This is a genomic window from Nocardioides cavernaquae (genome assembly GCF_003600895.1).
Classification (GTDB): Bacteria; Actinomycetota; Actinomycetes; order Propionibacteriales; family Nocardioidaceae; genus Nocardioides; species Nocardioides cavernaquae.
In genome coordinates, this window is sequence record NZ_QYRP01000002.1 from 3,287,241 (window position 1) to 3,400,207 (window position 112,967).

General features: G+C 69.7%; 109 protein-coding genes, 3 tRNA genes, 1 other RNA gene and 1 pseudogene (2 of these 114 cut by a window edge). 48 read left to right on the plus strand and 66 right to left on the minus strand.

Annotated elements, in window-relative coordinates; translation table 11 throughout:
- The 3 genes from lipB to D4739_RS15825 all read left to right on the plus strand — a co-directional run.
- A protein-coding gene (gene lipB, locus D4739_RS15815; RefSeq protein WP_420799023.1) for a lipoyl(octanoyl) transferase LipB crosses the window boundary here: on the plus strand, positions 1-753 show its 3' portion. It extends 3 nt beyond the left edge of the window; 753 of the gene's 756 nt are visible here — the last part of the coding sequence; the start codon falls outside the window, past its left edge; its stop codon occupies positions 751-753.
- A 111-nt stretch (positions 754-864) separates the two neighbouring features.
- The gene (gene lipA / locus D4739_RS15820) at positions 865-1,785 is read left to right on the plus strand and encodes a lipoyl synthase (protein ID WP_120061499.1); all 921 of its coding nucleotides are present in this window, start codon (positions 865-867) and stop codon (positions 1,783-1,785) included.
- A 39-nt stretch (positions 1,786-1,824) separates the two neighbouring features.
- Complete coding sequence (locus tag D4739_RS15825; protein ID WP_120061500.1) at positions 1,825-2,532, plus strand: DUF4191 domain-containing protein; 708 nt, start codon at positions 1,825-1,827, stop codon at positions 2,530-2,532.
- Here D4739_RS15825 and D4739_RS15830 read toward each other — a convergent pair.
- Genes D4739_RS15830 through D4739_RS15840 form a run of 3 tightly spaced genes read right to left on the minus strand, consistent with a single transcriptional unit; the run spans position 2,529 to position 4,585 of the window.
- A complete protein-coding gene (locus D4739_RS15830) occupies positions 2,529-3,317 on the minus strand; it encodes a hypothetical protein (protein ID WP_120061501.1) in 789 nt (262 codons plus the stop codon). The two genes, D4739_RS15825 and D4739_RS15830, sit on opposite strands and share 4 nt — an antisense overlap.
- The gene (locus D4739_RS15835; RefSeq protein ID WP_120061502.1) at positions 3,314-4,165 is read right to left on the minus strand and encodes a hypothetical protein; all 852 of its coding nucleotides are present in this window, start codon (positions 4,163-4,165) and stop codon (positions 3,314-3,316) included. Before D4739_RS15835 ends, D4739_RS15830 begins: the two co-directional genes overlap by 4 nt.
- A gap of 24 nt (positions 4,166-4,189) precedes the next feature.
- Positions 4,190-4,585, minus strand: coding sequence for an RDD family protein (locus tag D4739_RS15840; RefSeq protein ID WP_238473679.1), 396 nt, complete (start codon positions 4,583-4,585; stop codon positions 4,190-4,192).
- Positions 4,586-4,772: 187 nt separating this feature from the next.
- Here D4739_RS15840 and D4739_RS15845 point away from each other — a divergent pair, with 187 nt between their 5' ends.
- From D4739_RS15845 to D4739_RS15855, 3 genes are all read left to right on the plus strand, one after another.
- Positions 4,773-6,950 carry a glutamine synthetase III family protein gene (locus D4739_RS15845; protein ID WP_120061503.1) on the plus strand — a complete coding sequence of 726 codons (2,178 nt, stop codon included), beginning with the start codon at positions 4,773-4,775 and terminating at the stop codon, positions 6,948-6,950.
- A 139-nt stretch (positions 6,951-7,089) separates the two neighbouring features.
- Entirely contained in the window at positions 7,090-8,511 is a 1,422-nt protein-coding gene (gene glnA, locus D4739_RS15850; protein WP_120061504.1) for a type I glutamate--ammonia ligase, read from the plus strand.
- Positions 8,512-8,719: 208 nt separating this feature from the next.
- Entirely contained in the window at positions 8,720-9,409 is a 690-nt protein-coding gene (locus D4739_RS15855; RefSeq protein WP_120061505.1) for a ferredoxin--NADP reductase, read from the plus strand.
- A 24-nt stretch (positions 9,410-9,433) separates the two neighbouring features.
- Here D4739_RS15855 and D4739_RS15860 read toward each other — a convergent pair whose 3' ends face one another.
- The 3 genes and pseudogenes from D4739_RS15860 to D4739_RS15870 all read right to left on the minus strand — a co-directional run.
- Positions 9,434-10,015, minus strand: coding sequence for a hypothetical protein (locus D4739_RS15860; RefSeq protein WP_120061506.1), 582 nt, complete (start codon positions 10,013-10,015; stop codon positions 9,434-9,436).
- A gap of 32 nt (positions 10,016-10,047) precedes the next feature.
- On the minus strand, positions 10,048-11,067 hold the full coding sequence (locus tag D4739_RS15865; RefSeq protein ID WP_120061507.1) for an aromatic ring-hydroxylating dioxygenase subunit alpha: 1,020 nt from the start codon (positions 11,065-11,067) through the stop codon (positions 10,048-10,050).
- Positions 11,064-11,993 (minus strand): annotated as a pseudogene (locus D4739_RS15870) (PDR/VanB family oxidoreductase); the annotation flags it as partial. The pseudogene D4739_RS15870 and the gene D4739_RS15865, both read right to left, overlap by 4 nt.
- 55 nt (positions 11,994-12,048) lie before the next feature.
- Between D4739_RS15870 and mqo (D4739_RS15875) the strand changes: the two are divergent.
- Together mqo (D4739_RS15875) and D4739_RS15880 are read left to right on the plus strand one after the other, a co-directional pair.
- Positions 12,049-13,527 carry a malate dehydrogenase (quinone) gene (mqo, locus tag D4739_RS15875; RefSeq protein ID WP_182920507.1) on the plus strand — a complete coding sequence of 493 codons (1,479 nt, stop codon included), beginning with the start codon at positions 12,049-12,051 and terminating at the stop codon, positions 13,525-13,527.
- Between the two features lie 25 nt (positions 13,528-13,552).
- On the plus strand, positions 13,553-15,070 hold the full coding sequence (locus tag D4739_RS15880; protein ID WP_120061508.1) for an amidohydrolase: 1,518 nt from the start codon (positions 13,553-13,555) through the stop codon (positions 15,068-15,070).
- A 23-nt stretch (positions 15,071-15,093) separates the two neighbouring features.
- On the opposite strand, the gene D4739_RS15885 is transcribed toward D4739_RS15880, so the two are convergent.
- Positions 15,094-15,927: an SDR family oxidoreductase gene (locus D4739_RS15885; protein WP_120061509.1), complete on the minus strand. Its 834-nt coding sequence runs from the start codon at positions 15,925-15,927 to the stop codon at positions 15,094-15,096.
- 95 nt (positions 15,928-16,022) lie between these two features.
- Here D4739_RS15885 and D4739_RS15890 point away from each other — a divergent pair, with 95 nt between their 5' ends.
- Positions 16,023-17,588, plus strand: a complete 1,566-nt coding sequence (locus tag D4739_RS15890) for a peptide chain release factor 3 (protein WP_120061510.1) — start codon at positions 16,023-16,025, stop codon at positions 17,586-17,588.
- Between the two features lie 28 nt (positions 17,589-17,616).
- Here D4739_RS15890 and D4739_RS15895 read toward each other — a convergent pair whose 3' ends face one another.
- Together D4739_RS15895 and D4739_RS15900 are read right to left on the minus strand one after the other, a co-directional pair.
- Positions 17,617-17,934, minus strand: coding sequence for a UBP-type zinc finger domain-containing protein (locus tag D4739_RS15895; protein WP_120061962.1), 318 nt, complete (start codon positions 17,932-17,934; stop codon positions 17,617-17,619).
- Between the two features lie 17 nt (positions 17,935-17,951).
- Positions 17,952-19,391 carry an ATP-binding protein gene (locus tag D4739_RS15900; RefSeq protein ID WP_120061511.1) on the minus strand — a complete coding sequence of 480 codons (1,440 nt, stop codon included), beginning with the start codon at positions 19,389-19,391 and terminating at the stop codon, positions 17,952-17,954.
- Positions 19,392-19,505: 114 nt separating this feature from the next.
- Between D4739_RS15900 and D4739_RS15905 the strand changes: the two genes are divergently transcribed.
- From D4739_RS15905 to D4739_RS15915, 3 genes are all read left to right on the plus strand, one after another.
- Positions 19,506-21,164, plus strand: a complete 1,659-nt coding sequence (locus tag D4739_RS15905) for an NAD(P)/FAD-dependent oxidoreductase (RefSeq protein ID WP_182920449.1) — start codon at positions 19,506-19,508, stop codon at positions 21,162-21,164.
- Between the two features lie 78 nt (positions 21,165-21,242).
- Positions 21,243-22,769 (plus strand): malate dehydrogenase (quinone), encoded by a 1,527-nt coding sequence (gene mqo, locus D4739_RS15910; RefSeq protein WP_120061513.1) that lies wholly within the window; start codon positions 21,243-21,245, stop codon positions 22,767-22,769.
- Positions 22,766-23,752 carry a 5'-3' exonuclease gene (locus tag D4739_RS15915; protein ID WP_120061514.1) on the plus strand — a complete coding sequence of 329 codons (987 nt, stop codon included), beginning with the start codon at positions 22,766-22,768 and terminating at the stop codon, positions 23,750-23,752. Before mqo (D4739_RS15910) ends, D4739_RS15915 begins: the two co-directional genes overlap by 4 nt.
- Position 23,753: 1 nt before the next feature.
- On the opposite strand, the gene D4739_RS15920 is transcribed toward D4739_RS15915, so the two are convergent.
- From D4739_RS15920 to D4739_RS15955, 8 genes are all read right to left on the minus strand, one after another.
- Positions 23,754-24,461: a spermidine synthase gene (locus tag D4739_RS15920; protein ID WP_120061515.1), complete on the minus strand. Its 708-nt coding sequence runs from the start codon at positions 24,459-24,461 to the stop codon at positions 23,754-23,756.
- Positions 24,462-24,463: 2 nt separating this feature from the next.
- Positions 24,464-24,880 (minus strand): hypothetical protein, encoded by a 417-nt coding sequence (locus D4739_RS15925; protein ID WP_120061516.1) that lies wholly within the window; start codon positions 24,878-24,880, stop codon positions 24,464-24,466.
- Positions 24,867-25,319, minus strand: a complete 453-nt coding sequence (locus D4739_RS15930) for a hypothetical protein (protein ID WP_120061517.1) — start codon at positions 25,317-25,319, stop codon at positions 24,867-24,869. The genes D4739_RS15925 and D4739_RS15930 overlap by 14 nt, the downstream gene beginning before the upstream one ends.
- Positions 25,316-26,959, minus strand: coding sequence for a magnesium transporter MgtE N-terminal domain-containing protein (locus tag D4739_RS15935; RefSeq protein WP_120061518.1), 1,644 nt, complete (start codon positions 26,957-26,959; stop codon positions 25,316-25,318). Before D4739_RS15935 ends, D4739_RS15930 begins: the two co-directional genes overlap by 4 nt.
- Positions 26,960-27,117: 158 nt before the next feature.
- Complete coding sequence (locus D4739_RS15940; RefSeq protein ID WP_120061519.1) at positions 27,118-27,837, minus strand: GAF and ANTAR domain-containing protein; 720 nt, start codon at positions 27,835-27,837, stop codon at positions 27,118-27,120.
- A gap of 93 nt (positions 27,838-27,930) precedes the next feature.
- On the minus strand, positions 27,931-30,921 hold the full coding sequence (locus D4739_RS15945; protein ID WP_120061520.1) for a bifunctional [glutamine synthetase] adenylyltransferase/[glutamine synthetase]-adenylyl-L-tyrosine phosphorylase: 2,991 nt from the start codon (positions 30,919-30,921) through the stop codon (positions 27,931-27,933).
- A gap of 7 nt (positions 30,922-30,928) precedes the next feature.
- A complete protein-coding gene (gene glnA / locus D4739_RS15950; protein ID WP_120061521.1) occupies positions 30,929-32,269 on the minus strand; it encodes a type I glutamate--ammonia ligase in 1,341 nt (446 codons plus the stop codon).
- A 35-nt stretch (positions 32,270-32,304) separates the two neighbouring features.
- Entirely contained in the window at positions 32,305-33,018 is a 714-nt protein-coding gene (locus D4739_RS15955; protein WP_120061522.1) for a helix-turn-helix transcriptional regulator, read from the minus strand.
- A gap of 129 nt (positions 33,019-33,147) precedes the next feature.
- On the opposite strand from D4739_RS15955, the gene D4739_RS15960 reads away from it, so the two are divergent.
- Positions 33,148-33,606 carry a hypothetical protein gene (locus tag D4739_RS15960; protein ID WP_120061523.1) on the plus strand — a complete coding sequence of 153 codons (459 nt, stop codon included), beginning with the start codon at positions 33,148-33,150 and terminating at the stop codon, positions 33,604-33,606.
- A 66-nt stretch (positions 33,607-33,672) separates the two neighbouring features.
- On the opposite strand, the gene D4739_RS15965 is transcribed toward D4739_RS15960, so the two are convergent.
- The gene (locus tag D4739_RS15965) at positions 33,673-35,715 is read right to left on the minus strand and encodes an NAD(+) synthase (protein ID WP_120061524.1); all 2,043 of its coding nucleotides are present in this window, start codon (positions 35,713-35,715) and stop codon (positions 33,673-33,675) included.
- Between the two features lie 115 nt (positions 35,716-35,830).
- On the opposite strand from D4739_RS15965, the gene D4739_RS15970 reads away from it, so the two are divergent.
- A complete protein-coding gene (locus tag D4739_RS15970; RefSeq protein ID WP_120061525.1) occupies positions 35,831-36,130 on the plus strand; it encodes a hypothetical protein in 300 nt (99 codons plus the stop codon).
- A complete protein-coding gene (locus D4739_RS15975) occupies positions 36,127-37,623 on the plus strand; it encodes an alpha/beta hydrolase (RefSeq protein ID WP_120061526.1) in 1,497 nt (498 codons plus the stop codon). Before D4739_RS15970 ends, D4739_RS15975 begins: the two co-directional genes overlap by 4 nt.
- 5 nt (positions 37,624-37,628) lie before the next feature.
- On the opposite strand, the gene D4739_RS15980 is transcribed toward D4739_RS15975, so the two are convergent.
- On the minus strand, positions 37,629-37,988 hold the full coding sequence (locus tag D4739_RS15980; protein ID WP_120061527.1) for a DUF4345 family protein: 360 nt from the start codon (positions 37,986-37,988) through the stop codon (positions 37,629-37,631).
- 140 nt (positions 37,989-38,128) lie between these two features.
- On the opposite strand from D4739_RS15980, the gene panB reads away from it, so the two are divergent.
- Positions 38,129-39,010 (plus strand): 3-methyl-2-oxobutanoate hydroxymethyltransferase, encoded by an 882-nt coding sequence (panB, locus tag D4739_RS15985; RefSeq protein ID WP_120061528.1) that lies wholly within the window; start codon positions 38,129-38,131, stop codon positions 39,008-39,010.
- Positions 39,011-39,031: 21 nt separating this feature from the next.
- Here panB and D4739_RS15990 read toward each other — a convergent pair whose 3' ends face one another.
- The 6 genes from D4739_RS15990 to D4739_RS16015 form a co-directional block, all read right to left on the minus strand.
- Complete coding sequence (locus tag D4739_RS15990; RefSeq protein ID WP_120061529.1) at positions 39,032-39,769, minus strand: hypothetical protein; 738 nt, start codon at positions 39,767-39,769, stop codon at positions 39,032-39,034.
- Entirely contained in the window at positions 39,766-40,404 is a 639-nt protein-coding gene (locus D4739_RS15995; RefSeq protein WP_238473680.1) for a SatD family protein, read from the minus strand. The genes D4739_RS15990 and D4739_RS15995 overlap by 4 nt, the downstream gene beginning before the upstream one ends.
- 43 nt (positions 40,405-40,447) lie before the next feature.
- Entirely contained in the window at positions 40,448-40,948 is a 501-nt protein-coding gene (locus tag D4739_RS16000; RefSeq protein WP_120061530.1) for an SRPBCC family protein, read from the minus strand.
- Positions 40,945-41,337, minus strand: coding sequence for an ArsR/SmtB family transcription factor (locus D4739_RS16005; protein WP_120061531.1), 393 nt, complete (start codon positions 41,335-41,337; stop codon positions 40,945-40,947). Before D4739_RS16005 ends, D4739_RS16000 begins: the two co-directional genes overlap by 4 nt.
- A 128-nt stretch (positions 41,338-41,465) precedes the next feature.
- Positions 41,466-41,753 carry a hypothetical protein gene (locus D4739_RS16010; protein ID WP_120061532.1) on the minus strand — a complete coding sequence of 96 codons (288 nt, stop codon included), beginning with the start codon at positions 41,751-41,753 and terminating at the stop codon, positions 41,466-41,468.
- The gene (locus tag D4739_RS16015) at positions 41,750-41,953 is read right to left on the minus strand and encodes a hypothetical protein (RefSeq protein ID WP_120061533.1); all 204 of its coding nucleotides are present in this window, start codon (positions 41,951-41,953) and stop codon (positions 41,750-41,752) included. Before D4739_RS16015 ends, D4739_RS16010 begins: the two co-directional genes overlap by 4 nt.
- Before the next feature lie 23 nt (positions 41,954-41,976).
- On the opposite strand from D4739_RS16015, the gene map reads away from it, so the two are divergent.
- From map to D4739_RS16040, 5 genes are all read left to right on the plus strand, one after another.
- The gene (gene map / locus D4739_RS16020) at positions 41,977-42,843 is read left to right on the plus strand and encodes a type I methionyl aminopeptidase (protein ID WP_120061534.1); all 867 of its coding nucleotides are present in this window, start codon (positions 41,977-41,979) and stop codon (positions 42,841-42,843) included.
- A gap of 126 nt (positions 42,844-42,969) precedes the next feature.
- Positions 42,970-44,568, plus strand: coding sequence for a circularly permuted type 2 ATP-grasp protein (locus D4739_RS16025; protein WP_120061535.1), 1,599 nt, complete (start codon positions 42,970-42,972; stop codon positions 44,566-44,568).
- Positions 44,562-45,497, plus strand: coding sequence for an alpha-E domain-containing protein (locus D4739_RS16030; RefSeq protein WP_120061536.1), 936 nt, complete (start codon positions 44,562-44,564; stop codon positions 45,495-45,497). The genes D4739_RS16025 and D4739_RS16030 overlap by 7 nt, the downstream gene beginning before the upstream one ends.
- Positions 45,497-46,339, plus strand: coding sequence for a transglutaminase family protein (locus tag D4739_RS16035; protein ID WP_220699317.1), 843 nt, complete (start codon positions 45,497-45,499; stop codon positions 46,337-46,339). Before D4739_RS16030 ends, D4739_RS16035 begins: the two co-directional genes overlap by 1 nt.
- A 117-nt stretch (positions 46,340-46,456) precedes the next feature.
- Complete coding sequence (locus D4739_RS16040; protein ID WP_120061537.1) at positions 46,457-47,284, plus strand: L,D-transpeptidase family protein; 828 nt, start codon at positions 46,457-46,459, stop codon at positions 47,282-47,284.
- 6 nt (positions 47,285-47,290) lie between these two features.
- Here the strand turns inward: D4739_RS16040 and D4739_RS16045 are convergent, their stop codons facing one another.
- From D4739_RS16045 to D4739_RS16055, 3 genes are all read right to left on the minus strand, one after another.
- Positions 47,291-47,701: a tetratricopeptide repeat protein gene (locus D4739_RS16045; protein ID WP_120061538.1), complete on the minus strand. Its 411-nt coding sequence runs from the start codon at positions 47,699-47,701 to the stop codon at positions 47,291-47,293.
- Between the two features lie 50 nt (positions 47,702-47,751).
- Positions 47,752-48,133: RNase P RNA component class A (gene rnpB / locus D4739_RS16050), an RNA gene on the minus strand.
- Positions 48,134-48,177: 44 nt separating this feature from the next.
- A complete protein-coding gene (locus tag D4739_RS16055; RefSeq protein ID WP_120061965.1) occupies positions 48,178-49,620 on the minus strand; it encodes an RNB domain-containing ribonuclease in 1,443 nt (480 codons plus the stop codon).
- Positions 49,621-49,721: 101 nt separating this feature from the next.
- Here D4739_RS16055 and D4739_RS16060 point away from each other — a divergent pair, with 101 nt between their 5' ends.
- Complete coding sequence (locus tag D4739_RS16060) at positions 49,722-50,537, plus strand: YaaA family protein (protein WP_120061539.1); 816 nt, start codon at positions 49,722-49,724, stop codon at positions 50,535-50,537.
- Between the two features lie 3 nt (positions 50,538-50,540).
- Here D4739_RS16060 and D4739_RS16065 read toward each other — a convergent pair whose 3' ends face one another.
- From D4739_RS16065 to D4739_RS16105, 9 genes are all read right to left on the minus strand, one after another.
- Positions 50,541-51,287 (minus strand): histidine phosphatase family protein, encoded by a 747-nt coding sequence (locus tag D4739_RS16065; RefSeq protein WP_182920508.1) that lies wholly within the window; start codon positions 51,285-51,287, stop codon positions 50,541-50,543.
- The gene (locus tag D4739_RS16070) at positions 51,284-51,997 is read right to left on the minus strand and encodes a zinc ribbon domain-containing protein (RefSeq protein WP_238473681.1); all 714 of its coding nucleotides are present in this window, start codon (positions 51,995-51,997) and stop codon (positions 51,284-51,286) included. Before D4739_RS16070 ends, D4739_RS16065 begins: the two co-directional genes overlap by 4 nt.
- Positions 51,998-52,069: 72 nt before the next feature.
- Positions 52,070-53,191, minus strand: coding sequence for a Nif3-like dinuclear metal center hexameric protein (locus tag D4739_RS16075; protein WP_120061967.1), 1,122 nt, complete (start codon positions 53,189-53,191; stop codon positions 52,070-52,072).
- Between the two features lie 10 nt (positions 53,192-53,201).
- Complete coding sequence (locus D4739_RS16080; RefSeq protein WP_182920450.1) at positions 53,202-53,942, minus strand: CHAD domain-containing protein; 741 nt, start codon at positions 53,940-53,942, stop codon at positions 53,202-53,204.
- 41 nt (positions 53,943-53,983) lie between these two features.
- A complete protein-coding gene (locus D4739_RS16085) occupies positions 53,984-55,516 on the minus strand; it encodes an AMP-binding protein (RefSeq protein ID WP_120061542.1) in 1,533 nt (510 codons plus the stop codon).
- Between the two features lie 22 nt (positions 55,517-55,538).
- A tRNA-Val gene (locus D4739_RS16090) sits at positions 55,539-55,613 on the minus strand.
- A 190-nt stretch (positions 55,614-55,803) separates the two neighbouring features.
- Positions 55,804-56,262, minus strand: a complete 459-nt coding sequence (locus D4739_RS16095; RefSeq protein WP_120061543.1) for a peroxiredoxin — start codon at positions 56,260-56,262, stop codon at positions 55,804-55,806.
- Positions 56,259-57,848 (minus strand): AMP-binding protein, encoded by a 1,590-nt coding sequence (locus D4739_RS16100; protein ID WP_120061544.1) that lies wholly within the window; start codon positions 57,846-57,848, stop codon positions 56,259-56,261. The genes D4739_RS16095 and D4739_RS16100 overlap by 4 nt, the downstream gene beginning before the upstream one ends.
- An 83-nt stretch (positions 57,849-57,931) precedes the next feature.
- Positions 57,932-58,396 (minus strand): DUF3052 domain-containing protein, encoded by a 465-nt coding sequence (locus D4739_RS16105; protein ID WP_120061545.1) that lies wholly within the window; start codon positions 58,394-58,396, stop codon positions 57,932-57,934.
- 148 nt (positions 58,397-58,544) lie between these two features.
- Between D4739_RS16105 and aceE the strand changes: the two genes are divergently transcribed.
- Positions 58,545-61,349 (plus strand): pyruvate dehydrogenase (acetyl-transferring), homodimeric type, encoded by a 2,805-nt coding sequence (gene aceE, locus D4739_RS16110; protein ID WP_238473683.1) that lies wholly within the window; start codon positions 58,545-58,547, stop codon positions 61,347-61,349.
- A gap of 20 nt (positions 61,350-61,369) precedes the next feature.
- On the opposite strand, the gene D4739_RS16115 is transcribed toward aceE, so the two are convergent.
- Positions 61,370-62,344 carry an alpha/beta fold hydrolase gene (locus D4739_RS16115; RefSeq protein ID WP_120061547.1) on the minus strand — a complete coding sequence of 325 codons (975 nt, stop codon included), beginning with the start codon at positions 62,342-62,344 and terminating at the stop codon, positions 61,370-61,372.
- A 107-nt stretch (positions 62,345-62,451) separates the two neighbouring features.
- Here D4739_RS16115 and D4739_RS16120 point away from each other — a divergent pair, with 107 nt between their 5' ends.
- Both D4739_RS16120 and D4739_RS16125 read left to right on the plus strand, forming a co-directional pair.
- On the plus strand, positions 62,452-62,703 hold the full coding sequence (locus D4739_RS16120) for an acyl carrier protein (protein WP_120061548.1): 252 nt from the start codon (positions 62,452-62,454) through the stop codon (positions 62,701-62,703).
- Positions 62,704-62,737: 34 nt separating this feature from the next.
- Positions 62,738-63,616, plus strand: a complete 879-nt coding sequence (locus D4739_RS16125) for a crotonase/enoyl-CoA hydratase family protein (RefSeq protein ID WP_182920451.1) — start codon at positions 62,738-62,740, stop codon at positions 63,614-63,616.
- 3 nt (positions 63,617-63,619) lie between these two features.
- On the opposite strand, the gene D4739_RS16130 is transcribed toward D4739_RS16125, so the two are convergent.
- Both D4739_RS16130 and D4739_RS16135 read right to left on the minus strand, forming a co-directional pair.
- A complete protein-coding gene (locus D4739_RS16130) occupies positions 63,620-64,129 on the minus strand; it encodes a DUF3145 domain-containing protein (protein ID WP_120061549.1) in 510 nt (169 codons plus the stop codon).
- A gap of 147 nt (positions 64,130-64,276) precedes the next feature.
- A complete protein-coding gene (locus D4739_RS16135; RefSeq protein WP_182920452.1) occupies positions 64,277-65,107 on the minus strand; it encodes a PP2C family protein-serine/threonine phosphatase in 831 nt (276 codons plus the stop codon).
- Between the two features lie 85 nt (positions 65,108-65,192).
- Here D4739_RS16135 and D4739_RS16985 point away from each other — a divergent pair, with 85 nt between their 5' ends.
- From D4739_RS16985 to D4739_RS16150, 3 genes are all read left to right on the plus strand, one after another.
- On the plus strand, positions 65,193-65,735 hold the full coding sequence (locus D4739_RS16985) for a hypothetical protein (protein WP_182920453.1): 543 nt from the start codon (positions 65,193-65,195) through the stop codon (positions 65,733-65,735).
- A gap of 116 nt (positions 65,736-65,851) precedes the next feature.
- Complete coding sequence (locus D4739_RS16145) at positions 65,852-66,676, plus strand: pseudouridine synthase (protein ID WP_120061552.1); 825 nt, start codon at positions 65,852-65,854, stop codon at positions 66,674-66,676.
- Between the two features lie 18 nt (positions 66,677-66,694).
- Positions 66,695-67,495: a class I SAM-dependent methyltransferase gene (locus D4739_RS16150; protein WP_120061553.1), complete on the plus strand. Its 801-nt coding sequence runs from the start codon at positions 66,695-66,697 to the stop codon at positions 67,493-67,495.
- Positions 67,496-67,511: 16 nt separating this feature from the next.
- Here the strand turns inward: D4739_RS16150 and D4739_RS16155 are convergent.
- Positions 67,512-67,585: transfer RNA gene (locus D4739_RS16155), tRNA-Ile, on the minus strand.
- A 426-nt stretch (positions 67,586-68,011) separates the two neighbouring features.
- Between D4739_RS16155 and D4739_RS16160 the strand changes: the two genes are divergently transcribed.
- A complete protein-coding gene (locus D4739_RS16160) occupies positions 68,012-69,817 on the plus strand; it encodes a hypothetical protein (protein ID WP_120061554.1) in 1,806 nt (601 codons plus the stop codon).
- A gap of 87 nt (positions 69,818-69,904) precedes the next feature.
- Here the strand turns inward: D4739_RS16160 and D4739_RS16165 are convergent, their stop codons facing one another.
- From D4739_RS16165 to dnaG, 3 genes are all read right to left on the minus strand, one after another.
- Positions 69,905-70,549 (minus strand): sortase domain-containing protein, encoded by a 645-nt coding sequence (locus D4739_RS16165; RefSeq protein WP_182920455.1) that lies wholly within the window; start codon positions 70,547-70,549, stop codon positions 69,905-69,907.
- A 102-nt stretch (positions 70,550-70,651) separates the two neighbouring features.
- Positions 70,652-70,727 (minus strand) — tRNA-Asn (locus tag D4739_RS16170).
- 82 nt (positions 70,728-70,809) lie between these two features.
- Complete coding sequence (gene dnaG, locus D4739_RS16175; protein ID WP_120061556.1) at positions 70,810-72,786, minus strand: DNA primase; 1,977 nt, start codon at positions 72,784-72,786, stop codon at positions 70,810-70,812.
- A 287-nt stretch (positions 72,787-73,073) separates the two neighbouring features.
- Here dnaG and D4739_RS16180 point away from each other — a divergent pair, with 287 nt between their 5' ends.
- Together D4739_RS16180 and D4739_RS16185 are read left to right on the plus strand one after the other, a co-directional pair.
- On the plus strand, positions 73,074-73,799 hold the full coding sequence (locus D4739_RS16180; protein ID WP_238473684.1) for a L,D-transpeptidase: 726 nt from the start codon (positions 73,074-73,076) through the stop codon (positions 73,797-73,799).
- Positions 73,800-73,869: 70 nt separating this feature from the next.
- Positions 73,870-74,769: a hypothetical protein gene (locus D4739_RS16185; RefSeq protein ID WP_120061558.1), complete on the plus strand. Its 900-nt coding sequence runs from the start codon at positions 73,870-73,872 to the stop codon at positions 74,767-74,769.
- Between the two features lie 85 nt (positions 74,770-74,854).
- On the opposite strand, the gene D4739_RS16190 is transcribed toward D4739_RS16185, so the two are convergent.
- The 5 genes from D4739_RS16190 to D4739_RS16210 all read right to left on the minus strand — a co-directional run bounded on the left by D4739_RS16190 (position 74,855) and on the right by D4739_RS16210 (position 80,452).
- The gene (locus D4739_RS16190) at positions 74,855-76,105 is read right to left on the minus strand and encodes a deoxyguanosinetriphosphate triphosphohydrolase (RefSeq protein ID WP_120061559.1); all 1,251 of its coding nucleotides are present in this window, start codon (positions 76,103-76,105) and stop codon (positions 74,855-74,857) included.
- A 46-nt stretch (positions 76,106-76,151) separates the two neighbouring features.
- On the minus strand, positions 76,152-77,000 hold the full coding sequence (locus tag D4739_RS16195) for a VldE C-terminal domain-containing protein (RefSeq protein WP_120061560.1): 849 nt from the start codon (positions 76,998-77,000) through the stop codon (positions 76,152-76,154).
- A 141-nt stretch (positions 77,001-77,141) separates the two neighbouring features.
- Positions 77,142-78,281 carry a tRNA dihydrouridine synthase DusB gene (gene dusB, locus D4739_RS16200; RefSeq protein WP_120061561.1) on the minus strand — a complete coding sequence of 380 codons (1,140 nt, stop codon included), beginning with the start codon at positions 78,279-78,281 and terminating at the stop codon, positions 77,142-77,144.
- A 45-nt stretch (positions 78,282-78,326) separates the two neighbouring features.
- Positions 78,327-79,016: a hypothetical protein gene (locus tag D4739_RS16205; protein ID WP_120061562.1), complete on the minus strand. Its 690-nt coding sequence runs from the start codon at positions 79,014-79,016 to the stop codon at positions 78,327-78,329.
- 26 nt (positions 79,017-79,042) lie between these two features.
- Positions 79,043-80,452, minus strand: a complete 1,410-nt coding sequence (locus D4739_RS16210; protein ID WP_120061563.1) for a glycine--tRNA ligase — start codon at positions 80,450-80,452, stop codon at positions 79,043-79,045.
- Between the two features lie 172 nt (positions 80,453-80,624).
- Between D4739_RS16210 and D4739_RS16215 the strand changes: the two genes are divergently transcribed.
- Genes D4739_RS16215 through D4739_RS16240 form a run of 6 tightly spaced genes read left to right on the plus strand, consistent with a single transcriptional unit; the run spans position 80,625 to position 86,990 of the window.
- Positions 80,625-83,096, plus strand: coding sequence for a molybdopterin-dependent oxidoreductase (locus tag D4739_RS16215; protein ID WP_120061564.1), 2,472 nt, complete (start codon positions 80,625-80,627; stop codon positions 83,094-83,096).
- Between the two features lie 2 nt (positions 83,097-83,098).
- Complete coding sequence (locus tag D4739_RS16220; protein ID WP_120061969.1) at positions 83,099-83,680, plus strand: TetR/AcrR family transcriptional regulator; 582 nt, start codon at positions 83,099-83,101, stop codon at positions 83,678-83,680.
- Between the two features lie 32 nt (positions 83,681-83,712).
- Entirely contained in the window at positions 83,713-84,690 is a 978-nt protein-coding gene (locus D4739_RS16225; RefSeq protein ID WP_120061565.1) for a metal ABC transporter substrate-binding protein, read from the plus strand.
- A complete protein-coding gene (locus tag D4739_RS16230; RefSeq protein WP_238473685.1) occupies positions 84,687-85,520 on the plus strand; it encodes a metal ABC transporter ATP-binding protein in 834 nt (277 codons plus the stop codon). Before D4739_RS16225 ends, D4739_RS16230 begins: the two co-directional genes overlap by 4 nt.
- Positions 85,517-86,521 carry a metal ABC transporter permease gene (locus D4739_RS16235; protein WP_120061567.1) on the plus strand — a complete coding sequence of 335 codons (1,005 nt, stop codon included), beginning with the start codon at positions 85,517-85,519 and terminating at the stop codon, positions 86,519-86,521. The genes D4739_RS16230 and D4739_RS16235 overlap by 4 nt, the downstream gene beginning before the upstream one ends.
- On the plus strand, positions 86,508-86,990 hold the full coding sequence (locus tag D4739_RS16240; protein WP_120061568.1) for a Fur family transcriptional regulator: 483 nt from the start codon (positions 86,508-86,510) through the stop codon (positions 86,988-86,990). Before D4739_RS16235 ends, D4739_RS16240 begins: the two co-directional genes overlap by 14 nt.
- 2 nt (positions 86,991-86,992) lie before the next feature.
- Here D4739_RS16240 and D4739_RS16245 read toward each other — a convergent pair whose 3' ends face one another.
- Positions 86,993-87,799, minus strand: coding sequence for an isoprenyl transferase (locus D4739_RS16245; RefSeq protein WP_238473686.1), 807 nt, complete (start codon positions 87,797-87,799; stop codon positions 86,993-86,995).
- A 160-nt stretch (positions 87,800-87,959) separates the two neighbouring features.
- Between D4739_RS16245 and D4739_RS16990 the strand changes: the two genes are divergently transcribed.
- Positions 87,960-88,457 (plus strand): MarR family winged helix-turn-helix transcriptional regulator, encoded by a 498-nt coding sequence (locus D4739_RS16990; protein ID WP_182920456.1) that lies wholly within the window; start codon positions 87,960-87,962, stop codon positions 88,455-88,457.
- 19 nt (positions 88,458-88,476) lie between these two features.
- Here the strand turns inward: D4739_RS16990 and recO are convergent, their stop codons facing one another.
- Entirely contained in the window at positions 88,477-89,205 is a 729-nt protein-coding gene (gene recO, locus D4739_RS16255; protein WP_120061570.1) for a DNA repair protein RecO, read from the minus strand.
- A 30-nt stretch (positions 89,206-89,235) separates the two neighbouring features.
- Between recO and D4739_RS16260 the strand changes: the two genes are divergently transcribed.
- Positions 89,236-90,102, plus strand: a complete 867-nt coding sequence (locus D4739_RS16260) for an ion transporter (protein WP_120061571.1) — start codon at positions 89,236-89,238, stop codon at positions 90,100-90,102.
- Between the two features lie 60 nt (positions 90,103-90,162).
- Here the strand turns inward: D4739_RS16260 and D4739_RS16265 are convergent, their stop codons facing one another.
- Together D4739_RS16265 and leuA are read right to left on the minus strand one after the other, a co-directional pair.
- Positions 90,163-91,284: a glycosyltransferase gene (locus D4739_RS16265; protein WP_120061572.1), complete on the minus strand. Its 1,122-nt coding sequence runs from the start codon at positions 91,282-91,284 to the stop codon at positions 90,163-90,165.
- Between the two features lie 124 nt (positions 91,285-91,408).
- Positions 91,409-93,160, minus strand: a complete 1,752-nt coding sequence (gene leuA, locus D4739_RS16270) for a 2-isopropylmalate synthase (protein ID WP_120061573.1) — start codon at positions 93,158-93,160, stop codon at positions 91,409-91,411.
- Positions 93,161-93,324: 164 nt separating this feature from the next.
- Here leuA and D4739_RS16275 point away from each other — a divergent pair, with 164 nt between their 5' ends.
- The 3 genes from D4739_RS16275 (at position 93,325) to D4739_RS16285 (ending at position 95,598) form a co-directional block, all read left to right on the plus strand.
- Positions 93,325-93,819 (plus strand): flavodoxin family protein, encoded by a 495-nt coding sequence (locus D4739_RS16275; RefSeq protein WP_120061574.1) that lies wholly within the window; start codon positions 93,325-93,327, stop codon positions 93,817-93,819.
- A gap of 63 nt (positions 93,820-93,882) precedes the next feature.
- Positions 93,883-94,683, plus strand: coding sequence for a septum formation family protein (locus tag D4739_RS16280; RefSeq protein ID WP_238473687.1), 801 nt, complete (start codon positions 93,883-93,885; stop codon positions 94,681-94,683).
- A gap of 15 nt (positions 94,684-94,698) precedes the next feature.
- Positions 94,699-95,598, plus strand: coding sequence for a septum formation family protein (locus tag D4739_RS16285; RefSeq protein WP_120061576.1), 900 nt, complete (start codon positions 94,699-94,701; stop codon positions 95,596-95,598).
- A gap of 6 nt (positions 95,599-95,604) precedes the next feature.
- Here the strand turns inward: D4739_RS16285 and era are convergent, their stop codons facing one another.
- The 9 genes from era to D4739_RS16330 all read right to left on the minus strand — a co-directional run bounded on the left by era (position 95,605) and on the right by D4739_RS16330 (position 103,801).
- Positions 95,605-96,603 (minus strand): GTPase Era, encoded by a 999-nt coding sequence (gene era / locus D4739_RS16290; RefSeq protein WP_120061577.1) that lies wholly within the window; start codon positions 96,601-96,603, stop codon positions 95,605-95,607.
- The gene (locus D4739_RS16295; RefSeq protein WP_120061578.1) at positions 96,600-97,406 is read right to left on the minus strand and encodes a siderophore-interacting protein; all 807 of its coding nucleotides are present in this window, start codon (positions 97,404-97,406) and stop codon (positions 96,600-96,602) included. The genes era and D4739_RS16295 overlap by 4 nt, the downstream gene beginning before the upstream one ends.
- Before the next feature lie 20 nt (positions 97,407-97,426).
- Complete coding sequence (locus tag D4739_RS16300) at positions 97,427-98,710, minus strand: class I SAM-dependent methyltransferase (protein WP_120061579.1); 1,284 nt, start codon at positions 98,708-98,710, stop codon at positions 97,427-97,429.
- The gene (locus tag D4739_RS16305; RefSeq protein ID WP_120061580.1) at positions 98,707-100,110 is read right to left on the minus strand and encodes an FAD-binding oxidoreductase; all 1,404 of its coding nucleotides are present in this window, start codon (positions 100,108-100,110) and stop codon (positions 98,707-98,709) included. Before D4739_RS16305 ends, D4739_RS16300 begins: the two co-directional genes overlap by 4 nt.
- A gap of 50 nt (positions 100,111-100,160) precedes the next feature.
- Positions 100,161-100,520, minus strand: a complete 360-nt coding sequence (locus tag D4739_RS16310; protein WP_120061581.1) for a cytidine deaminase — start codon at positions 100,518-100,520, stop codon at positions 100,161-100,163.
- Positions 100,521-100,534: 14 nt separating this feature from the next.
- Positions 100,535-101,839, minus strand: coding sequence for a hemolysin family protein (locus D4739_RS16315; RefSeq protein ID WP_120061582.1), 1,305 nt, complete (start codon positions 101,837-101,839; stop codon positions 100,535-100,537).
- A complete protein-coding gene (gene ybeY / locus D4739_RS16320; RefSeq protein WP_120061583.1) occupies positions 101,839-102,315 on the minus strand; it encodes an rRNA maturation RNase YbeY in 477 nt (158 codons plus the stop codon). The genes D4739_RS16315 and ybeY overlap by 1 nt, the downstream gene beginning before the upstream one ends.
- A complete protein-coding gene (locus D4739_RS16325) occupies positions 102,312-103,373 on the minus strand; it encodes a PhoH family protein (RefSeq protein WP_120061584.1) in 1,062 nt (353 codons plus the stop codon). Before D4739_RS16325 ends, ybeY begins: the two co-directional genes overlap by 4 nt.
- Positions 103,374-103,441: 68 nt before the next feature.
- A complete protein-coding gene (locus tag D4739_RS16330) occupies positions 103,442-103,801 on the minus strand; it encodes a histidine triad nucleotide-binding protein (RefSeq protein ID WP_120061585.1) in 360 nt (119 codons plus the stop codon).
- A 128-nt stretch (positions 103,802-103,929) separates the two neighbouring features.
- Between D4739_RS16330 and D4739_RS16335 the strand changes: the two genes are divergently transcribed.
- From D4739_RS16335 to D4739_RS16355, 5 genes are all read left to right on the plus strand, one after another.
- Entirely contained in the window at positions 103,930-104,457 is a 528-nt protein-coding gene (locus D4739_RS16335) for a SigE family RNA polymerase sigma factor (protein WP_220699318.1), read from the plus strand.
- Positions 104,454-105,599, plus strand: a complete 1,146-nt coding sequence (locus D4739_RS16340) for a Gmad2 immunoglobulin-like domain-containing protein (protein WP_120061587.1) — start codon at positions 104,454-104,456, stop codon at positions 105,597-105,599. The genes D4739_RS16335 and D4739_RS16340 overlap by 4 nt, the downstream gene beginning before the upstream one ends.
- Positions 105,600-105,745: 146 nt before the next feature.
- Positions 105,746-106,237, plus strand: coding sequence for a hypothetical protein (locus D4739_RS16345; RefSeq protein ID WP_120061588.1), 492 nt, complete (start codon positions 105,746-105,748; stop codon positions 106,235-106,237).
- A gap of 112 nt (positions 106,238-106,349) precedes the next feature.
- A complete protein-coding gene (locus D4739_RS16350; protein WP_147384974.1) occupies positions 106,350-107,396 on the plus strand; it encodes a winged helix DNA-binding domain-containing protein in 1,047 nt (348 codons plus the stop codon).
- 138 nt (positions 107,397-107,534) lie between these two features.
- Positions 107,535-108,401 carry a hypothetical protein gene (locus tag D4739_RS16355; protein WP_147384975.1) on the plus strand — a complete coding sequence of 289 codons (867 nt, stop codon included), beginning with the start codon at positions 107,535-107,537 and terminating at the stop codon, positions 108,399-108,401.
- Here D4739_RS16355 and D4739_RS16360 read toward each other — a convergent pair.
- From D4739_RS16360 to hrcA, 4 genes are all read right to left on the minus strand, one after another.
- Positions 108,391-109,014 (minus strand): FMN-binding negative transcriptional regulator, encoded by a 624-nt coding sequence (locus D4739_RS16360; RefSeq protein WP_120061591.1) that lies wholly within the window; start codon positions 109,012-109,014, stop codon positions 108,391-108,393. The two genes, D4739_RS16355 and D4739_RS16360, sit on opposite strands and share 11 nt — an antisense overlap.
- Before the next feature lie 73 nt (positions 109,015-109,087).
- Positions 109,088-109,828, minus strand: coding sequence for a 16S rRNA (uracil(1498)-N(3))-methyltransferase (locus D4739_RS16365; protein WP_120061592.1), 741 nt, complete (start codon positions 109,826-109,828; stop codon positions 109,088-109,090).
- Positions 109,829-109,844: 16 nt separating this feature from the next.
- Positions 109,845-111,038, minus strand: a complete 1,194-nt coding sequence (gene dnaJ, locus D4739_RS16370) for a molecular chaperone DnaJ (protein ID WP_120061593.1) — start codon at positions 111,036-111,038, stop codon at positions 109,845-109,847.
- Between the two features lie 16 nt (positions 111,039-111,054).
- The gene (gene hrcA / locus D4739_RS16375) at positions 111,055-112,077 is read right to left on the minus strand and encodes a heat-inducible transcriptional repressor HrcA (protein ID WP_120061594.1); all 1,023 of its coding nucleotides are present in this window, start codon (positions 112,075-112,077) and stop codon (positions 111,055-111,057) included.
- A gap of 194 nt (positions 112,078-112,271) precedes the next feature.
- On the opposite strand from hrcA, the gene D4739_RS16380 reads away from it, so the two are divergent.
- Positions 112,272-112,967 carry the 5' portion of a DUF3097 domain-containing protein gene (locus D4739_RS16380; RefSeq protein ID WP_120061595.1) on the plus strand. 153 nt of this gene lie beyond the right edge of the window, so the window shows 696 of its 849 coding nt (coding positions 1-696); it begins with the start codon at positions 112,272-112,274; its stop codon lies beyond the right edge, outside the window.

Below are 112,967 nucleotides of genomic sequence, written 5' to 3' on the forward strand. Positions count from 1 at the left end.
GCTCCCCTCGACACCGACCGCCGTGCCCGTGACTTCCGCGCTCTCCACTTCCGTGTGGCGGGCATCGGCACCAGCGCGGTCGACTACCTCGAGGCATGGGAGCTCCAGCGCCAGGTGCACGCCTCGGTCGTCGCGGGCGGCACCCCGACCGTGCTGCTGCTCGAGCACCCCCCGACGTACACCGCGGGGAAGCGCACCGATCCCCACGAGCGCCCGGCCGACCCCGGCGGGGCGCCGGTGATCGACGTCGACCGCGGCGGCAAGATCACCTTCCACGGCCCCGGTCAGCTGGTCGGCTACCCGATCGTGAAGCTGCCGGACCACGTCCTCGTCGTCGACTACGTACGCCGTGTGGAAGAGGCCCTGATCCACACCTGCAACGACTTCGGTGTGACGACCGCCCGTGTCCCCGGCCGCAGCGGGGTCTGGCTCCAGGCCGACGCCCGCGGCCCCGAGCGCAAGATCGCCGCCATCGGCATCCGGGTCAGCCGCGGCGTGACCATGCACGGCTTCTCGCTCAACTGCGACGTCGACATGGGCTGGTACGACCGCTTCGTGCCCTGCGGGATCGCCGATGCCGGCGTCACCTCGCTCTCCCTCGAGCTCGGCCGTGACGTGACAGCCGCCGAGGTCATCCCCGTCGCCGAGAAGCACCTCGCGACATACCTCGCGTGGGATCCCTACGCCGCAACGCCGGACTACGACGCTCGCCCCGAGCCGCCACGCATCGCGCTGGTCCGCCCCAGCGCCTGAGCCCGCCACGAGGCGTACTCCTCGGTACGGACGCGCGGGCCGGCGTCTCACGCTCCCCGCGTAGACTCGACCCTTGTGACGACCTCTCCCACCGCACCTGACGGACGCAAGATGCTGCGCTTGGAGGTCCGCAATGCGGAGACCCCGATCGAGCGCAAGCCGGAGTGGATCAAGACCCGGGCGAAGATGGGCCCGGAGTACAAGGCCCTCCAGTCGCTGGTGAAGTCCGAAGGACTCCACACCGTCTGCCAGGAAGCCGGCTGCCCCAACATCTACGAGTGCTGGGAAGACCGCGAGGCGACGTTCCTCATCGGCGGCGACCAGTGCACGCGACGCTGCGACTTCTGCCAGATCGACACCGGCAAGCCCGCACCCCTGGACCGTGACGAGCCGCGCCGCGTGGCCGAGTCCGTGCAGACGATGGGCCTGAAGTACGCCACCATCACCGGCGTCGCGCGCGACGACCTGCCCGACGGCGGCGCCTGGCTGTACGCCGAGACCGTGCGCGCGATCCACGAGCTGAACCCGGAGACCGGCGTCGAGAACCTGGTCCCCGACTTCAACGGCGTCCCGGAGCTCCTGCAGGAGGTCTTCGAGGCGCGTCCCGAGGTGCTCGCACACAACGTCGAGACGGTGCCGCGCATCTTCAAGCGCATCCGTCCGGCCTTCCGCTACGAGCGCTCGCTCGACGTGATCACCCAGGCCCGCGAGTTCGGCCTGGTCACCAAGTCCAACCTGATCCTCGGCATGGGCGAGACCCGCGAGGAGATCAGCCAGGCGCTGCAGGACCTGCACGACGCCCGCTGCGAGCTGATCACCATCACGCAGTACCTCCGCCCGACCTTGCGCCACCACCCGGTCGAGCGCTGGGTCAAGCCGGAAGAGTTCGTCGAGCTCGCGCAGGAGGCAGAGGAGATCGGCTTCGCCGGCGTCCTCTCAGGACCGCTGGTCCGTTCGTCCTACCGGGCCGGACGGCTGTACCGTCAGGCCATCGAGTCGCGGGGCGAGGCCCTCGCCACCGTGACTTCCTGACCTCCCCATCCAACAAGACAGCCACCGGAGACACCGCACATGTCGACTCCTGCCGCACCGCCCACCAAGCGCCGCCAGCAGCTCGTCCAGGCCTACAAGATGGCGCGCAAGACCGACTCGCGCCTCCTGATCTGGATCATCGCCGCCTTCGTTGTCTTCGGCGCCCTGGGCTTCCTGCTGCTCTCGTTCATCCCTGGCCCGGACACCCTGCGCATCGTCCTCAGCGTCATCGGAGCGATCCTCTTCGGCGTCATCGGTGCGCTGGCAGTCTTCGGCCGGCGCGCCCAGAAGGCAGCGTTCCTGCAGATGGAGGGCCAGAAGGGCGCCTCCGTCGCGGCCCTGTCGACCCTGCGTCGAGGCTGGAAGGTCAACCAGATGCCGGTGGCGTTCAACAAGCAGCAGGACCTCGTCTTCCGCGTCGTCGGCCCCCCGGGCATCGTCCTCGTCGGTGAGGGCAGCGGCGCCCGCATCAAGCAGCTGCTCGCCAGCGAGAAGCGCAACCACGAGCGCGTGCTGAGCGAGACGCCGATCCACGAGGTCATCCTCGGCAACGGCGCCGGCGAGGTCCCGCTGCCGAAGCTGGTCCGTCACGTCACCAAGCTCGGTCGCAACGTCAAGCCCGCGCAGATGACCGACATCCTCAACCGGCTCAAGGCCCTGGACGCAAACCGTTCCGCGGTCCCGATCCCGAAGGGCCCCGTGCCGACCAGCATGAAGGGCCAGCGCGGCAACACCAAGGGTCGCTAGCGCGGGATGAGGTCTTCCTCGTCCGGCGGCTTGATGCTCAGCGGCTCGCAGTAGCCACTGAAGGTCATGGTGGTCTTGCCGCCGTCAACCTCGCCCTGCACCTTGTGCACGAGGTTCCAGGCATCGACCCAGACGTACCAGGTGACGTACGCCGGCATGCCGGCCGGCGCGTCGATGCCGGCCGCGCGGGCTGCGAGGCGCGGGTCGACGTTGAACTCGTAGAACTCCGTCTTCGAGCCGTCGTCCAGCGTCTCCTTGCCGACGTACTTCACGCCGACGAGCCCGGCCTCCCATGCGGTGAGGCTGGCGTTGATGCCCGCGCTCTCGAGCTCGGCCTTCATCGGCTTGGCCACCGGGTCGCGCGGGTCGTTGATGTCGATCGGCACGAACTTGCCCTCGGGCGTGATGCCGTCGCCGGACACATACATCGTCTCGTCGAGGTAGATCAGGCGCAGCCCGATGCCGTCGGCGCCCGACATGGTCAGATCCATGCTGGTCAGCTCGTCGGCGGTGGAGTCGCCGGAGCCCTCCATCGAGACCGTCCGCTTGCCCACGGTCTCGTCCACCCGGAAGCGTTGGGTGAGGCGGCGGTCAGCGGCCTTGCCGAGCAGGTCGGACGCGTTCTTGAGCGTCAGGTGCCCGGCGCGACGGGTGGTCAGGCCGCACGGGCCCTCCGCGGCCTTGTCCTCCGTCCTGGCCGGGTCGCCGCCACCACATGAGGTGAGGGTGGAGGCCAGTGCCACGACGGCGAGCGAGGCCGCCGCGCGGCGTACCTGGCGCGTCACCCGTTGGCCATGAGCTGCGATGCGGGCGGCTTCTGGACGTCGACGTCCTTGCCGAACTGCGAGAACGTGCCGTCCATGACGAACTTCTTGCCCTGCACGGGCATCTCCATCTGCATGCCGCGCATGCGGTTGTCGTCATCGAGGTAGAGCTCCATGACGACGGTGTCGGGAAGGCTCGCGCCTCCGGCCAGGGAGGCGAGCTGCGAGGAGTCCATGCGCACGCGGTAGCGATCGACCTCCACGCCCGAGCGCTCGGTCTCGCCGAGGTAGGTCACCGCACGGATCGCCTTCGCGAACTCGTCGACCTGCGCGGCCGGGTCCATGCTTTTCAGGGACTGGGCGATGTCACCAGGAGCATCGTCGAGGTCGACGACCATGAACTTGTCCTCGGCCACGCCGGGCATGCGCATGTAGAACGAGCCCTCGACGAGCCGGATCTCGGCCTTGCCCACCTGCGGGAGCGTCATCGTCATGATCGCCTCCGGGTCCTTGCCCGAGGCGTCGATGTCACCCTCGGTGACCACCCTCTGTCCGGCCACCTCCATCACGATCCGCGCGTGGCTGGAGGAGACGTCGCTGTTGCCGTCCTTGAGGTCGTCGACGAACGACTCGACGGACACGGCCTGCCCCTTGGACGGGTCCGACGCATCCGCGGAGCTGGAGCCGGCGGTGGGACCGGAGGGCGATGGGGAGGTCGACCCGCTGGTCGGAGAGCTGTTCGCGGCCTCGTCCTTCGCGGCGCCGTCCTTCGCAGCGCCGTCCTTGTCGCCGCACCCTGTCAGCACGAGGGTGCCGACGACGGCGCATGCGGCCAGCGAGCGGGTCAGCTTGATGTGCCGGAAATCCATGTCTTCGTGCACTCCGTTCAGTTCTCAGCCTGCGTGGAGGGGAACCACGCGCGAGCCCGCGACCAGGTCGTGCAATCCACGACCGTCGGGCTTGAAGACCAGCGGCGGGATCACCAGCGCGATCATGGCAGACCGGGCCAGCGCTGGCAGGGGTCCGAGGCGCCCTCCGTCGAGCCGTACGACGCGGAGCCGCGTCATCAGCTGGCCGAAGGATCCGCCGAGCAGCGTCGTGAAGACGGCGGCCTCCACGACGAAGATCCCCAGCGTGTAGAAGCCGGACACGTTGCTGCCCGACCAGCGGTCGGCTCCGAGCACCAGGACGGTGATGGCGGTGCATGCCATCCAGTCGATGACGAGGGCCAGGAGGCGCCTGCCCCAGGAAGCGGTCTCTGGTGCGAGGTCAGCGGCGGAGTTGGTCACGGCGTCACGCTAGTCGAGGGCTTGGCAACCAGCCCTCACAACCTCTTCACGGTCCGCGTTGTGGCCTGTGCCACAGGTTCTGTTACATGCCCGAAACACAAGGGTACGGGAGCGAAACGCCACGCCACTAGGGTTCCCGGGAAACCCGATTCAGGCGACACCGGATCGCCGAGCCAAGGAGCACTGCATGACTGCGAACCCCACCCGTCTGGGTGCGATCCGTGAGATCGAGGCCAACGAGGCCCCGACCGCTTTCTTCAACGGCACCGACGAGTCGCCCGAGATCTTCGGCGAGAACGTCTTCTCGCTTCCGGTGATGGCCAAGCGCCTCCCGAAGTCGGTCTACAAGTCGGTCGCCGCGACCATCGAGAAGGGCGACAAGCTCGACCCGGCCATCGCCGACGTCGTTGCCGCCGCGATGAAGGACTGGGCGATGGAGAAGGGCGTCACGCACTACGCGCACGTCTTCTACCCGCTCACCGGCCTGACCGCCGAGAAGCACGACTCCTTCATGGAGCCGGTCGGCGACGGCACCGCGATCTGGGAGTTCCAGGGCAAGATCCTCGTCCAGGGCGAGCCCGACGCGTCGTCGTTCCCCAACGGCGGCATCCGCGCCACGTTCGAGGCCCGCGGTTACACCGGTTGGGACGTCCAGTCGCCGGCGTACATCCTCGAGAACCCCAACGGCTCGACGCTGTGCATCCCGACCATCTTCGTGTCGATGACCGGCGAGGCCCTTGACTACAAGACCCCGCTCCTGCGTTCGCAGAAGGCGATGTCGGAGCAGGCCACGCGCGTCCTGGCTGCCTTCGGCCACAAGGACATCGACAACGTCGTCTCCTACTGCGGTCCCGAGCAGGAGTACTTCCTGGTCGACACCTCCTTCGTCAACTCCCGCCCCGACCTGCTCATTGCCGGTCGCACCCTCTTCGGCGCCAAGCCGGCGAAGGGCCAGGAGTTCGACGACCACTACTTCGGTGCCATCCCGGAGCGCGTCCTCGCGTTCATGCACGACACCGAGCGCGCGCTGTTCAAGCTGGGCGTCCCGGCGAAGACCCGCCACAACGAGGTGGCCCCCGGCCAGTTCGAGATCGCCCCGGTCTTCCAGAAGGCCAACCTGGCCGCCGACCACCAGCAGCTGCTCATGACGACCTTCAAGTCGATCGCGAAGCGCCACGGTTTCGCGGCGCTCTTCCACGAGAAGCCGTTCGCGGGCGTCAACGGCTCGGGCAAGCACGTCAACTTCTCCTTCGGCAACGGCAACCAGGGCAACTTCCTGAACCCGGGTGACAACCCGCACGACAACGCGCAGTTCCTCGTGTTCTGCGCCGCCGTGATCCGCGCCGTCCACCTCTACGGCGGCCTGCTGCGCGTGTCGATCGCCTCGGCCGGCAACGACCACCGCCTGGGCGCCAACGAGGCCCCGCCGGCGATCATCTCGATCTTCCTCGGCGACCAGCTGCAGGACGTCTTCGAGCAGATCGCGAAGGGTGGTGCGACCTCCTCGAAGCAGAAGGGCGCCCTCTCGGTCGGTGTCGACAGCCTCCCCGTCCTGACCCAGGACGCCGGCGACCGCAACCGCACCTCGCCGATGGCCTTCACCGGCAACCGCTTCGAGTTCCGCGCCGTCGGCTCGGCCCAGACCGTTGCCGCGCCGCTCGTCATCATCAACACGATCATGGCCGAGGCGCTCGACTACATCGCGACCGAGCTCGAGGCTGCAGTCGCGTCCGGCACCGAGTTCAACGCTGCCGTCCAGCAGGTCCTCGCCAAGGTCATCGAGCAGCACGGCGCCGCGGTCTTCAACGGCAACGGCTACTCCACCGAGTGGCACGAGGAGGCCGTCACCCGCGGCCTGAAGAAGCTCGACACCACCGTCGACTCCCTCCCGGAGTACCAGACGCCGGAGGCCAAGGAGCTGTTCTCGAAGTACGGCGTCTTCAACGAGGCCGAGCTCGAGGCCCGCTACGAGGTTGCCCTCGAGCAGTACCTCATGGCCGTCAACGTCGAGGCCAACCTGACCGAGGAGATCGCCAAGACGACGATCCTGCCGTCGGCAGTCCGCTACCAGACCGAGCTCGCCGACAACGTCGCCTCCCTCGAGGCGGCTGGCATCGAGGCCGACAAGTCCGACCTGCTCGCCTTGTCCGAGCTCGTCGCGACGCTCCGTACCGGCATCAAGGGCCTCCAGGCTGCGGTCGCCGGTCAGCACGACACCGAGGGCATCGAGGAGGCGGCGTACGTCAAGGACACCGTCCTCCCGGCGATGCTCGTGGTCCGTGAAGCCGCGGACGCCCTCGAGTCCGTCGTCGCCGACGACCTCTGGGACCTCCCGACCTACCAGGAGATGCTCTTCATCCGATGAGTTCCTGAGGGTCTGACCTCACGAGGACCGGTCCCCGCTACGGCGGGGGCCGGTCCTCGTTTTTACGTTTGGGGTGCTGTGCCCGCGCGGGCCCCTGTTGTAAGTTGCCGACAGGTTCAGATCGCGACCAGGAGGACGAATGTTCACCACTCAGGATGAGCTCCTGAAGTACATCAAGGACGAGGGCGTCGAGATCGTCGACGTGCGCTTCGTCGACCTGCCGGGCATCGAGCAGCACTTCACCGTGCCCGTGTCCTCGTTCGACGAGTCGGTCTTCGAAAACGGGCTGAGCTTCGACGGCTCCTCGATCCGCGGCTTCCAGGCGATCAACGAGTCGGACATGTCGCTGTTCCCCGACGTGAGCACGGCCTACATTGACCCGTTCCGCATCGCCAAGACGCTGGTGCTGAGCTTCTTCATCCACGACCCGATCACGGGCGAGGCCTACTCGCGCGACCCGCGCAACATCGCGCGCAAGGCGCAGGCCTACCTGGCCTCCACCGGCATCGCGGACACGGCGTACTTCGCGCCGGAGGCGGAGTTCTACATCTTCGACTCGGTCCGCTACGCGACCGGCCCGAACGAGGGCTTCTACCACATCGACTCCATCGAGGGCTGGTGGAACAGCGGCCAGGACAATGCCGACAACAAGGGCTACAAGACCCGCTTCAAGGGCGGCTACTTCCCCGTCGCGCCCTACGACCACTTCACCGATCTGCGTGACGTGATGACCAAGAACCTCGAGGCCTCAGGCCTGCTCGTCGAGCGCGCGCACCACGAGGTCGGCACCGCGGGCCAGGCGGAGATCAACTACCGCTTCGACACGCTGCTCAAGGCCGCGGACGACGTGATGAAGTTCAAGTACATCATCAAGAACACCGCCTGGGAGGCCGGCAAGTCGGTCACGTTCATGCCCAAGCCGCTCTTCGGCGACAACGGCTCCGGCATGCACGTCCACCAGTCCCTGTGGACCAACGGCGAGCCGCTCTTCTACGACGAGACCGGCTACGCAGGGCTGTCCGAGATGGCGCGCCACTACATCGGCGGCATCCTCAAGCACGCCCCCGCCGTATTGGCCTTCACCAACCCGACGGTGAACTCCTACCACCGCCTGGTGCCTGGCTTCGAGGCGCCGATCTCGCTGGTCTACTCCTCGCGCAACCGCTCGGCGTCGGTCCGGATCCCGATCACCGGCACGAACCCCAAGGCCAAGCGCGTCGAGACCCGTTTCCCCGACCCGTCGGCGAACCCGTACCTCGCGTTCTCGGCGCTGATGCTCGCCGGTCTCGACGGCATCAAGAACAAGATCGAGCCGGCCGAGCCGATCGACAAGGACATCTACGAGCTCCCGCCGGACGAGATGGCCGAGATCGCGCAGGTGCCCACCTCGCTCAACGCGGTGCTTGAAGCGCTCGAGGCCGACAGCGACTTCCTCACCGAGGGCGGCGTCTTCACGCCCGACCTCATCGAGACCTGGGTCGACTACAAGCGGGCCAACGAGATTGCTCCGGTCGCCCTGCGTCCGCACCCGCACGAGTTCGAGCTCTATTACGACATCTGACAAGCGAGCAGCTCCTGCCAGCAGGCGGGTTCGGGCGCCGCCAGTCCAACGGGACTGGCGGCGCCTGCCGGTTTTCCGGGGTCCGAGCGGGGCGGCGTTGGCATCGCCGCCGTGGCGATTGCCAACCCGATGGTGTGACGCCGACGAATCCGTAGGATCGACCCGCTTCAGCACGGACCGGCTGGGCACCACCAGGAGGACTCGGCTGATGCCGCACCAGAACGTCGACATCCCGCTCACCGTCATCGCGCGACGTCCAGAGACGCCGGACCACCTGACACTCGTGTTCCAGCGACCGCCACGCTTCGAGTTCGAGGCTGGAGACTGGATCGACCTGGAGATCCCTGGCCAGGAGCTCGCGGGTGGGCGCACCTACTCGCTGTCCTCCTCCCCCGGCGAGCCGGATCTCGCGATCACGTTCAAGGTCGGGCAGAGCGGGTTCAAGCGCGCTCTCCAGGACCTGTCTCCCGGCGACCAGCTCCGGATGACGGCGTACGGCAATGACTACGACTTCTCGCTGCGCCAGCACCGGTCGAGCGTGCTGATCGCGGCGGGCGTGGGGGTCGCGCCGTTCCGCAGCATGATCGCCGAGATGGCCGAGACCGCCAGCGGTGAGTCGGCGCACCTGATCTACCTCAACCGCACCGACGAGTTCTTGTTCAAGAGCGAGCTCGACGGCTGGAGCGAACAGCTTTCCGGGGTGCGGATCAACTACGTCGTGACGGCCGGCATGAAGAGCAAGGAACGCCGCCGGATCCTCGCCGACAGCGTCGACGACGCCGTGCACTACTACTACATCGCCGGGCCGCCGGCGATGATCGAGGCGACCGAGGCCGTCCTCATGGACGCGGGCGCGGACCACCACGACATCCGCATCGACTCATTCGACGGCTACTGAGCCGGCATCACATCCGACGCGACGTCAGACACCGACGATCGCGAGGACGCCAAGCCCCACGACCAGCAGCGGCAGCAGGATCAGGAGGGCCCGGACCCAGCGAGGCCGACCGGAGACGCTGCCCGGTGGCAGGCTCGGCGCGAGCAACACGGCAAACATCGCCGTCTCGACGCAGCAGAAGCCGGCGTACAGAACGAGTGCCACCGCCGTGTGCATGACACCGTGGTCATCCGCGTCGAGGACGACGTAGACCCCGAAGCCGACCGCCCACGCGATCAGCAGGACGCGCAGCCAACGCCACCAGTCGCGCCGCGCGACACCCAGCGCCGCGGGGATGATCGTGGGGAACATCGCGGCGCCGGCCGCCATGAAGCACCCGAGTCCGAGCACCATGCCTACGACCCGCGCCGCGACCGTCCACCGCCGGGCGCCACGACGACGGGCGAGGTCGGTCAGACCCACGGTCAGACCCAGGATCGTGAAGACGACCAAGATCGCGCTGGTGCCCGCCCACGAGAACTCCGGCTCCGACGAGACGAAGCGCATCCACCCGCGCAGCAGGGCCCCGTAGCCGAGCCCCAACAGGACAAAACCGACAACGCGCATGGCCCAGCGTAGGACAGCCCGAGCTCCCGAGACTACGGGTGCTGCGAGCCCCGCTCCTCTTCCACCATCGAGGTCAGGATACGCCGCGCACGTACGGCGGCACGGTCCGCCTTCACGTTGACGTAGCGCCGCGGGGTGGTGTCCTCGTCGAGGCAACGCTGCACGGTCTCGAGCACCGCGAAGTCGCGGTTCGCCATCTCGTGGAAGACGGCGGCCAGCAACGCACCCGCATCGGGCGAGACGGACGCTCCACGCCAGGAGATCTGCAGGAAGACGTGGGTCGCCCCCGACGACACGGGCGTGAAGCCGTGGGTCCGCACGAGCTCCAGGTCGGGGCCGGCAGAGCCGCTGATCGTGTAGGTCTGCTTGTGCAGGCCGGGGGTCACGAAGGCACCCGTCTCCTTGCGGCCGAACGACTCGACGCTGTCGAGCCCGGAGATCTGGGCCTCCCACGGCGCCAGCGGTGCCTTGGGCAGCTCGCGCGTGTAGGACACCGAGACCTCGGAGACCTCCACCTCTTCCAGAGGCGGCAGCGACTCAATCCCCGGGGGCACCAGCTCCGGGTGCATCTCGAAGACGTTGGTGAGGTCGAGGTAGTGCTCGTGCAGCAGCATCAGGCTGGCAGCCACGTCGCGCCGCTCCCCCACGCTGCTCCAGCCCTCACCGTCGAGCCACGGCGTCGACGGGGGCGGCCGCAGCCGCTCGCCACCCGGCGTACCGGTCCAGACCCAGACGAAGGGACCGCCCTCGACGACCGGGAAGTCGCGCACCTGAGCTCCCGAGGGCGGGGTTTCCTGCGAGGGGATCCGCACGCAGCGGCCGGTCGCGTCGTACGTGCAGCCGTGGTAGCCGCACACGACCAGGTCGCCCTCGCGGTGGCCGGCCGACAGCGGGTAGGGCCGGTGCGCGCAGCGGTCCTCCAGCGCGGCGACCGAGCCGTCGGCGAGGCGCAAGAGCACCACAGACGTGTCGAGGATGCGTCGAGCGAGGAAGCCGTCGTCGACCTCGTCGGAAGTGGCGGCGACGTACCAGCAGTCGCGGGGGTAGTTCATACGTCCAGCACCAGCTTCTGCGAGAGGGAACGGGAGACGCAGAGCATGATCGTGTCGCCACGCTCGCGCTCTGCCTTGGAGAGGATCGAGTCACGGTGGTCGGGCGTGCCCTCGACCACGTCGGCCTCGCAGGTGCCGCAGATTCCTTCCATGCACGACCCGAGTACGTCGACACCGGCCGCCTCGACCGCGTCGAAGATCGACGTGCCCTCGGGCACTGTCACGGTCACGCCCGAGCGCGAGCAGACCACCTCGAACGAGTCGAGCGCATCCTCCGACGCGACGACCTCCTTCGCGGCGAACCTCTCGATGTGCACGCTGCCGTCTGACCAGCCCGCACACGCCTCCTCGACCGCGTCGAGGAAGACGCCCGGTCCACAGTAGTAGACCAGCGTGTCCGCCTGCGGAGTGGCCAGGAGCGAGGTGAGGTCGAAACGATCACCCTCGTCACGCGGCGCCAGCGTCACGCGCTCATCCGCCTCGAACCGGTCCAGGAAGGCCATCGACGCGCGGGAGCGGCCGGCGTACAGCAGGCTCCACTCGGCGCCGCGCGCCTCGGCCGCCTCGATCATCGCGAGGATCGGCGTGATCCCGATGCCGCCGGCGATGAAGAGGTAGCGCGGCGAGGCGACGAGCGGGAAGTGGTTGCGCGGCCCGCGCACGCGGACGGTCGCACCCTCCGCCAGTCTCTCGTGGACGTACGCCGACCCGCCGCGGCTCTGCGGGTCGCGCAGGACCCCGACCTTCCAGGACGACTCGTCGGCGGAGCTGCCGCACAGGGAGTACTGCCGCGTCAGCGACGGGCCGAGGACGAGGTCGATGTGGGCGCCGGCGGTCCAGGGTGGAAGCGGTGCGCCGGTCGGGTCGGCGAGGGTGAGCTCGACGACCCCCTCAGCCACCTCACGACGCGTCTGGACCTGCAGGTCGAAGACCGAGCCCCTGCCCGAGCCGATCGACGTCCTTCTGATCGGTGGCGGGGTCATGAGCGCCACGCTCGCGACCCTCATCTCCGAGGTCGAACCGACCTGGACGGTGCAGGTGCTCGAGCGCCTCGATCGCCCCGCGCGCGAGAGCTCGGGGCCGTGGAACAACGCTGGCACGGGCCACTCGGCGCTCTGCGAGCTCAACTACACGCCGGTGGACGAGGACGGCTGCGTCAACGTCGCGAAGGCAGTCGAGGTCAACGAGCAGTTCCAGGTCTCGCGGCAGCTGTGGTCCTTCCTCGTGGAGAACGGCCGGATCCCCGATGCCGACGCATTCATCCACCCGACTCCCCACATGAGCTTCGTCTGGGGCGCGGAGAACGTCGCCTACCTCCGCGAGCGCCACGCGATCCTGGCCGCCCACCCGCTGTTCGCGGGCATGGAGTACTCCGAGGACCCGATCCAGATCGCCGCGTGGGCACCGCTCCTGATGGCCGGCCGCACCGGCGACGAGCCGGTCGCCGCGACGTACTCGGTCGAGGGCAGTGACGTCGACTTCGGCGCCCTGACCAAGCTCATGCTCGACTCGGCGGCCAGCCGCGGCACCCAGGTCAGCTACCACGCCGACGTCCGGAAGCTGCAGCGCGGCCCGGATGCCTTCTGGTGGGCGACAGGCAAGAAGGACGGAGCGAAGTTCACCTACCGGGCGCGCTTCGTGTTCGTGGGTGCGGGAGGTCGCGCCCTCACGCTTCTGCAGAAGTCCGGCATCCCCGAGATCCACGGCTTCGGCGGCTTCCCGGTCAGCGGCGAGTTCCTGCGGACCAACAACCCCGAAGTGGTCGCGCGCCACCAGGCCAAGGTCTACGGCAAGGCTGCGGTCGGGGCTCCCCCGATGTCGGTGCCGCACCTGGACACCCGCGTCGTCGGCGGCGAGCAGTGGCTCATGTTCGGACCGTACGCCGGGTTCAGCCCGCGCTATCTGAAGCACGGGTCGCTGATCGACATGCCGCGGGCGTTCAACCTGCGCAACCTGCTGCCGATGATCCTGGCCGGGCTGGCGAACATCCCGCTGACGCTCTACCTCGCCAGCCAGCTGATCGCGCGCCCGAAGAAGAAGTTCAAGGACCTCCTCGACTTCTACCCCGACGCGCACACCCGGGACTGGAAGAAGATCACCGCCGGCCAGCGCGTCCAGGTGATCCGGCCCGAAGGCGTCCTGCAGTTCGGCACGGAGCTGATCAGCCACGCCGACGGCTCGATCGCGGGGCTGCTCGGCGCGTCCCCCGGTGCCTCCACCGCCGCTCACGTCATGCTCGAGGTCCTCGAGCGCTGCTTCCCCGCGAAGTGGGAGGAGTGGCAGCCCAGGCTGCGGGAGATCATCCCGACGCACGGCACGGCGCTGAGCGATGACCCCACTCGTGCGCGTGCCGTCCAGGAGCACACCGCGCAGGTGCTCGGCCTCCGCGTGCCCGAGGTCACCCAGTCCCCGAGCACGGTGATCGATACGCCCAGCGAGGTCGCTCTCGCGCAGGAGTGAACCGCGCGGCCCCTACCGTGGGGCCATGACGAGTTTCCTGCTGCGCGGTGCCCGGTTGGTCGACGTCGACGGCACCCGGCGCAGTGCGGAACCGGTCGACGTACGTGTCGCTGACGGCATGGTCGCGGCTGTCGGTGCGCACCTGCCCGCCACCGGCGTGCCCGAGGTCGCTGCCGACGGGCGCTGGCTCTCCCCCGGCCTCTGGGACCAACACGTCCACCTCGGCCAGTGGAGCCTGACCAGCGCGCGGCTCGACCTCGCCCCGGTCCGCTCGGCCGAGCAGGCAGTGGCCCTGGTCCAGGAGCGGCTCGCCGAGTGGCCGGACCTGCCCGTGATCGGCTGGGGCCACCGCCCCAGCGGCTGGCCCCAGCAGCCGGTGGTCTCGATGCTCGACGCGCTCGACACCGACCAGCCGGTGATCCTGATCGCCGGCGACGGCCACCACGCCTGGCTCAACTCACGCGCGTTGATGGCGCTGCACCTGCCCTCGCGCGAGGGGGTGGTGGCCGAGGCCGAGTGGTTCAGCGCCTATGGCCGGCTCAGCTCGGTGCTCGGCGACGACGGCACCGGGCCAGACGCCTACCGACGCGCCATGGAGCAGGCCGCACAGCTCGGCGTAGTCGGTCTGACCGACTTCGAGTTCAGCGGCGGTCACACGGAGTGGGCCGAGCGCTGGGCGGCGGGGGCCGACCTGTTGCGGATCCGGATGGCGACGTACGCCGACGGGCTCGACGCCGTGATCGCTGCCGGGTTGCGCACCAGCGACCGGCTGCCCGGCTGCGACGACCGGGCCCGGATGGGTCCGCTGAAGATCATCAGCGACGGTTCGCTGAACACCGCGACGGCCTGGTGCTGCGAGCCGTACGCCGGACCGTCGCCGTACGGCTTCCCGCACGGGCAACCCAACCAGTCGCCCGAGGAGCTGCGCGACCTGCTGCGCCGCGGCACAGCCCACGGGCTGCAGGTCGCGGTCCACGCCATCGGCGATCGCGCGGTCGGCGAGGCACTCGACGCGTTCGCGGAGACCGGCGCCCGGGGTTCGATCGAGCACGCCCAACTGGTCCGCCGTGACGACGTACGACGCATGGCGGAGCTCGGCGTGACCGCCAGCGTCCAGCCCGCCCACCTGCTCGACGACCGCGACGTGACCGAGCGGCTGTGGCCCGGCCAGGCCGGGCGCAGCTTCGCGCTGCGCTGGATGCTCGACGACGGGGTGCACCTCGCGATGGGGTCGGACGCGCCGGTCTCACCGCTCGACCCCTGGCTCGCGATGGCCGCCGCCGTCCACCGCTCGGCAGACGACCGGGAGGCCTGGCACCCGGAGCAGGCCATCACCCCTCGCGAAGCACTCGCCGCGTCCACGGACGGCTGGGGCACCGTCGCCGTCGGCCACCCCGCCGACCTGATCCTGCTCGACGCAGATCCGCTGGCCTCCGAGGAGGAGCCGGCCACCGCGGCATCACGGAGGCGCGGCGTGAACGTTGCGGTCACCTGGGTCGCCGGCAACGCGGTCCACGACTCCTCGGGTTGCGCCTCTCTGTAGGCGATGCTGGAGTCCGGACCCGGTCAGAGCCTCGGAGGAACGCCCGTCATCTTGCGGAGGATCAGATCCACGACCGGAGTCGGCGAGGCACCCGTCAGCGTCGCCTGTGCCTTCGGGAACGCGCCAACCACGTAGCGAGCACGGGGGCGCCGCGCGGCCAGTGCCTTCTCGATCGACTGGGCCACCTTGTCGACGGGTGCGGCCAGCTTCTGGGACAGCGGGATCGACTTGCGAAAGCCGGCTGCGTGCACGGCGTACAGCTCCTGCGCCGCCAGTGGCATCGCCGCGATGTAGGCGTCGAAGTCTGCCTCGGCGTTGGCCCACAGGTCAGTCGCGATCTGGGCCGGCTCGACGAGCGAGACCCCGATCCCCCACGGCTTCAGCTCCATCCGGAGGGCGTCGGCCGCACCCTCGAGGGCGAACTTCGACGCGTTGTACGGACCAGTGAGCGGGGTGGCGATGCGACCGCTCAGGGACGAGGTGAAGACGATCCGGCCGCGCGATTCGCGCAGGCGCGGGAGCAGGGCCTGGGTGACCGCCATGTGCCCGAAGAAGTTCACCTCCATCTGAGCCCGGAGCATCGCGACGGGGATGCCCTCCATCGGCCCGAGCATGGCCACACCGGCGTTGTTGACCAGGGCATCGAGCTCGGTCACCTCATCCGCCAGGCGCACCACCTGCTCGGCATCGGTGATGTCGAGGAGGACCGGCGTGATCCGCGAGGACGCGGCCACCAGCGCGTCACCGTCGGCCTCCTGGCGCACGCCAGCAAGCACGTCCCAACCCGCCGCTGCGAGTCGAAGGGATGTGGCGCGGCCGATGCCGCGCGAGGCACCGGTGATGAGGACCTTGGGCATGGAGGGACTCTAGCGTCGAGACTTCTTCCCCGAGGACCGCGCGGCATGACCGCGGCCGTCATCCGGAGCGCCGGCTGACCGGTAGAATCCGGCCAGTGTCCGACACTCGCCCCCGCCGCACCTTCGCCGTCATCAGCCACCCCGACGCGGGCAAGTCCACGCTGACGGAGGCGCTCGCCCTCCACGCGCGGGTGATCACCGAGGCCGGCGCTGTCCACGGCAAGGGCGACCGTCGCGCGACGGTGTCCGACTGGATGGCGATGGAGAAGGCCCGCGGCATCTCGATCACGTCCGCCGCACTGCAGTTCGTCTATCGCGACCACGTGATCAACCTGGTCGACACCCCCGGCCACAGCGACTTCTCGGAGGACACCTACCGCGTGCTGTCGGCCGTCGACTCGGCCGTCATGCTGGTCGACGCGGGCAAGGGGCTCGAGCCGCAGACGCTGAAGCTCTTCCAGGTCTGCGCACTCCGTGGCATCCCCGTCATCACCGTCATCAACAAGTGGGACCGGCCAGGCCTCTCCGCGCTCGAGCTGATGGACCTGATCCAGGAGAAGATCAAGCTCCGGCCCACTCCCCTGACCTGGCCCGTCGGCGAGGCCGGCGACTTCCGCGGCGTCCTCGACCGGCGCACGGGCGAGTTCATCAAGTACACCCGTACGGCGGGTGGCGCGACGCGCGCGCCCGAGCGCCGCATGGACGCCTCCGAGGTGGAGGAGAACGACGCCCTGGTCTGGTCGCACGCCGTCGAGGAGCACGAGCTGCTCTCGCTCGACGAGGCCGACCACGACCAGGAGCGCTTCCTCGCCGGAAAGACCACTCCGGTGATGTTCGCCTCCGCGCTGCAGAACTTCGGCGTGGCACAGCTGCTCGACCTGCTCCTCGACCTGGCCCCCGAGCCGACGGCCACCGCCGGCGTCGACGGGTCGGTCCGCGAGGTCTCCGACGACTTCAGTGCGTTCGTCTTCAAGGTGCAGTCCGGCATGAACAACTCGCACCGTGACCGCCTGGCCTACGCGCGGATCGTCTCGGGCTCGTTCGAGCGCGGCATGATCGTGACGCACGCCGCCACCAAGCGCCCGTTCGCCACGAAGTTCGCCCAGGCCGTGTTCGGCCGGGAGACGACATCGGTCGAGACCGCCGAGCCCGGTGACATCGTCGGCTTCGTCAACGCCCAGGCCCTGCGCGTCGGCGACACGGTCTATGTCGGCGACCCGATCGAGTTCCCGCCGGTGCCGACCTTCGCACCCGAGCACTTCGTCACCGCTACCGCCGGCGACATCAGCCGCTACAAGCAGTTCCGCAAGGGCATCGAGCAGCTCGACCAGGAAGGCGTCGTCCAGGTCCTGCGCTCCGACCTTCGTGGCGACCAGAGCCCGGTCCTTGCGGCCGTCGGCCCGATGCAGTTCGAAGTGGTCGAGGACCGGATGGTCAACGAGTTCAACTCGCCGATCCGGTTCTCACGACTCGACTACCAGGTCGCCCGGCGGACCGATGCCGACGGCGCGGCGGCCCTGCGCGGGCTGCGCGGCGTCGAGGTGCTCCAGCGCACTGATGGCACCCACCTGGCGCTCTTCGTCGACCAGTGGCGCGCCAAGACCACCGCGAGGGACCTCCCCGACGTCATGCTCGAAGAGCTGCCGGCCGGCGGCAACTAGCTCCAGCAGTCGGCGCTTCCCGCTTCGGTCAGTGGATCAGTTCCTGCCAGTTCGACGGGACCCTGCCGCCGGGGCCCGGCGCCGGCTGGTCGTCCGGATGGCTGGTCGGGGGCAGGAGATCCGGACCGGATCCGAGCTGCTCGCCGGCGAAGTCCCAGAACCAGTCCTCCCCCGGCTCGAAGCTCTGCACGATCGGGTGCCCGGTCTCCCGGAAGTGCGCGGTCGCGTGCTGGGACGGCGAGGTGTCACAGCACCCCACGTGTCCGCAGAGCGCGCAGCGCCGCAGGTGCACCCACCAGCCACCCGCGGCCTCGCACTCCTGACAACCGGTGCCGCTCGGCGGCATCGACACGTTGATCCCCCTCACCCGACCTGCGCCCCGATCAGCTCGCGGGTGCGCACCATGTCGGGGACCGCGCCGACTCCCTCGAAGGTCGTCAGGGCGCGCGTCAGCTCAGCCATCGACGCGGCGGCGTCCCCACGTGCACGCAGGATCTCGCCGACCAGCCGCCTGGCCCGCGCTCCCTCGTAGATGAGGTCGACCTCGCAGTAGAGCGCGTCGGCGTCCTGCGCTGCGGCAAGGGCCGCATCGAGTTCCCCACGGGCGAGCGCGACTGCAGCCACGGCGTACGCCGCCGCGGCGCGGAGCGCGGGACGCCCGTTGACTGCGGCGATCTCGCCGAGCTCGCCGGTGGCGCTGGCCGCGGTGTCGATGTCGCCTGTCGCCAGGGCCACCTCCACCTGGGTCGGCAGCAGCTTGGCCCGGTCCAGTCCGCTGATGCTCCGGTCGGCCAGCGCGCGGCGGATCGAGGCGGCCGCACCCCGCAGGTTCCCCCGCTGCACCAGCACCTCGGTCAGCCCCGGTTGCGGGGTCACTCCCATCTCCTGGGCCTGGCCGAAGGCCTCCTCGGCCGCGTCCAGGTCGCCGAGCTTGAGGCGCACCTCGCCGAGCTCCTTGAAAGCCAGCGCCGCGAACTCGAGGTTGAACGAGGCGAGCTCGACGCTGGCGGTCCGGGCCTCCTCCTCCGCAACCGCGAGGTCGCCGCGCAACCGCATGATCTCCGCACGGTGCACCCGGCACACGCCCGGGAAGCCGTTGATCGCCTGCCGGTCGCACCACGTCGTCGCGGCCTCGGTCCAGCGCCCGGCCCGCTCCCAGTCATGGGTGTGGGCGTTGGTCGCGATCATCATGCAGTAGATCGACCCCGTCGCCCGGGCGCCGAGCTCACCGTTGACGGCCCCCACGGTGGACTCCTCGATCATCCGGAGCCCGGCATCCGGGTCCGCGCCGCCGAAGGCCAGCGAGAGCCCCTCGACCGCATGGGCGAGCGCCCACAGGTCCTTGTCCTGGAACCGGGCCGCGATGTCCGCGGCCTGCGACGCCAGAGCGCCGATCCTGTGCCAGTCCCCCTCGCCACGGGCCATGAAGCCGCGGGCCAGCACCAGCCAGCCGTGCTCGGCCGCCTCGGGTTCGTCCTCGAGCAGGCGCGACGCCTTCTGCAACCACGCGGCCGCGCTGGAGAACTCGGTCAGGTCAGCGTGGTGTCCGGCGAGCTCGGTCGCGACGCGCGCGGCCCCGAGCACGTCGCCCGCCTTCAGGTAGCCGCCGTGGGCGCGCTCGCGCAGTGCGATGCAGTGGCGCATCTTGCCGATCCACCAAGCGCATTCCGCCATGGCGTCGAGGTCGCGGGCGTCCAGCGGCGCCGCAGCGTCGGCTGCCGCGAACAGGTCGAAGCCCTCTCGCCAGGCGTAGCGGGAGACGGCCTCGTGGGCGGCGGTGACACCGCCTGTGGCGCTGTCCATGATCGATTGAAGCACGGAAATCGCGGTTGGTTCCCCGTCCCCAGCAGACAGGGCCAGAATGACTAGATGGCCCTACCCCCGTCGGCCCCAGCACCTCCAGGACATGCATCGCCGATGCCCGTCATCCTGGCGGTCGATGACGACCCGGACGTCATCGAGCTGATCCGCAGCGAGCTCGTGGACCGCTACGGACGGGCCTACCGGATCGAGATCGCCCGGGCGTCGTCAACTGCCCTGAAGCTGCTCGAGGACCTGCGGGAGAGGGGTGACCAGGTCGCCCTGGTCCTCGCTGACCAGTGGCTCCCCGACGGCACCGGGTGCGAGGTGCTCGCGAGCGCTCGCGAGCTGTTCCCGCATGCCCGGCGGCTGCTGCTGATCTCCTGGGGCGAGTGGGCCGTCGAGGCCACGGCCCGGCCGCTCCGGCTCGGCATCGGCCTGGGAAACGTCGACTACTTCGCGCTCAAGCCGTGGCGCGCCGCCGACGAGCTGTTCCACCGCACCGTGACCGAGTTCCTCCACGAATGGGTGGGCTCCGACGCATCGCTGTCCCGTGAGCTCACCGTCGTCGCCGACCAGGACGACGCCCGCGCGAGCGACCTGCGGACCCTGCTGACCCGCAACCAGGTCCCCTACGTCTTCCACGACCGGAGCTCCCCGGAAGGCGCCGCGGTGCTCGCCGAGGCGCGGGAGACCGACACCACAGCGCCCGTTGTCGTCCAGCGCAACGGCCTGGTGCTGGTGGACCCGACGAACGTCGACATCGCCAGGGCGTACGGCGCCAACACGGCGCTGCGCGGCTCCCGTGACTTCGACGTGGCCGTGATCGGTGCCGGACCGTCCGGGCTCGCCGCCGCGGTCTACGCGTCGTCCGAAGGCCTGCGCACCGTCGTGCTCGAGCGCGAGACGATCGGCGGGCAGGCCGGGACCAGCTCACGGATCCGCAACTACCTCGGGTTCCAGCGCGGCATCAGCGGCGCCGACCTGGCGCAGCGGGCGCAGCAGCAGGCGTGGCTGTTCGGCACGACGTTCGTGCAGATGTGCGAGGCACAGGGACTGCGCGCCGACGGCGACCGCTTCTACCTCGCGTCCACGATCGGGCCGGAGATCTCGACCAGGGTGGTCATGCTCGCGATGGGGGTCAGCTACCAGCGCCTCGGCATCCCGACGTTGGAGGCACTCGTCGGGACCAGCGTCTTCTACGGCGCCTCGCCCTCGGAGGGTGAGCGCTTCACGGGCCGGTCGGTGTTCGTCGTGGGCGGCGGCAACTCCGCCGGCCAGGCAGCCGTGCACCTGGCCAGGCACGCCTGCCGGGTCACCATCCTGGTGCGCCGCGCAACGCTGGCCGAGACGATGTCGCGCTACCTGATCGACGAGATCGAGGGGCAACCGAACATCACCGTCCGCTACCAGACCCAGATCGTCGACGGCACCGGCGACAGCCGCTTGGAGAGCCTGACCCTGCAGGACTCGGGCACCGGGAAGACAGAGACGGTCCCTGCGGATGCCGTCTTCGTGCTGATCGGCGCACGTCCCTACACGCAGTGGCTGCCCGAGGACGTCCAGCGCGACCGCTACGGCTTCGTGGTGACCGGCCAGGCCAACCCCGGATGGGTCCCGGAACGGGCGCCCTTCATGTTCGAGTCCTCGATGGCCGGCGTCTTCGCGGTGGGTGACGTCCGGTCCGGTTCGGTCAAGCGCGTGGCGTCGGCGGCTGGCGAGGGCTCGGTCGCGATCGCGCAGGTGCACGAGTACCTCCAGCTGCTCGAGTCCTAGTTTCCCCTTGCCTGGCTTGTGATCGGGATCTCAAAATCGACCCCTTCGCGGACCCCCGGTGCTTGTGAAAGTTTTCTCATGGTCCATAAAAGATGGGTGCATACCACTACCAATCAGACCCTTTCCGGGCTGCACACCACCGATGTGCTGCTCGTCGGCGGCGGAATCATGAGCGCCACCCTCGCGTCCCTGATCTCCGAGCTCGAGCCCACCTGGAGCATCCGGGTCCTCGAGCGCCTCGACCGCCCTGCCCGCGAGAGCTCCGGGCCGTGGAACAACGCCGGCACCGGCCACTCCGCCCTGTGCGAGCTGAACTACACGCCGCAGGACGACGACGGCACCGTCGACATCTCGAAGGCCGTCGCGGTCAACGAGCAGTTCCAGGTCTCGCGCCAGCTCTGGTCCTTCCTCGTGGAGTCGGGTCGCATCCCCGAGCCCGGGGCGTTCATCCACCCCACGCCGCACATGAGCTTCGTGTGGGGTGCGGACAACGTCGCCTACCTGCGCGAGCGCCACGCGCTCCTCGCCGCACACCCCCTCTTCGAGGGCATGGAGTACTCCGAGGACCCGGCCGTCATCGCCGGGTGGGCTCCGCTGCTGATGGCTGGCCGCACGGGCGACGAGCCTGTCGCCGCGACGTACTCCGTCGAGGGCACCGACGTCGACTTCGGCGCCCTCACCAAGCTGATGCTCGACAGCGCCGCCGAGCGCGGCCTGCGCGTCGACTACAACGCCGAGGTCGCGAAGGTACGCCGCCGCCGCGACAGCAGCGACGGCCTCTGGGAGGTCTCCGGCAAGCAGGACGGCGAGCGCTTCACCCACCACGCACGCTTCGTCTTCGTGGGCGCCGGCGGCCAGGCCCTGACGCTGTTGCAGAAGTCCGGCATCCCCGAGATCCAGGGCTTCGGCGGCTTCCCGGTCAGCGGCGAGTTCCTGCGCACCTCGAACCCCGAGATCGTCGCCCGCCACCACGCCAAGGTCTACGGCAAGGCCGCGGTCGGCGCTCCGCCGATGTCCGTGCCCCACCTCGACACCCGGGTCGTCGGCGGCGAGAACAGCCTGATGTTCGGCCCGTACGCCGGGTTCAGCCCCCGCTTCCTCAAGCACGGCTCGATGTTCGACCTGATCCGCTCGATCCGCTGGCACAACCTGCTGCCGATGGTGCAGTCCGGACTGAAGAACATCCCGCTGACGGTCTACCTGATCACGCAGGTGATCGCCCGCCGCGCCACCAAGTTCGCCGAGCTGCAAACCTTCTTCCCCGACGCCGACCCGGCTGACTGGGAGAAGGTCACGGCGGGTCAGCGCGTCCAGGTGATCCGGCCCGACGGCGTGCTGCAGTTCGGCACCGAGCTGATCACCCACGCCGACGGTTCCATCGCCGGCCTGCTCGGAGCCTCCCCCGGCGCCTCGACGGCTGCGCACGTCATGCTCGAGGTGCTCGAGCGGTGCTTCCCCGATCAGTGGACCGAGTGGCAGCCTCGCCTGCGGGACATCGTGCCCAGCCACGGCGTCGCGCTCGCCGGTGACCCGGAGTTCGCACGCGAGCTCCAGCACCGCACGGCGAAGATGCTCGGGCTCGACCTGAGCAACGCTCACGCGTGACCGCTGAGCGCAAGCTCCTTCTCGTCGTCGACGCCCCGTCGCTCCTGCATCGCAACCACCACGCACGAGCGCACACCCGGATCACCGACCGGTCGGGGCGGCCCGTCTGGGCCCTGCACGGGATGCTGCGCCAGATCATCGAGGCGATCGACACCTTCGCCCCCGACGCGGTGATCTTCGGGCTCGACGACCGCTCGGGATCGGTGCGTCGCGACTTCTACCCTGACTACAAGGCCGGTCGGGCAGTGAAGGACGCCGAGCTCGTCGAGCAGCTCGATCGGGCCGGAGCGCTCCTCGACGCGCTGGGGCTGGCCACGCTGACTCCCCCGGGACTCGAGGCCGATGACGTCAACGCATCGGGCGCAGCCTGGGCGCGCGCCAACGACTGGAACTGCGTCATCGTCACCTCCGACCGCGATGCCTTCGCCTGCATCAGCGAGCACACCCAGGTCCTGCGGCTGATCAACGGCGGCATCAACGGCTCGCCGCTGCTCAACCCGCGGCGCCTCTACGCGATGTACGGCGTGGCCGCCGAGCACTACCTCGAGTACGCCGCCCTGCGCGGCGACGCCAGCGACAACCTGCCCGGCGTGTCCGGCATCGGCGAGAAGACCGCCGCGATCCTGCTCGAGCAGGTCGGGTCCATGGAAGCGGTCTGGGCCGACATCGACCACAACGGCGGCCAGGCAGTCGTGGCCACCCTGGACGGATGGGCCGAGGAGACCGGCAACCGACGCCTCGGCGCGACCGTCCTCCGTCGACTCACCGCGGCCGGCGCGCGCGAGCGCTTCGACTTCAACGTGCGGCTCATGTCGGGACGTGAGGACCTCGACCTCGGGCTCACCCCCGACATCCCGGGCACACCCGGCCTGCTGCCTCTGGACTACGAGCGAGTAGCCCGTGTCGTGGACTTCCTCAACGTGGAGGCGACGTCGGCGTTCGCGCTGCGCGTCCTCAGCACCAACCCGGCCTCGATGGGCTGAGTCAGCCGGGCTTGCCTCCACCGAACGAGTCCGCCACGGCACCGCCCTCGAAGACCCGGTACTCCATCGGGGAGGGCCTGCCGAACGGAGTCGCCGGCACTCCCCCGGAGACGACGATGACGTTGCCCGCGCGGCGCCCCTTCATCGTGGACGGCTCGACACCGATCGCGCCTACGCCCAGGTCCCGGGCCGTTGCCACGAAGCTCCGGGCCCGCGGGAACGGCGGCTTGTCGACGAGGTTGGCGATGAAGGCGCCGCCGGGCGCGAGCACTCGGCGTACCTCCTCGATGAAGGCGGGAGACGTCAGCTCATCGGGCACGACGCCGCCCGCGAAGGCGTCGAGCACCACGACATCCTGCGAGCCGTCCCGCACCACCTTGATGCCGCTCATGCCGTCGACCGGCCGGACCTTGATCCCGCTCCTCGGCGGAAGCGGCGCCTCCGCGCGGACCTTCTCGATCAGCTCCGCCGACGGCTCCAGCACGATCTGCGCTGACCGTGGCCGGGTCACCGCGACGTAGCGCGCGAGCGTCATCGCAGCGCCGCCCACGTGGAGCACCCGGAGCGGCGACGGTGGCCGCGACGGCATCGCGTCGATCACGTCACCGATGCGCCGCACGTAGTCGAAGACCAGCCGGGTCGGGTCGGACAGGTCGACAGCGGACTGCTGCATGTCGTCCAGGGTGAGGATGTAGAGGTCGCCGCTCATCCTCAGTCGACGAGGTCGGCCGTCTGGGTGGTGTTCTTGAGGTCCTTGTCACCGCACCCGGGACCCGGGTACATGAGCACCGCGTGCCTCGCCGGCTGCTTCGGGTCCACGCACGCCCACAGCGGGGCGCCCGGCACCCAGACCTGGTCGACGGCGATGTCGTTGTCCTCGTAGGTCTTGCCGTCGACCTCGTAGTGGTAGATGACCCGGTAGTCCTCCAGCGGCCCGTTGCCGACGCTGCTCGGCAGCTGGTGGTCGGTGATCACCAGCTCGACCCGGGAGGTGAGGTCCTTCTGATCGGGGTGCATCGCACGCCACAGGATGAAGCCCACGACGCTGACGAAGATCGTGACGGCGACAAGGCCGAAGACGAGCGCACCGAGGCAGCCGGTCTTCCCCTTCGCCTCAGAACCCGACACCGGCGAGCACCTCACCCGCGAGCGCGCGGCCTGCGTCGGTGTCCGTGACCATCACGTGCACGATGTACATGTCCTGGCCGTCGGTGCTCACGAGGACCCGGTTGTGCGTGTCGAGGCCCTCGCGGTGTCCGTCGATGGTGCCTTCGGGCGTGCTCGACTCGGAGTCGACGCCCGGCTCCTCGCGCCGCAACTCACCTTCCATCCGCTCGGCAAGCCTGTCCAGCTCCCAGCTGAGGTGGTTGCGCAGCGCGAAGGGAGACGTCATGCGGGTCTGGCGCCGGACCGTGACGGTGAGCGCGATCAGCGTGCGTCCGTCCCCCACCCACTGCAGCACCTGGCCGTGGGTGCCGACGATGAACTTGGGCTCGCCTGCCGGGACCGGGAGCCGCAGTGCTCCACACTCGCCCTCGGTCAGTGCAACAGGGTTCTGCTCGGTCACCGGATCCCCTCCGTGATGTCGTATGCCTTGCCCGTGCCCGGGGGCTTCACCCAGACGTTCGTCGCGGACTCGCCCGTGATGCTGTAGCTGTACTCAGCGCCGGCCAGCTTCTTGCCGAAGACCGAGGCCTCGAAGTCGTTGCCACCCTCGGCGATCTTCTCGACGGTGTACTCCCGGTAGGTCAGCGTCGAGTTCTCGAGTGCCAGCGACGTGGCCCGGTCCATGTCACCGGACTTGACGGCCTCGTAGACCTCCTGGAACCCGGGGTCGGACGGGTTGATCGACATGGTCATCTCGCCGCCGGCACCGAGTGATGCACTGGAGGTGGGATTGGTGGACCCGATGCCGAGGTGCTCGGCGGCAAACGTGCCCGTCGCGCTCATCGACAGCTTGAGCTCGGTCGGAGTCGTGCCCTCCAGCTTCGCCTCGACGGAGATCTTGCCCTGTGCGGTCACCTTCTCGCCGCCGTCGACGCCGGCCTCCACGCTCGCCTGGGCCTCGAACTTGAGGGCGTGCTCGTTCTTGGTCGGGTCGTAGGTGTAGTCGACCCGGGCCTCGCCGGCGCCCGTGACGAGGTCACCGATCTCGCCCTCGACCTCGCCCTTGATGTAGCCGCCGAACTTCACGCTCTGGTCCTCGACGTTGTCGAAGACGTTCTCGACGTTGTCCGCAATGGTGCCGCTGATGTCGGTGATGTCATCGACGCCGACATCCGTCACCGCGTTGCCGAGGTCCTTGAGGAACTTCTCCGCATCCTCGACGGAGTCGAACTGCAGCTCGTAGGCCCCGGTCAGGCCAGCGGTGACACTGCCCTCTGCGCCAGCGGCGTCGATCGACTTGCCCAGGCCACCCTCGAGCTGCACGGACATGGTGACCGAGCCGTCGGCCTCGACCTTGTAGGCAGCCTCGGCCTTGCCCTCGATCTTCCACGAGCCGGCTTCGGCACTGCCCTCGACGGTGCCGGTGATGGAGTCGACCACGACTCCGTCACCGATCAGGTCGGCGAGCAGCTCGGGCTCCATCGCGTCGTACGTCGCCTCGAGGTCCGCCCTGGACATCTCGGCCAGCGCGGCCTTCGCCTTGTCCGTGCTCATCGCCCCGATGGCCGCAGCCCGCACGGCCGGGGACATGGCGGCAAGCGTCGCGGCAGTCGCTGCCGGAGACATCGCCTCGAGGGCCTCGGCCTGTTCCTCCGGCGACATCAGGGCGAGCAGCTTGGCTCGCTCCTCCGGGGACATCGCCTCGAGGGCCTTGGCACGCTCCTCCGGCGACATCTCCAAGAGCTTCTCCGGCGTCAGGCCGGCCACTGGCGTCGAGGTGCCGGGGATCACCGAGCCGGGCGGCAGGACACTGCCGGGCCCGCCGGCCGTGATGCCGCTCGCGATCTCCTGCTCGGCGATGTCCTCGATGACGGAGATCGCCATGGTCTCGATGCCGGTGGCAGCGGTTTCCAGCGTCAGGCGGTGCTGCCCGCTCCAGCCGCTGGTGAAGTCCTGGTAGTCGACACCCTCCCAGCCACCGACCGACTGGTCGATCAAACGCTGGATTTCCTCGCCGATCGTCGCCACCCGGACGCCGGACTGGCGCAGCTGCTCCGCGATGCGTCGGACCCTTTCGGGGTCCATCCCCACGAACGCCATCCACGTTCCTTCCTGATCAGGCTGCCGGACAGTGCCGGCTTCCCCCGAAACCTATGTGGGGACCTGGGATGCGTCGATGGGTAGAACTACCCCGCCGAGCTCAGGGCCACAGACGGCACCGTAACCGACGAGGCCACGAAGGAGTAGGGCAGGTGGGTTCAGGCTCGTAGGTTGTCGACGCGCGACGGGTCGTTGAGCACCGCGACCGCAAGGTCCGTCAGGCGGAGCCGCTGGCTGCGCGCGTGCGACCGGAGCAGCTCGAAGGCCTGGTCGACGCTGATGCCGAAGGTGCGGGCAACAGCACCCTTGGCCTGCTCGATCGCGATCCGGCTGTTCAGCGCGAACTCGAGCTGCTCGGTCAGCAGGTCGGCACGCACGAGCGCCCGCTCCTGGATGATCGCGATCGTCGCGACATCGGCGAGCGCCTGGACGGCCGACGTGTCGCCGTCGAGGAGCGGGCCACGTGCGACGCCGAAGACGTCGAGCGCGCCGATGACCTTGTCGCGCAGCCGCAACGGGAACGTGTGCACCGAGAGGAAGCCGGCATCGACAGCACGCGGGGCGAAGAACGACCACCGCTCGGCGGCGGCGGAGAGGTTGTCCTCGATCACCTGCGTGCCGGTGCGGAAGCCGTCCAGGCAGGGACCTTCTGCGCTCTCGAGCTGGAGGTACTCCAGCTCGCGGGCCTGGTCGCTCGAAGCGGCGAGGAGGTTCAGGTCTCCGCGTACGTCGGTCAGCAGGATGCCAGCCGCTGCCGCACCCGTGAGGTCGGCGACAGAGGTGGTCAGACCGTGCAGGAAGTCCATGAGGTCGAAGTCATCGACGAGGGTGTCGGCGACGCTGACGAAGACGTCGGCGAGACGCTCAACGCTGATCATGGGAAGACCTCCTTCGTCACCAGTCCTCGCATGTCATCGCTCCACCTTAGATCCCGGCACTCGCGCGGGGCGCGATCGAGGTGCGCGGGCACGTCAGCCCCAGAACACGCGGTCCACGACGCTTCGGGCGCGCCGCGTCGTACGCAGGTAGTCGTTGAGCATGTCACCCGTGCCCCCACTCTCCCCCGGTCCGTAGCCCAGGATCGCCGCCACGGCGGCTCGCTCCCGGGAGTCGCTGGGCACCGCGTCGCCGGGTCGCCCGCGGACCAGGGTGACCGCGTTGCGGATCCGGCTGACCAGCCGCCAGGCAAGGATCAGGGCCTGCGCGTCATCGGCCGGAAGCAGCTCCAGCTCGGCAGCCGCACGGAGCGCATCGAGCGTGCGGGAGGTCTGCAGGATCGGGTGCCGGCCGGCGTGCTGGAGCTGCAACAGCTGCACCGTCCACTCCACATCCGCCAACCCTCCACGACCGAGCTTGAGGTGCGTGTACGGGTCAGCGCCGCGCGGCAGGCGCTCGGTGTCGACGCGCGCCTTGAGGCGGCGCACCTCGAAGACGTCGTCGTCGGTGATTCCTTCGGCCGGGAAGCGGAGCGGGTTGATCAGGGCGACGAATTGCTCCCGCAGCCCGCGGTCCCCGACCACGGCATCAGCACGCAGGAGGGCCTGGAACTCCCAGACCTGCGACCACTTGGCGTAGTAGGCGGCGTAGGAGTCGAGCGTGCGAACGAGCGGTCCCTGGCGGCCCTCGGGCCGGAGGTCGGCATCGACGTCGAGTGCGGGGTCCGAGCCCGGCATCGCGAGGAGTCGGCGCACTTCGAGCGCCACGGCCTGTGCGTACGACGACGCCTGCTGCGTCGAGGCGCCGGGCAGCGGGTCGTGGACGAACATGACATCCGCATCCGAGCCGTAGGAGAGCTCGAAGCCGCCGTAGCGACCCATCGCGACGATCGCCATCCGCGTCGGCGGCCCGTCGAATCCCTGACTGGCGGCGACGGCCTCCATCACGACCGCGAGCGTCGCCTCCAGGGTGGCGTCGGTGAGGCTCGAGAGACCTGCGCCGACGGCGACCACATCGGTCTCCGCAACGAGCTCGCCCGCGGCGATCCGGAGCAGCTCCCGACGGCGGATCGCCCGGATCGCGCGGACCGACTCGACCGCGGACGACTGCCGGTGTGCGGTGGCCAGCATCTCCGCGGTGACCGCGTCCGAGCCGAGCGGGTGCAGGCTCTCGCCGAGCAGCCGCACACCCTGTGGCTCGCGCTCCAGCAGGTCGGTGGCGAAGCGCGAGGTTGCGAGCAGGCGGGCCATGCGCTCCGCGACCTCGCCCTCGTCTCGCAGCAGGCGGAGGTACCAGTGCGAGGCACCCAGGGCCTCACTGATCCGGCGGAACCCGAACAGGCCGGCGTCCGGGTCCGGCGCGTCCGCGAACCACTCGAGCATGACCGGCAGCAGCGTGCGCTGGATGGCCGCCGAGCGGCGTACGCCGGAGGTGAGGGCGGCCAGGTGGCGCATCGCCGCCGCGGGATCCGCATAGCCGAGGGCGGCGAGCCGGGCCTTCGCAGCCTCGGGGCTCAGGACGATGCCCTCACCGGGCAGCCGGGAGACCGCCGACAGCAACGGCCGGTAGAAGAGCTTCTCGTGCATCCGGCGCACCAGCGCGCGATGGTCGCGCCACTCCTTCTCCAGCTCGACCGCCGGGTCCCTGCGGTGGCCGAGCGAGCGACCGAGCCGGCGCAACGCATCGTCGTCATCGGGCACCACGTGCGTGCGGCGCAGCTGGAAGAGCTGGATGCGGTGCTCGAGGCGCCGCAGGAATGCGTACGCCGTGTGGAGCGCGGCCCCGTCGTCGCGCCCGACGTAGCCGGCGCGGGTGAGGTGCGCGAGTGCGCTGAGGGTGGCGCCGTCGCGGATCGACTCGTCGGCCCGCCCGTGCACCATCTGCAGCAGCTGCACGGCAAACTCGACATCGCGCAGGCCCCCGGAGCCGAGCTTGAGCTGGCGCTCGGCCTCCTGCGCGGGCAGGTGGGCGAGCACGCGGCGCCGCATGGCCTGCACGTCCTCGACGAAGCCGTCGCGCCCGACAGCCGCCCAGATCATTGGCTCGACCATCTTGCGATAGGCGTCCCCGAGCGCGCGGTCGCCCGCGACGGGGCGCGCCTTGAGCAGCGCCTGGAACTCCCAGGTCTTCGCCCAGCGCTCGTAGTAGGCCCGGTGGCTGGCCAGTGTGCGCGTCAGCGGACCCTGGGTGCCCTCGGGGCGCAGGTTGGCGTCGACGGGCCAGATCGTGCCAGCCGCGGTCGGCTCGGAGCAGATCCGCATGAGGTGGGAGGCGAGCTGGGTCGCGACCCGCGCAGCGACGTCGTCGGCCACGCCCGGCGCCGGCTCGTGCACGAAGACGACGTCCACATCGCTGACGTAGTTGAGCTCGTGACCACCGCACTTGCCCATCGCGATGACCGCGAGCCGCACCACGTGCGCATCGGGCCCGATGCGGGCCCTGGCGATGGCCAGGGCTGCTTCGAGGGTCGCCGCCGCCAGGTCGGAGAGCTCGGCTGCGACGTCGTCCACGCCCATGTGGTGCGCGAGGTCGCGCGCGGCAAGCCGGAGCAGCAGTCGGCGGTACTCGACGCGGAGTGCGTCGACCGCGTCACCATCAGGCAGGGTGGCGACGGGTTCCGGCGCTGCCGGGTCGGCCCCGACGGCGACGAGCAGGTCCTCCCGCAGCCAGTACGCCGCGGGGCGGGTCGAGCCGAGCCACGGATCGGTCAGCTCCCGCCAGTGGTGCGGGTGACGGTGCAGGTGGCCGGTCAGGGCCGCGCTGGCACCGAGCACGCACAGCAACCGCATCGCGGTGCCCTCGTCCTCGGCGACCTCGGCCAGGAACGCATCGCGGTCCTCGACCCGGTCAGACAGCTCGAGCAGCCCGGCGAGCGCTGCATCAGGATCCGCGGTGCGTCCGAGGATCGCCGTGATCGGCGCTGCGTGACCGCCCAGCGACTCGAGCCCGGCGCGGGTCGCGTCGAGGTCCCGGAAGCCGAGCCGGATCAGCTCGGTCCGGGCAGTCCTGCGATCGGTCGGGCTCACCCGTGGATCAGAGGATCGGAAGCATCTTGTCGCGCTCGAACTGCGTGACCTGGCTGCGCCACTCTTCCCACTCGTTGCGCTTGTTGCGCAGGAAGAAGTCGAATACGTGCTCACCCAGGGTCTCGGCGAGCAGCTCGGAGCCCTCGGCGATGCGGATCGCCTCGGACAGGTTGGTCGGCAGCGGCTCGATGCCGAGGCTGCGACGCTCGCGGTCGGACAGCGCCCAGACGTCGTCCTCCGCCTCCCGCGGCAGCTCGTAGCCGTTCTCGATGCCCTTCATGCCGGCAGCCAGGATCACCGCGAACGCGAGGTAGGGGTTGCAGGCCGCATCGATCGTGCGCAGCTCGATGCGGGTCGACTGACCCTTGTTGGGCTTGTACATCGGCACGCGGACCATGGCCGAGCGGTTGTTGTGGCCCCAGCAGATGTAGGACGGTGCCTCGCCGCCGCTGATCAGCCGCTTGTAGCTGTTGACCCACTGGTTGGTGACGCAGGCGATCTCGGCAGCGTGGGTCAGGATGCCGGCGATGAACTGGCGGCCGGTCTTGGAGAGCTGGTACTCGGCACCGGCCTCGTAGAAGGCGTTCTGGTCGCCGTCGAAGAGCGAGACGTGCGTGTGCATGCCGGACCCGGGCTGGTCGCCGAACGGCTTGGGCATGAAGCTGGCCCAGATGCCCTGGCCCAGCGCCACCTCACGGATGACGGTGCGGAAGGTCATGATGTTGTCCGCGGTGCTCAGCGCGTCGGCGTACCGCAGGTCGATCTCCTGCTGGCCGGGGCCACCCTCGTGGTGGCTGAACTCCACCGAGATGCCCATCGCCTCGAGCATCGTGATCGCCTCGCGGCGGAAGTCGGCGCCCTTGGACTGGGCGGTGTGGTCGAAGTAGCCGGAGCGGTCGACAGGCACCGGCACCGCGCCATCGGCGTGCTCGCCCTTGAAGAGGTAGAACTCGATCTCGGGGTGCGTGTAGAAGGTGTAGCCCTTCTCCGCGGCCTTGGAGAGCGTCCGCTTCAGCACGTGCCGCGGATCGGCGTAGGACGGGGAGCCGTCGGGCATGGCGATGTCGCAGAACATGCGGGCCGTGGACGGCCCGTCGCCCGAACGCCACGGGAGGATCTGGAACGTCGACGCGTCGGGCTTGGCCAGCATGTCGGCCTCGTAGACCCGGGCGAAGCCCTCGACCGCCGAACCGTCGAATCCGATGCCCTCATCGAAGGCGCCCTCCAGCTCAGCCGGGGCGACCGCCACCGACTTCAGAGAGCCGAGCACGTCCGTGAACCACAGACGCACGAAACGGACGTCGCGCTCTTCGAGTGCGCGGAGAACGAAATCCTCTTGCTTGCCCATGGCGCCACTCTAGAGGCACGTGTGTTTCGTCGGGGTCACGACTCACGAGGCACCGCGGAGGACCTGCTCACGCGCACGCAGCAGCCCGGTCCCGAGCGGTGCTTCGACACGTCCAGGCCCGAGCATCCGAGGCGCTCCCCGACCGAGGTCACGAAGGTGTGGTTGAGTCCGCACACGAGCTCTCGATGGTCGGCTGCGAGGCGCTCGAACGGGCAGTTGGCCAGGCTGACGGAGCCCGTCTTGCCGTCGCCCTCGACACGAGGCTCGTAGCCGAGCTCGCCGAGCACCTCGGCCATCCCCTCCATCTCGTCGGAGGCCCCCGGCGGCCACGCCTCGATCACGATCCGCGCAGCGTTGTCGGCAGCCGCGTCAACTGCCTCTGCCATCGGTACGCCGCCGAGCGAGCGCTCCACGGCATCGGCCAGCACCTGCCCGGCAAGGTCGTAGCGGCGGCTCGGCACGCTGACCCAGACCTCCTTGCGCGAGCGACGGTAGAGCTTCGACGGCCTCCCCGCACCCGGGCCCGTGCGGCCCGTCAGCCGGCGGAACTCGGTCACCAGGAGCCCTTCGTCGACCAGGCGGTCCAGGTGGAACTTCGCGGTGTGGCGGGCCACGTCGACACCGTCGGCGGCCTGGTCCCGGCTGACCGCGTCGGAGGAGTCGGAGACGAAGCGGTAGAGCGCGCGGCGCACAGGGTCGGCCAGCGAGCCGAGGGTCGTGACCCGCACCCCGAATGCGTCGTCTGCCATGACCCGCTCCTGCCGCTGAACTCCCGAAATGCTCTAACAGACAACAGTCTTGCCTAAAGACTCCCGCAGGTCTACCGTCGAAATTGATCTCCCTTAGACCAAGGGAGCCCACCCGAAAGGAAGACCGCCATGGCAATCACCCACGCCTGGCACGACATCGTCTCGGACATGAAGGACGAGATGCACGACCTGACGAACATCGCCCACGTGGCGGCTGCCCGGCAGGCCTACCTCGCCTTGTGGGCCACGTTCACCGCCCTTCCGTTGCTCTACGGTCTCGACAAGCTCGCCGGGTTCATGAACACCAACTGGGAGGGCTTCTACGCCTCCTGGCTCAACAGTGCGGTTCCCGGGTCAGCAGCCGACGCCACCATGTACTTCGGCGTCCTCGAGATCGCGATCGCGGCTGCGGTCTTCTTCGCACCGCGCATCGGTGGCGACGTACTCGCCGCCTGGCTCGTGCTTGAGGCGATCAGCGTGTTCAGCGTCGGCGGAATGGCCTACCTGGGCTTCGGCACCCTGGCGCTCGCCTTCTGCGCGCTCGCCATGGCGCGTCTCTCCACGACGTACCACCACAAGGACGGCTGACCCGTCCCTCTGACCCGCCGCCGGCCTGTGCCTCCCCCGTCACGGACCGGCGGCGGCTCGCTGTGATCAGTCCGTCGGGACGTTCTCCAGCTCGGCGAGCCACGCCGCCCTGCTGGCGTCCGACGGCATCCGCCAGTCACCGCGCGGACTCATCGTCCCGCCACTGGAGACCTTCGGCCCGTTGGGCAGCGCACTCCGCTTGAACTGGCTGGCGAAGAACTTGCGGATGAAGACCTCGAGCCAGGTCCGCACGGTCGCCAGGTCGTAAGCCGGGCGGGCGGCGTCGCCGAAGCCCGGAGGCCACTCCCCTGCGTCCGCGTCCTTCCACGCATGCCAGGCCAGGAAGGCGATCCGGCTCGGCTTCATGCCGAAGCGCAAGACATGGAAGAGCGTGAAGTCCTGCAGTGCATAGGGACCGGTCGAGTCCTCGGTCGCCTGCGGCTTCTCGCCGTCGTGCGTCGGGATCAGCTCGGGAGTGATCTCCTGGGCCAGGATCTCCTGAAGGACGTCGTTGGCTTCCGGGGCGAAGTCCTCATGGGTGATCGCCCAGCGGATCAGGTGCTGCACCAGGGTCTTCGGGACTCCTGCGTTGACGTTGTAGTGCGACATCTGGTCGCCGACGCCGTAGGTGCACCAGCCGAGCGCGAGCTCGGACAGGTCGCCGGTGCCCAGCACGATGCCGCCACGGTGATTGGCCAGCCGGAAGAGGTAGTCGGTGCGCAGACCGGCCTGCACGTTCTCGAAGGTGACGTCGTAGACGCGCTCCCCCTCGGCGTACGGGTGGTCGAGGTCGTCCAGCAGCTGGCGCGCAGCCGGCTTGATGTCGATCTCCTGGAACGTGACGCCGAGCGCCTTGCTCAACCGCGTGGCGTACGACTTGGTGGTGTCACCGGTCGCGAAGCCGGGCATCGTGAAGGCGTGGATGTCGGTGCGCGGCCGCTTGAGGCGGTCCATCGCCTTCGCCGCCACGATCAGCGCGTGGGTCGAGTCGAGGCCGCCGCTGACGCCGATGACCACCTTCGGGTTGCCGATGCTCGTGAGTCGTTTTTCGAGGCCGGAGACCTGGATGTTGTAGGCCTCGTAGCAGTCGAGCTCGAGCCGCGCCGGGTCGTCGGGGACGAACGGGTAGCGGTCCACCTTGCGGCGCAGGCCGATGTCACCGGCGGGCGGGTCGAGGGTGAACTCGATCCGCCCGAACTCGGCGGGCTGCAGCCCCTCGGCGCGCTTGTTGTCGTCGAACGAACCCTGGCGGATCCGCTCCTGCCGGAGCTTGACCAGGTCGACGTCGACGATCGTCGCGCGCGGTCCGTCCGGGAAGCGCTCGGTCTCGCCGAGCAGCTCGCCCAGCTCGTAGACCATCGTCTGCCCGTCCCAGCTGAGGTCCGTCGTCGACTCGCCCTGGCCCGCCGCCGTGTAGATGTACGCCGCGTTGCAGCGCGCGCTGGCGCTCTGGACGAGGAGCCGTCGTCCCTCCGCGCGGCCGATCGTGATCGGGCTGGCGCTCAGGTTGGCCAGGACCGTGGCCCCCGCGAGTGCCGCGTTGGCACTCGGCGGGATCGGCACCCACATGTCCTCGCAGATCTCCACGTGGAGCTTGAGCCCGGGCACGTCGAGCGCTTCGAAGATCAGGTCGTGGCCGAACGGGACCTGGACGCCGTTGAGGTCGATCGTGCCGCCACCGCGCTGCTCATCGCCTCGCGCGAAGTGCCGCATCTCGTAGAACTCGCGGTAGTTGGGCAAGTGCACCTTCGGCACCACACCGAGCACCTCGCCGCGATGGATCACGACAGCGCAGTTGTAGAGCCGGTTGAGGCTGAACAGCGGCGCGCCCACCACGATGACCGGGAGCAGCTCCTTGCTGGCGTTGGTGATGGTCTCGATCGCGGCCAGCGTTGCGTCGAGGAGCACGTCCTGCAGGAAGAGGTCGTCGAGGGCGTATCCGGTCAGGCTGAGCTCCGGAAAGACCGCCACCGCGACGCCCTGCTCATGGCACGCGCGCGCCTGCTCGAGGATGGTCGCTGCGTTGGCAGCCGGGTCAGCGGGGGTCACCGGCACGGTGACCGCCGCGACGCGGGCAAAGCCCTGTGCGTACGCCGAGTAGAAGTCCACGAGGTGAGTCTAGGGAAGTCGGTCCTCCCCCGAGCTTCACCTGCTCCGACTGGCATCCACAGGCACGCCTGAGGCTGGTTGCGGCGACCACGGACCGGCGTGGACCGTTCGTGACATGGAGATAGCGCAGACCGAGCCGAGCCAGCTCGCGGTGCCGTTCGCGGAGCTCGTGGACGCGGCGAGTGCGTGGGATGGCGCGCGCCGGCTGATCGACGACGGCGTGGTGGGCGCGAGGGCCGCGGACGCGGGCTGTTGCGGGCCGGAGGTCGGACCGGTCCTCGCGGAGCGGCTGGCGCGATGGCGCACGGAGGTCGCCCTCATCGGCGATGCAGTCGCCGCGCAGGCCGATGCGCTGCGTGCCTGCATGACCACGTCGGCGGCGGCAGACGCGGAGGTCGCGAGGCGGTTCGGATGACCGGGCTTCCGAGGAACCCGACTCCCCCGCCCGCGATCCCTGAGGCCGATGCGGTCGCCGCGCTGATCCAGCACTGGCAGGTCGGGCTCGATCGGCTCGTCGCCGCCGACGTCATGATCGCCACCGATGGTGTCGCTACAGGCTGGGCCGGCCCTGCCTCCGAGGCCGCACGCCGCGCCGGACAGCAGACCTCGCACGATCTCGCCGAGGCGGCGCTCAGCGGCATACGAGCGATCCGGTCCCTCGACGGCTGGGCACGCCAGCTCAGGCAGCTCCGCGCGGAGCGCGAGGACCTGCTCATGCGGGTGGACGCCGCCAGCGCTGAGCTCGCCCGGCTCGCACTGATGCCGGACAACACCTTGGCCACCCCCGTGATCCGGTCTCGCGCCTGGCAGGAACATCGCGACCTTGATGCCGACCTCGCGTCATGGAGCGCAAAGGTCGCGGCGGCAGATGCAGCAATCGTCGCCGCACTCACAACGCCCGATCCGGTCGACGCACTCAACGCCGACCGCGACCCGCGCCACCGCGACGCAGCGGAGAGCACCCGGCGCGCGCTCGCCGAGGCAGCGGCGGCGGGGATCCCGGCGTACCTGCTGAGCTATCAACCGGACGCCTTCGGCGGGGATGGCGAGGTGGTGATCGCGTTCGGCGATCCGGTCGCCGCGGCCCACACGGCTGTGATCGTCCCGGGCATCACCAACGACGCCGCCACGATCGATCTTCAGTCGCTCGGCGCACTCAGCCTCCAGGCCGCTGCAACCACCCGCTCGGCAAGGACGGCGCGGACGGCGAGGACGAGCACGATCGCGTGGATGGGGTACGACGCGCCGAGCCACCCCGCGTTCCATGGCGGCCGACTCGACCCGCGCGAGCTCAAGGACCTGGGGCGCACCCTGGGCGAGGGTGCGGCCGAAGACGGCGGGCATGAGCTCGTGGAGTTCGTCGGCGAGTTGCGGGAGGCCAACCCACTCACGGATGTGACGGTCGTCGGGCACAGCTACGGCTCGACGACGGCAGCTCATGCTGCGGTCGACGGGCTGGAGGCGGACCGACTGGTCTTCCTCGGCAGCCCCGGCCTGGGCGACGAGGTCGACCGGGCTTCAGATCTCGGGCTGCCCGCTGGAGCGGTCTTCGTCAGTGCTGCCCAACTGGACCCGGTCACCTGGCTGGGCGGCCCGCATCGCGTCGCGGGCCACGAGGTCGACACGCACGGGGTCGGGCTCGGCGACGACCCTTCGCGTGCGGACTTCGGGGCAACCCGACTGGCCGGCGACAACGGTCGAGAGTTCCACCTCGACTCGCTCGACCAGGTCGTGCTCAACCACAACGCCTACCTTGCGCCAGGAAGCCAGTTCGCTGACAACGTGGCGGCCGTGGTCCTCGACCAGGAGCCCGCAACCACCCGCGGAAGGACGACCACCGGCGAGGAGCTCCTCGCGGGCTGGGCAACGCAGGAGGCAGCGCGCGCCCTCCCGCTTCCGTGGCGGTGACGCACCTAGCTGGACTTGATTGCGCGGCGGCCACCAAGCAGCAGCGCAAAGGCGAGACCGGTCTCGATGGCGATGAAGCCCGCGGTCACCAGGCTGGGAGGACGTTGCTCGACGACACCGGATGCGGCGCGACCGGCAGCCATCCCGGCGGTCGCGATACCGAGCGGCACAGCCGAGGCGGGCGAGGCCAGCAGCGTGCCCGCCATGGCCAGCGGCAGCCCGCCGTACACGGCACGGATCTCAGTGCGCGAGTCCACGGTGGGAGCCGAGCCGCCGAAGAGCGCTGGCACCATCGCGGGCTTGAGGAACGACACGACGCCGAGGCCGGCGTACGCCGCGGCCCCGCTGGCAATCAATCTGTTCATCTCTCCATCTTGCCGGGTGAGGCATAGTGCCGCGTGACCCACGAGACATCCCGCGGACGCCCTGTCAGGGCTAGCCTTGCCAGTGCGTCCGGGGACTCCGATCGGGGAGCCTCGAGATCACCCCCTCAGGAGAATTCGCCATGAGCGAGCAGCAGAAGACCGGCGAGGTCGCCGCCCCCTACGGCACCGGAGCGGGCAAGCCCGACTCCGCCAATGCCGCAGCCCCCATCAAGCGCATCCGCACCCATCACCTCGCGGAGATGAAGCAGCGCGGCGAGAAGATCACGATGCTGACGGCGTACGACATGTACACCGCGCAGGTCTTCGACGAGGCCGGCATCGACCTGCTCCTGGTCGGCGACTCCGCCTCCAACAACGTGCTCGGCAACGAGACCTCGCTCCCGATCACCGTCGACGAGCTGCTGCCCTTCACGCGCGCCGTGGCGAAGTCCGCGAAGCGCGCGATGGTCGTCGGAGACCTGCCGTTCGGCTCGTACCAGGCATCCCCCGAGCAGGCGTACCTGACCGCCGTCCGGTTCATGAAGGAGGGTGGTGCGCACTGCGTGAAGCTCGAGGGCGGTGCGGAGATGGCTCCGGTCATCACCAAGCTGGTCCAGGGCGGTATTCCGGTCATGGCCCACATCGGCTTCACCCCGCAGAGCGAGCACACCCTCGGCGGCTACCGGATCCAGGGTCGCGGGGCTGGCGCCGAGAAGGTCATCGCCGACGCCCACGCGGTCGAGGAGGCCGGAGCGTTCGCGGTCGTCATGGAGATGGTCCCGGCCGACGTCGCCGGCCAGATCTCCAAGGAGCTGCACATCCCCACGATCGGCATCGGCGCCGGCGTCGACTGCGACGGGCAGGTGCTCGTGTGGCAGGACGCGTTCGGTCTCCGCACCGGCCGCATGCCGAAGTTCGTCAAGCAGTACGCCGACGTCCGCTCGGTCCTGCTCGAGGGCGCCAAGGCCTACGCGGCCGACGTCAAGGGCGCGACCTTCCCCGACCCGGAGCACTCCTTCTGAGACAGGCCCCGAAGAGCCCCGTCAGGTCCGGAGCAGCACGAGCGACGTCAGCGGGATCAGCCAGCTGACGAAGCTGCCGACCAGGAAGTACTCCGTCAGCTGATGGATGCGCACCTGCTCGGAGCGTGACTGCAGCTCGGGGAACCTGAGCAGCCCCTTGGCGGCGATCACGATCCCGGCCGCGGTCAGCTGTCCCGCGAGTCCGAGCCCGAGGATCACCAGGCGCTCCATGGGACCGAGCAACCGGCCGCCCTTGAGCCGCATCTCGGGGTCGCCGCTGGTGCCGTGCTGAGCTGGGCTCATCGTGCCGGTCACGGCGAGGACGAGTCGCACCAGCACGTTGCCGGTCGAGAGCTGGACCAGCACCAGACCAGCGAGCAGCAGCAGGCGGTCAGCACCCACGTCCGCGAGGACCGGGAGCGGATCACGAGCCAGCCACTCACCCAGCAGCCCGCCCGCGTGGCTCGCACCGGGTGCGACCACGATCGCGCCGACGAGCGCGAGACCGAGCAGCGCCAGCGGGATCCACGGACGGCCGCCACGCGCAAAACCGCGTGTCACGGTCTGCCCCCAGGCAGTCACCACCACCACGATCACGATCAGGGCCGCGATGTCACGCGGCTCCGTGAGATCGCAGCCCACACCGACCACGAGCGCGACCAGCGCCCCCGTGCACTCGGGCACGATCCGCGCGGGACGGACCGAGAAGACGAGGTCGGTGACCCCGACCCCGATCAGCAGCAGCGCCAGCCAGCTCATCCGACCCTCCCGAGCATCTCCTCCGCGGCGACCAGCACCGCAAGTCCGTCAGACCGCACGCGCTGGGAGATCGCCGACGCCGAGACTCCCTCGGCATCCGCGATCTCGCGCTGCGTCCGTCCCTCGATCAGACCACTCAGCACCGACAACGACCGCCCCGACAGGCCGCCGAGCACCTGGTCGCGCAGCAGCAGAGCCGCGTTCACGGCTGCCTGATCCGGACCGGCAACGCCTTCGGCGCATCGGTACGCCGTGCGGACGTGCCGCAGCCCCGCGCGCCGGGCCTCCGCCGCGGCGTACTCGATGGCGGCGCGCGCCGCCCACCACCCAGGGCCGTCCTCGACGCGCGGCGACTCGGAGAGGACCGAGACCTCGCCCCAGCCGAGTCCGTGCCGCAGGTCGACCTGCGGCAGACCAGCGAGGCGGAGGGTCCGCACCGCGACAAGGGCGTCGCCCAGGCTCGCCCAGCAGCCCTGGTACTCGTCGCCGACGGTGATCCGGAGCGGCACGAGCGGGTCGGTCGTCTCGTTCACCTGCGAGACCAGGTCCTCGAGTCGGGCGTGCAGACCGGCCCGGCTCCCGGCGTCGCGGGAGCCGACCACGTCACCGATGAGGGTGGCAACCAGGGGGCTCACATGAAGAGGATACCTTCATATTGAAGAAATGAAGGTTTTTACTTCACTCACCCAGGAGCTCGTCGAGACGCTCGTAGCCCTCGACCACGCCGACCTCCATGCCACTGGCCATGATCAGGTCGCGCAGCTCGAGGGTGTCGACGACCGAGACACCCGTCAGTCGCGTGCGCCCACCCGGCAGCTCCTCGAGCCGGAGCGTCTCCAGGCTGACGCCGTCTCCCCCGCCCTCGTAGGTGAAGGTCTGCACGATGCGGTCCGGCTCGCGCACCTCGTGGAAGGACCCGAAGAAGCGGGCAATCTCCTCCCCCTCGCGAATCGCGGTGTAGCGCCACGCGCCTCCGGTACGGGCGTCCCAGTGGTCGATCCTCATGTCGATGGTGCGCGGCCCGCACCACCGCGCGAAGAGCTCCGGATCGACGTGCGCACGGAAGACGGCGGCCGGAGGCGCGTCGAACTCGCGGGTGATGGTGATGACGGGGATGGCCGGATCGGCGACGATCCCGGTCTCGTGCTTCGTGCCTTGGCTCGGGTGCAACGTGCTCATGACGCGCCTCTCTCCTGCTCGATGGACTGCTCGATGGACTGCTCGACGGACTGCTTGACCGACTGGTCGTCCGAGAGCTCCGCCAGGACGGCGTCGAGGCGGGAGTACCGCTCCTCGGCCTCTCGGCGATAGCGCTCGATCCACCTGGTCATCAGGTCGAACACCTCGGCCTCAAGGCGGACCGGGCGGCGCTGGCCACCTTCGCCGCGCGACACGAGACCCGCGTCCTCGAGGACCTTGAGGTGCTTGGAGACGGCCTGCACGCTCACCGGGTACGGCGCGGCGAGGTCGCCGACGCTCGCCTCGCCGTCGCTGGCAAGCCGTGCGACCAGGTCGCGCCGGGTCGGGTCGGCCAGCGCGGCAAAGACCCGGGACAGCTGATCCGTCATCACATCTCCTCAACCAAGTGGTTGAGAAATAGTCAACGCCCCGCACTTCCGATTGTCAACCATCTGGTTGATATTCCGCCAGACCCGACCTCTCGGCCCGCCAGACCTGGCCTTTCGGCGGGGAGGGATCAGGGGGTCCACTCGAGGAACGCTCCGCCGAACCAGACCACAGCGAAGAGCACGGCGATCGCGACCAGGGGGACCACCGGGACGAGGCGCGGTCGCCGGGTCCACCAGCGGCACGCGACGACCAGGAAGGCCACCCAGATCACCATCAGCCCCACGACGCCGTACGCCGGCGCGACGAGGCCGGACGCGGCGTACGGGAAGAAGGTGGCCGCCATCCCCACCATGCCGACGAACGGCCACGGCGAGACGACCGGGCGAACCGGCTGGCCGTGCCGCTGGCCGCTCACTCCCCTGCTGGGGAGTCGGAGGGGTCGTTCCAGGCCGGGTCGCTCTCCCAGGCCTCGTTGCGCTCCTCCACCTTGTCGAGCGCGCGGGCGGCCTCGGCCTCGGTCGCATAGGGACCGAGGCGGTCCTGGTTGCGGCAGCCCTCCCTCGTCTCGACGGCGTGGTGGGTCAGGCAGAACCAGTACTCCTCGTTCTCACTCATAGAGCCGAAACTACACTCGGTCCATGCCAGTCGTTGCCCCCCAGCCCTCCGTACTTCCGGGAGTCGTGTCCCCACGACGCCCGGTGCCCGCCCACATCGCTCGCCCGGAGTACGTCGACAAGCCGGCGCCGGCGAAGTTCACCGGCAGCGAGGTCAAGGACGCCGAGACGATCGATCGGATGCGGATCGCCGGAAAGCTGGCCGCCCAGGCCCGGGAGCTGGTCGGCGCCGCAGTCGCACCGGGCATCACCACCGACGAGCTGGACCGGATCGGGCACGAGTTCCTCTGCGACAACGGTGCCTATCCCTCGACCCTCGGCTACCGCGGCTTCCCCAAGAGCCTGTGCTCGAGCGTCAACGAAGTGGTCTGCCACGGCATCCCGGACAACCGGGTCGTGGAGGACGGCGACATCGTCAACATCGACATCACCGCATTCATCAACGGCGTCCACGGCGACACCAACGCGACGTTCCTGGCTGGCAACGTCGACGAGGAGACCCGCCTGCTCGTCGAGCGCACGAAGATCTCGCTCGACCGCGCGATCGCCGCGGTGAAGCCGGGTCGCCGCATCAACGTGATCGGCCGCGTCATCGAGTCCTACGCCCGGCGCCACGGCTACGGCGTCGTGCGTGAGTTCACCGGGCACGGCATCGGCACCGCGTTCCACAGCGGGCTGATCGTGCCCCACTACGACGACTCGCACTACGACGACCTGATCGAGGTCGGCATGACCTTCACGATCGAGCCGATGCTCAACCTCGGCACCCACGAGTGGACGATGTGGGACGACAACTGGACGGTCGTGACCCGGGACTTCCAGCGGAGTGCCCAGTTCGAGCACACCCTCCTCGTGACCGCCGACGGCGCCGAAGTGCTGACCACGCCATGACCACCCGGAGCGCGGATCTCGCCAGGGACCTCGCCAGCGATCTCCTGACGGATATATCGCCGACACGCGCGGCCGAGTCACGCTCCTGCAACAAACCCGAAACGCCAAGGGCCTAGGTTCCGAGACATGCACGGCACGTTTGATGGATACAAGCCCGGAGCGGCCTACGACGAGATGTTCGAGGGCGCCACGTCACGAGCGCCCTACGCAGGTCTCCACGATGCGTTCGAGGACCTCTCGGAGGTGGACCTCAAGTCACGCGTCGATGCGCTGGCCGCGAGCTACCTCGACCAAGGCGTCACCTTCGACATCGGCGGCGAGGAGCGGGCGTTCCCGCTCGACATCCTGCCCCGCGTGATCGAGCCCGATGCCTGGGCACGGGTCGACGTCGGTGTGCAGCAGCGCGTGAAGGCGCTCGAGCTCTTCCTCGCCGACGTGTACGACGCGGGGCGCGCCTTCGAGGACGGAGTGATCCCGCGTTCGGTGATCACCACCTCCAGCCACTACCACCGGGCCGCGGCGAGCATCGCCCCGCCCAACGGTGTGCGCGTCCACGTCTCCGGCATCGACCTGATCCGCGACGCCGACGGCGAGTTCCGCGTCCTCGAGGACAACGTGCGCGTGCCCTCCGGTGTCTCCTACGTGATGACCAACCGGCGCGCGATCTCGGGCGCTCTTCCGGAGAGCTTCGCCCGCCACCGGATCCGCTCGGTCGCCGCCTACCCGCAGCGCCTGCTGGCCGCCCTCCGTGCGGCTGCGCCCGCGGGTGTCAGCGACCCGACCGTGGTCGTGCTGACCCCGGGTGTCTACAACGGTGCCTACTTCGAGCACGCCCTCCTCGCCCGGCGCATGGGCGTCGAGCTGGTCGAGGGTCGTGACCTGGTGTGCCGCCGCGGCCGCGTGATGATGCGGACCACCCAGGGCCTCGCCCAGGTGCACGTGATCTACCGCCGCGTCGACGACGAGTTCCTCGACCCGGTGCACTTCCGTGGTGACTCGATGCTCGGCTGCCCGGGTCTGGTCAACGCGGCACGGGCCGGCAACGTCACCCTCGCCAACGCGATCGGCAACGGCGTCGCCGACGACAAGCTCGTCTACACCTACATGCCCGACCTGATCCGCTACTACCTGAGCGAGGAGCCGGTGCTGCGCAACGTCGACACCTGGCGATGCGGCGAGCCGGACCACCTCGAGGAGGTCCTCGACCGCCTCGACGAGCTGGTGCTGAAGCCGGTCGACGGCTCGGGCGGCAAGGGCATCGTGATCGGCCCGGCTGCCGCGGTCGCCGAGCTCGACGAGCTGCGCGGCAAGATCCTCGAGGACCCCCGGTCCTGGATCGCGCAGCCGGTCGTCCAGCTCTCCACCGTCCCGACCTACGTTGGCGGCAAGATGGCGCCGCGCCACGTCGACCTGCGCCCGTTCGCGGTCAACGACGGGCAGAAGGTGTGGGTGCTCCCGGGCGGCCTGACCCGCGTCGCGCTGGCCGAGGGCGAGCTGATCGTGAACTCCTCGCGGGGCGGTGGCTCCAAGGACACCTGGGTCCTCTCCGGCCACGCCGCCGAGGTCGACGTGCTCCCGGCGAAACCGCGCGAGCCGATCACGCCCTCGCCGCAGAGCGCCGGGCCCTCGCTGCAGATGTCGAACCAGCAGCAGCAACAGGAACAGGCGTTCGCGCCAGACACCACAACCACCGGAGTGAGCGGACAGGAGGACGGCGCATGCTGAGCCGGATCGCCGAGTCCCTGTTCTGGATCGGACGCTATGTCGAGCGAGCCGAGGACACCGCACGGATCCTCGACGTCCAGCTGCAGCTGATGCTCGAGGACTCGTCGATCGACGAGGACACGACCTGCCGCACGCTGCTGTCGATCATGGGCGTGGAGGCAGCCGACGACAAGCCGGTCACCTCCCGCGCGGTCCTCGACCTCCTCGCCTACGACGTCAACTCGTCCGCCTCGATCGCAGCGACGCTGGCCGCTGCCCGCGAGTCCGCCCGGCGGGCCCGCGAAACGCTGTCGGAACCGCTGTGGGAGGCGATCAACACCACCTGGCGCGCCATCCCGTCCGGCCGCTTCCGCACGCTGCGACCACCCACGGTCTTCGGCTGGGTCCGCGACCGTGCCGCTCTGGTCAACGGCACCGCGGACGCCACGATGACCCGCGACGAGGGTTGGCAGTTCCTGGTCCTCGGCCGGTCGATCGAGCGTGCGGACATGACCGCCCGCCTGGTCGCAACGGCCGCTCTGGCGTCCTCCGGCTCGGTGACCGCATGGACGTCGACCCTGCGTGCCTGTGGTGGCTACGAGGCCTTCCTGCGCACCTACCGCGGGCTCGAGACCGACCGTGAGGCCGCGGAGTTCCTGCTGCTCGACCGGCTCTTCCCGCGCTCGGTCGTGCACTCGCTCTCGCGCGCCGAGCTGTGCCTCGAGAACCTCGAGTCCGGAGGCCAGCGCGCCGGCTTCCAGAACGACGCGCAGCGGCTGCTCGGCCGCACCCGCGCCGATCTCGAGTACCGCGCTCTCAGCGACGTCGTCGCCGACCTGCCCGCCGAGATGGAGCGGCTCCAGCAGACCTGTGCGGCAGCCACCGAGGCGGTCAGCCGTCGCTACTTCGCCGGGGCAGAGGCGACCGAATGGCAAGGAGGGCGGGTCTGATGCAGCTGCGCATCGTCCACACCACCGGTTACGAGTACGACGGCGCCGCCAAGGCGTCGTACAACGAGGCACGGCTGACGCCCGGCACCTCCGCCGAGCAGATCGTGGTGCACACGCGCCTCGACATCGCTCCGACTCCCTGGGCCTACAGCTACCGCGACTACTTCGGCACGCAGGTCACCGCCTTCGAGATCAACGAGCCGCACGAGTCGCTGCGGGTCACCTCGATCGCCACGGTGCACACCAACCGGGCCACCGCGGCGCCGCCGTCGCTGGCCTGGTCAGAGGTGCTCTCCCCCGACGTCGCCGACGCCCAGTGCGAGTACCTCGCCACCACCGATGACCTGGTCGCGCCGCCCGAGGAGCTGATGCTCGCGGTCAAGGAGATCGCCTCACGCGCCTCGCGCCCGGGCAACGCGGCTCGCGAGATCTGCGCGCTGGTGCACGAGGAGATCACCTACATGCCCGGAGCGACCGACGTACTCACTCCTGCGTCGGTGGCATGGGAGCAGCGTGCCGGTGTCTGCCAGGACCTGGCCCACCTCGTCGTCGGCTCACTGCGCGCGCTGGGCATCCCGGCGCGCTACGTCTCGGGCTACCTGCACCCCGACAAGGAGCCGCAGGCCGGTGTCACGGTCACGGGCGAGTCGCATGCCTGGGTCGAGTGGTGGGACGCCGGCTGGCGCGGGTTCGACCCGACCAACGACGAGCCCGTCGGCAACCGCCACGTGGCGATCGCCGCCGGACGCGACTACCGCGACGTGCGGCCGCTCTCGGGCATCTACAGCGGTGGCGTCACCTCGTCGATGTTTGTTGACGTGCAGATCACCCGTTTGTCCTGACCCGTCTTCCGCGCCCTGCAAGGATCCCCGAAGTTGATCCTTGGGAAGCGCAACCGTTCGGGTCGCTCGTGCGTCTCACCAGAGAGAGACAAACACTCGGGAGCCTTGGGGGCACACATGCGACGAATGCAAGCGATCACCGGAATCGTGGCCACCACGCTCCTGCTCGGCGGCGGCTCCGCCTTCGGTACGCCGCGCACGACGGACGCGACCCCGTCGCCCACCACCACGGCGAGCACCACCACGAGTCCCACCCCGACACCGACGACGACCACCTCCCCCACGCCGAGCCCGACGACGACCACCACCACCACGGTGAAGCACACGCTCGCGAACGCGCAGCGCCTGCTCAACGGACTCGGCTGCGACGCCGGTCTGGTCGACGGACGGGCGGGCACGCACACGACTGCCGCGATCATCCGCTTCCAGGCCGCCAACCGGCTCGCCCAGGTCGGCTGGATGAACAGCACCACCTGGAACAAGCTGACGGCCACGAAGAAGATCGCGTGCAACCGGCGCCCGGTCCCGGCGTACTCCGGGACGGGTCGGCGCATCGTCGTCGACCGCACCCAGAACTGGATCTGGCTGGTCCGCAGCGACGGCACGATCAAGTGGCAGGGCGGGATGATCGACAACCCGACGGTGTGGCGCTCCGGCACCTACCGCAGCGGCTCGGACTGCGGGCGTCCCGCGCACAGCCGCTACGGGCTCGACTACTCGAAGACGCTGCGCCTCGACTACTTCACGCGGCTGGTCACCGGCCAGTGCGGCGTCGGCTTCCACCGCGTGCCGGTCTACCGCACCAGCGGCAACCAGATCCACCCGGACTGGTACCTCGGCACCAACCTCAAGGTGTCCCACGGCTGCATGCGCGTCACGATGCGCACGGCACAGGAGATCACCGCGTTTACCGCGGGCTCGACCAGGATCGTGGTCAAGCCCTGATCACCTTCAGGAGCTGAGGAAGCGCTCGACCCGCAGCACGGCCGCACCGTGGTCGTATTCACCGGACATGGCGTACGCCAGCCGCAGGTGCGGGAGCGCCTCGGCGAGCCGGTTCTGCCGCTCCAGCGCGCGTCCGAGCGCGTGGCGGGCCCAGTCGTCGTCCGGCACCTCCTCGACAAGAGCACGCAGCTCCGCCTCGGCCTTGTTCAGCTGCGCCCGCTTGAGGTACGCCCAGGCCCGCAGGCTGCGCAGACCCCGGTCCGCGGGCTCGATCTCCAGCGCGGCCTCGATGACCTCGAGTGCCTCCTTCGGGGAGCGCCGCTCGATCAGGTCGTACGCCGTGGCGTAGGCCCGCTCCGGGGCCCGCTGCCCCGGGAACACGATGGCAGGGGCGGCGATCTCGTCGAACTCGTTCATGGTGAGCAAACGCTCGTCGGACGCCTTCTCTTCCCGATCCGGCCTGTGTGCGGAGGGGCTGGCTCATAGGCCGGGTTTTGTTCCCCGGTCGGCCTCACGACCGACCGGCTGGCGACCATCCATCTAGGACGACCGTTGCCGGCCGCCTCAAGCGATCTACCCGCACGCTCGGGCGAGCAGCCCTCAGGCACGTGCTGTTCGATCTTGCTCCGGGTGGGGTTTACCTAGCTACGCCGGTCACCCGGCGTACTGGTGGTCTCTTGCACCACCGTTTCACCCTTACCTCCCGGTTGCCCGGAAGGCGGTCTGTTCTCTGTGGCACTGTCCCGCGGGTTGCCCCGGGTCGCTGTTGGCGACCACCCTGCTCTGTGGAGCCCGGACCTTCCTCGGCCGCATCCCGAAGGACACGAACGCGGTCGCCCGGCCAGCCCCTCCGCATCCGCGAGTGTAGGCCACGGCGTGTCGGGCCGCCCATCTCACAGTGTGAAGGCGACCCGCCGCTGGGCGGTGTCTGCTGTCGCCAGCCTGACCGTCACAGCCTGGCCCAGCGGAATCGGCCCGGCAGAGTCGAGGTCTGCCTCCACCGCGGGATCGGCAAGGGTGACGCGGCCGCGGGTCGGCTTGCGGTCGTCCACGTCGACGACGACCGCGTCGAAGGACTGCCCGACACAGGGAGCGAGGACGCCCGCCTCGACCAGGTCGACGATGGCGTTCTCATAGCCGTGTGCCTTGCGCGACGACTCCCGCATCGTGTCCGGCACGACGGAGAGCTTCTCGAGCGCCCAGGCCGGGACGTCGGTGCCAGCGCAGAAGGCGATGCAGCACTCGAGGGCGTAGCGGTCGACCAGCCGGCGCAGCGGCGCAGTCACGTGGGCATATTCGGCGGCGATCGCGCTGTGCCGCGGCTGCTCGGGCGCGGCGCCCTGGAACCCGGCGTACCCGGATCCGCGCAGCAGTCGGGTGCAGGAGACCGCCATGGCGGCATGCGACGGCTGGGTCGGGTCGAGCGAGCGGACGAAGGTGGGGTAGTCCATCCCGGCCGGCCAGTCGACCTTCAGCGCAGCAGCAGTACGCCGCAGCCGGGCGACGTCGCGCGGGTCGGCGGGAGGCAGCGTGCGCAGGATGCCCGCGCCGCCCTTGAGCATGATCTGGGCCGCGGCCATGCCGGTGAGCAGCGAGATCTGGGCGTTCCACTGCTCGACGGGCGCCTGGGCGCGGAACTCGAGGCGCCAGGTGTCGCCGTCGACGTCGATCTCCTGCTCCGGGATCGGCAGGGACACGCCACCGCGGGCCGCCTCGAGCGCGATCCTCAACTGGCCGATCTCCTTGAGCACGACGAAGACCTCGTCGGCCGAGCCGGAGTCGAGCTGCTCCTGCACCTCGTCGTACGCGTGGCGGGAGCGGGACTTCACCAGGGCTCGCTCGACCTTCGCGTCGGTCTGCTCACCGCGCACGTCGAGCGTGATGGTCCACAGCAGCGCGGGGCGGACCTGGTCGGGCAGCAGAGAACCCGCCGCCTCGGAGATGGCCTTGGGGTGCAACGGGATCTTGGAGTCCGCGCCGTAGAGCGTCTCGCCGCGCCTGTTGGCCTCGACGTCGACGGGGTCACCGGCCGTGATGAACGCAGCCAGGTCCGCGATCGCGTAGTGGACCGTGAACCCGTCGCCGGTGCGCTCCACGTGGAGGGCCTGGTCGAGGTCCATCGAACCCTCCGGGTCGATCGTCACGAACGGGACGTCGGTGCGATCCAGCTCGGGCAGGCGCGGCGCCGCGGCGGCCGCAACGGCGGCGGCCTCCACCTCCGGCGGGAACTCCGGGCTCACCTGGAGCTCGGTCTGGATCGCTGCAATCCCGTCGCGAAGCGTCGTTGCAGCAACACCATCGGACAACCTGCGGACCCGGACCACACGCTTCGCCATGCCGGTCACCCTAACCAGAGGTGAACTCAGGGGGCGAGATCACACCCCTCCGGTGACCCCGGTTACGGCGTTCCACGACGCCCACCCCCTAGCATTCGTCCGTGCTGATCCTGTTGCCGCCCAGCGAGGGCAAGTCCGCCCCGCGCCGTGGCCCGGCACTCGACCTCACCGCGCTCGGCTCCCCCGCTCTCACCGACGCGCGCACCCAGGTCCTCGCCGCGCTGGTCGACCTGTGCCGTGTCGATGCCGATCCCGACGTGCCGATGCAGAACGCGCTCCTGCTCGAGCGGGCCGCCGCAACCCTCGGCCTCGGCAGCAGCCAGAGCGAGCTCGTGCACCTCAACGCCGCGCTGCGCACCAGCGCGACCACGCGCGCGGACAAGATCTACACCGGCGTGCTCTACGACGCGCTCGGCTTCGCCACTCTCTCTGCCGCCGCGAAGCGACGGGCCAACACCCGGGTGGCCGTTGCGAGCAGCCTGTTCGGCCTGGTGCGGCCCAACGACGCCATCCCGGCGTACCGGCTCTCCGGCGACGTCACGATCCCCGGCCTCGGTCCGGTCGCGGGCGTGTGGCGCGAGGCGCTCGAGCCCGCGGTCCGCGAGGCGCTCGGCAACGGCCTGCTGGTCGATCTCCGGTCGACGATGTACGCCGCGTTCTGGCGTCCGCCTGCGGACCTCGCCGACCGCGTGGCGACCGTGCGCGTCCTCCACGAGCACAACGGCACCCGCAAGGTGGTCAGTCACTTCAACAAGGCCACCAAGGGGCGCATCGTGCGTGCGGTGCTCGAGCACGGCGGGAACCCGCGCACCCCCGACGGGTTCGCGGACCTGCTGGTCGAGCTGGGCTGGGACGTCGAGGTTCATCAGCCCACCCGCAAGGGCACCCAGCTCGACGTGGTCGTCAGTGAGATCTGAGCGTCAGAGCGGGAATGCCGTCGCGCTCGGGGTGGCGTTGAAGGTCCGCATGGACGCCATGCGCTCGTCACCGTTCTCGCCACCGACGAAGTAGGACAGCACGGTGACCGACGCCGGAGTGAGCTCGAGCCGGTAGAGGCTGGTCAACGGCGCCTCGAGCGCGTGCGCGACCAGCGTCTTGATCGGGGTCACGTGGCTGACCAGCGCGACCGTCTTGCCCGCGTAGGTGGTCAGGACCCGGTCCAGGCCCTCGAGGACACGCTTCTCCACCGAGCGGAACGACTCTCCGCCACCCGGCGCGTGGTCCATCGAGCCGAACCAGGTCTGCAGCTCCTCGGGGAAGACCTCGGAGACCTCGACGAAGGTCATGCCGTCCCAGGTGCCGAACTCCATCTCGGCGAACCCGTCGTCGATCAGCACCTCGTGCTTGCCGAGTCCGGCCGCGACGATCTCCGCCGACTCACGGGTGCGGCGCACCGGTGAGGCCAGCACGACGTCGATCTGGTCCGCGACCGGGGCCAGCCACTCTGCGGTGGCCTGCACCTGCGAGCGGCCGGTGTCGTTGAGCCCCGGGTTGGCCGACAGCAGTCCCCCGGAGAAGCGCCGCTCGGTCGTGTGGTCGGTCTCGCCGTGGCGGATCAGGACCAGCCGGGTCGGCGGCTGACCGGGAAAGCTCCAGCCCCGGGCCGGAGCAGCCTTGGTGCCGTCCGCTCCCGCGGAGCCGTCCGAGCCGTCGAGCCCCGCGGTCACGCCAGACCCGACTCCGGAGTGCGCACCAGGATCCGGTCGCACTCCTCGCAACGGATGACCTCGTCCGCAGGCTTCTTCGCGATGTCGGCCATCTCGAGCGCGTTCAGTGTCAGCCGGCAGCCGCCGCACTCACGCGCGCGCAGCTCGGCCGCGCCGATGACCTGCTTGGCGCGGATCCGCTCGTAGAGCGCGAGCAGGTCGGCCGGCAGGTCGCTGGTCGCCCAGGTGCGGTCACCACTGGCCGCGGCGAGCTCCTTCTCGAGCGAGGCGGCCTTCTCGGCGCGCGCTGCTTCGAGCGGCTCACGCTTGTCGTTGGCCTCATCGACGGCGGCCGTCGCGAAGCCGAGCTCCATCTGGGCGGCCTCGAGCCGCTCCATGACCTCGAGCTCCTCGTCCTCCAGGTTGCTGATCCGGCGCTCCAGGGACTCCAGCTCGTGCACCATGCGCTCGAGGTCCTTGGGGTTCGTGATCAGGCCCTGGTCCATGCGGCTGCGATCCCGCTCGCGACGGGTCTTGACCGCCTCGACGTCGTTGTCGGCCCGCTTCTGCTCCTTGTTCAGGTCGTCGACCAGGATCCGTGCGTCACGGACCCGGTCGACCAGAGCCGTGCGGCCCGCGTCGAGGGCGGCGAGCTCGGCGGCCTCCGGGATCGTGGCGAGCTGGTGCGTCAGCTGGTTGATCCGCGCGTCGATCGCGGCGAGATCGAGCAACTTGAGCTGGGCGTTCGGGTCGGCTTTCAGCGGAGGCTCCTGGCTAGGGCTGTTCAGGTGTCGTGAGAGAGGTCAGATGCGGTCGGTCCACGGGTCGGTGTTCACCGTGCTGACGCGGGTCTCCAAAGTATCGCCCACGGCAGCAACGAGCCGCGCCTCGACCACCGGAAGCCACGTCCACTCCGCCGCCCAGTGCGCCACGTCGAGCAGCGCGGGACCGCCCTGCTCCACGAATTCGGCCGCACGGTGGTGCCGCAGGTCCGAGGTCACGTAGACATCCACGTCGCTGCCGGCGAGACGATCGAGCAGGAAGTCGCCGGCTCCGCCGCACACCGCCACGCGGCGTACCTCGCGGTCCAGATCGCCTGCGATGCGTACGCCGTGGGCCGTCGCCGGCAGTGCGGCGGCGACCGCCTCGGCGAACGCGGTGAGCGTGGTCGGCTCGACCAGACCACGGCGGCCGGTGCCGGTGGTGGTGAGCCCCGGGTCGGCGAGCTCGACCAGGTCATGGGCCGGCTCCTCGTAGGGATGGGCCGCCTTCATCGCGCTCACGACAGCCGTGCGCAACCGTCGCGGGAGCACCATCTCCAGGCGCTCCTCGGCGACGACCTCGATCGTGCCGATGGTGCCGATCGCGGGGTCGGCTCCTTCGAGGGGCCGGAAACGGGCCTCTCCGGGCGCCTGGAACGAGCAGTGGTCGTAGTGACCGATCGCGCCTGCGCCGGCATCCGCCATCGCGGCACGGACCGGCGCGGCCGCGTCTGCGGGGACGAAGACCACCAGCTTGTCGAGCGGCTCCATCGGGGCCGGGATCAACGGCTCGAGGTCGCTCAGTCCGAGCGCTGTGGCCATCGCTTCCGACACCCCACCGACGGCCTGGTCGGCGTTCGTGTGGGCGGTCAGGAGCGCGCAACCGGCCTTGGCGAGGATCGAGAGCGTGCGGCCCTTGGGGGTGGTCGCTGCAACGCTGGTGACCGGCGACAGGAAGAGCGGGTGGTGCACGACCAGGAGGTCGGCCCCCCATTCGGCAGCCTCTCGCGCGACCGCCTCGGACGGGTCGACGGCGAAGAGGACCTTCCGCACCTCGTCCGCAGGGTCGCCGAGGACGAGGCCGACCGCGTCCCATGACTCGGCCGTCGAGGGCGGGTACCAGGTGTGCAGCAGCTGGACGACATCTCCGAGGGGCAGACTCATGGCGCCCACCCTAGGGAATGCGCTGCTCGAGAACTGCCGCTGCACCCACCTCGAGGCGCACGACGAGGGCGCGTGCGTCATCACGCAGCTCGTCCGGGACCGGTGCCGAGGCCAGCCACGCACGAGCGACGACGAGGTCGCGGTGGTCGCCGAGGATGCCCTGGATCCGTTCGAAGCGTGCAGCGGTCTGCGCGTCTCCCACCAGCTCCGCGGAGTAGCGAGCCCGCTTCGCGGACTTGCGGGCGTCGTGCAGGAGCTCGGGGTCGTCACCGGCCCGTCGCAACCGCCGCAGCGCACGCTTGCCGGCACGCTTCGCCTGGTGCTCGAGCTCAGCATGATCGAGCGGCCGGACCACGTCCAGGGCCGCCGAGTAGAGGACCTGCAGCTCACCCGGCGTCACGTCGGCGAGTGCCGCCTGGACGTGCCGCCAGGCACCTGCCAGGTCCTCGTCGAGCTGCTCGCCGATCCACGCGGCCAGCGCACCCTCCGCACGCTCCTCGAGGACCTCCTGCAGCACCTCGAGGTCGCGGACCTCCCCCAGGCGCTGGGCGTGCGCTCGCAGCGCTGCGTCCAGCGCGTCTCGCTGCTGGTCCGGGACGGCCGCCGGGAACGTTCGCAGCGTGCTGCGGCTGCGGCGTACGGCCACGCGGCTCGGGTGCACCCCTGCACGATCACCGACCGTGAGGAGCTCCTCACCAGAGATGAGAGCGCGCTGCTGCGCGGCAAGGTAGGTCTGGACCGGGTCCGTCACGCGGCCAGTCTCGCAGCCTCGCGACCGATCGCAACGGATCGTCAGTGAACGCCGCGCTGCTGACCGTCCCAGTAGGGCTCGCGCAGCTTGAACTTCTGCAGCTTGCCGGTCGCCGTGCGGGCCAGCAGCGCGCGGACCTCGACGGAGGTGGGTGCCTTGTAGCCAGCCAGTCGCTCCTTGCACCAGGCGATCAGCTCGGCCTCGGTCACCGAGCCTCGCGGTGCCAGCACGACGAGCGCCTTGATGGTCTCGCCCCACTTCTCACTCGGTACGCCGATCACGGCGACCTCGGCGACTGCCGGGTGTGAGAAGAGGCAGTCCTCGACCTCGATCGAGGACACGTTCTCGCCACCGGTGATGATGACGTCCTTCTTGCGGTCGCTGATCGCGAGGTAGCCCTCGCCGTCGATCGCGCCGCCGTCACCGGTGTGGAACCAGCCGCCCTCGAGTGCCGCTGCGCTCTCGTCGGGCTGCTCCCAGTAGCCCGCGAGCACGTGGTTGCCGCGGGCCAGGATCTCTCCCTCCGCATCGGTCCGGACGCGGATGCCGAGCGCCGGAGCGCCCGCGCGGACCAGCTTGCCGGCGCGTTCCTCCGGGGTGAGGTCGTCCCACTCGGAGCGGGTGCGGTTCACCGTCAGCAGCGGCGAGGTCTCGGTCAGGCCGTAGATCTGGATGAACTCCCAGCCCAGCTCGGTCTCCACCCGCGCAACGGTGCGGGTCGGGGGCGGAGCACCCGCCACCACCACCCGGACCCGGTCGCGCCCGGGCACCTCGCCCTCCCAGTCCGGGAGCGCGTCGAGCACCGCGTTGATGACCGCCGGGGCGGCACACATCAGGGTCACTCCGTGGCGCTCGATCCTGCGCAGGATCTCGGTTCCGTCGACCTTGCGCAGCACGACCTGCGGGACCCCGAGACCCGTGGTCACGAACGGCATCGTCCAGCCGTTGGCATGGAACATCGGCAGCGTGTGGAGGTAGACGTCGCGGTCGCTCACGCCCATGTGCAGGCCGGAGATGACCGTGTTGGTCCAGATGTTGCGGTGGGTGATCTGCACGCCCTTGGGGCGCGCGGTCGTGCCCGAGGTGTAGTTGATCGTCGCCGTGGCGTCCTCGTCCGGCTCCCACGGGGCCGGCTCGCTGCCGGGCGCGGCGTACAGGTCGTCGTCGTTGCCGAGCAGGAAGCGGTGCTCGCACTTCACCCCCGCGAGCGCGTCCTCGAGCTCGGGGTCGACGTAGAGCACCCGCGCACCGGAGTGCTCCACGATGTAGGCGACCTCGTCAGCGCTGAGCCGGAAGTTGACCGGGACGAGGACCCGGCCCCAGCCGGAGACCCCGAAGAACGAGGTGAGCAGGCGGGCGCTGTTCTGGGAGACCACGGCGACGCGGTCTCCGGGCGCGATGCCCAGTGCGTCGAGGCGAGCGGCCTGCCGGCGGGCCAGCGCCGCCACCTCACGCCAGGTGAGGTCGGGCAGCGGACGGGCCGGCTGGTCGGGCTCGTCGTGGAGGGCAACCCGGTCGCCGTAGACGCTCTCGGCGCGGTCGAGGAAGTCACGGACGCTGAACGGAACGATCATGGTCCGACTCTGCCACGAAGGCTGGTGGGCGCGGAGGGGTTCGAACCCCCGACCGTCCGGGTGTAAACCGGAAGCTCTACCGCTGAGCTACACGCCCTTGCTCGGCGGATCACACTACGCGAGCGCTTCTGGCGATCGGAAACCACGTCCGAAACCGGACCCGCTGAAATGAGTTGCGACCGCCAGAGTCTCGGGTCTCCGGCGGTCGCAACACCAGAATTCTCCGACACCCGGGGACTCCCTGTCCCGGAAATCGACGAATTCTGTGGAAAGCGGCGAAACCCGGTCTAGGCCAGGGCCCTGAGCTGGGCCAGGTGCTCGTCAAGATCGCGTGCATCGTGGCGCTCGTTGTGGATGCTCCAGCGCACGATTCCGTCGCGATCGATGACGAACGACGACCGGTGCGGCGCGCCACGGCGCTCGTCGAAGACGCCGTACGACGAGGTGACGGCGCCGTGTGGCCAGTAGTCCGAGAGCAGCGGGAAGTTGAGGCCGTCGTGGTCCGCGAAGGCACGCAGCGCGTACGTCGGGTCGCACGAGATCGCGAGCAGCTCGCTGTCGAAGGTCAGGAACTCGTCGAGCCGGTCGCGCACTCCCCCGAGCTCGCCGGTGCAGACCCCGGAGAACGCGAACGGGTAGAAGAACAACAGGACGTTCTTCTTGCCGCGGAACGAGCTGAGGCTCACGTCCTGGGCGAACTGGTCGCGCAGGACGAAGTCCGGAGCGACCTGACCAACCTCGATCACTCGACCGTCCAGGTCACCAGTTCGCGCTTGAGGATCTTGCCGGTCGCGTTGCGCGGCAGCTCGGGCACGAAGATGATCTCGCGGGGCACCTTGAAGCGGGCCAGGTTGGCCTTCACCCAGTCCTTGAGCTCGTCCTCGGTGATCTCGGTGGAGACGACCACGAACCCGCGGAGACGCTTGCCGAAGTCGGCGTCCTCGACGCCCACACAGGCTGCCTCGACAACCGCTTCGTGGCGGACGAGGCAGTCCTCGACCTCCTGCGGGAAGAGGTTCTCGCCGCCGGAGACGATCATGTCGTCGTCACGGCCCTCGACGAAGAGGCGGCCCTCGCTGTCGAAGCGACCCACGTCGCCCGACGACATCAGGCCGTCGATGACGGCCTTGCCGCCACCGCCGGTGTAGCCCTCGAAGAGGATGCTGTTGCCGACGAAGATCCGGCCGGAGTCGAGCGGCCCGACCAGCTTGTCGTCCGCGTCGTACAGGCGGACGACCGCGCCGAGCGGCGGCTTGCCGGCGGTGCCGGGAGCCGAGCGCATGTCGTCAGGCGTCGCGATGGACGCGTAGGCGACCTCGGTCGAGCCGTAGACGTTGTAGAGGTTCTCGCCGAAGGCATCCATCCACTGCTGGGCGAGGTCGCCCGGCAGGGCCGAGCCGGACGACGCGACGACCTTGAGGCCGCTGACGTCGTACTTCGCGCGGATCTCCACCGGAAGCTGCAGCACACGCTGCAGGAAGACCGGGATGACCACGGCGCCTTCGCAGCGCTGCTCGTCGATGATCCGGAGGAACTCCTCCGGCTCGAAGCGGCGGGTGACCACGATCGTGGTCTCCAGCAACATGCCGAGCAGCCAGTGCGCGAGGCCCCACGTGTGGAACAGCGGCGCGGCGACGTGGATGCGCTGGCCGCGCTTCATCGGGATGCGCGAGAGGAGCGCGGCCGCGGCGTCGATGCCGGCCTCGCTGCGCGGCGCACCCTTGGGCGTGCCCGTGGTGCCCGAGGTCAGGATGATGATCCGGCCCATCTTGGCGGGCGCCTTGACCGGCTTGGTCGAGCCCGAGGCGATCAGGCTCTCGATGTCGGGGATGCCCTCGGTGTCGGAGTCCTTCCACGCCACGATCCGCTTCACGTCGCCGAGGGCGGAGAGCAGCTGGGTGAACTCCTGGTCGTAGATGACGACGGTCGGCTTCTCCCGCTCGACCACCTCGACCAGCTGGGGGCCGGCGAAGGCGGTGTTGAGGTAGAGCATGTCCGCCCCGACCTTGGCGGCAGCGAGGGACGCGTCGACGAAGCCTCGGTGGTTGCGACACATGATCGCGACACCGTCACCGGCGCCGACCCCGAGCTCGGCGAGCGCGTGGGCCAGGGCGTTGGAACGCTGGTCGAGCTGCTGGAACGTGAGCTCGCCGAGCTCATCGATCAGACCGATCTTGCGCGGAGCACGCAGCGCGAGCGCGGTGAAACCACCGGCGGGGCCGATGCCGAAGTCCAGGACGGTCTTCAGCGACTTCACCGCGGCCAGTGGGCCGATCGGACGAACCATGCCCGAGCGGGCGAGGACCCGGAGGACCTGGGGGGCGTTCTGCACCTGCGTTGCTCCTACTCAGCGTGCTGGGCTAGCTGGGCGTCCTCCGCCGCAGGACCGACAGCAGCCGGCACGGAGGGGACGGCTCAGCGTACGACGGTCTTCGGGGCGACCAGCCGGGTGGCCACCCAGTCCTTGCTCACCGCTGCCGTGGTCGTCTGCGACAGGCCTGCCACCGGAGCGGCTTCGGCGATGTCAGCAGGGTCAACGGCACCGGGACGGCCGACCTTGGGGGTGAGCAGCCAGATGGCGCCGCCGCCCACGAGATCGGTCAGTGAGTCGACGAGGGCATCGACGAGGTCACCGTCGTCCTCACGCCACCAGAGGAGGACAGCGTCCACGACATTGCCGTAGTCGGCGTCCACGAGGTCGGCGTCGAGCGCATCCTCGATCGCGATCCTGAGCTGGTCGTCAGTGTCGTCGTCCCACCCGAGCTCCTGGATAACCATGCCCGGAACGAAACCCAGCCGGCCCGCGGGGCCTGCGGTCTGGGTGGTGTCCCCACCCGTGGTCGAACTCAACTGACGCCTCCAGATCTCTGTGCCGTTCATCGGGGTGCTCGCGCACGAACGTAGGGACAGTCCACCGGAGAACCGCCCCGTGACGCAAGCCTCGCCACATGCGTACCACCGAGTGAACGTATCCGCACTGTTCGTTTGTTACTCGCGCGTCGCCTCCAGCGGTGCCACGATGAACATCGTGACCAACGACACCCCGACGCCTGGGCAGGCAACTCCTCGTGTGATCCATGAGGGACTCCCCACCCAGCTCCCCGACATCGACCCTGACGAGACCCGGGACTGGATCGAGTCGTTCGACTCGATGCTCAGCGAACGGGGGCGCGAACGCGCCCGCTACGTCATGCTGCGTCTGCTCGAACGAGCGCGGGAGAAGCAGGTCGGGGTGCCAGCGCTGCGGAGCACCGACTACATCAACACCATCCCGCCGGAGCGCGAGCCCTACTTCCCCGGCGACGAGCACATCGAGCGCCGCATCCGCGCCTTCATCCGGTGGAACGCCGCGGTCATGGTCTCCGACGCGAACCGCCCCGGCCTCGGCGTCGGCGGCCACATCGCGACGTACCAGTCGAGCGCCAGCCTCTACGAGGTTGGCTTCAACCACTTCTTCCGCGGCAAGGAGCACCCGGGCGGCGGCGACCAGATCTTCATCCAGGGCCACGCCTCCCCCGGCATCTACGCCCGCGCGTTCCTCGAAGGCCGGCTCAGCCCGCAGCAGCTCTACCGCTTCCGCCAGGAGGTCCAGCACGGCGTCGGCGCCGGGCTGTCGTCGTACCCGCACCCCCGGCTCATGCCGGACTTCTGGGAGTTCCCCACGGTGTCGATGGGCCTGACCGGCATCAACTCGATCTACCAGGCGCGGTTCAACCGCTACCTCGACAACCGTGGCATCAAGGACACCTCCGACCAGAAGGTCTGGGCCTTCCTCGGCGACGGAGAGATGGGCGAGCCCGAGTCGCTCGGCGCGATCCGCATCGCCGCCCGCGAGGAGCTCGACAACCTGGTCTGGGTGGTCAACTGCAACCTGCAGCAGCTCGACGGCCCGGTCACCGGCAACGGCAAGATCATCCAGGAGCTCGAGGCCAACTTCCGCGGCGCCGGCTGGAACGTCATCAAGGTGATCTGGGGTCGCGAGTGGGACGACCTGCTCGCGCGCGACGTCGACAGCGTGCTGGTCAACAAGATGAACTCCACCCCCGACGGCGCGTTCCAGACCTTCTCGGTCGAGAACGGCGCCTACAACCGTGAGCACTTCTTCGGCCCGGACCCGCGCCTGCGCGCCATGGTCGAGCACCTGACCGACGAGCAGATCGAGAAGCTCCCGCGCGGTGGTCACGACTATCGCAAGGTGTACGCCGCGTTCGACGCCGCGACCAAGACCGTCGGCCAGCCGACCGTGATCCTCGCCCACACCATCAAGGGCTGGACCATCGACTCGCTCGAGGGCAAGAACGCCACCCACCAGATGAAGAAGCTGTCCCAGGACAGCCTCAAGCAGTTCCGCGACCGGCTCTACCTGCCAATCTCCGACAAGGAGCTCGACAGCTTCTACGACGCGACCGGCACGGCACCGTTCTTCCACCCGGGCCAGGACTCCCCCGAGATCCAGTACATGCTCGAGCGCCGCGCGACGCTGGGTGGCCCGCTGCCCAGCCGGGTCGACCGCGCCAAGCCGCTCAAGCTGCCCGGCGACGCGGTCTACGCCGGCCTGAAGAAGGGCGCCGGCAAGAACAAGATGGCGACCACGATGGCCGCCGTCCGACTGCTCAAGGAGTGGATGCGCGACCCGGAGATCGGCAACCGTCTCGTCCCGATCGCCCCCGACGAGTACCGCACGTTCGGCATGGACGCGTTCTTCCCGAGCGCCAAGGTCTACGACCCGGCCGGCCAGACCTACACCCCGGTCGACCGCGACATGCTGCTCGCCTACAAGACCTCACCGTCCGGCCAGATGCTCCACGAGGGCATCTCCGAGGCGGGCGCGATGGGTTCGGCGATCGCTGCCGGCTCGGCGTACTCCACGCACGGCGAGCACATGATCCCGTTCTACATCTTCTACTCGATGTTCGGCTTCCAGCGCACCGGTGACTCGATCTGGGCCATGGCCGACCAGCTGGCCCGGGGCTTCCTGATCGGCGCCACTGCGGGCCGCACCACGCTGACCGGCGAGGGCCTGCAGCACGCCGACGGCCACTCCCCGCTGCTCGCGGCGACCAACCCGGCGGTCGTGCACTACGACCCCGCGTTCGGCTACGAGGTCGGCCACATCATGCGCTCGGGCCTCGAGCGGATGTACGGCGCGGGCAGCGACGGAATGGGCCCCGAGAACGTCATCTTCTACATCACCGTCTACAACGAGCCGGTCGACCAGCCGGCCGAGCCGGAGGACGTCGACGTCGACGGCATCCTGCGAGGCATCCACAAGGTCTCGACCGGCTCCACCGCAGCCGGGGCCCACTCCGACGGTGACGCACCGCGAGTCCAACTGCTCGCCTCCGGCGTCGGCTACCCGTGGATCGCCGAGGCCGCCCAGATCCTTGCCGACGACTGGGGCGTCGTGGCCGACACCTGGTCGGTCACCTCGTGGAACGAGCTGGCACGCGATGCGATCGCGGCCGAGGAGTGGAACCTGCTCAACTCCGACCAGCCCGCCCGCACGGCGTACGTCGCGGACAAGCTGGCCGGCGCGAAGGGTCCGTTCGTGGCGGTCTCCGACTACATGAGCGCCGTGCCGCTGCAGATCGCGCGCTGGGTCCCCGGTGACTACCGCGTGCTCGGTGCGGACGGGTTCGGCTTCGCAGACACCCGGGCCGCTGCCCGGCGGTTCTTCCACATCGACGCGGCCGCGGTCGTCGTGCAGGCGCTGCAGGGCCTTGCCGATGCCGGCCAGCTGCCTCGGGAGGCCGTGGCCCAGGCTGCCGCGAGGTATCAGATCGACGACCCGACCGCAGTCGGTGGACTCGCACAGGAGGGCGCCGACGCCTGACGGCGGCGCTCAGGACCAGCTCAGCGGACGAGGGCGGCGGGCACCGGGTCAACCGGGGCGTCGCCGCCCTCGGCCGTCGGGATGTCCACCAGCGAGCCGCGGCGCAGCAGCTCGGCGACCGTCTCGCGGGAGTAGTCCGAGGGCTCGGTCTCGGTCATGAACCGGTCGACGAACGCGACGAACTCCTCGGGGTGGTCCTTGTGCGGGAAGTGGCCCGCGTCCTCGAAGAGCTCCGTGATCGCGCCGGGAGCGAGCGTGCGGGCGATCTCCAGGTGCCGCGCGGGAAGCACCTGGTCGTCCTCGCCCCACAGCACGGCCAGCGGCAAGGCCTCCGTGAGGTAGGCGCGGTCCGACATGGTGACGATCTGGCCGCGCCAGTCGATCACCGCGCGCACGAGGTGGCGGATCGCGAAGCGCGTGCGGCGGTCTGCCCAGCTGTCGACGATGTCAGCGACCTCGTCGAGGTCGCGGGTGTGCTTCGGCCACAGTCCGGTGCTGGCCCGCATCACCCCGGTGACGGCGTGCCGGATGCCGGGACGGGTGATCAGGCGCATGGCGGGCTCCCAACCGAAGCCCTGGATCGCCTTGATCAGCGGGGTCACCTCGGCGCCGAGACCACCCGCGGAGACCAGCATGAGCCGCTCGGTGCGCTCGGGGAACTGGTAGGAGAACTGCATCGCCACACCACCCCCGAAGGAGTGGCCGACGACCGTGGCGCGATCGATGTCGAGCACCGTCAGCAGGTCGCGCATGCCGTTGGCATAGCCGCCAAGGGTGTAGTCCGCCCGCGGCTTGGCTGACTGGCCGTGGCCGAGCAGGTCAGGGGCGATCACGGTGTAGCGCTTGGCCAGCTCGGCGATCACCGGCGACCAGGTCGTGTGGTCGCACGCGAGACCGTGGAGCAGCAGGATGACGGGGCCGGAGCCGACCTTGACGAAGGCTCGCCTGTGCCCGTGGAGCGTGACGTACTGGATGTCGAACTGCGGTGCGCGCATGGAAACCGCTCCTTGCCTCCGATGCCGCACACCCTGGGCAGGTGGTCAGCGTGGACAGTGCGAGGATCCAACCATACGGCCCCGCACTCCCGACAGCAGGAGCAAAGATGAGCAACATCACCGACGGCGAGATCCTCCCGGCGCTCGCCGAGATCGTGCACCAGGTGGTCGGCGTACCCGTTGAGCAGGTGGTCCCCGACGCGTCGTTCACCGACGACCTCACCGTCGATTCCCTGTCCCTGTTGGAGATCGCGGTCGGTATCGAGGAGAAGTTCGGCCTTCGCGTGCCGGACGACCAGGTCGCCGGTCTGCTCCGGGTGTCGGATGCCGTGGAGTTCATCCGCTCCGCCCTCGTCTGACCGGCGGCCGGACCGGTCTGGCATCCTGCGGGGCATGACCACCTACGAGACCCTGTCGTACGACGTCGCCGACGGCATTCTCACGCTGCTGCTGAACCGCCCGGACGCGCTCAACTCGTTCACGCTGACGATGGCCGACGAGCTCGAGCACGCGTTCCGACGCGCCAGCGAGGACGACGACGTCGCCGCGATCGTGGTGACCGGCGCCGGCCGTGCGTTCTGTGCCGGCATGGACCTCACCCGCGAGGGCAACGTCTTCGGTCTCGACGAGGCCCAGGACCCGACCAACGAGGACATGCGGTCGCGCCTCGACGACCCGTCCGTCGCGGTCGGCGTGCGCGACACCGGCGGTCGCGTCACGCTCGCCATCTACGACTGCAAGAAGCCGGTCATCGCGGCCGTCAACGGAGCAGCCGTCGGCATCGGCGCCACGATGATCTGCGCGATGGACGTGCGCCTGGCGTCCGAGAAGGCGCGCATCGGCTTCGTGTTCGGCAAGATCGGGATCACGCCCGAGGCCTGCTCCTCATGGTTCCTGCCACGCATCGTCGGCGTCTCGCGCGCCCTCGAGATGCTCTACTCCGCCGAGATCATGACTGCCGAGGAGACCCAGGAGGTGGGACTCGTGCGGTCGGTGCACGCGCCCGACGACCTGCTCCCCGCGGCGTACGAGCTGGCGCGGAAGTTCACCCGGAACCGCTCCCGCGTCGCCACCGCGCTCACACGGCAGCTGATCTACCGGAACATGGCCGCCGACCACCCGATGGTCGCGCACCAGTCCGACTCGCTGGCGATCTTCTACGCGAGCCGCGAGGACGGCAAGGAGGGCGTGAAGTCGTTCCTCGAGAAGCGTGATCCCGAGTTCACCGGCAAGGCCTCACAGATGCCGGCGTTCTACCCCTGGTGGGACTGACGCTCAGACGACCTGGTGCAGCCAGCGCACCGGTGCGCCGTCGCCTGCGTGGCGGAACGTCTCGAGCTCGTCGTCCCACGGCTTGCCGAGGAGCTTGTCGATCTCGATCAGCATCGTGGTGTCGCCGAGCGCAGCCTTGACGACGGCAGCCTTGAGCCGGTCCTCGGGGATCATGATGTCGCCGTGGACGCCGGTGACGGCGTGGAAGACACCGAGCTCGGGCGTGTAGGAGTAGCGGGCACCCTCGGTGCCGGCAGTGGGCTCCTCGGTGATCTCGAAACGCAGGTGGTTCCACCCGCGGAGAGCCGAGGCAACAGCCGCGGCGGAGCCGACGGATCCGGACCACGAGAGCTCGGCCCGGTAGGTGCCGCTCTGGGCAGCCTGCGGGATCCACTCCAGGCTGACGGGCACGCCAAGGACGCCGCCGACGGCCCACTCGACGTGCGGGCACAGCGCGGACGGCGCAGAGTGCACGTAGAGAACGCCCCTCGTGGCAGTGCGGTTGCTGGTCACTGTGACCCTCCTTCATCTCCGGCGTCGAGATACGCCTTCCCCAGCGATCGACAAGGAGATGAGAATGGAAGTGACATGTGTGTAATTGTGTAGCCATTGTGACTGATGTTGTCTCGCGACACCAGCCTTCCACGCAAGAACGTTCGATCAGTACGTCGTGAGGCGGGTCGCGCCGAGGACGTTGCTGTCATCCAGGAGCGATCCGAACCGCTCGCCCGCAGGCGCCTTTCCCCGACCGGCCGCGGACTCGCGGTCCTCAGGAAGGTCGAGCACGTCGACCACGAGACAGGTCACGTTGTCACTCGCGCCCGCAAGCCAGGCCTCCTGGACCAGTCCCTGCGCGGCGCGGCCCGGGGCGATGCCGCCCGCCAGGTCGGCGATCCGGTCGTCGTCGAGGTGGTCGCTCATCCCGTCGCTGCACAGGATCAGGCGATCGCCAGCGACGAGGGTGAGCTCACTGAACTCAGGATGCTCGTCGTCGGCCACCACGCCGGCGTGGAGCGAGCGGGTCACGACGTGGCGCCACGGGTGGGAGGCCACACGCGAGGGCTCGAGGTAGCCGTCGTCCACGAGTCGCTGGACATAGGTGTGGTCGCGGGTCAGCCGGGTCAGCCCCCCGGATCGCAGCAGGTAGGCACGCGAGTCGCCGACATGGACCAGCGCTGCCCGAGCACCGTCGAGCGCGATCCCGGTGAGCGTCGTCGCGAAACCGAGCAGGTCGACGTCGACGGCGCTGGCGCGACGCATCAGGTCCACCGCACGGCGTACGCCGGCGTCAAGGGCAAGCATCGGGTCGGTGCCGCGGCCGGTGCTGCGGGACACGACGTACGCCGTGGTCGCGGACGCGATCTCTCCCGCAGCCGCACCGCCGACCCCGTCTGCCACCAGGGCCAGCCAGGGTCCGAGGAACGCAGCGTCCTCGTTGAGCTCGCGCACGGGACCACCGTCGCTCACTCCCGCACCGTCGAAGCGCAGCATCGCGTCCCTCCTCCTCGCGATCCCCCACCGGCGAGTCAACCTCAACTCTCCTCCCCCGGACAAGTTCGGTCGTAGCCTGTGCTCCGTGTCCCACCTCTCCTCGCCCCCACCGCTCGAGCCGTCGGACGGGCAGACCGGCGGCGCTTTCGGCGGCGATCGCCAGCCGTTGCCCCGCTGGTGGTGGATCCCGGTCCTGGTGATCGCGGTGCTGGTCGTCGGCTGGTGGATGAAGCACCCCGCCGACCTCGATCCAGGCGACACGGTCTCGGGCCCCACCCGGGTCGACGAGGCGGTGTACGTCGGCATCGAGGCGCCGGCGGCACGCACGCTGCACATCCGTTCGGTGAAGGTCGACTGGCACGGCAAGCCACAGGGAGCATCCTGGGATGCCTATGTGTGCAAGGGCGGAGCGCTCGGCTTCACCCCCGATCCCGACCCGTTCTGCACGAGCGTGAAGCCCGCCGAGGGTGCAACGCTCGACACGGACACGGACCAGCTCGTCATCGCGCTTGCCTCGTCCCGCGCGCAGACCCTGACCGTCGACGACATCCAGGTCACGTTCCGCGAGGGCATCCAGTGGGGCACCGAGCCGATCGGCCCGAGGATCACGGTCACCGTCGCGGAGTGACCACGAGCCCCGCCTAGCATTCAGCCGTGCCTCCCCCATCGCCCTTGCCGCTTCGCCACGGGCTGCAACCCGCCTGGGTGCGTACGCCGAACCGCGAGGTCGGCACGTGGGGCTCGATGCGGGAGTGGCTGCGCCACAAGCTGGCGGATCGGGTCGACGTGGATCGGCTGCTGGCAGACGAGCGGTTCGTGTACGCCGATGCGCGCCCCGTCGGCGGCGACGACGACTACGCGCCGTACACGTTCATCTGGTTCCACCGTGACCTCCGCGACGAGCCGGAGGTGCCCGGCCAGGTGGTCGTGCTCCACCGCGACGAGAGGATCGTCGTCGTCGACAAACCGCCCTTCCTGTCGTCGATCCCGCGCGGCAACCACGTGCTGCAGAGCGTCGTCGTCCGGATGCGCGAGCAGCTGGCCCTCCCGGAGCTCAGCCCCGCCCACCGGCTCGACCGGATCACGTCCGGGGTCCTCGTGCTCACCACGGAGCAACGCTGGCGTGCGGCGTACCAAGGGATCTTCGCCGACGGCACGGCACACAAGACCTACCGCGCCCTGGCTCCGTGGCGCGCTGATCTCCAGCTCCCGTTGACGATCCGCAACCACATCCAGAACCCGCGCGGAAGCTTCCAGGTCGAGATCGTCCCGGACGCACCGGTCAACGCCGAGACCCGGATCGAGCTCGCCGAGCAGCAGGGCGAGTCGGCTGTCTATCGGCTCCTGCCGCGGACCGGCCGGACGCATCAGCTGCGGAAGCACCTGCACGACCTGGGCATCCCGATCATCAACGACCCCATCTATCCGGACGTCCTCGACACCTCGATCGACGACTTCTCCCACCCGTTGCAGCTGCTGGCGGACGAGCTCTCGTTCATCGATCCGGTCGATGGCCGCCCCCGGCATTTCGCGAGCGCGCGCGAGCTTCCGCTGACAGCGGAGGCCTGAGCGCCCTACCGTCGAAGGATGGACGAGAACGCCGCTGAGTTCGTCGGGGAGATCCCCCACTTCTACGACACCGGGCTCGGCCCGGTGATCTTCAGCCACTACGCGACGGTGATGGGAGCTCGTGCCGCGGCCCTCGCGCCGCACGACGTGCTGGAGACGGCCGCGGGCACCGGGATCGTGAGCGCCGAGCTGCGTGAGCAGCTGCCCGAGGCGGCGCTGGTCATCACCGACCTGAACGGGCCGATGCTCGAGATCGCGCGCTCGCGCCTCGACGGGACGGCGCTGGTGGAGACTGCCGACGCCCAGTCGCTGCAGTACGCCGACGAGTCGTTCGACGTCGTCGTCTGCCAGTTCGGGCTGATGTTCCTGCCCGACCTCAAGGCGGGCTTCCGCGAGGCCGCGCGAGTGCTGCGCCCCGGAGGGACCTTCCTCTTCAGCGTCTGGGACAGCCACGCCCACAACCCGTTCGCGGCACTCGCCGACGGCGTCCTGAGCGCGACCTTCGCCGAGAAGCCACCGCCGTTCTACCGGGTGCCGTTCTCGATGTCCGCTGTCGACCCGCTGCGCGAGCTCGCGCAGGCCGCCGGGTTCGGGGCGATCACGATCGAGGTGCTCCCGCACGCCACGCCCGTCGCGAGCTGGGAGGACTTCGCCGCCGGCCTGGTCCGCGGCAACCCGGTCGTGGACCAGATCCGCGCCCGCGGTGCCGACCCCCTCGACGTCGAGGCGACCGTGCGCAGCCTGCTGGAGCAGGAGTTCGGTCCGGTGCCGACGACCATGCCGATCCAGACGGTCCTGTACGCCGCCACGCTGGCCTGATGCGGGCCAGCCACCGTGGGGCAGGTCGGACTTGAACCGACGCGTGGGAGGTTATGAGTCTCCTGCTCTGACCAACTGAGCTACTGCCCCTCGGCCCAGACATTAGCGGGCCGGAGCATCGTCGCTGGCGCCGGATCGGGCGAAGCCACGAGCGCGTGCCGGGGCGAACGATAAAGGTGTCCGCCTGGCGGCTGGCACGCCCCATGTTGGTGCCAGGCGAGGGACGGCGGACACCGTGCGTGCGATCCGGGGAGGGAGGGTGGACCGACGCGTTCCCTGATTGCACAACGAGGTGCCCCAAACGGGGTTACGCCCTCTGACGGCCGGTCGGCGGAACGTGGCGCGTCCCACACTCACATGGCATAACCAACCGACTCTCTGGTCAGTTGTCCAGATCATTGTCCGGTTCGTTTTCCACGATGCCCGGACGTCAGGTTCAACGGTCGGCTCGGGAGGCCATCGCTGATCCGCGCATCGGGCGACGTCCGCCGCGCGGCCAAAGGAAGGCCTCCACTCTTGCGTCGCAATCTCTCGACACTCGCTGCGCTCACGCTCGCCGGCTCGTTCGCCCTCGCGGGAGCCGGCACCGCTGAAGCGGCAACGCTCCCCGCGCCGTACTCCGGCAGCGCCCACGGCGACATCGTCTCCCTCGACGTGTCCGTTCTGTCCAACCTGCTCAACATCCCGTCGCTCGCCGGCGTGACCGTCGCTCACGCGAAGGCCACCGCTGACTCGACGGCGACGCCCGCCACGACGGCCGAGAGCAAGAACGTCCACGCGTCCGTGGCGTCGCTCAACATCCCGGTCGACACCGCGCGGGTCGATGCTGCGCCGAACGACTCCTACGACCGCGACCTCCTTCCGGTCCAGGTCCCGAGCCTGCTCGGCGTCGGCGTCATCCACGGCGCCGGTGCGGCCAACTGGGCCGGCACCACCGCGTGTGTCCCCGCGGGCACGCCGCTGTCGAAGGCCACGACCCAGCTCGCCGGCGTGAACCTGGGCCTGACCCAGGCGCTGCCGACGACGGTCACCTCGCTTCTCCCTGGCGGCGGGCTGACGATCGCCAAGGTCGACGCCTCCGCAACCACCAGCACGACGTACCTCTCGAACGGCAGCATGGTCGCGAAGCAGACCACCGACGTCGGCGACATCCACCTGCTCAACGACCTCGCACGGGTCCACGTGGTCTCGCCTGCCGTCCTGACCGCGACCTCCAGCGGCAGTGGCGCGGGCACGGTCACCTACTCGAACCCGACGGCCACCGTGACCCTCGCCAATGGGCAGGTCATCAACCTGCCGGTCAGCGGCGCGCCGATCACCCTTCCGCTCACGGTCGACCTCGGCCTGCTGGGCAAGATCATCGCCAACGTCACCCTCGCGCTCGCGCCGGCGCCGTCCGACACCGCCGCCGGGACCGCCGCCGCGGCCGCCGTGCCGAACGTCCTCTCGGTCGACGTCAAGGTGACCACCACGGGCACCCTCCAGACCCTGCTGGGCGCCTCGATCGCCGACGTCGACCTCGGCGTGGCAACCATGGACGTGCGTGCTGCGGCTCCGACCAGTGGCGTCCAGTGCGTCAGCGCCACGGACGCGGACGGCGACGGCCTGACCGACGCCGAGGAAGCCGCGCTCGGCACCGACCCGCACGATGCGGACACCGACAACGACGGGCTCACCGACGGCGCCGAGGTCAACACCCACGGCACCAAGCCGCTCGACGCGGACACGGACGACGACGGCCTGAAGGACGGCGCCGAGGTCAACACCCACGGCACCGACCCGAAGGACCCCGACACCGACAACGGCGGCGTCAAGGACGGCGCCGAGGTCGCAGCCGGCACGAACCCGCTCGACGGCTCCGACGACGCGGCGCTCCTGGCCCCGGGAGCTGACCCCGATGGCGACGGCCTCACCAACGCTGAGGAGAAGGCGCTCGGCACCGACCCGTTCGACGCCGACACCGACAACGACGGCCTGAAGGACGGTCGCGAGGTCGAGCTCGGCACCGACCCGCTCGACGCCGACACCGACAACGACGGGCTGAAGGACGGCGCCGAGGTCAACAAGTACGGCACCGACCCGAAGGACGCCGACACCGACAACGGCGGTGTCAAGGACGGCGCCGAGGTCAAGGCGGGCACCGACCCGCTCGATGCCTCCGACGACCGCGTTGCGGGTGGCCAGGGCTCCGGCTCGGGCGACTCCGATGACAACGGCTGGCTGCCCAGCACCGGCGCCACGATCGGCCTCGGCGCGCTCCTGGCGGCCCTCGGCGCAGTCGTCGCCGGCCTGGTCATGGCCCGCAAGCGCCGCCTGGCCTGACGCCCTGCCCCAGTAGGTCCAGTACGACGAGAGCCGCCCATCCCTTCCGGGGTGGGCGGCTCTCGTGTCGTCAGGGCTCTCGGGCCGTCAGCGTGCGGGCTTCGGCTTCACGGTCACCAGCTCGCCGAACGCAGCGAGCCGCCAGTCGGAGTGGAAGAGCTCGGCGCAGGTGACCATCGTCAGCAGGCGCTGTCCCTCCTCCTGAGGAGGTTGCACGCCGCCGGGCTCGGGGTTGCGCGGGATCGTGTCCAGCACCCAGCCAGCGGTGAACCGCACCCGCAGGGCGTCGCCGGCCGTGATCAACCGATAGGTGAAGACCTGGGTCCGGGTCTCGATGATCACCGTGTCACCGACGTCGAGCTCGGGCATGCGACGCAGCGGCTCGTTGCGGGTCGTGCGGTGCGCGACGATCGCCGAGTTGCCCACGCCCCCGATCGGAGCAGAGGCGGGCATGTGGCCGAAACCGGCGTGCAGCGCGTCGTACCCGGTGAACTCGAGCAGCGGGATCGCGTAGTCCTTGCCGAACGCGGGGATCCTCACGACGCCCTCGACCTCACCCCACTTGACCGTGGGGTTCTCGCCGCGCTCCCAGGCCTGCTCGGTCTCCCCGAGGACCTCACGCTGGATGCGCGCGGACTGCCAGTTGGTGCCCCAGAACTGCCACCCGATCCAGCCGAACGCGGACAGCCCGACCACGATCAACACCACACCGATCCAGCGCCGGACTGTCACTGACCCACCCCACGTTCTTCCCGCCAGCGAGCGTAACCCCGGCCCGGAGAGCCAGTCCCAGAAATGTCGAAAGGCCGGTGCACCTGGCACCGGCCTCTCGTGTGGCTCCCCCGATTGGACTCGAACCAATAACCTGCCGATTAACAGTCGGCTGCTCTGCCAATTGAGCTACAGGGGACCGCTTGGCAGCCGGGAAACCATAGCAACGACCAGGCCCGTCAGGAAAATCGGGGCACCGGGAGATGCACGCGGGACGTGGCTCAGCCGCCGAGCGACTGGTCGCGCAGCGTGCGCCGGTGCTGCTCGAGGGCGACGAGCTCACCGAACATGCGGTTGTAGTCGACCGAGTGGTCCACCGGATTGGTCCGCTGCAGCCTCGACTTGAGCTCCCCGATGCGCCGCAGCGCGGTGAGCTCGAGCAGCTTGTAGACGTGCGCATGGACGTACGCCGTGTCCGGCTCCCTGGCAGAACGCACCGGCTCGACCGAGAGGGCGCTCAGCGCGGTGGCCACCAGCGGGTCGGTCGTGGCGGCGCGCAGCTTGCTCGTCCAGCCGGCGTCCTGGGCGCCGCGTGCCGGTCCCCCGGCGCCAGCGATGACCTCCCACACGGCGGCGAAGGTCGGGTGCGTGAAGTCGTTGCCGTGGACGTCACGCGCGACGTTGGCGACCACGCCTGGGTGTTGGAGCACGAGCTTCAGGGTTTCGCGCTCGAGCGCGAAGCGCGGGTCGCGCGGGTCCGGAACCGGCGGGCCAGGGGGCACCGCGGGCGCCTCGGGCGCAGCGCTCGAGGCGATGTCGCGTTCGACGGCGCGCTCTCCCGGCCGGTCGTTCACACGTTCGCCGGCACGCTGCGCGGTCTTGGCAGCAGCGGCGGCCGAGCCGGGTCCGCGGTCCGGGGCCTTGGCCGCGCGTGCCGAGGCGCGGCGTACCTCGGCCCGGGCCTCCTCGACGTCGACACCGACCGACGCCGCGATCTCACGGGCGAAGGCGTCGACCTTGGAGCGGTCGCGCACCGAGGAGACCAGGCGGGCGGCTTCGCGGAGGGCGTCCACCCGGCCATCCGCCCGGTCGAGGTCGTAACGGGAGAGCACGTTGCCGAGCACGAAGCGGTAGAGCGGGACGCGGCGAGCGATCAGGTCGCGCACGGCCTCGTCCCCCTGGGACAGGCGGAGGTCGCACGGGTCCATGCCGGACGGCTCGACCGCGACGTAGGTCTGCGAGACGAAGTTCTGGTCACCGCCGAACGCACGCAGTGCGGCCTTCTGGCCGGCGGCATCGCCGTCGAAGGTGAAGATCACCTCGCCGCGGAACTCCTCGTGGTCGTGGAGGAACCGGCGCAGGACGCGCGCGTGGTCGTCGCCGAACGCGGTGCCACAGGTCGCGACGGCAGTGCCGACGCCGGCGAGGTGGCACGCCATGACGTCGGTGTATCCCTCAACCACGACCGCCTGCGAGCTCCGGCCGATCTCCTTGCGGGCCAGGTCGAGGCCGTAGAGGACGTGGGACTTCTTGTAGATCGGCGACTCGGGGGTGTTGAGGTACTTCGCCTCGATCCGGTCGTCGTCGAAGATCCGACGGGCACCGAAGCCGATCACCTCGCCGTTGGCCTCGCGGATCGGCCACAGCAGTCGCCCGCGGAACCGGTCGTAGTGGCTGCGGCCGTGGCCGATCAACCCCGAGGTCACCAGCTCGTCGGGGCTGAACCCCTTCTGCCGGAGGTGCCGGAACAGCGCCTCGCCGTCGCGTGGCGCGAAGCCGACTCCGAAGGTCTCGGCTGCCGCCTGGTCGAAACCACGCGATCCCAGGAACTGTCGCGCGGCCAGGGCCTCCGGCGTACCGAGCAGGTCTGCGTAGTACTCCGCGGCGAGCTTGTGCGCCTCGATGAGCCGGCCACGTGCCGGGCCGCGGGGCTGGCTCGAGGGACCCGCGCCCTCTTCGTAGCGCAGCTGGATGCCGACCTTGTCGGCGAGCCGCTCGACGGCTTCGGTGAAGGTGATGCCGTCGATCTTCATCAGGAACGAGTAGACGTCCCCGCCCTCACCGCAGCCGAAGCAGTGGAAGAACGCCCGAGCGGGCGTGACGTGGAAGGACGGCGACTTCTCGTCGTGGAAGGGGCACAGGCCCTTCATCGAGCCGCCGCCGGCGTTGCGCAGGGTGACGTAACCGCTCACGACGTCGTCGATCCGGGCCTTCTCGCGAACCTCCGCGATGTCCTCGTCCCTGATGCGCCCAGCCACGACGCGGAGTCTACGCAGATCAGCACGGCCAACCGGTCTAGACCTGACTCTCCCCGTTTCGGCACGAACAGGGGTGCACCTATGGGACGATCGGGGCTCTAGGCATTGGACTAGACATATGTGACGAAACGTGACGAGGGATCGCACGGATCGTTCATGCATGCAGGGAAGAAGGCGCCGCCGGTGGCGGCGCCTGTTTTCGGGAGAGAACAGTGTCGGGATCCGGTAGCAGGGGGGCGTCATGGGGGACGGCCGTAGTCGTCGCAGCCTTGGGCTGCGGGCTGCTGGTGTTCGCCCTCTTGACGGTGCAGAAGAAGACCCCGCCGCCCCCGCCGCCGCCGGACACCTCTGCGGCACTGCGCGACGCCGGCTTCGCCACGACGCACACGCGGACTCCGCGCGCTCCCCGCGACCCGCACCCCACCAATGCGACGACCGGCCTGGTCGTCCACCCGAACCGTGTGCTCGGTGTCTACGACAAGCCCGACGGCAAGCCGTTCGCGAAGATCTCGCCGACCGAGTTCGGCGACCTCTGGCTGCCCGCGATCGCGCGGACCGCCGGCTGGGTGCAGGTGCTCCTGCCCTCGAAGCCGAACGGTGCGACCGGCTGGGTGCGCTCCGGCCTGGTGGCGCAGGGCCACACGCCGTACGTCGTGCGGGTGCACCTGGGTCTCAAGCAGATGGAGATCTACCGGGACCGGAACCTCGTCGGCGCCTGGAAGGTGGCCGTCGGCAAGCCCTCGACGCCGACGCCGACCGGCCGCACATTCATCCACGGTCAGTTCAGCGACACGAAGCAGACCTTCTCCCCCGTGATCATCCCGCTGGGCACCCACAGCGCGACGCTCGACAACTACGGCGGAGGGCCCGGCACCGTGGCCTTCCACGGCTGGCCGAAGCAGGACGTCTTCGGCAAGGCCATCAGCCACGGATGCATCCGGGTGCCCGCTGACGCCCTTTTCCAGCTGCGCCAGATCCCCGTGGGATCAATCGTTCTTATCGACAATCAGTAACAAGCGTCACGTATCCGACTTATCTCCGTTAGACACCCAGAGCATGAAACAACGAAGGGAACACAGAACTATGAAGCGAGAGCTGAAGGCAGGTGCCGGGGCAACCCTGCTCGTTGCCGGCGCCCTGTCGGTCGCCCTCATCGGCGGCGCCGGTTCCGGCTCCGCCGCAGGAACCCCGTCCTCCGCGTACGGCATTTCGGCGGAGGGCCTCATTCCGCTCGACCCGACTCCGTACGTCGTCTCGACGGACGGCAAGCTGGTCGAGGAGAGCGCGATCCCGGTCGCCATTCCCGGCCTCGCAGACGTGGGCGTCATCAACGCCTCCGCCCAGAACGACCACGCGGAGACCTCGGTCGCAAGCGTCGGCATCAGCGCCGACGCCCTGACCGACGCCGGCCTGGGCACCGCCCTGGCTCCGGTCCTCGACCCGCTGGTCGCGGGCTGCAACCAGCTCGGCGACGCCCTCACCGCCGTCACCGAGCCGCTCAGCACCCAGCTCGCCGGTCTGGTCAACCAGATCGGTGCAGGCGCCGCTGTCCTCACCGGCAACGACCTGGTCCAGGACACCGTCCTGCTCGGCAACCTGAACGCGGTCTGCGACACGCTGGAGAACCTCGGTGACCTGATCAGCATCGGTGCGGTCACCGCGCAGTGCACCGGTCACACCGGCTCCTCGAACGTCGCCCCGATCAACCTGCTCGGCCTTCCGGTCAGCCTCCCGGAGGGTGTCAACCAGGCGCTCTCCTCCGGCGCGCTCGGTGCCCTGGCGCCGGTCCTCGACCTCAAGCTGAACACGCAGACCTCCAACGCCGACGGCACCTTCACCGTCACCGCGCTCGAGCTGCACCTGCTCGACCAGATCCACATCAAGGTCGGCTCCGCCACCTGTGGCCGCGTGACGACCGACGGCCCGACGCCGACGGCTCCGTCGCCGAAGCCGATCAAGACCAACGTCCCGGTCACCGGCTGACGTTCGTCCCGCTGACCACGGTCAGCACCTGGCTCCAAGCCCGAGGCCCGTCCGGTTCTGAGAACCGGGCGGGCTTCGGCGCATTTCAGGCCAGGCGGCTGTGCCAGGTGAGCGCCGAGGCGTCCGTGAGGGACGCGACCTGGTCGACCACGACCCGCAACCGGGCCGCATCGTCGGCTGCGGCCCGCCAGTCCCCGGCGTACATCGGGTCGAGGCCGTCGGCACCGCGGTCCAGCAGCGCGACGACCAGTTCCTCGATCAGCTGGCGCTGGCGCTCCTGGAGCGCCATGCGGTGGTCGGACTGCATGACGTAGTGAGCCGCGACGCCCTTCAGCACGGCGATCTCGGTCGCGGTCTCCCGGGGCACGACCAGCTCGGCGTGATAGCGCGCGACCGGAGCGTCGTACGCCGCGAACGTCGCCGCCTGCACGCTGCCGCAGAACCGGCCGATCAGGTCGCTGGTGAGGTTCTTCAGCGCCGCCATCGAGCCCCGGGTGCCGTCGTACTCGGCGCTGGGCCAGCTGCCCTGGGCGGCGAGCCCCGCAAGGGCTTCGTCGAGCTCGACGTCGGTCGCGCGCGGGAGGTACCAGCCACGGACCGTCTCCCAGACCGCGGCCCGCTCCCCCGGGTCCTTCAGGACCATCAGGTCGACCCGGCCGGCGACGATGCCGTCCTCGACGTCGTGCACCGAGTAGGCGACGTCGTCGGCGAGGTCCATCACCTGCGCCTCAACGCACCGGGCCGTCCCCTCGACGCCGCGTCGCATCCAGGCAAAGACAGGCAGGTCGTCCTCGTAGAAGCCGAACTTGGCACCGGGTGCTGGCCGCGCCCAGGGGTACTTCGTGCATGCGTCGAGTGTGGCGCGGGTCAGGTTGAGACCGACCGAGCGGCCGTCGGCATCGAAGGTCTTCGACTCGAGCCGGGTCAGCAGCCGCAGCGTCTGGGCGTTGCCCTCGAACCCGCCGCAGGGACCCGCCAGCGCATCGAGCGCGGTCTCGCCGTTGTGCCCGAATGGCGGGTGGCCGAGGTCGTGCGCGAGCGCAGCGGTCTCGGTGATGTCGGGATGACAGCCGAGCGCACGCGCCAGGTCACGGGCCACCTGGGCGACCTCGAGGCTGTGCGTGAGCCGGTTGCGCACGAAGTCGTCGGACTGCGGATCGACGACCTGGGTCTTCGCGGCAAGCCTCCGCGAGGCAGCGGCGTGGACGACCCGGGCCCGGTCGCGCTCGAAGGCGGTGCGCTCGGGCGCATCGACCCGCTTGGGCGGCTCGGGCACGATGCGCTCGCGGTCAGCCTCGTCGTAGGGGCCCGGTGCGGTGTCAGGGGTGGCGTCCATCGCTGCCGACCCTAGGGCACGACATCCACGAGCGGTCGACGACCGGTCAGTAGACCTTCACGTGCACGTGGTCGTAGTGGTTGGCCGTCGCCGAACCACGGTTCGACATGCCCTTCCAGCCGTAGCCGGGCATCCAGATCTGCTGGCGCCAGATGACGTCCTCGATGCCGAACTCGGACGAGTGCGCGATCAGGAACTCAGCGATCGCAGTGCCGAGCGCGTAGTCCGACGTCATGATGTCGATGGCCTCGCCGTTGACGTGCTCGCCGTGGCCGTCACGGCCGCCGTACGTCGAGATCTGCGGGAACGCGGCACACACCGAGCGGAGGACGTAGGTCGCCTTCTGCGTGAGGCCGATGTCGCCCGAGGTGCGCGGACAGGGCGCCATCGAGAGCCCGCTGGAGGCAATGATCGGCTTGTACGTCGACAGGACGGACTCGTCGATCCAGCGCGCCTCGCGCTGCTGCACGATCTCGGCGCGCCCCTTGTCGCGACGGCCGGTGACCAGCACCTCGCGGGCAGCCTTGAGCTCGCCCTTCAGCGTGGCGTCCCTGCCCGGACCTGACCAGACCTTGACGTCCTCGGTCGTCCAGAGACGCTCGGAGGCGTTCTTGATCGCCTTGTCGGTGGCGCTCTTGCGGGCGACGCGCTCGAGCTCGGCCGCGGTGGGCACGAGACGCGGGACGCTGCGGGAGACCTCGGGGACGCGGTCGGCACTCCCGGCGCTCCCGGCGAAGGCAACGCCGCTCATGTTCAGGGAGGGGTCGATGTCGCCGGAGAGAACTCCGACCGACACGGGAGCCAGTGTGGCCAGCACCGCCAGGGGTGCGGCAATCTTCACGGCACGGGCACTGCGGCGGGCATGGAGGCTCCGCTTGTGGCGATTGTGGGCCACTGCGCTTCCTTCTGCTCGGGGTCAGGACGGCCGCGGGTGAGCGGCAACTTGCTTGGTGCGGTGCTTGCTAGCTGCTAGCAAGCAGGTACCACTAGACCATGCGGTGGGCGATTAGTCCGCATCTTCGCGGAGTGAGAACGGTCACCCACCCGAGGTGTCGTGGGAGTCCTCGGCGATCACGCAGCCACTGCCATCGGTGTCGTCGAGCCACCCCTCCGGGAGCACGACCCGCTTGCGCGGGGCACCCTGACGACCTCGCGGAGTGCCGAGCTCGAGCACCGGGAACGGAGACGTCGGATCGAGCTCGGCGAGAAGCACGTCCAGGGTTGCCAGGCTGTCCACGAGGGCCATCGCGCGGCGCAGCTCGCCACCGGCCGGGAAGCCCTTGAGGTACCACGCGATGTGCTTGCGGATCTCCTTGCAACCGCGCTCCTCCCCCATGTGCTGACAGAGCAGCTCGGCGTGCCGACGCAGGACCGAGGCGACCTCGCCGAGGTTCGGCAGCGTCGCCACCTCATCGCCGGCAAACGCCGCCGCGAGGTCGCGGAAGAGCCAGGGACGCCCGAGGCAGCCGCGTCCGATCACGACACCGTCGACGCCGGTCTCCTCGACCATGCGGATGGCGTCGGCCGCCTCCCAGATGTCACCGTTGCCGAGGACTGGAATGCCGACGCTCGCCTTCAGCTCGGCGATCGCACTCCAGTCGGCCTGGCCGGAGTAGGCCTGCTCGACGGTGCGTCCGTGCAGCGCGATCGCGGCGCAGCCGGACTCCTCCGCGATGCGACCCGCGTCCAGGTAGGTCAGGTGGTCCGCGTCGATGCCCTTGCGGGTCTTCATCGTCACGGGCACGTCGTACGCCGACGCGGCGCGGACCGCGTGCTCGAGGATCTCCCCCAGCAGGTTGCGCTTCCACGGCAGGGCGCCACCGCCGCCCTTGCGGGTCACCTTGGGCACCGGGCAGCCGAAGTTGAGGTCGATGTGCGCGACGCCGTACTCCGCGCAGAGGATCTCCGCGGCCTTGCCGACGTAGACCGGGTCCGTGCCGTAGAGCTGCACGCTCCGCACGGTCTCCAGCTCGTCGAAGACCAGCATCGACCTGGTCATGGTGTCGCCCTCGACCAGGCCGCGCGAGGTGATCATCTCGCAGACGTAGAGACCGGCTCCCTGCTCAGCACAGAGCCGCCGGTACGCCGCGTTGGTGATGCCCGCCATCGGCGCGAGGACCACAGGGGTCTCGACGCGGAGTGAGCCGAGCTGCAGCGCGGCGGGGAGGACGGACATGGCTCCATTGTCCGTGAGGGCCCGGGGCCCGTCGAATCGGAGCCGTCAGCTGGCCTTGGCGGCCGGCTTCTTGGCGGCCGGCTTCTTGGTCGCCGCCTTCGAGGGAGTGGGCGACGGGGTCGTGACGGTGCCGGGCCACTCGATCACGTCGCCCGCCTCCGGTTGCAGCAGCAGCTTCTCGATCGGCGCGGTCGCGACGTAGACCAGGCAGACATCAGCCTCGGCACCCTTGCCGAACTTCGCCGGCAGCGCGGAGCTCGGGCAGAGGTCGAACTTCAGCTTCGGGTCGATGCTGGCCGGCTGCTGGAGCAGGTCGGCACCCTCATCAAGGTGCAACGGCAGCGTGTTGGGGCTGACGCCACCCAGGTCGGTCTTGCCGAGGTTCTTCAGGTGGATCTTCACGTAGTAGAGCCGCATGCCCTCGGGGCGCGGCTTGATCTCCACCTTGGCGGTGTCCTTCTCCGAGCCCTGCAGGATCGTCGTGACCGCGATGTCGACCAGCCCGGTGACGTTCTGGTTGGGCACCCACTTCAGCGTGGCGGCCTCGCCGAGCTCGAGGTTGGCTCCGCTCGGCGTGAGCGTGACACCGGCCGTGGTGGTCGGCTTCGCCTTGCCCGGCTTCTTCTCACCGTCGCCGTCGCTGCCGCAGCCGGTCACCCCGGCCGAGAGGCCGACAGCGAGGACGACGGAGACAACGGCAGAACGACGACGCACCAGGCGACCACGAGAGCTCATGGCGGTCATTGTGCACCGGGTCACGTTCAGCAGCCGAGCAGGCGCTCCGCAAAGTAGCGCGAGATGCCGTCCAGGCTGATCCGCTCCTGCTGCATCGTGTCGCGCTCGCGGACCGTGACCGCGTCGTCCTCGAGCGTGTCGAAGTCGACGGTCACGCAGAACGGCGTGCCGATCTCGTCCTGGCGGCGGTAGCGACGGCCGATGGCGCCGGCGTCGTCGAAGTCGATGGTCCAGTTCTGGCGCAGCTCGGCGGCCAGCGCCTTGGCCTTGGGCGAAAGGTCCGCGTTGCGGCTGAGCGGGAGCACGGCGACCTTGACCGGCGCCAGGCGACGGTCGAGCTTCAGCACGACGCGCTTGTCCACGCCGCCCTTGGTGTTGGGCGCCTCATCCTCGGTGTAGGCGTCGACCAGGAAGGTCATCAGCGAACGCGAGAGGCCGGCCGCCGGCTCGATGACGTAGGGCATGTAGCGCTCGTTGTTGGCCTGGTCGTAGTAGCTGAGGTCCGTGCCCGAGGCCGTGCTGTGCGTCGACAGGTCGAAGTCGGTGCGGTTGGCGATGCCCTCGAGCTCGCCCCACTCCGACCCGGCGAAGTTGAAGCGGTACTCGATGTCGACGGTGCGCTTGGAGTAGTGGCTCAGCTTCTCCTGAGCGTGCTCGTAGTGGCGCAGGTTGTCCGGGTTGATGCCGAGGCCGGTGTACCACCGCGTGCGCTCGTCGATCCAGTACTGGTGCCACTCCTCATCCTCGCCCGGCTTGACGAAGAACTCCATCTCCATCTGCTCGAACTCGCGGGTGCGGAAGATGAAGTTGCCCGGCGTGATCTCGTTGCGGAAGGACTTGCCGATCTGCGCGATGCCGAACGGCGGCTTCTTGCGGCTGCTGGTCACGACGTTGGCGAAGTTGAGGAAGATGCCCTGGGCGGTCTCGGGGCGCAGGTAGTGCAGGCCGGACTCGTCCTGGGTGACACCGAGGTAGGTCTTCAGCAGGCCGGAGAACTCACGCGGCTCGGTCCAGGCGCCGCGGGTGCCGCAGTTGACGCAGACGATCTCGGTGAGCGGCACGTCGTCGGGAGAGGCCCATCCCTTCTTGGAGCCGTCCTTCTCGAACGCCGCCTCCTGCAGGTGGTCGGCGCGGTAGCGCTTGTGGCAGGACTGGCACTCGGTCAGCGGGTCGGAGAAGGTCTCGACGTGGCCCGATGCCTCCCAGGTCTGCCGCGGCAGGATCACCGAGGAGTCGAGGCCGACGACATCCTCGCGGCCCTGGACCATCGCCTTCCACCACTGGCGCTTGATGTTGTCCTTGAGCTCGACGCCCAGCGGTCCGTAGTCCCAGGCCGAGCGCGTGCCGCCGTAGATCTCGCCGCACGGGTAGACGAAGCCCCGGCGCTTCGCGAGAGAGACGACGTTGTCGACGGTGCTGGCGGGGGCCTTGGCCACGGTGGTGCTCCTGCTGGTGTCGGCCGGCTGGCTGCCGGTCTGTGAGGCCCACAGCGTACCGATCGGAGCAGGGCACCGCCGCCCGAGGCATCGGAGCGCTGGAGCGGTTGACCGATCCGGTCCCGGCAGGCAACTATGACAGTCGTCATAATCCTCTGCCCTGGAGACCCCGATGACCGACACCACCGAGACCACCGCCGCGCCCGCCCCCGTGTGGCAGAAGTCCGCCTGCATCCTCTGCGAGTGCAACTGCGGCATCGAGGTGCAGGTCGAGGACCGACACCTGATCAAGATCCGCGGCGACAAGTCGCACCCGGGCTCCGAGGGCTACACGTGCGAGAAGCCGCTGCGCCTCGACCGCTACCAGAACGGCACCGAGCGGCTCACCTCTCCCCTGCGCCGTCGCCCCGACGGCAGCTACGAGGAGATCTCGTGGGAGACCGCGATCACCGAGATCGCCGGTCGCCTCGGCACGATCAAGGACGAGCACGGCGGCGACAAGATCTTCTTCTACGGCGGAGGCGGACAGGGCAACCACCTCGGCGCGACGTACAGCCAGTCGCTGCAGGCCGCGCTCGGCGTGAAGTACCGCTCCAACGCACTCGCGCAGGAGAAGACCGGCGAGATGTACGTCGACGGCCGGCTCTACGGCGGCCACACGAAGGGCGACTTCGAGCACGCCGAGGTCGTGGTCTTCATCGGCAAGAACCCGTGGCAGTCGCACTCCTTCCCGCGCACCCGCCCGGTGCTCAAGGAGATGGCTGCCGACCCCGGCCGCTGCATGGTCGTGATCGACCCGCGCCGCAGCGAGACCGCCGCGATGGCCGACGTCCACCTCCAGGTGAAGCCCGGCACCGACGCCTGGTGCATCGCCGCGCTCGGCGCGACCCTGGTCCAGGAGGACCTGGTCGACCACGACTTCATCGACAACCACACGACCGGAGCGCTTCCCGTGCTGGCCGCGTTCGCGGCGGTCGACATCGCGGACTACGCCGCGCGCTGCGGCGTACCGGAGGAGCTGATCCGCACCACTGCCCGGCGCATCGCGTCGGCGAAGAGCGTGTGCACCTACGAGGACCTCGGCACCCAGCAGGCGCCGCACAGCACGCTCAACTCCTACATGCAGAAGATGCTCTGGATCCTCACCGGCAACTTCGCGAAGGAGGGTGCGATGTTCCTGCACTCGACGTTCGCCCCCATCGCCGGAGGTACGCCAGGTGGTGGCGGCAGCAAGCGTCCGAAGTCGCCCGTGCAGCGCGCCCTGGCCAAGGCGCAGGCGACCGCCACGGACGTGGTCGGCGGAGCAGCGATCCGGCTGCCTGCGCTGCTTCCCGAAGCCATCGCCAACCCTCTCGCCGGCGCCATGCGTGGCCCTGTGGGCAAGGTCGCCAACGGACCGTCCAGCCCCACCGGTGCCGCCCGCCGGCCCGCCGCCGACCGGCGTACCCCGGTCACGGGCGCGCGGATCATCGCCGGCCTGGTGCCCGCCAACTCGATCGCCGAGGAGATCCTGACCGACCACCCGGACCGGTTCCGCGCGCTCTGGCTCGACAGCACGAACCCGGCCCACTCGCTGGCCGACTCGGACTCCTTCCGTCGCGCGATGGAAACCGTCGACCTCAGCGTCGTCATCGACATCGCGATGACGGAGACGGCGCGACTGGCCGACTACGTGCTGCCCGCGAGCACGCAGTTCGAGAAGTGGGAGTGCACGTTCTTCAACGTCGACTTCCCGCGCAACGTGTTCCAGCTGCGCAAGCCGGCGATGGAGCCGCTCGAGGGCACGCTGCCCGAGCCCGAGATCTATGCCCGCCTGATCCGCGAGCTCGCCCCGGTCGGCGAGTCGACCCTCGCTCCCCTCCGTCGCGCGGCTCGTCGTGGCCGGACCCAGTTCGCGATCGCCTTCTTCGCAGCCGTCGCCGCCAACCCGAAGCTGATGGGACTGGCCGGCTACGTGCTCTACGAGACGCTCGGCACCACACTGCCCTCGGGCGCCCGAGGAACAGCGTCGCTGTGGGGCGTCAGCCAGCTCTGCGCCATGGGCAACCCCGATTCGGTCGCCCGGGCCGGCTTCGACGGCGACGGCTTCGCCCCCGGCAACAAGCTCTTCGACCGGATCCTGGAGGGCGAGGGCGTCGTCTTCACCGTCGACGACTACGACCAGGCCTGGAACTACACCCGCCGCCCGGACCGCCGGTTCACCCTCGAGGTGCCCGAGCTCCTCGAGCACATGCGCGCGCTCGCCACCACCCCGAGCGACTGGACGACCGAGGAGTTCCCGTTCATCCTCGCGGCCGGCGAGCGCCGCGCGTTCACCGCCAACACGATCATCCGCGACCCCTCCTGGCGCCGCCGCGATGCCCACGGCGCGCTCCGGATCAACCCCGAGGATGCCTGGGCGCTCAGCGTCGTCACGGGCGACTCCGTCCGCGTGGTCACCGAGAAGGGCTCGGCAGTGGCCCAGGTCGAGGTCACCGACCAGATGCAACCAGGCAACTGCTCCCTGCCCAACGGGATGGGCGTCCAGCACGCCGACGGCACGCCCGGAGTCGCCCCCAACGAGCTCACGTCGCTGCACCATCGCGACTTCCTCGCCGGTACGCCGTGGCACAAGTACGTCCCCGCCCGACTCGAGCGGGTGTGACGATGACCAGCCCCCGCGACGCGATGCTCGACAGCGCGATCGCGCTGTTCCGGCAGCGCGGGATCGCGGACACCTCCGTGCGCGACATCGTCGAGCACAGCGGTGCACCCCGCGGGTCGGTCTACCACCACTTCCCCGGCGGGAAGGAGCAGCTGGCGGCCGAGGCGACCGAGCGGGCGGGCAGCTTCATCGCCCTGTTGCTGGCGACGCTCGAGAAGCGTCCTCCTGCGGAGGCGATCGCGAGCTTCGTCGGCTACTGGAGCTCCTCGATGACCCACAACGAGTTCCGCGACGGCTGTCCCGCGGCAGCAGCCGCGCTGTCCGACGACGCTCCCGCGGCACGTGAGGCTGCCGCGACCGCATTCAGTCGTTGGGAGGAGATCCTCACCTCCGCCCTGATCGCGCGCGGTCGTGCTGCCGACGACGCGGAGTCGCTGGCCACCCTCTCGATCGCCGCGATCGAGGGAGCGCTGATCCTCAGCCGGGCCCAGGAGTCCAACGAACCGCTGCGGAAGGTCGGCGCACAGCTGCGGGCACTGCTCGCCGACCAGCCAGGCAAGGGCGACGCCTCGGCCCCGAATTGACAACGATTCTCAATAGGCTGAGAATCGTTCTCATGACTTCGCCTGCCACGCGCCTGCGCACGACAGCCGCCCTCACCGCCCTCCTTGCCGGGTCCGCGCTCGGGCTCACCGCCTGCGGGAGCGACGACGCCGGGACTGGTCGTGTCCAGGTCGTCGCCGCGTTCTACCCGCTGCAGTACGTCGCAGAGCGCGTGGCAGGCGAGCACGCCGAGGTCCAGAACCTCACGCAGCCCGGCAAGGAACCGCACGACCTCGAGCTGGCCCCCAACCAGGTTGCTGCCATCGCCGACGCCGAGCTCGTCATCTTCGAGTCGGACTTCCAGGCTGCCGTCGACGACGCCGTGAAGGAGAACCGCGACGGTCCGAGCGTCGATGCCGCCAAGGCCGTCGAGCTGGCCCCGGCCGTCGACCACTCCGAGGAGGGCCACGCCGACGAGGAGGCCGGTCACGGGGACGAGGAAGCCGGGCACGACGAGCACGAGCACGGCGCTCTCGATCCACACTTCTGGCAGGACCCGCTGAAGATGGTCGAGCTCACCGAGGCAGTCGCGAAGGAGCTCGCAACGGTCGATCCCGACAATGCCGCCGACTACACCGCGAACGCCGCGGCACTCACCACGGACCTGCGGACGCTCGACGGCGAGTTCACGACCGGCCTCGCCGACTGCGCACGCGACACCGTCGTCGTCAACCACGATGCGTTCAGCTACCTCGACCGCTATGGCATCCACCTGGAGCCGATCGCCGGCATGTCTCCGGATGCCGAACCGACGGCACACGACCTCGCCACTCTCCATGACCTGATCAAGGAGCACGGCATCACCACGGTCTTCTCCGAGACCCTGGTCAGCAAGAAGACGGCCGAAGCACTTGCCGGCGACCTCGGCATCACGACTGCTGTTCTCGACCCGCTTGAGGGCCTCAGCGCCAGCGCGGAGGACAATGGCGGCGACTACCTGACCGTCATGCGCCAGAACCTCGCCGCCCTCCAGAAGGCCAACGCCTGTTGAGCACCTCACCTGCCCCTGACCCCGCCGTCGGCAACACTGTTGTCGACGTGCGGGGTGTCTCCGTCACGATCGCGGGACGGCCCGTGCTCCGTGGCGTGGACCTGAGCGTTGAATCCGGCGAGTTCGTGGCGCTGATGGGCGCCAACGGGTCGGGCAAGTCCACGCTGGTGCGGGCCATCACCGGCCTGCGCCCGCTGGCCAGCGGCGAGGTCCGGCTCTTCGGCACACCCCAGGAGCGCTTCCACCAGCGCTACCGCCTCGGCTTCGTCCCGCAGCGCCTGGGGGCCGGCGGCGGCGTACCTGCCTCGGTGTGGGAGGTCGTCTCGTCCGGACGCCTCACGCGCCGGCGCTGGCTCCGGCCGCTGATGAACGCCGACCGGGTGGCGATCCGTGCCGCACTCGAGGTCGTCGGCCTCGAGGACCGCGTGCGTGACGGCGTCGGCACCCTCTCCGGCGGCCAGCAGCAGCGGGTGCTGATCGCGCGCGCCCTGGCCGGCGAACCGGAGCTGCTCTTCCTCGATGAGCCGACCGCCGGCGTGGACCTCCCCAACCAGATCGCGCTGGCCGAAGCCCTGGGCCTCCTCAAGTCGCGCGGAGCGACGATCGTGCTGGTAGCCCACGAGCTGGGCCCCCTCGCTCCGCTCGTCGACCGGGCGGTCGTCATGCGTGACGGCCGGGTCGCGTACGACGGTCCGCCGATCGCCGACCACGAGGTGCACGGACCGCTCTTCGGCGACCCTCACACGCACCACCACCACGCAGACACGACCCACCGGCCGCACGCGCCCCAGGTCGCCTCGCCGTTCGACAGCAGCGAGGACCCGCGATGAGCCTGCTCGAGATGTTCACCTACCCGTTCATGGTCAAGGCCCTGATTGCGGCCTTCTTCTCCGGCCTGGCCTCCCCCGCCATCGGCACGTACCTGGTGCAGAAGCGGCTCTCCCTGATGGGCGACGGCATCGGCCACGTGGCCGTCACCGGAGTCGCGCTCGGACTGCTCACGGGCGCCTCTCCGACCTGGACGGCAGTGGCCGTCGCGATCCTCGGCGCGGTGACGATCGAGCTGATCCGGGAGCGGGGCAACACCAACGGTGACCTCGCCCTCGCGTTGCTCTTCTACGGCGGCATCGCGGCGGGCCTGATGATCACCGGCATCGCGGGGCAGAGCGCCCAGACCCTCAACTCGTTCCTCTTCGGGGGGCTGCTGAGCATCAACTGGGGTGATGTCTTCGTCACGATCGTGCTGGCCTCCGTCGTGCTGCTGCTGTGCATCGGACTCGGCCCGCAGCTCTTCGCGGTGGCGCAGGACGCCGAGTTCGCGAGGGTGGCGGGTCTCCGCGTGCGCTTCTACAACCTGCTCGTCGCCGTGCTCGCAGCCGTGACTGTCACGGTCGCGATGCGCACGGTGGGTCTCCTGCTCGTCTCGGCCCTGATGGTCGTGCCGGTCGCCACCGCCCAGCAGGTCACGCGGTCGTTCCGCACCACGCTCGCGGCGGCCATGGGACTCGGCGTGTTCGCCGCGCTCGCCGGCCTGATCATCTCGGCGTACGTGTCCTCGACCGTCACCGTGCAATCCGGCCCGTCGATCGTGCTCGTGGCGCTGGGCTGCTTCGTCCTGGCCTGGCCCACCGGCTCGCTGCTCCGGCGTCGTCAGCGCCTGCGCGAGCCGTTCGCGCCGCTGGCACCCCTCGGCCACGAGATCAGTGACGAGCACCCGCACCAGCACGGCGACGACTGCGGCCACCCGGCCATCCCCCACGGCGATCACGTCGACTACGTCCACAACGGCCACCGCCACGCAGCGCACGGAGAGCACTATGACGAGCACTGAGCACTCGCACGGCCACCGGCACGACGCAGCTCCCGGACCGGCCAACACGGTTCGGCCCACCCGCCAGCGTCGCGCCGTGTCCGAGGTGATGTCGACCTTCGACGACTTCCGCAGCGCCCAGGAGATCCACGCCCTCCTGACCGAGCGCGGCGAGGCGGTTGGCCTGGCCACCGTCTACCGGACGCTGCAGCTGCTCAGTGAGTCCGGCGAGGTCGACATGCTCCGGACCGAGGACGGCGAGTCGGCGATCTACCGACGCTGCCACCTCGCCGAGCGACACCACCATCACCTGGTCTGCCGGCACTGCGGGGCGACCGTCGAGGTCGAGGGTCCTGCGGTCGAGAAGTGGACGGAGTCGATCGCGGCCGAGCACGGCTTCTCCGAGATCGCGCACACGCTGGAGCTGTTCGGCACCTGCCCGCGGTGTGCAGCCGAGGCCGCGGCCGCAGGGAACCCGGCCGGGGCCTGACCTCAGACCTGGTTGGGGACCGCTCCGCCGTAGCGACGATCGCGGCGGGCGTACTCCTCCACGGCTGCCCACAGGTGGGTCCGGTCGACGTCGGGCCACAACACGTCGCTGAAGACGAACTCGGAGTACGCCGACTGCCAGGTCATGAAGTTGGAGAGCCGCTGCTCCCCCGACGTGCGCCAGACCAGGTCGGCGTCCGGGAACTCGGGCACGTAGAGGTGCTTCCCGATCGTCTTCTCGTCGATGCGCTCGGGGTTGAGCCGGCCGGCAGCCACCTCGCGGGCGATCGCACGCGTCGCGTCGACCAGCTCCGGACGACCGCCGTAGTTGATGCACATCGTCAGCGTCAGGACGTCGTTGCCCTGGGTGAGCTCCTCGGCGACGGCCAGCTCCTTGAGCACCGAGCGCCACAGCCGCGGAGCCCGGCCGGCCCAGCGCACCCGCACACCGAGGTCGTGCATCTCGTCGCGCCGACGGCGTACGACGTCGCGGTTGAAGCCCATCAGGTAGCGGACCTCCTCAGGCGAGCGCGACCAGTTCTCCGTCGAGAAGGCATAGACCGAGATGGCCTTGATGCCGAGCTCGATCGCACCCTCGACGACGTCGAAGAGCGCGAACTCCCCCTGCGCGTGGCCGGCGTTGCGGGGCAGCCCGCGCTCCTTGGCCCATCGGCCGTTGCCGTCCATGACGATCGCGACGTGCTCGGGAACGAACTCGGCCGGGATGGCGGGCGGCGTCGCGCCGGAGACATGGGGCTGCGGGAGGCGCGCGGGTTCGCGACGGACGGCCGCTCGGGATCGGTGTTGCACGGGGACCACCCTAGGAGATGGGACGAGACGAGCGCGTCCGGTCAGTGGTCCAGTCGTATGCTTCGCCGCGTTGCCCCAGTGTTTACAACGGTTTGGCAACATTTCCTGCAAGACTTGGGGCCTGCCGGCAATCGGTGATCCCCAATCGGCGAACGAGGACATGGTGCAGCCCAAGAACACGAACGACGTGATCGAGCAGCAGCTCTTCAAGCTGATGCGCCGCTCCAATGCGATCCACGTGACCACTGCCAGTGGCGAGGTCGAGCTCGAGCGGTCCAGCTACGGCATCCTGTGCCTGCTGGCCGACGAGGGGCCGCAGCGGCTCGGCGCGATCGCGGGAGCGTTCCACCTGGACCCCTCGACCGTCACCCGGCAGGCGCAGACCGTCGTGCGCCTCGGTCTGGCCGAGAAGGCCCCGGACCCGGACGACCGTCGCGCGACCGTCCTCAGCCTCACCAAGATCGGCCGCGAGTCGATCGCTGCCGTGCGCACCTTCCGCCGCCAGGCCCTCGACCTGCTCCTGGGCGACTGGTCCGGGACCGAGCTCGAGACGTTCGCCGCCCTGCTGGGCAAGTTCAACGGGACCATCGACCGGTGGGAGTCGGGCGCGTTGCCGCCCGAGATCTCCGAGCACCCGCTGGGCAAGCCGGGCTCCTGAGCCGTCGCGCGAACCGGCGTCAGCGCTCGATGTAGGCGAGCGAGCGGAGGCCGCGCTCGAGGTGCCAGCTCAGGTACGCCGCGACGAGACCGTTGGCCTCACGCCGGTGTCGCACCTCGCTGGCCAGCACGACGCCCCAGTCACCCGTGAGCAGCGCGCCGAGCAGGGCGACTGTCTCGGCGGACGGGTTCGCCGAACCTGGCAGCCGGCAGGCCGGACAGAGCACGCCACCGGCAGCCGGGTGGAACCAGCGATGGGGCCCCTCGACCCCACACCGCGCGCAACCGTCGAAGCTCGGCGCATAGCCGGCCACCGACAACGAGCGCAGCAGAAACGAGTCGAGCACCTGCAGCGCCGGCTTGTCGTCGCTGGTCAACGCACGCAGGCCACCCACGAGCAGCAGGAACTGCTGCAGCGCCGGCTCGCGGTCCTCGGTCACCACGCGCTCGGCGGTCTCGAGCATCGCCGTCCCCGCCGTATAGCGCTCGTAGTCCGCTCCCAGGCGTGACCCGAAGGGCGCGATCGTCTCGGCCTGCGTGATCACGTCGAGGTTGCGACCCTCCGCCAGCTGCAGGTCGACATAGCTGAACGGCTCCAGCCGTGAGCCCCAGCGCGACGTCGTGCGCCGCACACCCTTGGCCACTGCCCGGACGCGTCCGTGATCACGCGTCAGCAGCGTGATGATGCGGTCGGCTTCACCCAGCTTGTGGGTGCGCAGCACAACGGCCTCGGCTCGGTAGAGGGGCACACCTCCATTGTGCGGGTTAGGGTGCCGCGCATGAGCGCGACCCGCCCCACCGGACGTCCCGACCTGACGCGATCCCCCGGCGCTGCCTCCGGACCGGGCATCGGTGACCCCGACGGCAGCGGGCCCCAACGGGCCCCTGGCAAGCCGGCCGCTCCCCCGGTGCGGCTCACCGACTGGCTGATGCTCGTGCTTGCGATCGTGTCGGTCGGACTGCTCGTGTGGATCACCTTCTTCGAGGTCTCGGACACGTGGACCCGCCGCGTGGTCGTCGCCGACTACGTCATCTGCGGCATCTTCTTCGTCGAGTTCGTCGTGCGCTGGCGGCGCTCCAGGCTGGGCTGGAGGTTCCTCGCGCTGTACTGGTACGAGATCCTCGGCATGATCCCGCTCTCGGACCCGGCGTTCCGCTCGTTCCGGCTGATCAGGGTCGTGATCATCGTGATGCGGCTGGCCCGCGCGGCCGACCGGGCCTTCGGCGACCGCGCCACGGCGTACGTCGTCGGGCGCGTCGCCGACACGATCGTCCAGGTGATCCGCAAGCCCGTGACGGTGGCCGTGCTGGACGAGGTCATCGCCGTGATCCAGACCGGCAACTACACGAAGCACGTCTCCGCCGCGATCGCGGAGAACCGTGACGAGCTCGACGCGCTCATCGTCGACCTGGTCCGCACCGACCAGGCCACGGGCAAGCTGCGCTACCTCCCCTTCCACGACGACGTCGTGAAGCTCGTGGCCGACACCGTCTTCCGGATCGCCGACGGCGCGCTGGCCGACCCCCGCGTGCACGAGCTGATCTCCGACGCCATCCGTGAGTCCGCGACCGAGCTGCGGAGCAACGTCCGTGCTCGCGAGCACGACCTGGTCAAGGGCAACGAAGCAAAGCTCGGCGCCCGCTGACCCCGCCGACACGGCGCTACTTCGATGTCGACACGGCGCGACCTTGACGTCGAGACGGCGCTACTTTTCGGCCATGCCGACCTCATCAAGGAGCGCGAGGTCGAGCAGCGGGTGTGCTGCGAGCTCCTGCGCCACCTCGTGCGCCCGCGTCGCTGCCACTCCCGAGGCCAGGACCGCCGCGAGGGCAGCGCTGAGCCGGTCCACTGCATCCGCGGGAGGCGTGCGCAGCGCGAAGCCTGCACCTGTCTCGACCGCGGCCCCCACACCTGCCCGGGCAACGGCCTCAGCGTTCGACGGCTGATCGGCGAAGAGCGGCACGATCACCTGCGGGCAGCCAGCAGCCAACGCATCCAGCGTCGTCCCCGACCCGCCGTGGTGGATGATCGCCGCGGCCCGGGAGAGTACGTCGTCGTGGTCGGCCCACGCCTGGATCGAGACGTTGTCACCGGCTTCGAGTCCCGCAGGATCGAACCGGTGGCTGGTGGTCAGCACAGCCTCTCCCCGCCACCCGCTCAGGACATCGGCAAGCACCAGGAACCACGGCTGGAGCGGCTCCATGACCGGCGCCACCGTGCCCAGCGTCGCGTAGACGAAGTCAGGATCGACGGCACGTGGGGGCGGGCTGAGTGTCCGGTAGCGCCGGGTGTCCTCGAACGTCGCCGGGTCCATGCTCTCCGGGAACCGGCTCAGCGTCGGCGTTGCCTCCACGATCGCGGTCGTGCCCGGGAACCACTCCTCCAGCACCGGCGCCGCGTAGTCGAGGATCATCTTCTCCTCGGCGGCCAGGCTGATCCCGATCCTGACCTGACGGATCCCCCGCTTCGCAGCCTCGACGGCTGATGCGTATTCACAGGGCTCGCGCAGCACCAGATCAGGCTGGAACTCGTCCATGATCGCGCCCATGGCCGGCCGGAGCGCACCCGAGTTGATGCGGGCGAAGATCTCCGTCATGACGACGGTGGCGGCATTCTCCGGATCGGCGTAGGCGCGGTCCCACGCCTCGTGGGCGACCGCTGAGTCCGGCGCTGCACCGGCCCGGAACGGCCACGCGGCCGCTGCATCGGCAAGGTCGGGTGGACCGACGACGAGTACGTCGTGGCCAGCGGCGCTGAGGTGGGCGAGCCAGGGCTTCATCGGTGTGAAGTGCCCGGCCGCCGCAGTTGACGCTGCGAGAACGCGCATGCTCGCCAGTGTGCTCCCTGGCTCGCGGCGGCGGGGAGCCTTCTGCGGAAATCCCGGTGCTCCTGGGACTGATGCCGCCCCGGGCCGCGGCGTACAGCCACGAGCCCGGGACGGGCGACCCAGATCAGGCGGTCGGGATCGTGATCGCCTGGGCGCGGTTGGCAGCGCACACAACAGCCCGCAGCGACGCGGTGACGATGTTGTGGTGGATGCCGATGCCCCAGACGATCTCGCCGGCGATCTCGCACTCGACGTACGCCGCGGCAACGGCGTCACCGCCGGAGGACAGGGCGTGCTCGGCGTAGTCGAGGACGCGGATGTCGGCGCCTGCCTGGCGCATGCCGTCGACGAACGCCGCGACCGGGCCGTTGCCCTCGCCCTTGAACGTGCGCTCCTCGCCACGGACGAGCAGGTGGACGTCCTGGGTGTCGCCGCCCTCGGCGTCGGTGACCGACGACCAGGACTGCAGGGAGTAGGGCGTCTCGCGCTCGAGGTACTCGGCCGAGAAGATCTTCCAGATCTCCTCACCGGAGACCTCGCCACCCTGGGTGTCGGTCCGCGACTGGATCACGCGCGAGAACTCGATCTGCGCACGGCGCGGCAGGTCGAGGCTGTGCTCGGCCTTCAGCAGGTAGGCGACGCCGCCCTTGCCGGACTGGCTGTTGACGCGGATGACCGCCTCGTAGGTGCGGCCGACGTCCTTGGGGTCGATCGGCAGGTAGGGAGCCTCCCAGCCGACCTCGCCGACCGGGATCCCCCGCTCGGCAGCGATCCGGTCCAGGTCCTCGAGACCCTTCTTGATCGCGTCCTGGTGGGAGCCCGAGAACGCTGTGTAGACCAGGTCGCCGGCGTAGGGGTGGCGCGGGTGGACCGGCAGGCCGGTGCAGTACTCGACCGTGCGGCGCACCTCGTCGATGTCGGAGAAGTCGATCTGTGGGTCGATGCCCTGCGAGAACAGGTTCATGCCGAGCGTGACCAGGCAGACGTTGCCGGTGCGCTCGCCGTGGGCGAACAGGCAGCCCTCGACGCGGTCGGCACCGGCCATGACGCCGAGCTCGGTGGCCGCGACAGCGGTGCCGCGGTCGTTGTGCGGGTGCAGGCTGATGGCAGAAACCGAACGACGGGTCAGACCACGCGAGAAGTACTCGATCTGGTCGGCGTAGGTGTTGGGCGTCGACATCTCGACGGTCGCCGGCAGGTTCAGGATGATCTCGCGACCCGGCTCGGGCTGCCAGACGTCCGAGACCGCCTCGCAGACCTCGAGCGCGAAGTCGGTGGGCGTCTGGGTGAAGATCTCCGGGCTGTACTGGTAGCCGAAGTCCTCGGTGCCGACGATGTCGCCGAGCAGCGACTCGGCGTACTTCATGACCAGGCCGGTGCCGCGGGTGGCGATGCCGATGCACTCCTCCGGCGTCACTCCGAAGACGACGCGGCGGAAGAGCGGGGCGGTCGCGTTGTACAGGTGGACGCTCGCGCGCGGCGCACCGACCAGCGACTGCAGCGTGCGCTCGATCAGGTCCTCGCGAGCCTGGGTCAGCACGGAGATCTGGACGTCGTCGGGGATCCGGTCGCCCTCGATCAGTGCGCGGACGAAGTCGAAGTCCGTCTGCGACGCCGACGGGAAGCCGACCTCGATCTCCTTGTAGCCCATCTTCACGAGCAGGTCGAACATCTTCAGCTTGCGCACCGGGGTCATCGGGTCGATGAGGGCCTGGTTGCCGTCACGCAGGTCGGTCGAGAGCCACCGCGGAGCCCGGGTGATCTTCGCGTCGGGCCAGGTGCGGTCCGGAACGGTCACGGGCTCGAACGCGGTGTAGCGGCCGAACGGCATGGTGCTCGGCTTCTGCTGGTTGCTGGTGTTGCTCAGGTTCGTCATGGAATTCGCCTTGAGTCAGAGTGTGAGCGCCGGCGCGCGGGACTCTCCGCAGCGAGGAAGGCCGACTACTGATGCCCGATCTGGGCAAAGGCCTCGCTGCGGCAGCGAAGAAGAAGGAACTGGCGCATCATGACGAGTCCAGCGTAGCGCACTACGTTGGAGCCATGGCCACGCTCCTCGTCGTCCATCACTCCCCCACCCGCTCCCTGCAGTCGCTGACCGACGCGGTGCTCGCAGGTGCGGGAGACGACAGCATCGAAGGCGTCGACGTGGTGGTGAAGCACGCACTCGAGGCCACTGCCGATGACGTGCTCGCCGCCGACGGGTACCTCCTCGGCACGACCGCCAACTTCGGCTACATGAGCGGGGCGCTCAAGCACTTCTTCGACTCGACGTTCCTCGCCGTCGGTGGCTCCCTCGACGACTCCGGCGGCACGTCGGTCGAAGGGGCGGGCGCCACGGCCAAGAGGCCCTTCGGGCTCTACATCCACGGCCGTTACGACCTGACCGGCGCGGTGCGGTCGGTCATGAGCATCGTCGGCGCCCTCGGCTGGAAGCAGGGGTACGACGTGCTCGAGGTGCTGGGCGAGGTGACGGACGCTGACCGCGAGGCGGCGTACGAGCTGGGCGGTACCATCGCGGCACTCCTGACCACCTGATCGATTCGGGGATCGATGCTGCCTTCGACTCGGGGCGCGCCCGGAAGGCGCCGCCTTGCCGCCGTGCTGTGCGTCCTCGTCGCGGGCGCACTCGCACTCGCGGGTTGCAGCAAGGACCTCGACCCCACCGACGATCCGTCGCAGGTCGACGCGATCACTCCCCCGGCCGTCGGCGCCTGCCGGCTGCTGACCCCGGAGCAGGTCGGCAGGGCCGACAACGCGACCAGGACGGTCGCGTGCACGAAGAAGCACACCGCCGAGACGTACGCCGCGGGCGAGCTGCCCAAGGAGCTGGACGACGCGTCGTACAGCGGTCGCGAGGTCGCGCTGGCCAGCTACAAGCTCTGCAGCAAGGCGTTCTCGAAGCACCTCGGCGCCGACGACTCGATGGTGATGCGCACCGTGCTCAGCTGGGCCTGGTTCCGGCCCTCGACGAAGGCCTGGGAGGACGGCGCCCGGTGGTACCGCTGCGACCTGATCGGCGGCGGCGGGCAGGCCCTGACCGAGGGAGCGCAGAGCTACTTCCCGCTTCCGGCCGTGACCAAGGGACTCCTGCGCGGGATCAAGCCGAGCGACGACTGGATGGTCTGCGCCAACGGGCGCACCGTGCGCCAGAGCCCGAAGGTGCCCTGCTCCGACAAGCACACCTGGCGTGCTGTCACGACGATCAAGCTCGGCGAGGACAAGGATCCCTACCCGGGCGACCACACGGCGCTGATCAAGACGCGCGACTTCTGCCGCAGCTCGGTGCAGGCGTGGCTGGGCTACCCGATCAGCTTCCAGTTCGGCTTCACCTGGTTCCATGAGGCCGAGTGGGAGGCCGGCAACCGCCGGTCGATCTGCTGGGCACGCACCGAGCACTGACCGAGAGGAGCACCGATGGCAGGCACACGGAGAGGCACCAGCGCGCACGCGCTCAACCCGCTGCGCGCCGCCGGGGTGACCCTCGCGGTGGTCACCGTCCTCGTGGCGATCCTGCTGGCCAGCTGCTCGGGTGGCACTCCGAAGAAGCCGTCAGCCGATCCCACCAATGCCACCACGACACCGCTCCCGGCTGCCACGGCCGCGCCGCTCCCCTCCTCCCACGGCTGCTACCTCCTCACGTACGACGATGCGCTGGAGCCGACGAGCTCCGCCGAGCCGGTGGAGTGCAGCCAGGAGCACACCGACCGGACCTTCCACGTCGGCCGGCCGAGCAATGTCGTCAATGGCCACCTGCTCGCGGTCGACTCGGCGCGCGTCACCCGCCAGATGGCCACGGAGTGCCCGCGCCGCTTCGCGTCGTACGTCGGCGGGTCGACGGAGCAGCGCCGGCTGAGCATGCTCTCGGTCGTCTGGTTCGGGCCGACGCTGAGGCAGTCCGACGAGGGCCAGTCCTGGTTCCGCTGCGATGCGATCGCGCTCGCCTCCGCAGGCAAGCTGGCTCCCCTCACGGGCAAGCTCGTCAAGGTCCTCGACTCCGAGGCCGGCCGCACCCGATGGGGCCGCTGCGCCACCGGCAAGCCGGGCACCAAGGGTGCCGTCCAGGTGCTCTGCTCGACCAAGCAGCCGGGTGGCAGCACCTGGCGCGCCGTGGCGACCGTCAACGTCGCTGCGGGCCCGAAGGGTGCCTGGCCGGGCCCGAAGAAGGCAGCCGCCGCGGGTGCTGGTTGCGAGGACCGGGTCCGCGACCAGGCCGAGGACAAGCTGAGCTTCAGCTGGGGCTACGAGCCGCCCACCGAGGCACAGTGGAAGGCCGGCCAGCACTACGGGTTCTGCTGGTCCCCCACGAAGAAGTAGCCCCGTTCAGAAGCCGAGCTTGCGCAGCTGGCGCGGGTCACGCTGCCAGTCCTTGGCCACCTTGACGTGCAGGTCGAGGTAGACCGGCGTGCCCAGGATCGCCTCGATCTGCTTGCGGGCGGCCATGCCGACCTCGCGCAGCCGCGCACCCTTGTGGCCGATGATGATCCCCTTCTGGGAGTCACGCTCGACGTAGAGGTTGGCGTGGATCAGCAGCAGCGGCTTGTCGGCCGGCCGGTCCTCCTTGAGCGCCATCTCCTCGACCACGACGGCGATGGAGTGCGGGAGCTCGTCACGGACGCCCTCGAGAGACGCTTCGCGGATCAGCTCGGCGACGATCGCCTCCTCGGGAGCATCGGAGAGCTCGCCGTCGGGATAGAGCATCGGGCCCTCGGGAAGCAGCCCGACAAGCAGCTCCTCGAGCAGCTTGACCTGGCTGCCGCCGACCGCGGAGACCGGGATGATCTCGGCCCACTCGGTGCCGGTGGTGCGGCCCAGCTCGGCGATCGCGAGCAGGTGCTCGCCGATCTGCTCGGGCGTCGCGAGGTCGGTCTTGGTCGCAATCGCGATCTTGACCGTCTTGCGGACCTTGGCCAGCTCGTTGACGATGAACGTGTCGCCGGGACCGATCTTCTCGTTGGCCGGGAAGCAGACCGCTACCACGTCGACCTCGGCCCAGGTGGTCTTCACGAGGTCGTTGAGCCGCTCGCCGAGCAGCGTCCGCGGACGGTGCAGGCCGGGGGTGTCGACCAGGATCAGCTGGGCGTCGTCGCGGTGGACGATGCCGCGCACGACCGTGCGGGTGGTCTGCGGCTTGCTCGAGGTGATCACGACCTTGGAGCCCACGAGCGCGTTGGTCAGCGTCGACTTGCCGGCGTTGGGACGCCCGACGAAGCTGACGAACCCGCTGCGGAAACCCTCCGGGCTGTTGCCGTGCAGCGGTCCCGACGGGGCCACCCCGGTCACGTCGAAGTCGCGGTCCCGCTCGTTCAGGTGGTCGCTCATGGGTTGGCCTCTCGTGCTGCATCGTCGCGGGCCGCGTCGTACGCAGCCCAGATCTCGTCGTCGGTCTTGCCCTGGGCCTTGCCCTCGCGCCAGATCGGCCCGGGGTCGATCGCTCTCGGTTGGCGCTGGTGGCCACCGCCTCGCCAGTAGCCCATCACGTCGTACGCCGAGGTCGGCAGCTTGACCTCGCGCATCAGGTGCTTGCGGATCGCCCGCATCTGCGCGGACTCCCCCGCCATCCAGAAGTAGCCGTCGCCCGCGGGCCACTCGATGCCCTCGACGATGGCGGCCGTGGCGGTCTCCACGTCGTGCGGGATCGGCACCCAGGTCACGGTGGCTTCGACGTAGTCGGGCAGCGGGCCGTCGGGGATCTCGGCCCACGCTGTGACCGGGACCCCCGGGTTGGACTCGATGATCCGCGCCATCGCGGGAAGGGCGGTGAGGTCACCGACGAGCAGCAGCCAGGCCGCCTCCGCCGGCATGGCGAAGCTGCCCTTCGGCTCGCTGATCGTGACCGTGTCGCCGACGCAGTCGCCAGCGGCCCACTCGGTGACCAGGCCGTGCTCGTGGACGACGACGTCGAGGGTGAGCTCGTGTGCCAGGTCGTCCCACGAGCGCACCGTGTAGTAGCGGGTCTGGAACTGGCCGGGGACGGTCAGCGCCACCCACTCGTCGGGGATGCCCGTGCTCGCGAAGGCGCCGTCGACTCCGGGGCCGAGGGCCAGGACCAGCCGCACGAAGTGATCGGACAGCTGCTCGCGGCGGATGACCTCTGCCGGGAACAGTGCTGCTCGGGTACTCACCGGCCAAGGTTACCGGCGGATCACCAGTTCGGACGAAGCGGGAAGGCCGGGGTGCCATGGGCGTCGGTGCGTGAGGCGAGCACGTGGTGCAGCTGCAGGTCGTTGCGCTCGAACGCGATCCGCGACCCGGCGAGGTAGATGCCCCACACCCGCGCGATCTCCTCACCGGCGTCCTGCACGCAGACCTCCCAGTGCTCCACCAGGTTCCTGGTCCACGCCTCGAGGGTGAGCGCGTAGTGCTCGCGCAGGTTCTCGACGTGCTGCACCTCGAGGCCCGCGGCCTGCGCCTCGGTCGTGATCCGGCCAACACCGGTCAGCTCGGCGTCGGGGAACACGTAGCGGTCGATCACCGGTCCCGTCGGTTGCAGCCGGTTGTGCGGACGGGTGATGCAGTGGTTGAGCAGCCGGCCGCCCGGGCGCAGGCGGTCGCGCAGGAACATGAAGTACGCCGGGTAGTTGCGCACGCCGATGTGCTCGGTCATGCCGATCGAGCTGACCGCGTCGAAGCCGCTCTCCGGCACATCGCGGTAGTCGAGGTGCCGCACCTCGGCCAGCTTGCCGAGGCCCTGCTCCTCGATCGCACGCCGTGCCCAGTCGGCCTGCTCCCGGGCGAGGGTGACCCCGAGCGCGTGCACGCCGTACTCACGGGCCGCGAAACGGACCATGCCGCCCCAACCGCAGCCCACGTCGAGCAGGCGGTCGCCGGAGCGCAGGCCGAGCTTGCGCGCGATCAGGTCGTACTTCTCGTCCTGCGCCCCCTCGAGGGAGGCATTGCGGCTCGGGTAGACCGCGCAGGTGTAGGTCATCGATGGCCCGAGCAGCTGCTCGTAGAACTCGTTCGACACGTCGTAGTGGTGGCGGATCGCCTCGGCGTCACGGGTGCGCGTGTGCAGCAACCCGTCCGTCGTGCGTCGCCAGCGCGGGACGCGCTCCACGGCGGGTGGTTCCGGCGGCCGGAGGTGGCTCATCCCCAGCGCGCGTAGCAGCCGGAGCCCTTCAACCACCCCCGGTCGCCGAAGCTCGAGGCGACTCATCAGCAGCGCGACCACCGGGTAGGGATCGCCGGGGTGCACGCCGTCGACCTGGAGGTCACCGCTGACGTAGGCACGCATCATGCCGAGCTCGCCCGGCGCCGTGAGCAGATAGCTCAGCCCGCGCTCGTTGCGCAGGTGCAGCCCGTAGGGGCTGGCCGGATCACCTGTGCTGCTGCCGTCGTACGCCGAGAAGCGCACCCGCAGCGGTTCGCGGAGCAATGACCCGAACGCATCGCTGATCGTCATCGTGCGGGTCAGGGTCTGGCTCATCTGCGATGCACCGCCTTGTCGTAGAGGGAGGTCAGTCGATCATCGGGATCGTGCCTGGCCTTGACCGCGGCCAGGTGCGGTCCGTCGTAGAGCCGGTCGAACGTCTCGCGGTCGTAGAACGCCTCGCTGTAGAGGCTCTTGTGCCCGTCGAGGTCGGCGACCTTGGCCTCGATGGCACGGTTCAGGGGTGCCTCGGGAGCTGTGGGCCCGACGGCGACGGCGCCCCAGAACCCGACGTTCACATAGGTGGTGTGCGGCTCGAGCGGGTACGTCGGCCAGGGACGCCCGGCTCTGGTGTCGTCCCCACCGGGGCCCTCCGCGCGGCGGAGTCGCAGCGGGCAGAGCCACACCGGTCGCATGCCGACCTCAGCGTCGAACCAGAACAGGAACTCGGCCAGCCGCTCGAGGGGCACCTCGACGTCCTGCACCACCCGCTCGGCTTCCGGGCGGCCCGCACGGGCGTCGAGGCGCGCTGCGATGCCGAACCTGCGGTCCAGCGCCATCATCCGGTGGTAGACGTCCGACCGGCGCAGTCGCCGCGGCCAGACCGCCCGGGCGACCGGGTTCTGTGCGCCGAACGCCCGGCTGCACCAGAACCAGTCGGTGTCCCAGCGCCAGAGGTAGTCGTGCATGGTCAGCAGATCGGTGTCGCGCTCCTGCAGCGAGCGGTAGAAGACCGACTTCCCCGTGTAGTCGGACGGCTCCACGCCTTGAGGATCGTCAGCCCAACGGGCCAGCGTCAGGACCGCCTCGTGCGGGCTGAACACCACCCCGTCGAGTCCGTGCACCGGCTCGGCGTCCCAGCTCGCCGTCTCGACGATCTCGTGCACCGTCTTGGTGAGCAGCTCGAGATCATCGAAGCGGAGGTGACGCAGGGCGGCGTAGCGGGGCGCCGGCTCGAGCTCGATGCGCAGCCGTGTCGCGTAGCCGAGTGAGCCGTAGGAGTTGGGGAACGCATCGAAGAGCTCGTCGCCCGGACGCGTCGTCAGGACCTCGCCGGCGCCGGTCAGCACGTCCATCTCGAGCACGCTCTCGTGCGGGAGTCCGTTGCGGAAGCTGGTCGCCTCGATGCCGAGGCCGGTCACCGCGCCACCGAGCGTGATGGTCCGCAGCTGGGGAACCACGAGCGGAACGAATCCTTCGGCCAGCGTCGCCGAGACCAGGTGCTCGTAGGTGCACATGCCCTGGACCTCGGCGACGCCACCGATCTGATCCACCTCGATGACGCCACCCAGACCGGAGACGTCCAGCCCGGGTGCTCGGGTTGCGTCACGAGCACGGAACAGGTTCGAGGTGCGCTTGCGCAGGCGAACCGGCGCATCGGGCGGAATTGCCGCGTATGACCTGAGCAGTCGCGCGACCCCGTCCCGGTGCCGGTCCCAGCCAACCGGAGCGCTCACGTCTTCGACGTTACGCCGCGGCTCCGGGGAGCGTCACTGCCCAGTTGGGCTCAGGCGCGGAGCTTGCCGGCCGGGTCGGCGAGGTGCACGACGACGTCGTCGCCGGCGAAGTCGCTGATCGCGGCAGCATCGGGTTCGGTCAGTGCTTCGGCGTCGCCCAGGACCACCACCGCTTCCAGACCGGCCGAGCCGGAGGCGACGGCCATGCCGATGCAGACCTGGACAGCCGACAGCTGCAGCGACGGCAGGTCGACGGTCGCCGCGGCATAGGTCCGCCCGTCGGTGTCGCGGACGGCTGCGCCCTCGGCGGCACGCGTGCGGGCGCGCGTCGCGCGGGCGAGCACGACGAGCTTGTTGTCCTCCGCGCTCAGGGCTCGGGCCTTCGGTTCCGGGGTGATCGGGTCAGCCATGGCGCCAAGCCTAGTCACAGCTCGGCGGGCTCCGGCTCGTCGGCTTCCAGCTCCCCCAGGCGGCTGATCACGACCGTGCCGATCCGCTTGCGGCGCCCCGTCGCGGCCTCGGCCTCGAAGCGCAGCCCGTCGGCCACGACCGAGGACCCGGCGATGGGTACGACGCCGAGCAGCTTGGCGAGCAGGCCACCGACCGAGTCCACCTCGTCGTCCTCGAGGTCGACGCCCTCGAAGAGCTCGTCGAGGTCCCCCAACGGGAAGCGCGAGGGCACTCGCACGGAGCCGTCCTCGAGGCGCTCGACGTCGCCCCCGGCCGCGTCGTACTCATCGGCGATCTCGCCGACGATCTCCTCGAGCACGTCCTCGATGGTGACGATGCCCGCGGTGCCGCCGTACTCGTCGACGACGATCGCGATGTGCTGGCGGCGGGCCTGCATCTCGGTCAGCAGGTCGTCGGCGGGCTTGCTGTCCGGCACGTAGTGGGCCGGCCGCAGCAGCGTGTCGATGCGCTGGGTGGTCTCGGAGTCGGCGTCCTCGAAGACCCGACGCGAGACGTCCTTGAGATAGGCCAGGCCGAGCACGTCGTCGAGGTTCTCGCCGACGACGGGGAGTCGCGAGTAGCCGCTGCGCAGGAAGAGCGACATGGTCTGGCGAAGGTTCTTGTGGCGCTCGATGAAGACCACGTCGTTGCGCGGGACCATCACCTCGCGGGCCGTGGTGTCGCCGAGCTCGAAGACCGAGTGGATCATCCGGCGCTCGCCCTCCTCGATGACGCTCGAGGCCTCGGCGAGGTCGACCAGCTCGCGGAGCTCCGTCTCGGAGGAGAACGGCCCCTCGCGGAACCCGCGACCCGGAGTGATCGCGTTGCCCAGGAGGATCAGCAGCTTCGGCAGCGGGCCGAGCACGCGCGTCACGACGAGCAGCGGCGCGGCCGACAGCAGCGCAACAGCGGCCGAGTGCTGGCGCCCGATCGTGCGCGGGGCCACGCCGATCATCACGTAGGAGACGAGGATCATCACGGCTGCGGCGGCCAGCAGCGCCTGCCACCATCCGCTGATCCAGTCGATGGCGAGGTGCGCGACCAGGACCGTGGCCGCGACCTCGCAGGCGATCCGCAGGAAGAGGACGGTGTTGAGGAACCGTGGCGGGTCCTCGAGGATCTGCAGCAGCTGGCCCGAACCGGTGCGGTGCTCGGCCGCGATCTCGTCAGCGCGTGCGCGAGAGAACGACGCCAGCGCGGCGTCGGCAGCCGACAGGGCGCCAGCCGCGACCACCAGGGCGACGGCTGAGATGAGCAGCCAGAAACTCGCGGGCTCCATCAGGAGCTCACGCCGGCACGAAAGGCAGCGAGCAGCTGGTCCTGGAGCGCGAACATGACGCGGTGCTCCTCCGGCTCGGCATGGTCGTAGCCGAGCAGGTGCAGGATGCCGTGGACCGTGAGCAGCTGCAGCTCCGCCTCGGTGGAGTAGCCCTCCTCGCCCGCGGCACGGCGCTCGGCTGCCTGGCGGTCGGCGACCGCGGGGCAGAGCACAAGGTCACCGAGCACGCCCTCCTCGGGCTCCTCGTTGACCAGCCCGGGCCGCAGCTCGTCCATCGGGAAGGCGAGCACGTCGGTCGGGCCCTTCTTCTCCATCCACTTCTCGTTGAGAAGCGCGATGGTCGGCTCGTCGACCGCCTTGATGCAGAGCTCGGCGAGCGGGTGCACCCGCATCTGGTCCATGACGAACCGCGCCAGCGACGAGGTGGCCACCACGTCCAGCGGCAGGCCCGACTCGTTGAGCACCTCGATGGTCAACGCTTTGCTCCATTCTTCAGTTCGGCGGCGGCTTCCGCGGCCGCGTCGAAGTCGTCGTACGCCGCGACGATGTGGCCGACCAGCTTGTGACGGACGACGTCGTGGGCAGTGAGCCGGTTGAACGAGATGTCCTTGATGCCGTCGAGGATGCCCTCGACGACGCGCAGGCCGGACTTCACGCCGCCGGGCAGGTCGGTCTGGGTGATGTCGCCGGTGACGACGATCTTGGAGCCGAAACCGAGGCGGGTGAGGAACATCTTCATCTGCTCGGGCGTGGTGTTCTGCGCCTCGTCGAGAATGATGAAGGAGTCGTTGAGGCTCCGGCCACGGAGATAGGCGAGCGGCGCGACCTCGATGGTGCCGGCGGCCATCAGCTTCGGGATGATCTCCGGGTCCATCATGTCGTGCAGCGCGTCGTACAACGGGCGCAGGTAGGGGTCGATCTTCTCGGTCAGCGTGCCGGGCAGGAAGCCGAGGCGCTCCCCCGCCTCGACGGCCGGGCGCGACAGGATGATCCGGGTGACCTCCTTGCGCTGGAGCGCCTGCACGGCCTTGGCCATGGCGAGGTAGGTCTTGCCGGTGCCCGCGGGGCCGATGCCGAAGGTGATCGTGTTGTTGTCGATCGCGTCGACGTAGCGCTTCTGGTTGAGCGTCTTCGGGCGAATCGTGCGGCCGCGGTTGCTCAGGATGTTGAGGCCGAGCACGTCGGCCGGCTTCTCGCCAGCCGCCTGGCCGGCACCGGACCCGGCCTCGTCGCGAAGCATCGTGATGATGCCCTCGACGGTCTCGTTCGCGACGTCCTGACCGGTCTGGATGATCGCGATCAGCTCATCGATGAGCCGCTCGACCAGCGCGAGTTCGTCCGGAACACCATGCAGCGTGATCTGGTTGCCGCGCACGTGGATCTCGGCGTCGAACTCGCCCTCGAGGATGCCGAGGAACTCGTCGCCGGTCCCCAGCACCTTGACCATGTCGATGCTCGGCGGCACGACCACGGTGTGCCGGGTGGGGCGGGCGCCGGACTGGCTGCTGGAGGGGTCGCGCGGGTTCTCTGTCATGGGTGAAGTCAATGCTAGATCACCCACACCGACCTGCGCGCCCGCGTTCTCCACCGCGGGGCCCGGGCTCAGCCCGGAGGCCACTCCAGCGACCGGCCACCCAGCAGGTGCAGGTGTGCGTGGAAGACGGTCTGTCCCGCAGCGGGTCCGGTGTTGAAGACCATGCGGTAGCCGTCGTCGAGGCCTTCCTTCTCCGCGATGTCGCGGGCAGTGGCGATCATGTCGGAGGCGGCAGCAGGCGCCCAGTGGGCGACCTCGGCGGCGTTCTCGTAGTGGTCGCGTGGCACCACGAGCACGTGGACCGGCGCCTGCGGGTTCACGTCGCGGAACGCGACCGACAGCTCGGTCGCGTGCACGATCTCGGCCGGGATCTCGCCAACCGCGATCTTGCAGAAGATGCAGTCCTTGTCGGGCTCCGGTGCGCTCATGCGCTCAGCCTAGGGACCCGCCCCCTACCCGTGTCGACCCCTACCGGGCAGTAGGCGGCCCAAACGAATGATCCTCAGGGGCGTGTAAACCTCCGGTGACGGCCGCGCGTGCAACTAGCGTGACCACTGTGGCCCTTGAACCCGCGCTGACCGCCGATGAGGCGGTCGGGCAGCTGTACGCCGCTCACTGGCGACGGCTGGTGCGGCTCTCGATCCTTCTCGTGCACGACCAGGGCCTGGCCGAGGAGATCGTGCAGGACGCGTTCGTCGCGCTCCACGGTCGCTGGTCGCGGCTGCGCGCCCCCGAGGCCGCCGCGGCGTACCTCCGGCAGACGGTCGTCAACCGCTCCCGCTCCGCCCTGCGGCACCGCAAGGTGGTCGACCGGTACGTCGCGTCCCAGCGCCTGCCGGATGTCGGACCCGACGCGGGAGCCGGTGTCGAGGCCGAGGCCCGGCGCGACGCGGTGTTCGCAGCCCTGCGTGGACTCCCCCGCCGACAGCGCGAGGTGATCGCGCTGCGCTACTACCTCGACCTCTCCGAGGCCGACATCGCCGAGACGCTGGGCATCAGCACCGGCGCCGTGAAGAGCCATGCGTCACGAGGGTCAGCAGCCCTCCGCGAGCGCCTGGCCGAGCAGCTGGAGGACCTCCGATGACCGGCCAGAACAGCCCCCGTCCGGGCTCTCAGCCCGACGAGCAGCTCGCGAAGCTCCTCCACGACACCGTCGACGCCATCGTGCCCCAGCACGGCCTCGACGCCATCCGTTCCCGCACGTCCCACCCCTCCAAGGAGAGCACCATGTCTGTCGCCCGTACCTGGCTTCTCGGCGGCCTCGGCGGCGCCGTAGCCACCGCCACCGTGATCGGCGGGGTGTGGTTCGCCTCCAGCAACCTCGGCAACGACGACCCCAACCCGGGTCCCGTCGGCACTCCGACCGCATCGGTGGACCCGACCGACTCCGGATCTCCGTCCCCGTCGGACTCCGCGTCGCCCAGCAAGACCCCCGACAGCACCGCCGGCCCGAAGCGCGCCGTACCTGTCTACTACGCCGGCGAGACCCCGTCCGGCCTGCGCCTCTACCGCGAGTTCCACTCGTTGCCCGGCGTCTCAGGCGGCAGCGAGGGCGACGTCACGGGAGCCGACTCGGCCGCGAAGGCTGCTGTCTCGCACACGCCGCTCGACCCCGACTACCGCAGCCTGTGGCCCGAGGGCACCGAGGCCGACGTCTCCGACGCGGGCGACCAGCTGATCGTCAACCTGGTCGCACCCGGCGGCGGCGCAACCCTGCACGACCGCCCGTCGTCGATGACCGCTGAAGAGGCTCAACTGGCCATCGAGCAGGTCATCTACAGCGTCCAGGCTGCCTTCGGAAAGGGTCGTGTGCCGGTCCAGTTCCTGCTCGACGAGAAGCACTCCGACCAGGTCCTCGGCCAGCCCGCCTCCGAGCCGCTTGCGGCCGGGCCGGTCCTGGAAACGCTGTCGCACGTGAACCTGACCTCGCCTGCCGAGGGCGACGAGATCACCGGCGATTCGCTGGCGGTGTCCGGCGTTGCGAACTCCTTCGAGGCCAACGTGGTCATCCGGTTGCAGCGCTATGAGGGCACGGCGATCGCGTTCCAGAAGCCGCTCACGGCGGAGGGCTGGATGGGCGAGAAGCTCTTCCCGTTCTCCGGCTCGTTCGACATCTCGGATGTGGCACCCGGCAAGTACACGCTGCACGCCATGACTGACGACCCGAGCGGCGGCACCGAGGGTCCGGGCGCCTTCAGCGACACGAAGGTCATCACGATCAAGTGATCCGCTGATCTGAGGCTCGCGACACAGGTTCGGCCCAGAACCCCGCGACACGCTGTGCACCTCCAGCGAGTCGCGGGGTTCTGCGTTGAATTGGTGTCGCCTCCGATGGAGGCACCCGCCCTCGGCGGACCGCCTACGATCGAGCCATGTCCTCGCTGCTCCCGAGCGCCCGCGCCGCCCGTCGTGCCGTCGGGTCGTGGTGCGCACACCACGCCGTGGCCATCCTCATGGGGATTGCTCTACTCGGGCTGGTCGGAATTGGTGTTGTGTGGCTGGGCGCGCCGCGAGCTGACGGAGCCGTCGCGACACTCTCCGGATTGTTGATCACCTGGGCGCTGATCCAGTTGCTCGGGCGTGCATTTCCTGCCCCCGACTGGCGATTCGCAGCCGTGCTCGGCACCGGCTTTGTCGTTCTCACGAGCGCCTGGATCGGGCTGGACTGGGAGCCCGCCCATTTCCCGGCGCTGTTGCTGTTCCTGTGCCTCCTTATGAAGGAGCCCCGCTCGACGAAAAGCCGGCGATCACCGCGCCAACCAGCGCTGGAGGAACGGATCGAGGAGCAGCGGGCGCGCGAGGAGCGCATCCGCCGCGTGTACCCGGAGGAGTTCCGTCCGGTCCCCTGGGAAAGGGTCGACTAGGGCCACCTGCCAGCTCAGGTCACCGCTACACGCCGCGGGAACGGCGTGCCTGTGGCAGTTGCGCTGAGAAGTGGTTGCCCTCTGTGTCGGTGCCGGGTGGCAGGCTGACCTCGTGCAGCTGACCACCCGCGACCTCAACCGCACCCTGCTCGCGCGCCAGCACCTCGTGGCGCGGACCACCTCGCCCACGCACGACATGGTCGAGCACCTCGTCGGGCTCCAGGCGCAGGAGAACCTCCCGCCGTTCCTCTCGCTCGCAGCCCGACTCGAGGACTTCGACCCGTACGCCGTGACGCGCGGCCTGGAGGACAAGTCCCTCGCCCGGCTGGTCACCCTCCGCGGCACGATCCACCTGCTCACCGCGGACGACGCGTTGACCCTCAGGCAGTGGACCCAGCCGTGCCAGGAGCGCGAGCGCAAGGCCAGCCAGACCGTCCGGCCCGCAATGCACATCGAGGGCGAGGAGTTCACTCAGGCCCTCGACAAGGCGCTGGCGGACGGACCGCTGCCGATGAAGCAGCTCGGCGAGGTGCTCGCGGCCTCGTTCCCCGACGCACCTCCCAACGCTCTGGCGCACCTCGCCCGCGTCACCCAACCGCTCGCGCAGCTGCCTCCGCGCGGTGCGTGGAAGCAGTCGGGCGGCGTTGTCCTGCAACGTGTGGACCGTTGGCTCGAGCGACCGCTCCTCTCCCCCGATCCGGCCGCGATCGTGCGGCGCTATCTGCGGGCCTTCGGTCCGGCTTCGACAGCCGATATCGGAGCCTGGTCCGGGCTCACGGGCATGGCCTCCGTCGTGGCCTCGATGCCCGACCTCGTGCAACACACCGGCCCTGACGGCAAGGCGCTGTACGACGTCGCGGACGGCGTGATCACTGCCGGAGAGACACCCGCACCGGTCCGGTTGCTCGGCACCTACGACAACGTGTGGCTCTCCCACGCCGCCCGCGACCGAGTGACTGATCCGGTCAAGCGCAAGAGCTGGATGGGCACCAACGGCGGCATGGCCAACACGGTCTTCCTCGACGGGATGCTCGAAGGACTGTGGCGCGTCGAGGACGGGCGGCCGGTGGTCGTCGAGTTGTTCCGGACGCTCAGCGTGACCGAGCAGCGCGAACTCGATGACGAGCTCGCCCGGGTGGCCGACCTTCTCTTCCGATGAGCTTTCGCTGACCTCAACACATGTTGAGCCCCCTCAGGTTGCCCGAGACCTCCTGATTTCGGTCGGTACCTGCAACAATCCGAGCGCTGGTCGCGGAGGGCGACCAGCGTCTGCCGCGGGACCCTGGGGAGGGAAACCATGAGCACAGATGTGAAGCAGCATGATTTCGTAGGACGCGATGTTGCCGCGATCGTGGCGTGGAGCATGATCGCGATGGGCTTCCTGGCGGGAGTCGCCGGGCTGGCCACCTTCGCGGGGAGCGGGGTCAGCGAGCACGTGTTCGCCTGGGGCTTTGCGAGTCCGCTGGGCGCTGCGCTGTTCGGGGCGTGCCTGCTCGGCGCCGTGCCGCTGCTGGCCAGCGCCTCGCTCAAGCCGTCGTGGGAGCAGGCGCGGATCGGCTTCCTGCCGGCGATCCTGCTCGTCGTGGGCCTGGCGGCGGTGACCGTCGCCCACCGTGACCAGCTGACGTTCACCGGAGGCATCGTCGCGGTCTTCATGGCCCTGGCATGGCTGGCCTTCACGGTCGCGCTGTCGGGTGTCCTGCTGGTGGGGCTGGTGGCACAGCTGCGCGAGCCGTCGTTCCCGCTCGACCGGACGGCGCCCATCCCGCGCTGGTCGGTGCCCTTGGTCGCGCTGCTGGGCGCGGCGTACCTCGGTCTCGGGCTGGGCCTGCTCGTCGAGCCGTCGTTCTGGGGTCCGCAGCTGCCGTTCGAGGTGTCGGTGCTCGACGCACGGGCCCTCGGCGTCTGGGCGCTGGCGATCGGGGCGACGATGCTCGGCGCGCTCGCCGAGGATGACCTCGACCGCGCCAGCCCCGGCCTGATCGGCGTCACCGCCATCGGGCTCCTCGCAGTCCTCGCGGTCATGTGGCGGCATGGAGATGTCGACTGGTCAGCGGGCATCGCCACGCTGCTCTTCGTCGTACTCATCGTCGCCCTGCCCGCGACCGGCCTGATCGGTCTCGCCCTGCGCAAGCGAGCCGGCGCCGCCGGGCTCACGGGTTGAGGTCAGACTCCATCTGATCCGCCATCGTGGCGTTGCCACGGCTGGGCTCTGCTCGCAGCCCGGCGACCACGCCTGCGCGGTCGTGGTCCGAACGGTTCTGGCTCCGCTTGGCCTTCGCCTCGATGCCGGTGATCTCGAAGTCGATCCCGACGATCGCCTTGAGCATCTGCGCTACGTAGGTCTCGGGTGCGTCGCTGACGGCCCACGGCTCTTCGCGCACACCTTCGTGGAGGTCGGTCAGCTCGGTCACCGCGGCCAGCAACCACTCCGGCTCACGGCGCACGGTCACCCGGCCGGTGAAGTGGATCGCGTCGTAGTTCCAGGTCGGTACGACGCGGCCGTGCTCGGCCTTCGCGGCGTACCAGCTCGGCGAGATGTAGGCCTCGGGGCCGGTGACGATCGCGAGGGCCGGGGCGCCGTCGACGATGGATCGCCAGTGTGGATTGGCGATCGCCAGGTGGAAGATCAGGCGCTCGCCGGACCAGATCACCGGAAGGCGCGAGGCTTGCGGAAATCCGTCGCTGCCTACGGTGATCAGCTCCGCGGATCCCACTGACGCCACGAGCGAGCGGAGCTCAGCGTCAGGCATGCGGTTGAAGGGCGGGACGTACACAACGTCAAGGTAGCGCCGTGTCGACGCCGATGTTGCGCCGTGTCGACGCCGATGTTCCGCCGTGTCGACGGAGTCAGGCCCAGCGCGGGGTGCGCGCGAGCAGGGCAGCCACCGCGGCGACACCGGCCGTCGACGTGCGCAGCACCTCGGCACCGAGCTTCACGCCCTGCACGCCAGCTTCAGCGAACGCGGCAAGCTCCTCAGGCGAGAGCCCGCCCTCGGGCCCGACGACGACCACGATCGAACCAGCCGGCGGGATCGACAAGGACGCGAAGGACGCAGGCCCCTCCTCGTGCAGCACGACAGCCAGGTCAGCAGCCGCAACCAGTGAGACGACGTCAGCAGTCGACGCCATCGGCTCAACGACAGGAAACCACGACCGTCGTGCCTGCTTGGCGGCCTCACGTGCGGTGGCGACCCACTTCGCATGGGACTTGATCGCGCGCTCGCCGCGCCAGACGGCGACGGACCGGGACGCCGCCCACGGCACGATCGTCGCGACGCCGATCTCGGTGAGCACCTCGACCGCGAGCTCGCCGCGCTCGCCCTTCGGCAGGGCCTGCACGACGGTGATCCGCGGCGACGCGGGCTCCTCCTCGCGCACCACCGAAACAGCCACCGTGAAGACCCGCTTGCCAGTCTCGGCGACCGCTCCGGTCACCGAGAGGCCCGAGCCATCCGTCAGGACGACGGACTCGCCGACCGCCAGGCGGCGCACCGCCACTGCGTGATGGGCCTCGTCGCCCGTCACCTCGACGACATCACCGACGGCAACGCCGGCCAGCGAAGGCACGAGGTGGACGGGAAGCGACATCGCTCAGGGCCAGCGATCAGTGTGTCGTGAACGCGTCGCGGAGCCGGTTGAACACCGACTTGTGGGCAGGCCGCAGGGTGCTGTCCGGCGACTCCTCACCACGCAGGGCGGCCAGCTCGCGGAGCAGCTCCTCCTGGCGCGGGTCGAGCTTGCTCGGGGTGTCCACCAGGATCGTGACGACGAGGTCACCACGCGCCGGGTTGCGCAACCCGGGAACACCGAGTCCACGCAGCGTCACGTTGGTGCCGGACTGCGTCCCGGGGCGCACGTCGAGGTCGAAGGTGTCCTGCATCCCCGGCTGCATCGCAGCGGTGTCCCCGTCGAGCTCGAGGTCGGACTCGAGCGTCGGCAGCGTCAGCGTGGTGCCGAGGGCGGCAGCCGTCATCGGCACCGAGACCGTCGCGTGCAGGTCGGAACCGTGGCGCGTGAACGTGGCGTGCTGGGCGACATGGATCTCGACGTACAGGTCACCGGCGGGGCCGCCACCGGGGCCGACCTCGCCCTGCTCGGACAGCTGGACCCGGGTGCCGTTGTCGACGCCCGCGGGGATCTTCACGGTCAGCGAACGACGCGAGCGGACGCGTCCGTCGCCGGAGCACTCGCGACACGGGTCGGGGATGATCGTGCCGAATCCGCGGCAGGCCGCGCAGGGGCGCAGCGTGCGGATCTCGCCGAGGAACGAGCGCTGCACGTGGGCGACCTCGCCCGCGCCACGACAGGTCTCGCAGCCGATCGGCTTGGAGCCCGGAGCCGCACCCTCGCCGTGGCACGCGGTGCAACGGACAGCGGTGTCGACCTTGAGCTCGCGGGTGACACCGAAGGCCGCCTCGGCGAGCTCGATCTCGAGGCGGATCAGGGCGTCCTGGCCACGGCGTACGCGCGGCTTGGGACCGCGACCACCCATGCCGCCACCGGCCTGCGCACCTCCGCCGCCGCCGAAGAAGGCGTCCATGATGTCGGTGAACGAGAACCCCTGGCCCTGGCCGAAGCCACCGCCGAACGGGTCGCCACCACGGTCGTACGCCGCGCGCTTCTGCGGGTCGCTGAGCACCTCGTAGGCGTGCGACACCTCCTTGAACCGCTCCTGCGTGTCCGGGTCAGGGTTGACGTCCGGGTGCAGCTGGCGGGCAAGGCGGCGGTATGCCTTCTTGATGGTGTCGGCGTCGGCGTCGCGCGCGACACCGAGGAGCTCGTAGAAGTCCTGACTCACTGTGTTCCTATCTGCGTCACTGCTCGTCGAGGATCCTGGACACGTAGCGCGCGACAGCGCGCACCGATGCCATGGTCCCCGGGTAGTCCATGCGGGTGGGGCCGACGATGCCGAGCGTCGCCAGCGCCTGGTCCTGCGGGCCGTAGCCGGTCGCGACAACGCTCGTCGCGGCGAGCTCCTGGTAGGGGCCCTCGTGGCCGATGCGCACGGTCACCGCACCACTGGTCGACGCCTCACCGAGCAGCTTGAGGAGGACGACGTGTTCCTCGATCGCTTCCAGCATCGGCCGGACCGACGTCTCGAAGGAGTCACCGAAGCGGGCCAGGTTGGCGGTGCCGCCGACAGCGATGCGCTCATCGGAACGGTGGTCCGACATCGCCTCGGTGAGGGTCTGCACAGCGGCCTCGACCGCCGGCCGGGCCTCCGGTGCCGTCTGCTCGGGGACGCCACCGAGGGCGGTCGCGGCGTCGGCGATGCGCTCCCCCACGGCTGCCCGGATCAACCGGATCCGCAGGTCAGCGAGGGCGTCATCGGTGAGCGGGGCGGCGAGCTCGACGATGCGCTGCTCGACACGCCCGGTCGACAGGATCAGCACGAGCAGCAGGCGCGTCGGCGCGAGCGCCACCACCTCGACGTGCCGCACCGTGCTGGCGCTGAGTGTCGGGTACTGAACGACTGCAACCTGGCGGGTCAGCTGGGCCAGCAGCCGGACACTGCGCTGCACCATGTCGTCCAGGTCGACCGAACCATCGAGGAAGGTCGAGATCGCACGCTTCTCGGCAGCGCTCATCGGCTTCACCGTGCTCAGCCGGTCGACGAAGAGCCGGTAGCCCTTGTCCGTCGGCACACGGCCGGCGCTGGTGTGGGGCTGGGTGATGAACCCCTCCTCCTCCAGCGCGGCCATGTCGTTGCGCACCGTGGCGGGCGAGACACCCAGCGAGTGGCGCTCGACGAGGGCCTTGGAACCGACGGGCTCCTCGGTCGACACGTAGTCCTCGACGATCGCCCGGAGCACGGCGAGCTTGCGATCTTCGATCATCTCGTCGCCTCCTCTGGCTCACATGGTCGTCTGGCACTCACTCGGATCGAGTGCCAATGGTACCCGGGACGCAACCGAACCGGCCCCCGGCGCGTCATAGAGGGTGACGGTTGCCACGGGGGTGCATGCCGATCTGCGGGCGCACTCCGGCGCGGCTCCACGGCCGCGTCGGAGCGCGCGCCTAGCGTGTCCGGGTGAGCTTTGACCGCTATGGCACCGACGTCCTGAACAACGACTGGCGCAAGCCGAAGAACGGCCGCGCCGTCGAGATCGAGACCGAGCTCGGATTCGTGGTCGAAGAGGTCACGACGGACTGGTGTGGCGAAGTCGTCGCGATCGACCGCGACCTGCGCACGGTCACCCTCGAGGACCGCCGCAAGAAGCGCCGCACCTTCCCGATGGGCCCGGGTTTCCTGCTCGAGGGCCGTCCGGTGATCCTCGGTCCCCCGGTGCAGCTCCGCGCGCCCGCTGCCCCCACCCGCACCGCTTCCGGCTCGATCGCCGTCGGAGGCACCAAGGCCCGCGTCGCCCGTGCTTCGCGGATCTTCGTCGAGGGCCGCCACGACGCCGAGCTCGTCGAGAAGGTGTGGGGCGACGACCTGCGGATCGAGGGTGTCGTCGTGGAGTACCTCGACGGCATCGACGACCTGTCGGAGCACCTGCGCGACTTCGGCCCTGGGCCGACTCGCCGTGTCGGCGTACTCGTCGACCACCTGGTGCCCGGCTCCAAGGAGTCGAAGATCGCGCAGGCCGTGATGAAGTCCGAGGTCGGCAAGCACGTCCTGATCGTCGGCCACCCCTACATCGACGTGTGGGCTGCGGTGAAGCCGTCGCGATTCGGCAAGACCGCATGGCCGACCGTCCCCCGCCACCTGGAGTGGAAGAAGGGT

Coding starts and splice junctions, on each gene's coding strand:
- D4739_RS16030 (WP_120061536.1), top strand. CDS start 44,562: ATGCTGAGCCGGATCGCCGAGTCCCTGTTCTGGATCGGACGCTATGTC.
- D4739_RS16035 (WP_220699317.1), top strand. CDS start 45,497: ATGCAGCTGCGCATCGTCCACACCACCGGTTACGAGTACGACGGCGCC.
- D4739_RS15900 (WP_120061511.1), bottom strand. CDS start 19,391: ATGGACAGCGCCACAGGCGGTGTCACCGCCGCCCACGAGGCCGTCTCC.
- D4739_RS16275 (WP_120061574.1), top strand. CDS start 93,325: ATGGCCACGCTCCTCGTCGTCCATCACTCCCCCACCCGCTCCCTGCAG.
- D4739_RS16205 (WP_120061562.1), bottom strand. CDS start 79,016: ATGAGCTCTCGTGGTCGCCTGGTGCGTCGTCGTTCTGCCGTTGTCTCC.
- D4739_RS15885 (WP_120061509.1), bottom strand. CDS start 15,927: ATGCCCAAGGTCCTCATCACCGGTGCCTCGCGCGGCATCGGCCGCGCC.
- glnA (WP_120061504.1), top strand. CDS start 7,090: ATGTTCACCACTCAGGATGAGCTCCTGAAGTACATCAAGGACGAGGGC.
- D4739_RS16000 (WP_120061530.1), bottom strand. CDS start 40,948: ATGAGCACGTTGCACCCGAGCCAAGGCACGAAGCACGAGACCGGGATC.
- D4739_RS15835 (WP_120061502.1), bottom strand. CDS start 4,165: ATGGATTTCCGGCACATCAAGCTGACCCGCTCGCTGGCCGCATGCGCC.
- D4739_RS15855 (WP_120061505.1), top strand. CDS start 8,720: ATGCCGCACCAGAACGTCGACATCCCGCTCACCGTCATCGCGCGACGT.
- era (WP_120061577.1), bottom strand. CDS start 96,603: ATGAGCGACCACCTGAACGAGCGGGACCGCGACTTCGACGTGACCGGG.
- D4739_RS16330 (WP_120061585.1), bottom strand. CDS start 103,801: ATGAGCGCACCGGAGCCCGACAAGGACTGCATCTTCTGCAAGATCGCG.
- D4739_RS16345 (WP_120061588.1), top strand. CDS start 105,746: ATGTCCTCGCTGCTCCCGAGCGCCCGCGCCGCCCGTCGTGCCGTCGGG.
- D4739_RS16115 (WP_120061547.1), bottom strand. CDS start 62,344: ATGCGCGCACCGCAGTTCGACATCCAGTACGTCACGCTCCACGGGCAC.
- D4739_RS15845 (WP_120061503.1), top strand. CDS start 4,773: ATGACTGCGAACCCCACCCGTCTGGGTGCGATCCGTGAGATCGAGGCC.
- D4739_RS15880 (WP_120061508.1), top strand. CDS start 13,553: ATGACGAGTTTCCTGCTGCGCGGTGCCCGGTTGGTCGACGTCGACGGC.
- D4739_RS16015 (WP_120061533.1), bottom strand. CDS start 41,953: ATGAGTGAGAACGAGGAGTACTGGTTCTGCCTGACCCACCACGCCGTC.
- D4739_RS15990 (WP_120061529.1), bottom strand. CDS start 39,769: ATGAGCTGGCTGGCGCTGCTGCTGATCGGGGTCGGGGTCACCGACCTC.
- D4739_RS16325 (WP_120061584.1), bottom strand. CDS start 103,373: ATGACAGAGAACCCGCGCGACCCCTCCAGCAGCCAGTCCGGCGCCCGC.
- D4739_RS15935 (WP_120061518.1), bottom strand. CDS start 26,959: ATGGCGTTCGTGGGGATGGACCCCGAAAGGGTCCGACGCATCGCGGAG.
- D4739_RS16340 (WP_120061587.1), top strand. CDS start 104,454: ATGACCGGCCAGAACAGCCCCCGTCCGGGCTCTCAGCCCGACGAGCAG.
- D4739_RS16135 (WP_182920452.1), bottom strand. CDS start 65,107: ATGCTGCGCTTCGACGGTGCGGGAGTGAGCGACGGTGGTCCCGTGCGC.
- D4739_RS16105 (WP_120061545.1), bottom strand. CDS start 58,396: ATGAACGGCACAGAGATCTGGAGGCGTCAGTTGAGTTCGACCACGGGT.
- D4739_RS16355 (WP_147384975.1), top strand. CDS start 107,535: ATGAGCACAGATGTGAAGCAGCATGATTTCGTAGGACGCGATGTTGCC.
- D4739_RS16365 (WP_120061592.1), bottom strand. CDS start 109,828: ATGTCGCTTCCCGTCCACCTCGTGCCTTCGCTGGCCGGCGTTGCCGTC.
- D4739_RS15825 (WP_120061500.1), top strand. CDS start 1,825: ATGTCGACTCCTGCCGCACCGCCCACCAAGCGCCGCCAGCAGCTCGTC.
- D4739_RS16120 (WP_120061548.1), top strand. CDS start 62,452: ATGAGCAACATCACCGACGGCGAGATCCTCCCGGCGCTCGCCGAGATC.
- D4739_RS15865 (WP_120061507.1), bottom strand. CDS start 11,067: ATGAACTACCCCCGCGACTGCTGGTACGTCGCCGCCACTTCCGACGAG.
- mqo (WP_182920507.1), top strand. CDS start 12,049: ATGAGCGCCACGCTCGCGACCCTCATCTCCGAGGTCGAACCGACCTGG.
- D4739_RS15980 (WP_120061527.1), bottom strand. CDS start 37,988: ATGAACAGATTGATTGCCAGCGGGGCCGCGGCGTACGCCGGCCTCGGC.
- D4739_RS16225 (WP_120061565.1), top strand. CDS start 83,713: ATGACTTCGCCTGCCACGCGCCTGCGCACGACAGCCGCCCTCACCGCC.
- map (WP_120061534.1), top strand. CDS start 41,977: ATGCCAGTCGTTGCCCCCCAGCCCTCCGTACTTCCGGGAGTCGTGTCC.
- D4739_RS16025 (WP_120061535.1), top strand. CDS start 42,970: ATGCACGGCACGTTTGATGGATACAAGCCCGGAGCGGCCTACGACGAG.
- D4739_RS16005 (WP_120061531.1), bottom strand. CDS start 41,337: ATGACGGATCAGCTGTCCCGGGTCTTTGCCGCGCTGGCCGACCCGACC.
- D4739_RS16990 (WP_182920456.1), top strand. CDS start 87,960: ATGGTGCAGCCCAAGAACACGAACGACGTGATCGAGCAGCAGCTCTTC.
- D4739_RS15960 (WP_120061523.1), top strand. CDS start 33,148: ATGGCAATCACCCACGCCTGGCACGACATCGTCTCGGACATGAAGGAC.
- D4739_RS16310 (WP_120061581.1), bottom strand. CDS start 100,520: ATGGCTGACCCGATCACCCCGGAACCGAAGGCCCGAGCCCTGAGCGCG.
- D4739_RS16075 (WP_120061967.1), bottom strand. CDS start 53,191: ATGAGTCTGCCCCTCGGAGATGTCGTCCAGCTGCTGCACACCTGGTAC.
- D4739_RS15975 (WP_120061526.1), top strand. CDS start 36,127: ATGACCGGGCTTCCGAGGAACCCGACTCCCCCGCCCGCGATCCCTGAG.
- D4739_RS16315 (WP_120061582.1), bottom strand. CDS start 101,839: ATGGAGCCCGCGAGTTTCTGGCTGCTCATCTCAGCCGTCGCCCTGGTG.
- panB (WP_120061528.1), top strand. CDS start 38,129: ATGAGCGAGCAGCAGAAGACCGGCGAGGTCGCCGCCCCCTACGGCACC.
- D4739_RS16235 (WP_120061567.1), top strand. CDS start 85,517: ATGAGCCTGCTCGAGATGTTCACCTACCCGTTCATGGTCAAGGCCCTG.
- D4739_RS16125 (WP_182920451.1), top strand. CDS start 62,738: ATGACCACCTACGAGACCCTGTCGTACGACGTCGCCGACGGCATTCTC.
- D4739_RS15940 (WP_120061519.1), bottom strand. CDS start 27,837: ATGATCAGCGTTGAGCGTCTCGCCGACGTCTTCGTCAGCGTCGCCGAC.
- D4739_RS15860 (WP_120061506.1), bottom strand. CDS start 10,015: ATGCGCGTTGTCGGTTTTGTCCTGTTGGGGCTCGGCTACGGGGCCCTG.
- dusB (WP_120061561.1), bottom strand. CDS start 78,281: ATGTCCGTCCTCCCCGCCGCGCTGCAGCTCGGCTCACTCCGCGTCGAG.
- D4739_RS16300 (WP_120061579.1), bottom strand. CDS start 98,710: ATGAGCCAGACCCTGACCCGCACGATGACGATCAGCGATGCGTTCGGG.
- D4739_RS16185 (WP_120061558.1), top strand. CDS start 73,870: ATGAAGCGAGAGCTGAAGGCAGGTGCCGGGGCAACCCTGCTCGTTGCC.
- D4739_RS16085 (WP_120061542.1), bottom strand. CDS start 55,516: ATGATCGTTCCGTTCAGCGTCCGTGACTTCCTCGACCGCGCCGAGAGC.
- D4739_RS16145 (WP_120061552.1), top strand. CDS start 65,852: ATGCGGGAGTGGCTGCGCCACAAGCTGGCGGATCGGGTCGACGTGGAT.
- D4739_RS16215 (WP_120061564.1), top strand. CDS start 80,625: ATGACCGACACCACCGAGACCACCGCCGCGCCCGCCCCCGTGTGGCAG.
- D4739_RS15895 (WP_120061962.1), bottom strand. CDS start 17,934: ATGCCGCCGAGCGGCACCGGTTGTCAGGAGTGCGAGGCCGCGGGTGGC.
- D4739_RS15955 (WP_120061522.1), bottom strand. CDS start 33,018: ATGGCAGACGACGCATTCGGGGTGCGGGTCACGACCCTCGGCTCGCTG.
- D4739_RS16150 (WP_120061553.1), top strand. CDS start 66,695: ATGGACGAGAACGCCGCTGAGTTCGTCGGGGAGATCCCCCACTTCTAC.
- D4739_RS16045 (WP_120061538.1), bottom strand. CDS start 47,701: ATGAACGAGTTCGACGAGATCGCCGCCCCTGCCATCGTGTTCCCGGGG.
- lipA (WP_120061499.1), top strand. CDS start 865: ATGCTGCGCTTGGAGGTCCGCAATGCGGAGACCCCGATCGAGCGCAAG.
- D4739_RS16055 (WP_120061965.1), bottom strand. CDS start 49,620: ATGGCGAAGCGTGTGGTCCGGGTCCGCAGGTTGTCCGATGGTGTTGCT.
- D4739_RS15905 (WP_182920449.1), top strand. CDS start 19,506: ATGCCCGTCATCCTGGCGGTCGATGACGACCCGGACGTCATCGAGCTG.
- D4739_RS16265 (WP_120061572.1), bottom strand. CDS start 91,284: ATGCGCGTTCTCGCAGCGTCAACTGCGGCGGCCGGGCACTTCACACCG.
- mqo (WP_120061513.1), top strand. CDS start 21,243: ATGGTCCATAAAAGATGGGTGCATACCACTACCAATCAGACCCTTTCC.
- D4739_RS15970 (WP_120061525.1), top strand. CDS start 35,831: ATGGAGATAGCGCAGACCGAGCCGAGCCAGCTCGCGGTGCCGTTCGCG.
- D4739_RS16040 (WP_120061537.1), top strand. CDS start 46,457: ATGCGACGAATGCAAGCGATCACCGGAATCGTGGCCACCACGCTCCTG.
- D4739_RS16220 (WP_120061969.1), top strand. CDS start 83,099: ATGACCAGCCCCCGCGACGCGATGCTCGACAGCGCGATCGCGCTGTTC.
- D4739_RS15920 (WP_120061515.1), bottom strand. CDS start 24,461: ATGAGCGGCGACCTCTACATCCTCACCCTGGACGACATGCAGCAGTCC.
- D4739_RS16190 (WP_120061559.1), bottom strand. CDS start 76,105: ATGGACGCCACCCCTGACACCGCACCGGGCCCCTACGACGAGGCTGAC.
- D4739_RS16260 (WP_120061571.1), top strand. CDS start 89,236: ATGAGCGCGACCCGCCCCACCGGACGTCCCGACCTGACGCGATCCCCC.
- D4739_RS16285 (WP_120061576.1), top strand. CDS start 94,699: ATGGCAGGCACACGGAGAGGCACCAGCGCGCACGCGCTCAACCCGCTG.
- glnA (WP_120061521.1), bottom strand. CDS start 32,269: ATGGGCAAGCAAGAGGATTTCGTTCTCCGCGCACTCGAAGAGCGCGAC.
- D4739_RS16240 (WP_120061568.1), top strand. CDS start 86,508: ATGACGAGCACTGAGCACTCGCACGGCCACCGGCACGACGCAGCTCCC.
- leuA (WP_120061573.1), bottom strand. CDS start 93,160: ATGACGAACCTGAGCAACACCAGCAACCAGCAGAAGCCGAGCACCATG.
- hrcA (WP_120061594.1), bottom strand. CDS start 112,077: ATGATCGAAGATCGCAAGCTCGCCGTGCTCCGGGCGATCGTCGAGGAC.